This is a genomic window from Geobacillus sp. C56-T2, assembly GCF_007829715.1.
Lineage (GTDB): Bacteria > Bacillota > Bacilli > Bacillales > Anoxybacillaceae > Geobacillus > Geobacillus icigianus.
This window is the reverse complement of the sequence record NZ_VJWB01000001.1, coordinates 2,140,114-2,252,106: the sequence shown is the minus strand read 5'-3', so window position 1 is coordinate 2,252,106 and position 111,993 is coordinate 2,140,114. Positions and strand designations below refer to the sequence as shown.

General features: G+C 56.2%; 123 protein-coding genes, 1 pseudogene and 2 riboswitches (2 of these 126 cut by a window edge). Of the genes and pseudogenes, 113 read left to right on the top strand and 11 right to left on the bottom strand.

Translation table 11 applies throughout. The annotated features are described in order from the left end of the window. Positions 1–902: the 3' portion of a diaminopimelate decarboxylase gene (gene lysA, locus GC56T2_RS11210; RefSeq protein ID WP_144977286.1), read on the top strand. The gene continues 418 nt to the left of window position 1, outside the view; the window shows 902 of its 1,320 coding nt (coding positions 419–1,320); its start codon lies off the left edge, out of view; it ends in the stop codon at positions 900–902. A 67-nt stretch (positions 903–969) separates the two neighbouring features. Here lysA and GC56T2_RS11205 read toward each other — a convergent pair whose 3' ends face one another. After that, complete coding sequence (locus tag GC56T2_RS11205) at positions 970–1,860, bottom strand: DUF1002 domain-containing protein (protein WP_144975220.1); 891 nt, start codon at positions 1,858–1,860, stop codon at positions 970–972. Positions 1,861–1,997: 137 nt separating this feature from the next. Between GC56T2_RS11205 and GC56T2_RS11200 the strand changes: the two genes are divergently transcribed. The 7 genes from GC56T2_RS11200 (at position 1,998) to GC56T2_RS11175 (ending at position 6,862) form a co-directional block, all read left to right on the top strand. Next, entirely contained in the window at positions 1,998–2,438 is a 441-nt protein-coding gene (locus GC56T2_RS11200) for a peptidylprolyl isomerase (RefSeq protein ID WP_144975218.1), read from the top strand. Further along, the gene (locus GC56T2_RS18155) at positions 2,425–2,553 is read left to right on the top strand and encodes a hypothetical protein (protein WP_255516077.1); all 129 of its coding nucleotides are present in this window, start codon (positions 2,425–2,427) and stop codon (positions 2,551–2,553) included. The genes GC56T2_RS11200 and GC56T2_RS18155 overlap by 14 nt, the downstream gene beginning before the upstream one ends. 44 nt (positions 2,554–2,597) lie before the next feature. Beyond that, a riboswitch (FMN riboswitch) is annotated at positions 2,598–2,731 on the top strand. A gap of 211 nt (positions 2,732–2,942) precedes the next feature. Next, on the top strand, positions 2,943–4,043 hold the full coding sequence (ribD, locus tag GC56T2_RS11195; RefSeq protein ID WP_144977282.1) for a bifunctional diaminohydroxyphosphoribosylaminopyrimidine deaminase/5-amino-6-(5-phosphoribosylamino)uracil reductase RibD: 1,101 nt from the start codon (positions 2,943–2,945) through the stop codon (positions 4,041–4,043). Further along, positions 4,043–4,690: a riboflavin synthase gene (gene ribE, locus GC56T2_RS11190; RefSeq protein ID WP_144975216.1), complete on the top strand. Its 648-nt coding sequence runs from the start codon at positions 4,043–4,045 to the stop codon at positions 4,688–4,690. Before ribD ends, ribE begins: the two co-directional genes overlap by 1 nt. Before the next feature lie 27 nt (positions 4,691–4,717). After that, positions 4,718–5,911, top strand: coding sequence for a bifunctional 3,4-dihydroxy-2-butanone-4-phosphate synthase/GTP cyclohydrolase II (locus tag GC56T2_RS11185; RefSeq protein ID WP_144975214.1), 1,194 nt, complete (start codon positions 4,718–4,720; stop codon positions 5,909–5,911). 18 nt (positions 5,912–5,929) lie between these two features. Further along, entirely contained in the window at positions 5,930–6,394 is a 465-nt protein-coding gene (gene ribH, locus GC56T2_RS11180; protein ID WP_033023504.1) for a 6,7-dimethyl-8-ribityllumazine synthase, read from the top strand. A 111-nt stretch (positions 6,395–6,505) separates the two neighbouring features. Then, complete coding sequence (locus GC56T2_RS11175) at positions 6,506–6,862, top strand: GNAT family N-acetyltransferase (RefSeq protein WP_144975212.1); 357 nt, start codon at positions 6,506–6,508, stop codon at positions 6,860–6,862. Positions 6,863–6,902: 40 nt separating this feature from the next. Here the strand turns inward: GC56T2_RS11175 and GC56T2_RS11170 are convergent, their stop codons facing one another. Further along, entirely contained in the window at positions 6,903–7,415 is a 513-nt protein-coding gene (locus GC56T2_RS11170) for a DUF309 domain-containing protein (protein WP_144975210.1), read from the bottom strand. Between the two features lie 210 nt (positions 7,416–7,625). Between GC56T2_RS11170 and GC56T2_RS11165 the strand changes: the two genes are divergently transcribed. The 3 genes from GC56T2_RS11165 (at position 7,626) to GC56T2_RS11155 (ending at position 9,595) form a co-directional block, all read left to right on the top strand. Further along, complete coding sequence (locus GC56T2_RS11165) at positions 7,626–8,381, top strand: segregation/condensation protein A (protein ID WP_144975208.1); 756 nt, start codon at positions 7,626–7,628, stop codon at positions 8,379–8,381. A 145-nt stretch (positions 8,382–8,526) separates the two neighbouring features. Next, positions 8,527–9,153, top strand: coding sequence for an SMC-Scp complex subunit ScpB (scpB, locus tag GC56T2_RS11160; protein WP_144975205.1), 627 nt, complete (start codon positions 8,527–8,529; stop codon positions 9,151–9,153). A 49-nt stretch (positions 9,154–9,202) separates the two neighbouring features. Beyond that, positions 9,203–9,595, top strand: a complete 393-nt coding sequence (locus GC56T2_RS11155; RefSeq protein ID WP_033844102.1) for a hypothetical protein — start codon at positions 9,203–9,205, stop codon at positions 9,593–9,595. 130 nt (positions 9,596–9,725) lie between these two features. Here the strand turns inward: GC56T2_RS11155 and GC56T2_RS11150 are convergent, their stop codons facing one another. Continuing rightward, entirely contained in the window at positions 9,726–10,535 is an 810-nt protein-coding gene (locus GC56T2_RS11150; RefSeq protein ID WP_144975203.1) for a DUF2935 domain-containing protein, read from the bottom strand. 178 nt (positions 10,536–10,713) lie between these two features. Between GC56T2_RS11150 and GC56T2_RS11145 the strand changes: the two genes are divergently transcribed. The 34 genes and pseudogenes from GC56T2_RS11145 to GC56T2_RS10980 all read left to right on the top strand — a co-directional run bounded on the left by GC56T2_RS11145 (position 10,714) and on the right by GC56T2_RS10980 (position 43,810). Continuing rightward, on the top strand, positions 10,714–11,976 hold the full coding sequence (locus tag GC56T2_RS11145) for a superoxide dismutase (protein ID WP_144975201.1): 1,263 nt from the start codon (positions 10,714–10,716) through the stop codon (positions 11,974–11,976). A gap of 315 nt (positions 11,977–12,291) precedes the next feature. Continuing rightward, positions 12,292–13,407 carry a D-alanyl-D-alanine carboxypeptidase family protein gene (locus GC56T2_RS11140; protein ID WP_144977275.1) on the top strand — a complete coding sequence of 372 codons (1,116 nt, stop codon included), beginning with the start codon at positions 12,292–12,294 and terminating at the stop codon, positions 13,405–13,407. After that, a complete protein-coding gene (locus GC56T2_RS11135) occupies positions 13,400–13,996 on the top strand; it encodes a nucleoside recognition domain-containing protein (RefSeq protein WP_033021080.1) in 597 nt (198 codons plus the stop codon). The genes GC56T2_RS11140 and GC56T2_RS11135 overlap by 8 nt, the downstream gene beginning before the upstream one ends. Further along, positions 13,996–14,529, top strand: a complete 534-nt coding sequence (locus GC56T2_RS11130; RefSeq protein ID WP_144977279.1) for a spore maturation protein — start codon at positions 13,996–13,998, stop codon at positions 14,527–14,529. The genes GC56T2_RS11135 and GC56T2_RS11130 overlap by 1 nt, the downstream gene beginning before the upstream one ends. A 117-nt stretch (positions 14,530–14,646) precedes the next feature. Further along, positions 14,647–15,378, top strand: coding sequence for a pseudouridine synthase (locus GC56T2_RS11125; protein WP_144975199.1), 732 nt, complete (start codon positions 14,647–14,649; stop codon positions 15,376–15,378). Positions 15,379–15,587: 209 nt separating this feature from the next. Then, the gene (resA, locus tag GC56T2_RS11120; protein WP_144975197.1) at positions 15,588–16,112 is read left to right on the top strand and encodes a thiol-disulfide oxidoreductase ResA; all 525 of its coding nucleotides are present in this window, start codon (positions 15,588–15,590) and stop codon (positions 16,110–16,112) included. A gap of 13 nt (positions 16,113–16,125) precedes the next feature. Then, the gene (gene resB, locus GC56T2_RS11115; protein WP_144975195.1) at positions 16,126–17,784 is read left to right on the top strand and encodes a cytochrome c biogenesis protein ResB; all 1,659 of its coding nucleotides are present in this window, start codon (positions 16,126–16,128) and stop codon (positions 17,782–17,784) included. Continuing rightward, positions 17,771–18,958 carry a c-type cytochrome biogenesis protein CcsB gene (ccsB, locus tag GC56T2_RS11110; RefSeq protein WP_144975193.1) on the top strand — a complete coding sequence of 396 codons (1,188 nt, stop codon included), beginning with the start codon at positions 17,771–17,773 and terminating at the stop codon, positions 18,956–18,958. The genes resB and ccsB overlap by 14 nt, the downstream gene beginning before the upstream one ends. Positions 18,959–19,054: 96 nt before the next feature. Further along, on the top strand, positions 19,055–19,780 hold the full coding sequence (locus GC56T2_RS11105) for a response regulator transcription factor (RefSeq protein ID WP_144977272.1): 726 nt from the start codon (positions 19,055–19,057) through the stop codon (positions 19,778–19,780). Next, the gene (locus tag GC56T2_RS11100; RefSeq protein ID WP_144975191.1) at positions 19,780–21,573 is read left to right on the top strand and encodes an ATP-binding protein; all 1,794 of its coding nucleotides are present in this window, start codon (positions 19,780–19,782) and stop codon (positions 21,571–21,573) included. The genes GC56T2_RS11105 and GC56T2_RS11100 overlap by 1 nt, the downstream gene beginning before the upstream one ends. Before the next feature lie 138 nt (positions 21,574–21,711). Next, positions 21,712–22,932, top strand: a complete 1,221-nt coding sequence (nagA, locus tag GC56T2_RS11095) for an N-acetylglucosamine-6-phosphate deacetylase (RefSeq protein ID WP_144975189.1) — start codon at positions 21,712–21,714, stop codon at positions 22,930–22,932. Continuing rightward, complete coding sequence (gene nagB, locus GC56T2_RS11090) at positions 22,904–23,665, top strand: glucosamine-6-phosphate deaminase (RefSeq protein ID WP_144975187.1); 762 nt, start codon at positions 22,904–22,906, stop codon at positions 23,663–23,665. The genes nagA and nagB overlap by 29 nt, the downstream gene beginning before the upstream one ends. Further along, positions 23,662–24,393, top strand: coding sequence for a GntR family transcriptional regulator (locus GC56T2_RS11085; protein WP_144975185.1), 732 nt, complete (start codon positions 23,662–23,664; stop codon positions 24,391–24,393). The genes nagB and GC56T2_RS11085 overlap by 4 nt, the downstream gene beginning before the upstream one ends. Positions 24,394–24,680: 287 nt before the next feature. Then, a complete protein-coding gene (locus GC56T2_RS11080) occupies positions 24,681–25,427 on the top strand; it encodes a sensor histidine kinase (protein WP_255516076.1) in 747 nt (248 codons plus the stop codon). Positions 25,428–25,430: 3 nt separating this feature from the next. After that, entirely contained in the window at positions 25,431–26,132 is a 702-nt protein-coding gene (locus tag GC56T2_RS11075; RefSeq protein WP_144975183.1) for a helix-turn-helix domain-containing protein, read from the top strand. After that, positions 26,132–27,418 (top strand): hypothetical protein, encoded by a 1,287-nt coding sequence (locus tag GC56T2_RS11070; protein ID WP_144975181.1) that lies wholly within the window; start codon positions 26,132–26,134, stop codon positions 27,416–27,418. The genes GC56T2_RS11075 and GC56T2_RS11070 overlap by 1 nt, the downstream gene beginning before the upstream one ends. Before the next feature lie 79 nt (positions 27,419–27,497). After that, positions 27,498–28,403 carry an acetamidase/formamidase family protein gene (locus GC56T2_RS11065; protein WP_144975179.1) on the top strand — a complete coding sequence of 302 codons (906 nt, stop codon included), beginning with the start codon at positions 27,498–27,500 and terminating at the stop codon, positions 28,401–28,403. 12 nt (positions 28,404–28,415) lie between these two features. After that, on the top strand, positions 28,416–29,780 hold the full coding sequence (locus GC56T2_RS11060) for an APC family permease (protein ID WP_144975177.1): 1,365 nt from the start codon (positions 28,416–28,418) through the stop codon (positions 29,778–29,780). Between the two features lie 193 nt (positions 29,781–29,973). Further along, on the top strand, positions 29,974–30,588 hold the full coding sequence (locus tag GC56T2_RS11055) for a PH domain-containing protein (RefSeq protein ID WP_144977266.1): 615 nt from the start codon (positions 29,974–29,976) through the stop codon (positions 30,586–30,588). Between the two features lie 306 nt (positions 30,589–30,894). After that, positions 30,895–31,093: riboswitch (cobalamin riboswitch) on the top strand. A 142-nt stretch (positions 31,094–31,235) separates the two neighbouring features. After that, positions 31,236–32,195: an ABC transporter substrate-binding protein gene (locus tag GC56T2_RS11050; protein WP_144975175.1), complete on the top strand. Its 960-nt coding sequence runs from the start codon at positions 31,236–31,238 to the stop codon at positions 32,193–32,195. Continuing rightward, positions 32,161–33,216 (top strand): FecCD family ABC transporter permease, encoded by a 1,056-nt coding sequence (locus GC56T2_RS11045; RefSeq protein ID WP_370454545.1) that lies wholly within the window; start codon positions 32,161–32,163, stop codon positions 33,214–33,216. The genes GC56T2_RS11050 and GC56T2_RS11045 overlap by 35 nt, the downstream gene beginning before the upstream one ends. Then, a complete protein-coding gene (locus tag GC56T2_RS11040) occupies positions 33,213–34,688 on the top strand; it encodes an adenosylcobinamide amidohydrolase (RefSeq protein WP_144975171.1) in 1,476 nt (491 codons plus the stop codon). The genes GC56T2_RS11045 and GC56T2_RS11040 overlap by 4 nt, the downstream gene beginning before the upstream one ends. Then, positions 34,685–35,656: an adenosylcobinamide-phosphate synthase CbiB gene (gene cbiB / locus GC56T2_RS11035; protein ID WP_144975169.1), complete on the top strand. Its 972-nt coding sequence runs from the start codon at positions 34,685–34,687 to the stop codon at positions 35,654–35,656. The genes GC56T2_RS11040 and cbiB overlap by 4 nt, the downstream gene beginning before the upstream one ends. Further along, on the top strand, positions 35,613–36,683 hold the full coding sequence (gene cobD / locus GC56T2_RS11030) for a threonine-phosphate decarboxylase CobD (protein ID WP_144975167.1): 1,071 nt from the start codon (positions 35,613–35,615) through the stop codon (positions 36,681–36,683). Before cbiB ends, cobD begins: the two co-directional genes overlap by 44 nt. Then, positions 36,680–37,237 carry a bifunctional adenosylcobinamide kinase/adenosylcobinamide-phosphate guanylyltransferase gene (locus GC56T2_RS11025; RefSeq protein ID WP_144975165.1) on the top strand — a complete coding sequence of 186 codons (558 nt, stop codon included), beginning with the start codon at positions 36,680–36,682 and terminating at the stop codon, positions 37,235–37,237. The genes cobD and GC56T2_RS11025 overlap by 4 nt, the downstream gene beginning before the upstream one ends. Continuing rightward, entirely contained in the window at positions 37,234–38,022 is a 789-nt protein-coding gene (cobS, locus tag GC56T2_RS11020) for an adenosylcobinamide-GDP ribazoletransferase (protein ID WP_144975163.1), read from the top strand. The genes GC56T2_RS11025 and cobS overlap by 4 nt, the downstream gene beginning before the upstream one ends. Beyond that, positions 37,980–38,630 (top strand): histidine phosphatase family protein, encoded by a 651-nt coding sequence (locus GC56T2_RS11015; protein WP_144975161.1) that lies wholly within the window; start codon positions 37,980–37,982, stop codon positions 38,628–38,630. Before cobS ends, GC56T2_RS11015 begins: the two co-directional genes overlap by 43 nt. After that, positions 38,564–38,980: a bifunctional adenosylcobinamide kinase/adenosylcobinamide-phosphate guanylyltransferase gene (locus tag GC56T2_RS11010; RefSeq protein ID WP_144975159.1), complete on the top strand. Its 417-nt coding sequence runs from the start codon at positions 38,564–38,566 to the stop codon at positions 38,978–38,980. The genes GC56T2_RS11015 and GC56T2_RS11010 overlap by 67 nt, the downstream gene beginning before the upstream one ends. A gap of 18 nt (positions 38,981–38,998) precedes the next feature. Beyond that, positions 38,999–39,577 carry a cob(I)yrinic acid a,c-diamide adenosyltransferase gene (locus GC56T2_RS11005; RefSeq protein ID WP_144975157.1) on the top strand — a complete coding sequence of 193 codons (579 nt, stop codon included), beginning with the start codon at positions 38,999–39,001 and terminating at the stop codon, positions 39,575–39,577. Then, complete coding sequence (locus tag GC56T2_RS11000; RefSeq protein ID WP_144975155.1) at positions 39,574–40,062, top strand: ECF transporter S component; 489 nt, start codon at positions 39,574–39,576, stop codon at positions 40,060–40,062. Before GC56T2_RS11005 ends, GC56T2_RS11000 begins: the two co-directional genes overlap by 4 nt. Next, positions 40,055–40,770, top strand: a pseudogene (locus GC56T2_RS10995) (ATPase). The gene GC56T2_RS11000 and the pseudogene GC56T2_RS10995 overlap by 8 nt, the downstream one beginning before the upstream one ends. Positions 40,771–40,963: 193 nt before the next feature. Beyond that, entirely contained in the window at positions 40,964–41,509 is a 546-nt protein-coding gene (sigX, locus tag GC56T2_RS10990; RefSeq protein ID WP_144975153.1) for an RNA polymerase sigma factor SigX, read from the top strand. Beyond that, the gene (locus GC56T2_RS10985) at positions 41,478–42,599 is read left to right on the top strand and encodes a GerMN domain-containing protein (RefSeq protein ID WP_255516075.1); all 1,122 of its coding nucleotides are present in this window, start codon (positions 41,478–41,480) and stop codon (positions 42,597–42,599) included. Before sigX ends, GC56T2_RS10985 begins: the two co-directional genes overlap by 32 nt. A 398-nt stretch (positions 42,600–42,997) precedes the next feature. After that, positions 42,998–43,810 (top strand): histidinol-phosphatase, encoded by an 813-nt coding sequence (locus GC56T2_RS10980; protein ID WP_144975152.1) that lies wholly within the window; start codon positions 42,998–43,000, stop codon positions 43,808–43,810. 59 nt (positions 43,811–43,869) lie between these two features. On the opposite strand, the gene serA is transcribed toward GC56T2_RS10980, so the two are convergent. From serA to GC56T2_RS10965, 3 genes are all read right to left on the bottom strand, one after another. Further along, positions 43,870–45,444: a phosphoglycerate dehydrogenase gene (gene serA, locus GC56T2_RS10975; protein WP_144975150.1), complete on the bottom strand. Its 1,575-nt coding sequence runs from the start codon at positions 45,442–45,444 to the stop codon at positions 43,870–43,872. Between the two features lie 221 nt (positions 45,445–45,665). Further along, positions 45,666–46,169: an inorganic diphosphatase gene (locus tag GC56T2_RS10970; RefSeq protein WP_011231730.1), complete on the bottom strand. Its 504-nt coding sequence runs from the start codon at positions 46,167–46,169 to the stop codon at positions 45,666–45,668. Between the two features lie 217 nt (positions 46,170–46,386). Further along, positions 46,387–46,635, bottom strand: a complete 249-nt coding sequence (locus GC56T2_RS10965; RefSeq protein WP_011231729.1) for a ferredoxin — start codon at positions 46,633–46,635, stop codon at positions 46,387–46,389. Positions 46,636–46,884: 249 nt separating this feature from the next. On the opposite strand from GC56T2_RS10965, the gene GC56T2_RS10960 reads away from it, so the two are divergent. From GC56T2_RS10960 to GC56T2_RS10940, 5 genes are all read left to right on the top strand, one after another. After that, positions 46,885–47,934 (top strand): YpbB family protein, encoded by a 1,050-nt coding sequence (locus GC56T2_RS10960; protein ID WP_144975148.1) that lies wholly within the window; start codon positions 46,885–46,887, stop codon positions 47,932–47,934. Then, on the top strand, positions 47,919–49,427 hold the full coding sequence (locus GC56T2_RS10955) for a RecQ family ATP-dependent DNA helicase (RefSeq protein ID WP_144975146.1): 1,509 nt from the start codon (positions 47,919–47,921) through the stop codon (positions 49,425–49,427). Before GC56T2_RS10960 ends, GC56T2_RS10955 begins: the two co-directional genes overlap by 16 nt. Further along, positions 49,411–49,995: a CPBP family intramembrane glutamic endopeptidase gene (locus GC56T2_RS10950; protein ID WP_144975144.1), complete on the top strand. Its 585-nt coding sequence runs from the start codon at positions 49,411–49,413 to the stop codon at positions 49,993–49,995. Before GC56T2_RS10955 ends, GC56T2_RS10950 begins: the two co-directional genes overlap by 17 nt. Positions 49,996–49,999: 4 nt before the next feature. Then, positions 50,000–50,539, top strand: coding sequence for a LysM peptidoglycan-binding domain-containing protein (locus tag GC56T2_RS10945; protein WP_144975142.1), 540 nt, complete (start codon positions 50,000–50,002; stop codon positions 50,537–50,539). A gap of 83 nt (positions 50,540–50,622) precedes the next feature. Continuing rightward, positions 50,623–51,069 (top strand): YpbF family protein, encoded by a 447-nt coding sequence (locus GC56T2_RS10940; RefSeq protein WP_144975140.1) that lies wholly within the window; start codon positions 50,623–50,625, stop codon positions 51,067–51,069. Positions 51,070–51,240: 171 nt separating this feature from the next. On the opposite strand, the gene GC56T2_RS10935 is transcribed toward GC56T2_RS10940, so the two are convergent. Genes GC56T2_RS10935 through GC56T2_RS10925 form a run of 3 tightly spaced genes read right to left on the bottom strand, consistent with a single transcriptional unit; the run spans position 51,241 to position 52,331 of the window. Beyond that, complete coding sequence (locus GC56T2_RS10935; RefSeq protein WP_144975138.1) at positions 51,241–51,810, bottom strand: manganese catalase family protein; 570 nt, start codon at positions 51,808–51,810, stop codon at positions 51,241–51,243. Between the two features lie 33 nt (positions 51,811–51,843). Continuing rightward, positions 51,844–52,104: a spore coat protein CotJB gene (locus GC56T2_RS10930; protein WP_144975136.1), complete on the bottom strand. Its 261-nt coding sequence runs from the start codon at positions 52,102–52,104 to the stop codon at positions 51,844–51,846. Continuing rightward, on the bottom strand, positions 52,101–52,331 hold the full coding sequence (locus GC56T2_RS10925) for a spore coat associated protein CotJA (protein WP_144975134.1): 231 nt from the start codon (positions 52,329–52,331) through the stop codon (positions 52,101–52,103). The genes GC56T2_RS10930 and GC56T2_RS10925 overlap by 4 nt, the downstream gene beginning before the upstream one ends. Positions 52,332–52,428: 97 nt before the next feature. On the opposite strand from GC56T2_RS10925, the gene GC56T2_RS10920 reads away from it, so the two are divergent. From GC56T2_RS10920 to rpsA, 13 genes are all read left to right on the top strand, one after another. Further along, positions 52,429–52,821 carry a hypothetical protein gene (locus GC56T2_RS10920; protein WP_144975132.1) on the top strand — a complete coding sequence of 131 codons (393 nt, stop codon included), beginning with the start codon at positions 52,429–52,431 and terminating at the stop codon, positions 52,819–52,821. A 159-nt stretch (positions 52,822–52,980) separates the two neighbouring features. After that, positions 52,981–53,571, top strand: a complete 591-nt coding sequence (locus GC56T2_RS10915) for a genetic competence negative regulator (protein ID WP_144975130.1) — start codon at positions 52,981–52,983, stop codon at positions 53,569–53,571. 322 nt (positions 53,572–53,893) lie between these two features. Beyond that, positions 53,894–55,165 (top strand): Glu/Leu/Phe/Val family dehydrogenase, encoded by a 1,272-nt coding sequence (locus GC56T2_RS10910; protein WP_144975128.1) that lies wholly within the window; start codon positions 53,894–53,896, stop codon positions 55,163–55,165. Positions 55,166–55,252: 87 nt separating this feature from the next. Then, complete coding sequence (locus tag GC56T2_RS10905; RefSeq protein WP_144975126.1) at positions 55,253–56,233, top strand: YpdA family putative bacillithiol disulfide reductase; 981 nt, start codon at positions 55,253–55,255, stop codon at positions 56,231–56,233. 77 nt (positions 56,234–56,310) lie between these two features. Further along, positions 56,311–57,279, top strand: coding sequence for an asparaginase (locus GC56T2_RS10900; protein ID WP_033021170.1), 969 nt, complete (start codon positions 56,311–56,313; stop codon positions 57,277–57,279). 83 nt (positions 57,280–57,362) lie between these two features. Then, positions 57,363–58,040, top strand: a complete 678-nt coding sequence (gene prsW / locus GC56T2_RS10895) for a glutamic-type intramembrane protease PrsW (protein WP_144975124.1) — start codon at positions 57,363–57,365, stop codon at positions 58,038–58,040. Between the two features lie 83 nt (positions 58,041–58,123). Further along, positions 58,124–58,918: a spore cortex-lytic enzyme gene (sleB, locus tag GC56T2_RS10890; protein ID WP_144975122.1), complete on the top strand. Its 795-nt coding sequence runs from the start codon at positions 58,124–58,126 to the stop codon at positions 58,916–58,918. Between the two features lie 14 nt (positions 58,919–58,932). Further along, positions 58,933–60,276 (top strand): germination protein YpeB, encoded by a 1,344-nt coding sequence (gene ypeB / locus GC56T2_RS10885; protein ID WP_144975120.1) that lies wholly within the window; start codon positions 58,933–58,935, stop codon positions 60,274–60,276. A 301-nt stretch (positions 60,277–60,577) separates the two neighbouring features. Next, positions 60,578–61,234 (top strand): flagellar brake protein, encoded by a 657-nt coding sequence (locus GC56T2_RS10880; protein ID WP_144975118.1) that lies wholly within the window; start codon positions 60,578–60,580, stop codon positions 61,232–61,234. 51 nt (positions 61,235–61,285) lie between these two features. Next, the gene (locus tag GC56T2_RS10875; RefSeq protein WP_144975116.1) at positions 61,286–61,465 is read left to right on the top strand and encodes a YpfB family protein; all 180 of its coding nucleotides are present in this window, start codon (positions 61,286–61,288) and stop codon (positions 61,463–61,465) included. Positions 61,466–61,556: 91 nt separating this feature from the next. Next, the gene (gene cmk / locus GC56T2_RS10870) at positions 61,557–62,231 is read left to right on the top strand and encodes a (d)CMP kinase (protein ID WP_144975114.1); all 675 of its coding nucleotides are present in this window, start codon (positions 61,557–61,559) and stop codon (positions 62,229–62,231) included. Then, complete coding sequence (locus GC56T2_RS10865; RefSeq protein ID WP_144975112.1) at positions 62,228–62,815, top strand: lysophospholipid acyltransferase family protein; 588 nt, start codon at positions 62,228–62,230, stop codon at positions 62,813–62,815. Before cmk ends, GC56T2_RS10865 begins: the two co-directional genes overlap by 4 nt. Positions 62,816–62,950: 135 nt before the next feature. Next, a complete protein-coding gene (rpsA, locus tag GC56T2_RS10860; protein WP_144975110.1) occupies positions 62,951–64,114 on the top strand; it encodes a 30S ribosomal protein S1 in 1,164 nt (387 codons plus the stop codon). 721 nt (positions 64,115–64,835) lie between these two features. On the opposite strand, the gene GC56T2_RS10855 is transcribed toward rpsA, so the two are convergent. Then, positions 64,836–64,970: a YpzI family protein gene (locus GC56T2_RS10855; protein WP_144975108.1), complete on the bottom strand. Its 135-nt coding sequence runs from the start codon at positions 64,968–64,970 to the stop codon at positions 64,836–64,838. A 647-nt stretch (positions 64,971–65,617) separates the two neighbouring features. Between GC56T2_RS10855 and GC56T2_RS10850 the strand changes: the two genes are divergently transcribed. The 36 genes from GC56T2_RS10850 to ypjB all read left to right on the top strand — a co-directional run bounded on the left by GC56T2_RS10850 (position 65,618) and on the right by ypjB (position 97,722). Then, a complete protein-coding gene (locus tag GC56T2_RS10850; protein WP_144975106.1) occupies positions 65,618–66,214 on the top strand; it encodes a YphA family membrane protein in 597 nt (198 codons plus the stop codon). After that, a complete protein-coding gene (locus GC56T2_RS10845) occupies positions 66,211–67,113 on the top strand; it encodes a YIEGIA family protein (RefSeq protein ID WP_144975104.1) in 903 nt (300 codons plus the stop codon). The genes GC56T2_RS10850 and GC56T2_RS10845 overlap by 4 nt, the downstream gene beginning before the upstream one ends. Then, complete coding sequence (locus GC56T2_RS10840) at positions 67,103–67,288, top strand: capping complex subunit for YIEGIA (RefSeq protein ID WP_033021194.1); 186 nt, start codon at positions 67,103–67,105, stop codon at positions 67,286–67,288. The genes GC56T2_RS10845 and GC56T2_RS10840 overlap by 11 nt, the downstream gene beginning before the upstream one ends. A 109-nt stretch (positions 67,289–67,397) precedes the next feature. Continuing rightward, the gene (gene der, locus GC56T2_RS10835) at positions 67,398–68,708 is read left to right on the top strand and encodes a ribosome biogenesis GTPase Der (protein ID WP_144975101.1); all 1,311 of its coding nucleotides are present in this window, start codon (positions 67,398–67,400) and stop codon (positions 68,706–68,708) included. A 167-nt stretch (positions 68,709–68,875) separates the two neighbouring features. Beyond that, complete coding sequence (locus GC56T2_RS10830; protein ID WP_144975099.1) at positions 68,876–69,913, top strand: NAD(P)H-dependent glycerol-3-phosphate dehydrogenase; 1,038 nt, start codon at positions 68,876–68,878, stop codon at positions 69,911–69,913. A gap of 175 nt (positions 69,914–70,088) precedes the next feature. Beyond that, positions 70,089–70,292 (top strand): DUF2768 domain-containing protein, encoded by a 204-nt coding sequence (locus tag GC56T2_RS10825; protein ID WP_144975097.1) that lies wholly within the window; start codon positions 70,089–70,091, stop codon positions 70,290–70,292. A 19-nt stretch (positions 70,293–70,311) separates the two neighbouring features. Further along, positions 70,312–71,034, top strand: a complete 723-nt coding sequence (locus GC56T2_RS10820; RefSeq protein WP_144975095.1) for a hypothetical protein — start codon at positions 70,312–70,314, stop codon at positions 71,032–71,034. Positions 71,035–71,192: 158 nt separating this feature from the next. Beyond that, the gene (gene spoIVA, locus GC56T2_RS10815) at positions 71,193–72,671 is read left to right on the top strand and encodes a stage IV sporulation protein A (RefSeq protein WP_033021202.1); all 1,479 of its coding nucleotides are present in this window, start codon (positions 71,193–71,195) and stop codon (positions 72,669–72,671) included. 522 nt (positions 72,672–73,193) lie between these two features. Next, positions 73,194–73,466: an HU family DNA-binding protein gene (locus GC56T2_RS10810; protein ID WP_008879623.1), complete on the top strand. Its 273-nt coding sequence runs from the start codon at positions 73,194–73,196 to the stop codon at positions 73,464–73,466. Between the two features lie 126 nt (positions 73,467–73,592). Further along, complete coding sequence (gene folE / locus GC56T2_RS10805; RefSeq protein WP_144975093.1) at positions 73,593–74,159, top strand: GTP cyclohydrolase I FolE; 567 nt, start codon at positions 73,593–73,595, stop codon at positions 74,157–74,159. A 13-nt stretch (positions 74,160–74,172) separates the two neighbouring features. Beyond that, positions 74,173–74,397 (top strand): trp RNA-binding attenuation protein MtrB, encoded by a 225-nt coding sequence (gene mtrB / locus GC56T2_RS10800; RefSeq protein WP_008879621.1) that lies wholly within the window; start codon positions 74,173–74,175, stop codon positions 74,395–74,397. A gap of 114 nt (positions 74,398–74,511) precedes the next feature. Continuing rightward, a complete protein-coding gene (locus GC56T2_RS10795; RefSeq protein WP_144977260.1) occupies positions 74,512–75,288 on the top strand; it encodes a heptaprenyl diphosphate synthase component 1 in 777 nt (258 codons plus the stop codon). A gap of 4 nt (positions 75,289–75,292) precedes the next feature. Next, complete coding sequence (gene menG / locus GC56T2_RS10790; RefSeq protein ID WP_033021206.1) at positions 75,293–75,997, top strand: demethylmenaquinone methyltransferase; 705 nt, start codon at positions 75,293–75,295, stop codon at positions 75,995–75,997. A gap of 15 nt (positions 75,998–76,012) precedes the next feature. Further along, on the top strand, positions 76,013–76,975 hold the full coding sequence (gene hepT, locus GC56T2_RS10785; RefSeq protein ID WP_144975091.1) for a heptaprenyl diphosphate synthase component II: 963 nt from the start codon (positions 76,013–76,015) through the stop codon (positions 76,973–76,975). A 98-nt stretch (positions 76,976–77,073) separates the two neighbouring features. Beyond that, on the top strand, positions 77,074–77,523 hold the full coding sequence (ndk, locus tag GC56T2_RS10780) for a nucleoside-diphosphate kinase (RefSeq protein ID WP_144975089.1): 450 nt from the start codon (positions 77,074–77,076) through the stop codon (positions 77,521–77,523). A gap of 71 nt (positions 77,524–77,594) precedes the next feature. Beyond that, entirely contained in the window at positions 77,595–78,365 is a 771-nt protein-coding gene (locus GC56T2_RS10775) for a CheR family methyltransferase (RefSeq protein ID WP_144975087.1), read from the top strand. 89 nt (positions 78,366–78,454) lie between these two features. Next, positions 78,455–79,621, top strand: coding sequence for a chorismate synthase (gene aroC, locus GC56T2_RS10770; protein ID WP_033021220.1), 1,167 nt, complete (start codon positions 78,455–78,457; stop codon positions 79,619–79,621). 2 nt (positions 79,622–79,623) lie between these two features. Further along, positions 79,624–80,724, top strand: coding sequence for a 3-dehydroquinate synthase (gene aroB, locus GC56T2_RS10765; protein ID WP_144975085.1), 1,101 nt, complete (start codon positions 79,624–79,626; stop codon positions 80,722–80,724). Further along, a complete protein-coding gene (gene aroH / locus GC56T2_RS10760) occupies positions 80,721–81,113 on the top strand; it encodes a chorismate mutase (RefSeq protein WP_033021225.1) in 393 nt (130 codons plus the stop codon). The genes aroB and aroH overlap by 4 nt, the downstream gene beginning before the upstream one ends. Positions 81,114–81,494: 381 nt before the next feature. After that, positions 81,495–83,021, top strand: a complete 1,527-nt coding sequence (gene trpE / locus GC56T2_RS10755) for an anthranilate synthase component I (protein ID WP_144975083.1) — start codon at positions 81,495–81,497, stop codon at positions 83,019–83,021. Continuing rightward, positions 83,015–84,034, top strand: coding sequence for an anthranilate phosphoribosyltransferase (gene trpD / locus GC56T2_RS10750; protein ID WP_144975081.1), 1,020 nt, complete (start codon positions 83,015–83,017; stop codon positions 84,032–84,034). The genes trpE and trpD overlap by 7 nt, the downstream gene beginning before the upstream one ends. Then, a complete protein-coding gene (trpC, locus tag GC56T2_RS10745) occupies positions 84,027–84,827 on the top strand; it encodes an indole-3-glycerol phosphate synthase TrpC (RefSeq protein WP_144975079.1) in 801 nt (266 codons plus the stop codon). The genes trpD and trpC overlap by 8 nt, the downstream gene beginning before the upstream one ends. Then, positions 84,790–85,443 (top strand): phosphoribosylanthranilate isomerase, encoded by a 654-nt coding sequence (locus GC56T2_RS10740; RefSeq protein ID WP_144975077.1) that lies wholly within the window; start codon positions 84,790–84,792, stop codon positions 85,441–85,443. Before trpC ends, GC56T2_RS10740 begins: the two co-directional genes overlap by 38 nt. Positions 85,444–85,543: 100 nt before the next feature. After that, the gene (gene trpB / locus GC56T2_RS10735; RefSeq protein WP_144975075.1) at positions 85,544–86,758 is read left to right on the top strand and encodes a tryptophan synthase subunit beta; all 1,215 of its coding nucleotides are present in this window, start codon (positions 85,544–85,546) and stop codon (positions 86,756–86,758) included. Further along, positions 86,736–87,560, top strand: a complete 825-nt coding sequence (trpA, locus tag GC56T2_RS10730; protein ID WP_144975073.1) for a tryptophan synthase subunit alpha — start codon at positions 86,736–86,738, stop codon at positions 87,558–87,560. The genes trpB and trpA overlap by 23 nt, the downstream gene beginning before the upstream one ends. A gap of 15 nt (positions 87,561–87,575) precedes the next feature. Further along, the gene (gene hisC / locus GC56T2_RS10725) at positions 87,576–88,673 is read left to right on the top strand and encodes a histidinol-phosphate transaminase (RefSeq protein WP_144975071.1); all 1,098 of its coding nucleotides are present in this window, start codon (positions 87,576–87,578) and stop codon (positions 88,671–88,673) included. An 83-nt stretch (positions 88,674–88,756) separates the two neighbouring features. Continuing rightward, entirely contained in the window at positions 88,757–89,860 is a 1,104-nt protein-coding gene (locus GC56T2_RS10720; protein ID WP_144975069.1) for a prephenate dehydrogenase, read from the top strand. A gap of 49 nt (positions 89,861–89,909) precedes the next feature. Then, positions 89,910–91,193 carry a 3-phosphoshikimate 1-carboxyvinyltransferase gene (gene aroA, locus GC56T2_RS10715; RefSeq protein ID WP_033844948.1) on the top strand — a complete coding sequence of 428 codons (1,284 nt, stop codon included), beginning with the start codon at positions 89,910–89,912 and terminating at the stop codon, positions 91,191–91,193. Positions 91,194–91,449: 256 nt separating this feature from the next. After that, complete coding sequence (locus tag GC56T2_RS10710; RefSeq protein WP_144975067.1) at positions 91,450–92,706, top strand: tetratricopeptide repeat protein; 1,257 nt, start codon at positions 91,450–91,452, stop codon at positions 92,704–92,706. A gap of 56 nt (positions 92,707–92,762) precedes the next feature. After that, on the top strand, positions 92,763–93,296 hold the full coding sequence (locus GC56T2_RS10705) for a ReoY family proteolytic degradation factor (RefSeq protein WP_033021302.1): 534 nt from the start codon (positions 92,763–92,765) through the stop codon (positions 93,294–93,296). Between the two features lie 89 nt (positions 93,297–93,385). Further along, a complete protein-coding gene (locus GC56T2_RS10700) occupies positions 93,386–93,841 on the top strand; it encodes a YpiF family protein (RefSeq protein ID WP_144975065.1) in 456 nt (151 codons plus the stop codon). Between the two features lie 142 nt (positions 93,842–93,983). Further along, a complete protein-coding gene (gene qcrA, locus GC56T2_RS10695; RefSeq protein ID WP_144975063.1) occupies positions 93,984–94,493 on the top strand; it encodes a menaquinol-cytochrome c reductase iron-sulfur subunit in 510 nt (169 codons plus the stop codon). A 3-nt stretch (positions 94,494–94,496) separates the two neighbouring features. Next, complete coding sequence (gene qcrB / locus GC56T2_RS10690; protein WP_011231676.1) at positions 94,497–95,171, top strand: menaquinol-cytochrome c reductase cytochrome b subunit; 675 nt, start codon at positions 94,497–94,499, stop codon at positions 95,169–95,171. Between the two features lie 51 nt (positions 95,172–95,222). After that, positions 95,223–95,987, top strand: coding sequence for a menaquinol-cytochrome c reductase cytochrome b/c subunit (locus GC56T2_RS10685; RefSeq protein WP_144975061.1), 765 nt, complete (start codon positions 95,223–95,225; stop codon positions 95,985–95,987). Between the two features lie 78 nt (positions 95,988–96,065). Further along, on the top strand, positions 96,066–96,671 hold the full coding sequence (lhaT, locus tag GC56T2_RS10680; RefSeq protein WP_144977257.1) for a lipoprotein heptaprenylglyceryl N-acetyltransferase LhaT: 606 nt from the start codon (positions 96,066–96,068) through the stop codon (positions 96,669–96,671). Between the two features lie 262 nt (positions 96,672–96,933). Next, on the top strand, positions 96,934–97,722 hold the full coding sequence (gene ypjB, locus GC56T2_RS10675; protein WP_144975059.1) for a sporulation protein YpjB: 789 nt from the start codon (positions 96,934–96,936) through the stop codon (positions 97,720–97,722). A gap of 209 nt (positions 97,723–97,931) precedes the next feature. Here the strand turns inward: ypjB and GC56T2_RS10670 are convergent, their stop codons facing one another. Next, entirely contained in the window at positions 97,932–98,801 is an 870-nt protein-coding gene (locus GC56T2_RS10670; protein ID WP_144975057.1) for a YitT family protein, read from the bottom strand. Between the two features lie 159 nt (positions 98,802–98,960). Between GC56T2_RS10670 and GC56T2_RS10665 the strand changes: the two genes are divergently transcribed. The 14 genes from GC56T2_RS10665 to GC56T2_RS10600 form a co-directional block, all read left to right on the top strand. Then, a complete protein-coding gene (locus tag GC56T2_RS10665; RefSeq protein ID WP_144975055.1) occupies positions 98,961–99,296 on the top strand; it encodes a nucleotide pyrophosphohydrolase in 336 nt (111 codons plus the stop codon). Then, positions 99,293–100,087 carry a 4-hydroxy-tetrahydrodipicolinate reductase gene (gene dapB, locus GC56T2_RS10660; RefSeq protein ID WP_033844063.1) on the top strand — a complete coding sequence of 265 codons (795 nt, stop codon included), beginning with the start codon at positions 99,293–99,295 and terminating at the stop codon, positions 100,085–100,087. The genes GC56T2_RS10665 and dapB overlap by 4 nt, the downstream gene beginning before the upstream one ends. A gap of 31 nt (positions 100,088–100,118) precedes the next feature. After that, positions 100,119–100,553 (top strand): methylglyoxal synthase, encoded by a 435-nt coding sequence (mgsA, locus tag GC56T2_RS10655; protein ID WP_033019560.1) that lies wholly within the window; start codon positions 100,119–100,121, stop codon positions 100,551–100,553. Between the two features lie 5 nt (positions 100,554–100,558). After that, on the top strand, positions 100,559–101,272 hold the full coding sequence (gene bshB1, locus GC56T2_RS10650) for a bacillithiol biosynthesis deacetylase BshB1 (RefSeq protein ID WP_033019563.1): 714 nt from the start codon (positions 100,559–100,561) through the stop codon (positions 101,270–101,272). After that, the gene (gene bshA / locus GC56T2_RS10645; RefSeq protein ID WP_144975053.1) at positions 101,269–102,405 is read left to right on the top strand and encodes an N-acetyl-alpha-D-glucosaminyl L-malate synthase BshA; all 1,137 of its coding nucleotides are present in this window, start codon (positions 101,269–101,271) and stop codon (positions 102,403–102,405) included. The genes bshB1 and bshA overlap by 4 nt, the downstream gene beginning before the upstream one ends. Continuing rightward, entirely contained in the window at positions 102,402–103,616 is a 1,215-nt protein-coding gene (locus GC56T2_RS10640; RefSeq protein WP_144975051.1) for a CCA tRNA nucleotidyltransferase, read from the top strand. Before bshA ends, GC56T2_RS10640 begins: the two co-directional genes overlap by 4 nt. Beyond that, entirely contained in the window at positions 103,574–104,563 is a 990-nt protein-coding gene (locus tag GC56T2_RS10635; RefSeq protein WP_033019571.1) for a bifunctional biotin--[acetyl-CoA-carboxylase] synthetase/biotin operon repressor, read from the top strand. The genes GC56T2_RS10640 and GC56T2_RS10635 overlap by 43 nt, the downstream gene beginning before the upstream one ends. Positions 104,564–104,835: 272 nt before the next feature. Further along, entirely contained in the window at positions 104,836–105,675 is an 840-nt protein-coding gene (gene panB / locus GC56T2_RS10630; protein ID WP_144975049.1) for a 3-methyl-2-oxobutanoate hydroxymethyltransferase, read from the top strand. Beyond that, complete coding sequence (panC, locus tag GC56T2_RS10625; protein ID WP_144975047.1) at positions 105,672–106,541, top strand: pantoate--beta-alanine ligase; 870 nt, start codon at positions 105,672–105,674, stop codon at positions 106,539–106,541. The genes panB and panC overlap by 4 nt, the downstream gene beginning before the upstream one ends. Before the next feature lie 13 nt (positions 106,542–106,554). After that, entirely contained in the window at positions 106,555–106,938 is a 384-nt protein-coding gene (gene panD, locus GC56T2_RS10620; protein ID WP_033019574.1) for an aspartate 1-decarboxylase, read from the top strand. 38 nt (positions 106,939–106,976) lie between these two features. After that, a complete protein-coding gene (gene dinG / locus GC56T2_RS10615) occupies positions 106,977–109,706 on the top strand; it encodes an ATP-dependent DNA helicase DinG (RefSeq protein ID WP_144975045.1) in 2,730 nt (909 codons plus the stop codon). A gap of 431 nt (positions 109,707–110,137) precedes the next feature. Continuing rightward, entirely contained in the window at positions 110,138–110,308 is a 171-nt protein-coding gene (locus GC56T2_RS10610) for a YpmA family protein (protein ID WP_081897228.1), read from the top strand. A 6-nt stretch (positions 110,309–110,314) separates the two neighbouring features. Beyond that, positions 110,315–110,791 (top strand): cell wall elongation regulator TseB-like domain-containing protein, encoded by a 477-nt coding sequence (locus tag GC56T2_RS10605; protein WP_144975043.1) that lies wholly within the window; start codon positions 110,315–110,317, stop codon positions 110,789–110,791. 21 nt (positions 110,792–110,812) lie between these two features. After that, positions 110,813–111,993 carry the 5' portion of a pyridoxal phosphate-dependent aminotransferase gene (locus tag GC56T2_RS10600; RefSeq protein WP_033019577.1) on the top strand. It continues 1 nt past the right edge of the window, so 1,181 of the gene's 1,182 nt are visible here — the first part of the coding sequence; the start codon lies at positions 110,813–110,815; only part of the stop codon is in view: it crosses the right edge, with 2 bases visible at positions 111,992–111,993.

Genomic DNA, 111,993 nt, shown 5'->3' with positions numbered 1-111,993 from the left:
AAGAGCTGGCAGGGGCCTCCGGTCGAACGGTGCCGATTTTGCTGCGCGTCACGCCGGGAGTTGAAGCGCATACTCATGACTATATTTTAACAGGACAAGAGGACTCGAAGTTTGGTTTTGATTTGCACAATGGACAAGCTGATCAGGCGTTTCAGCGCGTGATGTCGGCGAAGGCGTTTCGGCTGTTGGGCGTCCATTGCCATATCGGCTCGCAAATTTTTGAAACGGCCGGATTTGTGCTCGCGACGCAAAAAGTGTTTGCCAAGCTGGCCGAGTGGAATCGCGAGCACCGTTTCATCCCGGAAGTGGTCAACCTTGGCGGGGGATTTGGCATTCGCTATACCGAAGAGGATGATCCGATTCCCGTGGCGATGTACGTCGATTGCATCGTTGAGGAAGCGAAAAAACAAGTCCGCGAATACGGGCTGCCGCTTCCGGAAATTTGGATTGAGCCGGGGCGCTCGCTTGTCGGCGATGCCGGCACGACGATTTATACGATCGGTTCGCGCAAAGACGTGCCGAACGTCCGAACGTACGTGGCCGTCGATGGTGGCATGAGCGACAACATTCGCCCGGCGCTGTATGGGGCGAAATACGAAGCGATGCTCGCCAACCGGATGTGGGGAGAGCGGACGGAAGTCGTATCCATTGCCGGAAAGTGCTGCGAGTCAGGCGATATGCTCATTTGGGATTTGGCGCTCCCGGAAGCGAAACCGGGCGATTATTTAGCCGTTTTTTGCACGGGAGCGTACGGCTATTCGATGGCGAACAACTACAATCGCCTGCCGCGCCCGGCTGTCGTCTTTGTTGAAAACGGCGATGCCCAGCTCGTTGTGAAGCGGGAGACGTATGACGATTTGATTCAGTATGATTTGCCTTGGAAAACGAAAGTGAAAAAGTGAAGGCCGCTGGTTTGGGAAGCGGCCTTGACAACCGATCGGCGCCCGTTGTCCTTGCGAGCGCCGATTTTCATTGCTGATCTTGGCTGGAGCTCGAGGAAAATGCCGATTTAATCGCGTTCCAAATCTCTTTCAAGATGTCGATCACGTTTTGAATGAACGTTTTTCCTTCTTCCGACTGCAAAAACGCCGACAGCTGTTCTTTCGCTTTGCTCAGCTGGTCATTGACTTGATCCCAGTTGATATTGGCGTTTTGCATTTTATGAAGGAGAGACATAAGGCTGTTGATTTCATTCTCGCTCAGCGTAATGCCGAGGTCAGCGGCGATTTTTTCGATCAGAGCCCGCAAATCGGCATCCGTTTGCGGCGGATTGGCGGCCATTTCTTCTTTGATTTTTGCCAGCAAAGCGACCGCCTTGTCCGGACCGATCGAATCAGCCAGCTTCGCCGTTTGCACCATTTCCTCGTTCGCCACTTTTTTGACATCATCAGGGATGGCTTGGTCCGAGGAAATTTCATACGCCTTCATCAATCCGGTCAGCGCCGCGGTGCCGGAAACGGGAAACGGAGCGGTGATGTAAATGTCGGCGTCTTTCACCCCGGCGGTAATCAAGGCGTTCGTATACATCTCTTTCGTCACCCATGTGATGTTGTGGGTTTCAACACGCAGCCCTGAGCCGGGTTCGCGAATCGTGATCATGGACGAAGAAATGGCGCGCGTTCCGATTTGGGCTTTCGGGATGAGCCCGCCCAAATATTTATGCTCTTCGGCGTTCGAGACGGTGATCGTTTGCGCCCCGTCCGGCGCTTTCATTTCTTTAAGCACTTTTTGCTTTTGGTCGCTTGTTAAATTTTCGCCGAGCGTCACAATGACGTCGCCCGGTGCCGCATCGGCCGCGGCGATCGCCGGCAACATCAGCATGATAACCGCCAGCAGCGATGAAGCGATCATTCGTTTCACCTAGCTCGCCTCCTGTTCATGGAACATGCACCATCATTATACCGCATCCCCGCCCTTTTTGTCTTTGACTTTCTTTCCCCCAATCATCCATGGTATGATAGAAGCGATTTAGGCACAAGCAAAGGAGCGAAAGCATCATGGCGAAAAAAGGGTATATTTTGATGGAAAACGGCGGGAAAATTGAATTCGAACTGTTTCCGAATGAGGCGCCGGTGACGGTGGCCAATTTTGAAAAATTAGCGAATGAAGGATTTTATGACGGATTAACCTTCCACCGCGTCATTCCCGGGTTCGTCAGCCAAGGGGGCTGCCCGCGCGGCAACGGGACGGGCGATGCCGGCTATACGATTCCGTGCGAGACGGAAAACAATCCGCACCGCCATGTCGCCGGGGCGATTTCGATGGCGCACCGCGGCCGCGACACCGGCAGCTGCCAGTTTTTCATCGTTCATGAGCCGCAGCCGCACCTCGATGGGATGCATACCGTCTTCGGCCAAGTAACGTCTGGGCTGGACGTTGTCAAGGCGATGAAAAACGGCGATGTGATGAAGGAAGTGAAAGTGTTTGACGAACAATAAGCGGCCGACGGGGGACGATGAGCGGACAAGGCGCAACAACTGGCGGCTGTTTTTCCTATTGGTAGCGGCCAGCCTGTTATGGGGGGCGGCGTATTGGATTTGGATTGTCAAATGATGACGCTTGGAAGCTGACATGGTATAATAAAAACAGCATGGTGATGCATCCTTCGGGGCAGGGTGAAATTCCCGACCGGCGGTGATGAGGCGACGCGCCTCTCAGCCCGCGAGCCTGATTGGCACGATCCGGTGCGATTCCGGAGCCGACAGTATAGTCTGGATGGGAGAAGGATGGCGATGTGCGCATGGTGGCTGATGGCGCTGTGCCGAAAACGGGCAGCCCTCGGCGGCCAACAGGGCAACGGTGTCTAGACGGCACGTGCAGCCAGAGGGAGCGAACAGATGTTTTGTTCGCTGTTATGCGCATCATAAATCATTCTCTCGCATCCCAAAGCCCCGGAGTCGTTCCGGGGATTTTTATTTTTGCGAAAGAAAAAGGTGAAAGCCGTGTATCGAGACGAAGATTACATGCGCTTGGCGTTGAATGTCGCGAAAGCCGGCAGCGGACAAACATCGCCGAACCCACTCGTCGGCGCGGTTGTCGTCAACGGCGGGGAAGTGGTCGGGCTTGGCGCCCATTTGAAAGCCGGACAGCCGCACGCCGAAGTGCATGCGATTCGCATGGCCGGCGACAAAGCGCGCGGCGCCACGGTGTATGTGACGCTGGAGCCGTGCAGCCATTACGGCAAAACGCCGCCGTGCGCCGATTTGCTTATCGAAGCCGGCGTCCGCCGCGTCGTCGTCGCCACGACCGATCCGAATCCGCTTGTGGCGGGAAAAGGAATTGACAAGCTGCGCCAAGCGGGCATTCACGTCGACGTTGGCATCTTAAAAGAGGAAGCGGATGAACTCAACCGGATGTTTTTCCATTACATTGCGACAAAGACGCCGTTTGTGACGCTGAAATACGCGTGCAGCCTCGATGGCAAAATCGCGACGGCGACAGGGGAAAGCCAATGGATCACATCGAGCGCGGCGCGTGAGGATGTCCATCGTCTCCGCGCCCAGCATGACGCCATTTTGGTCGGCGTCAACACCGTGATCGCGGACAACCCAAAGCTCACCGTTCGCATCGGGGAACAGCGGCAAAACCCGCTGCGCATTATTTTGGACACCCGCTTGCGCACGCCGCTTGACGCCCATGTCGTCACCGACCGTGAGGCGGAGACGTGGATCATCGCCGGCCGAGGCGCCAGTCGGGAAAAAGCGGCGGCATACGAGCGTCGGGGCGTGCGCGTCGTGTCGCTGCCGACCGATCGAGTGGAGGTCGGCGATGTGCTTCGCTTGCTCGGCGAACAGAAGGTGATGTCGCTGTTTGTGGAAGGCGGTTCGCGCGTCCATGACAGCTTTCTCCGTGCGGGAGCGGTCAATGAAGTGGTGGCCTACATAGCCCCGAAGCTGATCGGCGGGCAGGATGCCCCTACGCCGATCGGCGGCCTCGGCTTCCCGCGTCTCGCCGAAGCGCTCGAGCTTGACATCCGGAGGGTCGAAAGGATCGGTCCAGACGTGAAAATCGCCGCTGTTCCGAAGCGAAAGGAGGAAGCGTGATGTTTACCGGCATCATCGAAGAGATCGGCACGATCGAGCGGATGAACGCAACCGGGGACGCCATCGTCATGGCCATCAGCGCCAAGAGGGTGCTTGAAGATGTGCAACTTGGCGACAGCATCGCTGTCAATGGCGTCTGTCTCACCGTCACATCGTTTGACGACCGCCGGTTTACGGTTGACATCATGCCGGAGACGGTGAAAGCGACGGCGCTGAAGACGCTAAAGCCCGGATCGAAGGTGAACTTGGAGCGGGCAATGGCGGCCAACGGGCGGTTTGGCGGCCATTTCGTCAGCGGGCACGTGGACGGCGTCGGACGCATCATTCGCCAATGGCCGAAAGCGAACGCGGTTTATTATGAAATCGAAGTGCCGGCTCCACTGCGCGCGTATATGATGGAGAAAGGATCGGTGGCGGTCGATGGCACAAGTTTGACCATTTTCGGGTTGAGCGAGCGCACGTTCACCGTTTCGCTTATCCCTCATACACGGGCGGCCACCATTTTAGGTGAAAAGCGGCCCGGCGACCTCGTCAATATTGAGTGCGACATGATTGGCAAATATGTCGCCGCTTTTCTTGCCGCCAAAGCAGCGCCGCCAGCGCGCGGGTTGACGGTTGACTTTTTAGAGCAGCACGGGTACAAATAAGCCGGAAAAAAGGGGGGCACTGGGCTGATGTTTGATTCCATCGAAGCGGCGCTGGCCGCGCTTGCCAACGGAGAAGTGATCATCGTCTGCGACGATGAAGACCGGGAAAACGAAGGGGATTTTGTCGCGCTAGCCGAAAAGGTGACGCCGGATATCATTAATTTTATGATTACGCACGGTCGCGGGCTCGTCTGCGTGCCAATTACGGAAGAGTTGGCGGAACGCCTCGGCTTAGAGCCGATGGTTGCCCATAACACCGATGCGCACGGCACGGCATTTACGGTGAGCATCGACTACAAAACGACGATGACCGGCATTAGCGCTCATGAGCGGGCGGCGACGATTCAGGCGCTGCTTGACCCGAATGTTAAAGCGAGCGATTTCAAGCGGCCCGGCCATATTTTTCCGCTCATTGCGAAAAAAGGCGGCGTGCTGCGGCGCGCCGGCCATACGGAAGCGGCTGTTGACTTGGCCCGGCTGTGCGGGGCGGCGCCGGCCGGCGTCATCTGCGAAATCATTAAAGAAGACGGAACGATGGCGCGCGTTCCCGATTTGCGGCAGATGGCTGACCAGTTTGGCTTGAAGATGATCACGATCAAAGATTTGATCGCCTATCGGAGCGAGCGGGAAAAGCTTGTCAAGCGCGAAGTGGACATCTGGCTGCCGACCGAATTTGGCGAATTCCGCGCCATCGGTTATACGAATGTGCTCGACGGAAAAGAGCATGTGGCGCTTGTCAAAGGAGAGATCACCCCGGACGAGCCGATTCTCGTGCGCGTCCATTCCGAATGCTTAACGGGCGATGTCTTCGGCTCTTACCGGTGCGATTGCGGACCGCAGCTGCACGCGGCGCTTCGGCAAATCGAGGCGGAAGGGCGCGGAGTGTTGCTGTACATGCGCCAAGAGGGGCGCGGCATCGGCCTTATGAACAAGCTGCGCGCCTACAAGCTGCAGGAGCAAGGCTATGACACGGTCGAAGCGAACGAAAAGCTCGGCTTCCCGGCCGATTTGCGCGATTACGGCATCGGGGCGCAAATTTTGAAAGACCTCGGCGTGACGAAAATGCGTCTGCTCACGAATAACCCGCGCAAAATCGCGGGCTTAAAAGGGCACGGGCTCGAGGTCGTCGAACGTGTGCCGCTTGAGATGCCACCGAAAAAGGAAAACGAACAGTATTTGCGCACGAAATACGAAAAATTAGGGCATATGCTTCATTTTTAGATGAAAGGGGAACGAATGATGAACGTCATTGAAGGCCATCTCGTTGGTACAGGATTGAAAATCGCCATCGTCGTTGCACGCTTTAACGAATTCATCACCGGCAAGCTGTTGTCTGGGGCGATTGACGGTTTGACGCGACACGGTGTCAGCGATCATGACATCACCGTCGCTTGGGTGCCGGGCGCGTTTGAGATTCCGCTTGTGGCGAAAAAACTGGCCGAATCGAAGCAGTTCGACGCCGTCATTACGCTTGGCGCCGTCATCCGCGGCGCAACGAGCCATTTTGACTACGTCTGCAGTGAAGCGGCCAAAGGCGTTTCTCAGGCCGCGCTTGCGAGCGGCGTCCCGGTCATTTTCGGCGTTTTGACGACCGACACGATCGAGCAGGCGATCGAGCGGGCCGGCACCAAAGCAGGCAATAAAGGCTGGGAAGCGGCCGTGTCGGCCATCGAAATGGCAAACGTGTTGCGGGCATTTGCGTAAAAAAGCAGGAAACGGTTCACAATATCGGTGAGAATGTTTATAATACGTATAGAGAAAATGACAAAAACGTTTCCTGTTCGGAAGCACGTTTGTCGATAATGAGGGATTTTTATGCTCATCCGCTATCGAAAAAACTACGAGAAAATCGCCATGGGGTTGCTGTCGTTTATGCCGACGGAAAAGGACTTGAAACGGCTCCAGCAGACGATCAAACAATATGAGACGAACGATGACTGGCAGCTGTTTTTATGGAAAGAGGAGGAGGATATCGTCGGCCTGATTGGCGTCCTGTTGCGCGCTCCCGATGTGGTGGAAATTCAGCACATTAGCGTCAACCCATCGCACCGCCACCAAGGGATCGGAAAGCAGATGGTCAAAGCATTGAAAGAGACGTATCCTGACCGTCGACTGTGTGCGAACGAGTGGACGGCTTCGTTTTTGGATAAATGCAACGCCTGCCATGAATAAGGGAACGAGTGCGGCGCGGCTGCGGGCAGCGGAGGGTCATCTATTTCCCCTCCGCTTTCGCCCGTTTTTTTCGTTCGCGCTCAGCGAGAATGCCCGAACGGTCACGGCGTTGATGTTTGTTGACCACGTCGACGTTGCCAAGGTCACTTGGCTGCCCCCAAACGAGCTGCTGTTTGGCGCAGGCGGCGAGGCATTGCTCGTAAAGCGAGCGGTCGCGAATCGGAAGCTCGACGCTTCGGTACGGTTCGCCGCGGACGATTCGCGCGGCGGTGTCGCCAAGGAGCGTTTCGAGCGCCTGATCGTCGAGGCCGAGTTTGCGAATCATTCCGCGGGCCTCCTCAAGCAACGCCTGCGCTCGCCGAGTGAGGCGGAGCGCCCCCGACATGTTGCCGCGCCGATAATGGTAGAAGGCGACGGCGATTTGAATGAGCACGAGCCATCCGTTTGGCCGTCCGTCTCGCTTCCATTGTTCTTCTAGCAGTTCATGACATTCAAAATAATCGCGGTCGCCGTGAAAATGGACCAAATAGTCGATATACGCTTTCGGGTACACGCCTCACCGTTCCTTTCCCCATCGCCGGCTTCGCCTTCCCTCGTTCAGCCGGGAAGCGCGGGCGCCGTTTTTCTTTCATTATACGCCGCATCGCTGCCGAGGGCAAAAAAGCAACGGATTTCTGCTCGCCCCGCCGCCTGATTATGATACAATAAAATGGGCTGTACGTACGGAAGCCGCTGAGGGCGGCGCGCCGAAAAAAATGGTGGGATGGATGTGCAATTGTCATACAATGTGAAAATTGAAGCGTTTGAAGGGCCGCTCGATTTGCTTTTGCATTTGATTCATCGTTATGAAATTGATATTTATAACATCCCTGTGGCGCAAATCACCGAGCAGTATATGGCGTACATTCACGCCATGCAAGAGCTGGAGTTGGACATGGCTAGCGAATATCTGGTCATGGCGGCCACACTGCTCGCCCTAAAAAGCAAAATGTTGCTGCCGGCGCCGGAAGAGGAGGCTGGCGACGGCGAACTGGAGTTTACCGACGACGTGGATCCGCGCGAAGAACTGATGCAGCGGCTGCTCGAATATAAAAAGTTTAAAGAAGCGGCGCATGCGCTGAAACAGCGCGAAGAAGAGCGGGCGCTCTTGTTTACGAAACCGCCGAGCGATTTGAGCGCCTATGCCGATGAAAAAAAAGCGGCGCCGCTCGATGTGAACGTGTATGATATGCTTGGCGCCCTGTCAAAACTGCTGCGCCGCAAGAAGTTGCAAAAACCACTGCGGGCAAAAATCGCCCGCCAAGATCTTTCCGTTGAAAAGCGAATGGCAGAGATTTTGCAGGAGCTGCGAGAGACGAACGGGCGGAAAAACTTTTATGATTTATTTCCCGTCTATGACCGCGCTTATATCGTGGTGACGTTTCTAGCCGTTTTGGAGCTGATTAAGCAAAACGAAATCATTGTGGAACAAGAGCGAAATTTCAGCGATTTGTTTCTTGCGGCTAGGCCGAGCGGCTGAGACGCCCATCCGTCGCTTTCTGTTTACGGCTGCAGGCGAGACCGCACCGGATGGGGGGCAACGCTGCTATAGGTGATGACGGAGCGCAAACAACGGGAAAGGAGGAGGTTGCGCCGGCTCAACGGCCGGACGCGACGGACGAGTGATGGCAGAAAAAGAAGCAGGAAAAACGGGGACGGCTGGCTCACAGCCAGCGGCGAAAGCGATTGTGGAGGCGCTCTTGTTCGCCGCCGGTGATGAAGGGTTGTCGCTCGCCCAAATCGCCGCCGTGCTCGAAATCGACGAGGCGGAGGCGAAAGCGGTGCTCGCGAAGCTGCAAGAAGACTGCGAGCGCGAAGAGCGCGGCATCCAACTCATCGAACTGGGGGGCGTCTTCTTGCTGGCGACAAAAAAAGAGCACGCCCCTTATTTAAAGAGGCTTGTCGAAGCTCCGGGTGCATCGCCGCTGTCGCAGGCCGCGCTCGAAACGCTGGCCATTATCGCCTACCGCCAGCCGATTACGCGCGCTGAAATTGAGGAGATTCGCGGGGTGAAAAGCGACAAGCCGCTGCAGACGCTGATGGCGCGGGCGCTCATTAAAGAAGTCGGGCGCGCGGAAGGAACAGGGCGCCCGATTTTGTACGGAACAACGGCCGAATTTCTCGATTATTTTGGGTTGAAAACGCTCGAGGAGCTGCCGCCGCTGCCGGAATGGGCGGACGATCACGAGCCGGAGCGGGAGGCGGATTTGTTTTTTGAAAAATTGACAGAACAATGGAGCGATGAACCATAGCTGTATGCTAAAATAAAGAAAAACAGCTGATCGAGGAAGGGGAGCGCTCATGGACGTTTGCCGCCTGCACGGTGAAGAGCTGGAAAAATCACAGGCGAATACGTTTGAAGACTACTTCAATCGCTCGGAAGTCACTTATTCGGACGGTGGCGAAGAGCGAACGCTGTCGGTTTTGTATTTGCGCCATTTCGAGACGGCGCTGCTTGAGCTGTTGCCGTATGAAGGCGATCCGCTGTTTGTCGCGAATGGACGCGACATCTATTTGCGCGATCTTGTCGCCCTCGTCTGCCTGTGGCAAAACCCGGCGTATCGGCGGCGCAAACGGGTGTACATCCATGATGAAGCTGAACTGTGCCGCTATTTCGCCGCGGTTCCTAACGAAGCGCTGCAGGCGCTCGTGAGTGAATGGGCGGCCACCGGCCGCAGCCGCCTGCCGGAGTGAGCAGCGCGGCTTTTTGGTTTGACCGGAGAGAAACGTTCCGTTTTACGTGAGAGCGTGCGCTTTCGTTTTCGTTTGCGAACTGCTCTTTTTTTCTGTCTAACCGAGCCGCTGGAGAAACGGTTGCCGCCAGTTATTCGGTTCGCGGTTTGGTCGAATCGCACGTTGGCGGTTTCACTTCACCGGTCGTTTCCGCAAGTTTTTGTAAGTAGTAGCACTCTTCACGGGCCATATGGTCGGCCATGAGCGGCGACAGCACGCCAAGCACTTCCCCTTGCAATTCCATTTCTTCGAGCTCATGCAAAAAGCGTTGGAAGATGGCCATCTCGAGTTCGATTTGATGGTGGAAGCGGGAGAGCGCCGGGAATTGGTGAATGTTAGCTCGCAAGTAGCCGGCCATCTCAATGGCTTTTAGATAAAAGGCTTCCCATTCCTTCGTGAACGTATGGCTTTGCTGCTTCAGTTGCTTTTCCGTATGGTCGAGCCGGTCATGGATCGCTCCGGCATGGCCGGCGGCGTCAAGCAACCAAAGCAAATCGTGATGAAGCGGGTGGACGCGCGGCGGCCGCGTTTGTTGGACGTAACTGTTGGCTAGCCGCAGCCATTCATCAAGCTCGTTTACCATATGGTTGACAAAGGTCGGCGGCAAGGAAAAGCGGAATGAACCGGTCAAATGGCGCCGCAGCAAATGAAGCTTGAAAGCCCGCAGCCGCTCGCCCGCCTCTTTTCCGCGAGCGACGAGCGTCGGCCACGCGGCAACCGCTTCCGGCTGACGAGCGGCGTCGAGCAGTTCGTCGAATAAGCGCTGCAGCTGTTTCGCCTCATTGATTTCAGGTTGCTCGCTTTCCGCGAGCGCCTCAAGAATGAACCGGCAATGGTCGCCGAGAATTTGCATCCAAAAACGGAGTTCAAAAAGCGCCTCCTGTTCAAGTGGTTTGTTCATTCGTTCACAGAACCGCTGGGCGGCGGTTCTGTTTCTCCCTCCTTTGCTTGCGGTGTCTTTGTTTGTTGCCTCGCTCCTATATGTATGTGTGGCTGGGAATTTGGGTGAATGCGGACAAGAACGATTTCGATGAACCGGCATACGATATGGCGAAAAAAGAGGAGGAGGTTTTTTCCAAATGGACGATCAAACGTTGTTGGCCCAGTATGTGGCCGAGTTGAGCGAATGGGGAGAACAAGTCAGGCAGGCGCTGGCGTTGCGCGGGGCAAGCACGGAGGGAGTCGCGGCGCTGCTGTCCGTAATCGCCGAACACGACGGGGCGTGGACAAAAGAGGAGGTTCGCGAGCTCCAGCGCCGCGCCGATGCGGTGTATGCGGCGGCGCTCCGCCATTACGCCTTCGAGGCGGCCGAGTGGGGAAAACAGATGGAGCAGGCGCTGGCGTTGCGCGGGGCTGCCGAGGATATCGGGCTTTCCGCCTTGTCTGCTTACATTGACCAACATGACGATGCATGGACCGAAGAAACGATCGCTGCGCTGCAGCAGCTTGTCGATGAGGTGTACGAGCGGGCCGTCCATCTCGTTGGTGCGCCGTCCGACGAACAAGGGCAAGCGGCGGGGCCGGCCGCTGCCCAGACAGCGGGGCTGACCGTGGCCGAAGCGCGGACGGAGGTGGACGGCGAACGGGAGGATGAACAACGATCAACGCCTGTCGATGAGAGGGAAGAAGCGAACGCGCGGGAGGCCGCTGCCGGGGAACAACAGACCGGATGCCTCGATTCATCATTGGACTCTCTCGATCGCGAACGACAGCCGGCCGTTCCTCCCGGCAAACATGTTTTGCCGCCGCTGCCGTACAAGTATGATGCCCTTGAACCTCATATTTCCGAAGAAATCATGCGCCTGCACCACACGAAACACCATCAAAGCTACGTCGACGGCCTGAATCAAGCGGAGCGGATGATGGCCGAGGCGCGCCGCACGAACCGATTTGAGCTGCTCAAGCATTGGGAGCGGGAGGCGGCGTTCCACGGTTCCGGCCACTATTTGCATACTATTTTTTGGTATAATATGGATCCGAACGGCGGTGGCGAGCCGCGCGGGGAACTGCGGGCGCAAATCGAGCGCGATTTCGGTAGTTTCGCTGCCTTTCGCCGCCATTTCACCGAAGCGGCCAAGAGTGCGGAAGGGGTTGGCTGGGCGCTGCTCGTTTGGGCGCCGCGAGCGCATCGGCTTGAAATTTTGCAGGCGGAAAAACACCAGCTGATGGCGCAATGGGATGTGATTCCGCTTCTTGTGCTCGACGTTTGGGAACATGCGTATTATTTGCAATATAAAAACGACCGGGCGGCGTATATTGACAATTGGTGGAATGTAGTGAATTGGCGCAATGTCGAAGCGCGCTTTGCTGAGGCTAAGAAGCTGCGCTGGCCGCCGTTTTAACCGGATGTCCAAACAGGGAGGGTGTTCCAAAAGGATGGGACACCCTCTTTCATATCGTGCTGACCGCTTCTGTCACGCGATAGGTGGTATCGATCTGCACGGTAGACGCCCTTTTTGGTCAGCCGCTATTTTTTCATCATATTTGTCCGCGCCCCGCATACACTTGTACCAAGCACGGCTTGGACGTTTCAACGGTTTTCCTCGCTCGCGCTCATGTCAGCCCAACTTGGAAAGGGGGACAGGCGGTTTCCCTCGCTCGCCGAAGGGGGAGCCTCGCCGATACGCGTGGACAAATGGAAGCGGCTCATAGCTTTGATGGCCCTCGCTGCGGGGATCATCGCGTTGATCCCGGGACGGATGGATGCGATGAACGGGGTGAGCGCGAAAAGCGCGATTTTAATGGAGCAACATTCCGGACGGGTTTTGTTTGCTAAAGACGCCTATACAAAGCGGCGCATCGCCAGCATTACGAAAATTATGACCGCCGTTTTAGCGATTGAGTCAGGAAAAATGGATGACCTCGTCACGGTCAGCGCCCGCGCCGTTCGAACGGAAGGGTCGTCGATTTACTTGCGTCAAGGGGAAAAAATCAAGCTGCGCGATTTAGTGTACGGATTGATGCTTCGCTCCGGCAACGACGCGGCGGTGGCGATTGCCGAACATGTCGGCGGCAGCGTTGAAGGGTTTGTGTTTTTAATGAACAAAAAAGCGGCTGAAATCGGGATGCGCGATACAGAGTTTGCCAATCCGCACGGCTTGGATGACGCGGAAAACCATTATTCGACCGCTTACGACATGGCGCTCTTGATGCAATACGCGATGAAAAACAGCGAATTTCGCCGCATCTCCGGGACGAAAGTGTATCGCGCGCCCGCCCCTCCGGGAGAGGAAGGCGCAAGGGTGTGGCGGAATAAAAACAAGCTGCTCACCAGCCTTTACGAATATTGCACCGGCGGAAAAACCGGCTATACGAAGCGGGCGCATCGCACGCTGGTGACGACGGCGTCCAAAGATGGGGTCAATTTGATTGCTGTCACGTTGGACGCTCCAGACGATTGGAACGACCACATCGCGATGTACGAATACGGGTTTTCCCATTATCATATCGCGAAAGTGAGCGGAAAGCGAATCATCGGCAAAATCGCCGATCCGTTTTATGAAGGAAGGCTGCGCGCGGCCCGCGATTTGCAATATCCCGTGACCAGCGAGGAAGAGAGCGAATTGCGGGTGAACGTGTATTTGCTGAAGCCGCGCGCTGAGTGGAAAGAAGATCCGGATCGCGTTCCAGCGGCGGTCGGAAAGGCGGTGCTTTATTTGCACGATAAAGCGGTGGATGAGACGCCGCTGCTGTACGAACATAAGAAGGAGGAAAGCGGCGAAAACTCGTTTTGGGATTTATTTTCCTTTTTAGGTGTGAGAAGCGATGGTTAACCTCATTTGGGTCATGATGGCGGTCGTCGGCATCGTCTTTGCAGCGATCAACGGCACGATGGAAGAAGTGAACAAGGCGGTGTTTGAAAGCGCCAAGGAAGCGGTGACGATTAGCATCGGCATGATCAGTGTGTTAGTGTTTTGGCTTGGATTGATGGCCATCGCCGAGCGGGCCGGCCTGCTTCATAAAGTCGCGCGCCTGTTCATGCCCATTGTGCGCCGGCTATTTCCAGAGGTGCCGCCCGGCCATCCGGCGCTCGGCTACATCGTTTCGAACATGGTCGCGAACATGTTCGGCCTTGGCAATGCGGCGACGCCGATGGGCATCAAGGCGATGGAACAGCTGAAACAGCTCAACGGCGGCCGCGATGAGGCCAGCCGGTCGATGGTGACGTTTTTGGCCATTAACACGTCAAGCATTACGCTCATTCCGGCGACCGTCATTTCGATTCGCATGACGTACGGTTCGGCGGCGCCGGGCGAAATTATCGGCACGACCGTCGTCGCCTCGACGATTTCGACGATCGGGGCAGTATTGATCGACCGGTATTATTACTGGAAACGGACGCGGAAAGGCGGGAAGCGGTGATGGCCATCGTCCAGCTTCTTTCCACATGGTTGATCCCGGCGCTCATCGCTTTTATTTTGCTTTACGGCACAGCAAAGAAAGTGCCGACCTACGAAACGTTTGTTGAAGGCGGCAAAGAAGGAATCGAAATCGCGTTTTCGCTTATTCCGTATTTGGTCGGCATGCTGGTGTCGGTGGCGATCTTTCGGGCATCGGGGGCGCTTGATGCGTTGATGGAAGCCATCGAACCGTTCGCCGAGGCGGTCGGGATGCCGGCGGAAATCGTTCCGCTGGCGGCTCTGCGCACGATTTCCGGCACGGCGGCGCTCGGCATGACGACCGATTTGATCGCCACCTACGGCCCCGATTCGTTTATCGGTCGCCTCGCTGCTACGATTCAAGGAAGCACGGAGACGACGCTGTACGTGCTTACGGTGTATTTCGGCGCCGTCGGCGTCAAAAAAATGGGCGACGCGTTAAAAGTCGGCGTTTTAGCGGACATTCTTAGCTTGATCGTTTCCTTTTTCATCGTCTTGCTCGTTTTCGGGCGCTGACAGCGTCCGCTTTCCCGCCATCCGGCGGGTTTTTTCGTTTGTGATGAAGAAAAAGAGAAGCGCTGCGCTTGTATCTATGTCGCGGAAAGGGTAAGATGATGAAAGAGGTGAGGAACAATGGAACGGTTGCAAAAAGTGATCGCCCGCGCCGGCATCGCATCAAGGCGCAAAGCGGAAGAACTCATCTTGCAAGGGCGGGTGAAAGTCAACGGTCGCGTCGTCACCGAACTCGGCGCCAAAGTCGGGCCGCGCGATGATGTCGAAGTCGACGGCATTCCCGTCGAGCGTGAGGAGCCGGTTTACTACTTGCTGTACAAGCCGCGCGGGGTGATCTCGAGCGTCAAAGATGACAAGGGGCGCAAAGTGGTGACCGATTTTTTCAAAGATCTGGACAAACGGATTTATCCGATCGGACGGCTCGATTACGATACGTCCGGCTTGCTTTTGTTGACGAATGACGGCGATTTCGCCCATTTGCTCATGCATCCGCGCTATGAGATCGAGAAAGTATACGTTGCTAAGGTGAAAGGCATCCCGACAGGCGAACAGCTCAGGCAGCTTGAGCGCGGAGTGAAGCTCGAAGACGGCATGACGGCGCCGGCGAAAGTGAAGCTGCTTTCCACCGACCGGAGGAAAAACACCGCCATCGTGGAAATCCGAATTCACGAAGGCCGGAACCGGCAAGTGCGCCGCATGTTTGCGGCGATCGGCTGCGACGTGCTGAAGCTGAAGCGAGAGCGGTACGGGTTTCTCGATTTAAAAGGGCTGCGCCCCGGCGAATACCGCGAGCTGACGCCGCACGAGGTGAAGCTGTTGCGCGCGATAGCGCTTTCCGGGGGAAGAAAATGACAAACATTGTCGCATCACAGCTAGTTCCGATACCGCATGGACCTAACTGTCACGGAGAAAAATGACAAACATTGTCACATAACGTTCATATCTCCGCGCATAGAAACGAGACGAGTTTTGCTATAATGAAAAATGGGAGATTGTGAACTTCCATGTCGAATCCTTGCGGCCGATGCCGCGGGGGATGAGAAATTAAAGGGGTTTGAACGATGAAAAAGCAGCAGCGCTTAGTGGTGAGGACGGCGATTTTGCTCGTATTGCTTGCCGCGGTTGGCTACACGATTTACGTCAACTTTTTCACCGAAAAAACGGCGGTGGCTGTCGGTTCGACAGCGCCGGATTTTGTGTTGACCGATTTGAACGGACAGAAGCACCGTCTCTCCGATTACCGCGGCAAAGGCGTGTTTTTGAACTTTTGGGGGACGTGGTGCAAGCCGTGTGAGCGGGAAATGCCGTATATGAACGAATGGTATCCGGTGTACAAGCAGCAAGGAGTGGAAATGTTGGCGGTCAACGTCGGCGAACCGAAGCTGAGCGTCAAAAAGTTTGCCGAGCGCTTCGGGTTGACGTTTCCGATCGTCATCGACCAAGAAGACCAAGTGTTGAACGCGTACAATGTCGGGCCGTTGCCGACGACGTTTTTAATTGACAAAAACGGCAAAGTGAAACAAATCATTACCGGAACGATGACGAAAGAAGACATCAGACGGCATCTGGAAAGCATCAAACCGTAAGGAGTTTTGCGCCATGGAACAGGTGAAATGCGAATGCGGCCACGTGAATCCGCACGGCACGGCGTTTTGTGAGTCGTGCGGCAAGCCGCTACAAGATGTGGGCGAAAAGCCGCTTTTAGACATGCGCTACGAAGGGAGCGCGCGCCGGTCGCAAACGTACAAACGGACGATCATCGATCAAATTTGGGCGTTTTTTTCATCGGTCAAAGTCGGCGTCGCGCTCATTGTCATCACGCTCATCGCGTCGGCGATCGGGACGATTTTTCCGCAGCAAATGTACATTCCGCCAAACGCCGATCCGGCCGAATACTATGAAAAGCAGTACGGCTTGGCGGGGAAGCTGTATTACGAGCTTGGATTCAACAATTTATACGGTTCATGGTGGTACATTTTGCTCATCGCCTTGATCGGCGTCTCGCTCGTCATCTGCAGTCTCGACCGCGTCGTGCCGCTGTATCGCGCCTTGAAACGGCAAGGGGTGAAGCGCCATCCGCACTTTCTCGAGCGCCAGCGGCTGTTTGGCGTTTCGCGGGTGAACGATCCTGACGACGCGATCGCGGCGTTGAAAGAGCGGCTTGCGAAACAGCGCTATCACGTCCGCGAAGAAGACGGCCATTTGCTCGCCGAAAAAGGGCGGTTTTCGCGCTGGGGTCCGTACGTCAACCATATCGGCCTCATCATCTTCTTGATCGGGGCGATGCTCCGTTCCGTTCCGGGGATGTACATCGACCGCGTCATGTGGATTCCGGAAGGCGAAACGAAGGAAATTCCGGGGACAAACGGCCGCTATTTTTTAAAAAGCGAGCAATTTATTTTTGAAACATATCAAAAAGGGAAAGAGAACGAAGCGTTCAACGCCGCTATTGACCGCGTTGGCGACGGAATGATCGCGAAAAACTATCAAACGAACGTCGTGCTGTATAAGCGCGTCGGCCCAGTGATTGCCGGCGCCGAACCGAAGCTGAAAAAAGTCAAAGAATATGCGATTCGCGTCAACGAGCCGTTGAAATTCGACGGTTATGCGCTTTATCAGGTCGACTTCCGCCTTGGCGAACCGAAGGCGATGTCGTTTCAGCTCACCGATAAACGATCGGGCGCGTCGTTCGGCACGGTCCACATCGATTTGTACAACCCGAAAGAAGAATATGATCTAGGGCGAGGATATCGCGTGAAGCTATTAAGCTATTTCCCTGACTTCGAGTTTGACGAAGACGGCAACCCGTCGACAAAATCGCGCGTGCCGAACAACCCGGCGTTCGTGTTCAAAATGTATGCTCCGGATCGTCCAAAAGGGGAGACGAGCTTTGTCGCTATCCAGCAGACGATCGAGCCGTTTGGCGACAACAAGTACAAAATGGCGTTTGCGGGGCTGGAGACGCGCAACGTTTCCGGTTTGACCGTCCGCCGCGATTTCACGCTGTGGATTTTAGGGATAGGCGGGGTGATTTTCATGATCGGGCTGATCCAAGGCATGTACTGGAACCACCGCCGCATTTGGGTGCAGCGGGTCAACGGCGAACTATGGATCGCCGCGCATACGAACAAAAACTGGTTTGGCTTAAAAAACGAGCTGCGCCGCCTGCTTGACGGCACCGGCTTGACAATGCCGGCCGATCGGCTCGAGGAAGGAAAGAAAGCCGGACAAGGGGGACAAGCGCATGGTACAGCTTAGCAGCACATTGCTATATATTTCGTTCGTTTTCTATTTGATCGGCACGTTTCTTTTTGGTGGCGCCATTCGCGACAAACGGAAGGAGCGGGAGGGGAAAGACCGCTGGTCACAGCTTGGTATCACGGCGACGATCATCGGCTTTCTTACTCAAGTCGGTTATTTTGTGACACGTTGGATCGCGGCCGGTCATGCCCCAGTGAGCAACTTGTTTGAGTTTACGACGTTTTTCGGTATGATGCTTGTGGCTGCTTTCATTATTGTATATTTCATTTATCGATTAAGCGTGCTCGGCTTGTTTGCCCTTCCTGTCGCTTTGCTCATCATCGCCTATGCGAGCATGTTTCCGCGCGAAATTTCGCCGCTCATTCCCGCTTTGCAAAGCGACTGGCTGCACATTCACGTCACGACGGCGGCGGCCGGGGAGGCAATTTTGGCCATCAGCTTTGTCGCCGGGCTCATTTATTTGATCCGCGTCGTCGACCAGTCGAAACCGTCAAAGCGTACGTTTTGGCTCGAAGTGGTCATGTTTTGCTTAATTACCACGCTCGGCTTTGTCATCGTTTCGACCGCGTTTGGTCTTTCCGGCTATGAAGCGAAGTTTACATGGGTGGATAAAAACAAACAGCCGGATGAGATGATTTACGAGCTGCCGGCGCTTGTCGGTCCGCATGAAGGCAAGCTCGCCAAAGACAGCGCCGACCGCATGGAGCCGCTTTTGGAAATGCCGGCCATCATCAATGCCAAAAAGCTGAACACGGTTCTTTGGTCATTGATGGCGGGAACGGTGTTGTACATCGCGCTTCGGCTTCTTTTGCGCAAACGCATCGCCGCGGCTCTCAAACCGTTGGTGAAAAATGTGAATTTGGATTTGACCGATGAAATTTGTTACCGGGCTGTAGCGATCGGATTCCCGGTCTTTACGCTCGGAGCGCTCATTTTCGCCATGATTTGGGCGCAAATCGCTTGGACCCGCTTTTGGGGCTGGGATCCGAAAGAAGTGTGGGCGCTTATCACCTGGCTGTTTTACGCCGCCTTTTTGCATCTCCGGCTCTCGAAAGGCTGGCATGGCGAAAAGTCGGCATGGCTCGCCGTCATCGGGTTTGCCATTATTATGTTTAATTTGGTGGTGGTCAACCTCGTCATCGCGGGGCTGCATTCGTACGCCGGAACATAATGGAACAACAACCGGATGCTCTGTTGGCGAGCATCCGGTTTTTCGATAAACTAGAAGCGGGGGCTATGTCCATTTTGTCATGGAGGGCTGATCATGATGGAAAAAACGGAGAAAGCGATTCGCGTGTTGGTGGTGGATGATGAAGAACGCATCCGCCGGCTCTTGAAAATGTATTTGGAGCGGGAAAATTACGTGATTGACGAAGCGGGCGACGGCAACGAAGCGTTGGAAAAGGCGCTGGCGAACGACTATGACGTCATTTTGCTCGATCTGATGCTGCCGGGCAAAGACGGCATTGAAGTGTGCAAAGAAATTCGCGAGCAAAAAACGACGCCGATTATTATGCTGACGGCAAAAGGCGAAGAAGCGAACCGCGTTCAAGGGTTTGAAGTCGGCACCGATGATTACATCGTGAAACCGTTCAGCCCGCGCGAAGTCGTGTTGCGGGTGAAAGCGTTGTTGCGCCGCGCCTCGAATGCCGCCTACGCGCCGGTGGAAACGACGGCGAAAGACGTGCTCGTGTTTCCGCACTTGACGATTGATAACGATGCCCACCGGGTGACGGTCGATGGGAAAGAGGTGAGCTTGACGCCGAAAGAATACGAGCTGCTCCTTTTTTTGGCCCGTTCGCCCGATAAAGTGTTTGATCGCGAGCAGCTGCTGAAAGAAGTCTGGCATTACGAGTTTTTCGGTGACTTGCGCACGGTCGACACCCATATTAAACGGCTGCGTGAAAAGCTGAACAAAGCGTCGCCGCAAGCGGGAAAAATGATCGTCACCGTCTGGGGTGTCGGCTACAAGTTTGAGGCAGTGAGCGACTGATGTGGCTGTTCCGCAGTGTCGTCGGCAAACTGTGGTTCACGATTTTGCTGCTCGTCTCGTGCGTGCTGTTTATTTTAAGCATTTTGCTCATTAAATTTTTGGAAGACTATTATGTGCAGGAAGCGGAAAACGACCTCACCCGCCTGGCGACAAAAGTGGCCGAGGTGATGCACGATCACCGCGATGAAGAGCTCGCCCGCTCGATCGCTTGGACGCTGGTCGACAATCGCACGAAAGCGATCATCGTCGCTGATGAAGCGCATTATTGGTATTCGCCCGGCGGAGCAGACTCGGATGATGTGCCGCTGTCGTTCATCCGCCAAGATCGGGACTTGCGGCGGGTGCTGACAGACGGGAAAACGGTGAAAAAGCGTTTGTATATGCCAAAGTGGCAGCCAAAAGAAAAGCTGCCCCGTGATGTGATTATGGTTGGCGTGCCGATGACGATGCCGGACGGCAGCCGCGGGGCCGTGTTTATTTATCAATCGCTCGAAGCGATTGCCGATGCGACAAAGCAGACAAAGGAACTCATTTTCCTTGCCGCCTTTATCGCCATTATCATGACGACGTTTTTTGCCTTTTTCTTGTCGACGCGCATCACCGCTCCGCTCCGGAAAATGCGGCAAGCCGCGTTCGAAATGGCGCGCGGCCACTTCGATATGAAAGTGCCGATTTTAACGAATGACGAAATCGGCGGGCTGGCGATGGCGTTCAACCAAATGGGGCGGCGGCTGCAGTTTAACATTAACGCGCTCAATCAAGAAAAAGAACAGCTCGCCAGCATTTTAAGCAGCATGGCCGATGGCGTCATTACGTTTAACCGCGACGGGGAAATGTTGATTACGAATCCGCCGGCCGAGCGGTTTTTGCAGGCATGGTATTTCGAGCAAGGAAACGGTGCGGAAGCGATGGCGCCGCTGCCGCCGCAAGTGAAAGAGCTGTTTGCCCGCGTCGTCCGCGAGGAGAAGGAGCAATCGACAGAAGTGACGCTGCAAGGGCGGACGTGGGTGATTTTAATGACGCCGCTGTACGGCAAAACGATGGTGCGCGGCGCGGTCGCCGTTTTGCGTGACATGACCGAAGAGCGGCGGCTTGACAAGCTGCGCAAAGACTTTATCGCCAACGTTTCGCACGAATTGCGCACGCCGATCGCTATGCTCCAAGGCTACAGCGAGGCGATCATCGACGATATCGCGGCGAGCGAAGAAGAGAAGAAAGAGATGGCGAAAGTTATTTACGACGAGTCGCTGCGCATGGGCCGCCTTGTTAACGAGTTGCTTGACTTGGCGCGCATGGAAGCGGGCCATATCGAGCTAGAGTACGAACAAGTCCAGCTTGTTCCTTACATCGAGCGGGTGATCCGCAAGTTTTACGGGCTGGCGAAAGAAAAGCAGATTGAGCTGACAGCCGAGTTTCGTGATCGGGACATCGAAATCTCTCTCGATCCGGATCGGATCGAACAGGTGCTGACGAACTTGATCGACAACGCGATCCGCCACACGGAATCAGGCGGCACCGTTCGCCTCATTGTCGAACCGAGCGGCGATGGCGTGACGATTCACGTTCAAGACTCCGGTTCTGGCATTCCGGAGGAAGACTTGCCGTTTGTGTTTGAGCGCTTTTACAAAGCGGACAAAGCGCGGACGCGCGGACGCGCGGGCACCGGACTCGGTTTGGCCATCGCCAAAAATATCGTTGAAGCGCATAAGGGGCTCATTACCGTCCATAGCAAGCTGAACGAAGGAACGACGTTTTCTTTTTATTTGCCGAATCACGGGTCGAAACGGACGTAGGGCTGTTGGAACGAAAGGGAAGCCACGGCTTCCCTGCTTCTTTCATACTGAAGCGAACGGGTCGATGGGTTTGTTTTAGTGGTATAGACAACTAGAATACATAATGTTATAATGAGAGACAGAAAGTAGGGAAGTGCCATGAAGCGGTGGATATTGAAAAATGCCACGGTGTATGCAGAAACAGGAACCATTGAACAAGGGTATGTGCTGATCGAAGGGGAAAAAGTGGCCGCGATCGGGCCGATGTCGTCATGCCCAACTGATGCAGGGGCGGAAGCGATCGAGCTTTCCTCGCAGTTTTCCATCGTGCCGGGATTCATCGACGTCCATATTCATGGGGCGGCTGGGGCGGATGTCATGGATGCGACCCTAAAGGCGCTTCACGCGATGGCTAAGGCGCTGCCGGAGGAAGGGACGACGAGCTTTTTAGCGACGACGATGACGGCGCCAAGCGAACAAATCGAAGCCGCGCTTCGCAACGTCGCTCGCTATATGGCGGAGGCGAACCGGACGGGAGCCGCCGAAGTGCTCGGTGTTCATCTGGAAGGGCCGTTTTTGTCGCCGAAGCGCACCGGGGCGCAACACCCGCGCCACCTCGTCGACCCCAATGTCTCGCTGTTTCAGCGCTGGCAAGAGGCGGCCGGCGGCCACATTCGCCTTGTCACCCTTGCCCCGGAGCGGGAGGGGGGGCTTGAGTTGGCCGCTTATTTAAAACAAACGGGGGTCATCGCTTCGATCGGCCATTCCGATGCCGTTTACGACGAAGTGAAAGCGGCGATTCAAGCAGGAGTGACGCACGCCACCCATTTGTTTAACGGGATGCGCGGCATCCATCACCGCGAACCGGGGGTTGCCGGTGCTGTGCTGATGTTTGAAGAAGTGATGTGCGAACTGATCGCCGATGGGCTGCATGTCGCGCCGCCGATGGTCCGCTTTGCTTATCGTCATAAAGGGAGTGAAGGGCTCATCTTAATTACCGATGCCATGCGGGCCAAATGTCTAGGTGATGGGCAGTATGAACTTGGCGGCCAAGAGGTGACCGTCCGCGGTCAAGAGGCGCGGCTTGCCGACGGTACGCTGGCGGGAAGTGTACTCAAGCTTGCCGAGGCCATCCGCCGTGTGCTCGATTACACCGGCTGCACGATTGAAGAGGTGATCCGCATGGCGAGCTGGAATCCGGCAAAACAGCTTGGCCTCCTTGATCGGAAGGGCAGCTTGCGATCCGGCAAAGACGCCGATGTCGTCGTGTTGAATGAACGATATGAGGTCATGATGACGTTTTGCCGCGGCGCTCTTGCTTATCGCAAGCGGGATGAAAGGGGGGAGAGCGATGGCGTTGAAGCTTTTGGACACCGCTGACTATACCGAGATGAGCCGCCGGGCAGCGGACATCATCATCAAACAAGTCAAGGAAAAGCCGAATGCCGTTCTCGGCTTGGCGACCGGCTCGACCGTGCTCGGTGTGTACCGCGAATTGGCCGCCGATCATCGGCAACATGGGACATCGTATCGGCTCGTGCGCACGGTCAATTTGGATGAGTATGTCGGGCTCGGTCCGGATCATCCGAACAGCTATCGCTATTATATGAATCAACATTTGTTTGCCCACTTGGACATCCCGCTTCACGAGACGCATGTGCCGGATGGCTTGGCTGCTGATCTTGACGAAGAATGCCGCCGCTACGAGCGGCTCATCGATGAATTGGGCGGCATCGATTTGCAGCTCTTAGGCATCGGCCGCAACGGCCATATCGGCTTTAACGAGCCAGGAACGCCGTTTTCATCGCCGACTCATGTCGTCAAGCTCGCCCCGTTGACGCGCGAAGCGAACGCCCGCTTTTTCCCTTCGTTGGATGATGTGCCGCGCTATGCCATTACGATGGGAATTGCGACCATTTTGCGGAGCCGCCGCATCGTGCTGTTGGCGTCAGGGGAGGAAAAAGCGGAAGCCATTGCCCGGCTTCTCGAAGGCGTTGTCACACCGGATTTGCCGGCTTCGGCGCTTCACCTTCATCCGGACGTGATGATCATTGCCGACCGAGATGCCCTCTCGCTCATCCCAAAGGAAAAGCGGAAAGGGGATGCGCCATGATCGATAAACAGTCGCCGATTCCGATCTACTATCAGCTCGAGCAACATATAAAAGAAAAGATCGAAAAAGGGGAATGGCGGCCGGGCGAGATGATCCCGTCGGAGCGGGAGTGGGCAGAAACGTATGACATCAGCCGGATGACCGTTCGGCAGGCGGTCAACAATTTAGTGAACGATGGCTATCTCGTCCGGCGGCGTGGGAAAGGAACGTTTGTCGCCGCCAAAAAAATCGAGCAGCCGCTGAAAGGGCTGACGAGCTTTTCCGAAGATATGCGGGCGCGCGGCATGGAGCCCGGCACGATCGTCCTCCGCTTTGAGACCGTTCCGGCTTTCGAGAAGCTGGCTGAAGGACTTGGCGTCACAAAAGGCGATGACCTTTATGAAGTCCGCCGCCTCCGGTTGGCCGATGGCTTGCCGATGGCGCTGGAGACGCTCTACATTCCCGTCCATCTTGTTCCCGGGCTGACGCGTGATGTTGTAAGCGGTTCCGTCTATGAATTTATTGAAAAGGAAACAGGATTGATCATCGGTTCTGCTGTTCAAACACTGGAAGCGTCTGTCGCCCGCAAGCTGGAGGCCGAGCATTTGCAAGTGAAAGAAGGGGCGCCGGTGCTGTTGCTTGAGCGCCGCACCTGCCTTGATGACGGCCGGCCGATGGAAATCGTCAAATCGGTGTACCGCGGCGACCGATACAAATTTATGATTGAAATGGAAAGGGGAGGAGTATGATGATCGCCATCCGCGGCAAGCGTCATACGTATATCCGCATGGCAAGGTCGCCATTGAGATAACATGGAATATGATCAGTCGATCCCAAGAGCATTCGCTTTTGGGACGTTTTTTTTCGGGCAGAGAGTAAGGAGTGTATCAAGGGAGCGGAGTAGATTTACGGCGGCGGAACATAGCCGCTTTGCATCGCCGCCGCTGTTGATTTGGTGACCAAATGAAAAAACAAGGCTATGATAAAATGAAAGAAGGAATGAGAAACTAGGGTGAATAGCGGGGAGAATGTGATGATGGCCGAGCCTGTATTTCATATCATTCTTATTTTCAGTGTGTTGCTGCCGCTCGTAGCGCTGACGGTTTTAACGCTGTTGGGGGCGGTGGAGAAGGAAGTCGATTATTGGCAGTTGGAACATGCGCGCCTCCGCTTAGAAAAAGAACTGCAGGAAAGCAAGTACATGCAGCTTCATCAACAAATCCGCCCGCATTTCTTTTTTAATGCGCTCAATGCTTTTCTATCTTTGGCGCGTCTAGGAAAAAATGAAGAGATGATCCGGGGGATAGAGCATTTTGCGTTGTTTTTGCGCGACAGCTATGAGACGAAACAGCCGCTTATTCCGTTCAAACAAGAATGGGAACATACTCACAACTATCTAGCCGTGCAACAGCTTCGCTTCGGTTCACGGTTGTCGGTAGCGGTGCAAATCGATCGAGACGGCCTGCGCGCACTCATTCCTTCCTATACGTTACAAACATTGGTGGAAAACGCCTTTAAGCACGGTCTTGAGAAAAAAACGGGTGAAAAGCGGTTGACGATTGATTGCCGGCGCCAAGGCAATTGGGTATATTTGCGCGTTTGCGATAATGGCCATGAGGGCAAGGAGCTATCCGTCACCGAGGGAGGCGTCGGGTTGGACAATTTGCGGAAGCGGTTCGCTCTGTTGTTTGATTTGCCTACGCAGCTTGTGTTGCAAAAAAATGAACACGGGTGGACGGAAGCGGCCGTCGTCTGGCCGTATGTCCCCAGTGATGAGGTGTGAACGATGAAAGTGTTGATCGTCGATGACGAGTATTTGGAATTGGAGCAATTGAGCTATTTGGTGAAGCGGAAACATCCGCACTGGGAAGTGTGGACAGCGGAGGACGCTTCAGAAGCAAAACGGCTGGCGGCGGCCCATCGCTTTCGGTTGGCCTTGATCGACATTCATTTGCCCGGACAATCGGGGTTGGATTTAGCCGGTGAGCTGAGGCAGAAACAGCCTAATCTCTCAGTGATCATTATTACCGCCTACCAAGATTTTGCATACGCCAAACGAGCGATTCAGCTCGAAGTGCTCGATTATTTGGTCAAGCCGCTCATTGAGAGTGAGTTCGATCAGGCGCTGTCAAAGTTTGAACAAAAGCATCCCGAAGCATCGGCCTCATCGCCGCTCATCCGGTCGGCGCTCGACTATGTCCATCGGCATTACGCGCACAAAATCAGCCTTGCCGCGGTGGCGGCAGCCGTGCATACTCATCCCGCCTATTTGAGCAGGTTGTTCGTTGAGGAGATCGGCATTCATTTTAAAGATTATGTGAACCGATATCGGATTGAAAAAGCGAAAGAGCTGCTCATCAAGAAACCGGACTGGTCCATGGCTCGCATTGCCGAAGAGACTGGGTTTTCTAGCCAGCATCATTTCAGCCATTTGTTTCGAAAATATGTTGGCATCCCGCCGACAACGTATAAGGAGACGAACGGATAATGGATTGGTATACGCTGTTGGTTATGGCATGCGTGTTGCTGCTTGTCGTCGTGCCGGATGTCGGGCGCTCCCATTCTTTAGGAGCGGAAACGTTTGGATTAAGCAAAGGGGTCAATGCGTTGCTGCTGCGTTTGGCGTCCGGGGAGTTGCTGTTGTTTAGCTGTTATGCGTTGATGTATGGCGGGGTGGCTGCAGGGATCACGCTGGCCATGGCGATGGGAGTGGCTGTTTTTGTCCTTTGGCGTTCGATAACGGCGAGCCATCAACCGTTGGCAAGCGAAGGGGAGCGGTGGCCGGATCGTTGTTTTACGGCGCGGGCTTTGGTTTTGTTCCGCTTTTTAGTCTGCCTTCTTTCGATCGGGCGGCTGCTTGTCGTTCTTGGGTTATGTGCCTATTTGCTGCGGCATCTTTTTCATGTTTCCTTGCTGTTTTTATTGGTTTGGTTTAGCTATGTGTACGTTTTTACGGTGCTTGCTGGCTGGGCGGGAATGCGGAGAATCGGAACCGTTCTGCTGTACATCGTTTATCTCGTTGCCGGCATCATTCCGTTTGCCTATTATCTGACGGGGGGCGTCATGCGATATTACGAGACGGTGGCCCGTACCGCTCCGTCTCTCCTTGATCTCCGTGCAACTTCGCTGTTGGTGCTCTTTTTTTCCGTGTTGGCTGCGGCCGCCGGACAGTGGTTCGCCGATCCGTATGTATGGGAAGTCGCCCCCCGAATAAAAAAAGAGCGGGTTGCGATGGTGTTTTTGCTTGCCGGTTGTTGTCTCGTCCCTCTCCCCTTGGCCATGGCTGCTTTATGCATTCCGTACGCGGCGGCTGCTTCGCCCGAAGCGATATGGAAAGGATGGCTGCTTTCCTCCTCCGCTTGGATGTCTTGGCCGCTTGCCATGGCGCTGTTGGCGGCGCTCTCGTGCAGCTTGTCCCTTTCCCTTCGTTCGGTTGTGCAGCTCTTGGAAACCAAGTGGGGCGGCCAATTCCCGCGGACATACGCCCTTTCTTTTTTGTTTGGGCTCGCTCTTTTATCGATAGTTCTTTGTCTTCCGCTGCGTCTAGTTCTGTTTTCGACCGCTCTGCTTGCCTCTGTGTGCTTTGGTTTGGCTGCTTGGCGGCCGAAGGAAAAGCGCCTCGGGGTAATGATCATGATCGGCTGGTCATGTTTGCTCGTGTTCGCTTGGCGCTGGGGGAGTCGCCATGACGAGCTGGAGGCCATCGCCTGGAATGGGATAGGAAGCTTTTTGTTCGTCCGCACTTATCAATTTATTCAAAAAATAAAGAAGTGACAAAAAGTGATTAAAAAAATGCAAATCGGACGGGTTTCGGCTTGGTATAATGAGACAAACATGAAAGGAGGAAGGCAAGATGTCATTTGTTCCGTGTACAACAGCCATTTACGCGTTTAGCCAACACCATCAGCCGGTTCGGACAGTTCGTTCCGGGGAAACGTTTGTCATCGAAACGTACGATTGTTTCCAAAATCAAATTACATCTAGCGAAACGCCGTTTGATTCCATTGATTGGAACCATATCAATCCGGCAACGGGGCCCATCTATATTGAAGGGGCGGAACCCGGTGACATTTTAGCGGTCAAAATTGAACACATTCGCCTCAAAGGGCAAGGGGTGATGGCTGTCGGGCCAAGCCTCGGGGTGCTCGGCGACCGAATTTCGCGGTTTGAGGCGAAAATCGTTCCGGTGGAAGAAAACCGAGCCGTATTTGACGAACATCTTTCCATCCCGCTCAATCCGATGATTGGCGTTATTGGGGTGGCGCCAAACGGCGAGGATGTATCGTGCGGAACGCCGGGACCGCACGGCGGCAATATGGATACGAAGCTCATTACAACAGGAGCGACGGTGTACTTCCCTGTTTTTGTCAAAGGGGCGCTCTTTGCCTTAGGCGATTTGCACGCGGCGATGGGTGATGGCGAGATCGGCGTGTCCGGCATTGAAATTCCGGGGGAAGTGACCGTCACCGTCCGCGTGATCAAAGGACATTCCCTCAACCATCCGCTGCTGCAAAATGACGAAGGAATTGCGACCATCGTGTCGGCCAAAACGCTGGATGAGGCGGTCAAACGATCGGTTGAGGAAATGGTTGAGTTGTTACGGCCGCACACTCCGTTGACGTTGAACCATTTGACGATGGTGCTTAGCGCCGCCGGTCAGACGCAAATCAGCCAAGTGGTGGATCCGCTTGTCACCGCGCGCTTTTTTGTGCCGCGCTTCGTGCTTGAGGCGTATGGCGTTCGTTTGTTTGAGGAATAAGGGGGAATGGCGATGGCGCAATTGGAAACGAACAAATCGGTTGAGTCGCTCGGTTATAAGCAGGAACTAAAGCGGTCGCTCACATGGGTAGACTTGTTGATTTATGGGATGGTGTTCATGGTGCCGATTGCTCCTTTCGGTATTTACGGGTATGTAGCCGAAGGGGCAAAAGGGATGGTCGCTTTAGCATACTTGATCGGAATGGTGGGAATGATTTTCACCGCATTAAGCTACGCGAGAATGGCCGAGGCGTTTCCCATCGCTGGTTCCGTGTATTCCTACGCGCAGCGGGGGATGAATGAATACGCCGGCTTTATGGCGGGTTGGGTCATTTTGCTTGATTACATCTTTGTCCCAGCGCTTCTTTACTTGGTCAGCGCCGCCGCTCTAGCCGACATTGTGCCGGAAGTGCCGATGTATGTGTGGCTCGTGCTGTTTATCGGCATCAATACGGTCATTAACATTCTCGGCATTGAAATGACAGCGAGAGCCAATAAAGTGATCGTTATCCTAGAGCTCATCGTTTTGGCGATTTTCGTCATCACGGGCGTTGTGGCGATTTTCAAAGGGGTGAACGGAGCGGAATTTACGTTTAAGCCGTTGTATGACCCCGATCATTTCAGCATGGGAACGGTCATGGGAGCGGTGTCGATCGCCGTATTGAGCTTTCTCGGTTTTGACGCGGTGTCAACACTCGCTGAGGAAACGAAAGACGGAAGGTCGTCCATCGGCAAGGCGATCATCGGCGCTCTGCTGGTGGTCGGGGCGCTGTTTATCATTCAAACATGGGTGGCGGCTTTGATTTGGCCTGATTATACGACGTTTAAAAACGCAGACGCGGCGTTTTATCAGATTGCGGAGCTGGCAGGCGGACCGTGGCTCAAATGGACAACGATCATTGCCACGGCGTTTTCTTGGGGAATCGCCAACGCCCTTGTGGCGCAGGCGGCTATTTCCCGCATCTTGTATAGCATGGGTCGCGACCGTCAATTGCCCGGCGTGCTGGCCAAAGTGCACCCGAAGTTTCAAACACCGTACGTAAGCACCTTGCTTGTCGCTGTCATTTCGCTCATTGTCACGACGGTGTTCGCTTCGCAAATCGATAAGCTCGCTTCGCTTGTCAACTTCGGCGCCCTGACTGCATTTCTCTTTTTGCATGTATCGGTGATGAACTACTTTTTGCGCAAACAAAAGAGCCATGACTATATCAACCATCTTTTGTTTCCGCTCATCGGTTTTGTCGTCATCGGCTACGTATGGATCAATCTCGATCCGCTCAGCAAAAAGCTCGGACTGATTTGGATCGCCATTGGGCTTGTGTATTTGATCGTCCTGCGCCTTACGAACAAAGGCTCGCGACTGAGCGGGGAACTGTAGTGGCGTGTACGGCCTGACGCCGTCTGAACAAGGCGTTGGGCCGTTCAATGGTTGGCAAACATGAAACTTTTTTTTTGCCCTCCACGTATGACTATAGAGGATGCGGTGCTCTGCCAAAACAACGTGCGTTGCTGCCCGTTGCGGAGTGGCGCGAGCCAATGAAAAATGGAAGGGGTCGGGGCGAGAAATGAGCATGTTTGGAAAAGTCGCGGCCGATGTGCTTGGATTGAGCGACATCGGTTCGGTCATTCAACCGAAAGACTACGACAAAGTCGATGCCGATGATTATGTGATGCACGAGGATGGAGAAAAAATTTACTTCCTTATTAAATCGAAATCCGATGAGTATTGCTTCACCAACCGTGCGCTCATTCATCTGGACGGCACGAGCGCAGCAAGCAAAAAACGGACGCTGCGCCGCTACGATTACTACAAGCATCCGATTTCCGACGTGTCGCTCGAGACGGCCGGAACGGTCGATATGGACGCGGAAATCAAATTCAAAATCGGGTCGCACGCCTACTCGATTGATGTGCATAAAAAACATATCGAGGAACTGAAAGATTTGTATAAATCGCTGCTTGCGATCGCCGACATTTGCCGCGAAAATGAAATGAAGCTCGACTATGCCGAGCGGAGCCTCGAGCTGGCGGCCAAGGTGTTTGCCAACATGCGCGGCGACAGCGCCAATGTGTCGGCCGATTTTCAGGCCGTGAATGAATACGCGTTTCAATGGCTGACGGAAGCGAAAAAGAACTATACGGTGAAAGATTTCGGCTTTGTGTTTGAAAAATACATCGAGCAGTGAGGAGATGAAGCTTGCATTCGGGAAAGACGCCGGGCCAGAGGGGGGGCGTCTTTTCCTGTTTTTCAAAGGAACGCGTCGTTGGCAAACGGTGAAGGGGAGAGAGTGGAGGCAGGCAACGTGGCGGCATTTGACATCGCGGAGTTCGATGCAATGGTGCATGCGGCGTTCCGTACAAAACACGGACACTGGAGCCGAGCTGCCTGACCGCAAAAGTGGATCGATGACCTCTTCCGCCAGCCCGCTGTAAATTCATAGTTGTCAAATGCCAAGCCTTGCTTTAATATAAAAATGTCCATATCCGATAACTCAATCAACTCGCAGCAAGGTGCCGAAAAGGCTTAATAGGGAATCCGGTGGGAATCCGGAGCTGTCCCCGCAACTGTCAATGCGGACGAAATGAAATCGCCACTGTACGGACGGATGGCTTGCGCTGTTTTCCGTACGGGAAGGCTTCAGAGTAGGATGACGCATGAGCCAGTAGACCTGCCTTGCTTGCCGCAGTTTCCGAATCTTCGGGGGGTGAGACGCGGAAACAGTCGCATAGGGCATGGTTGTGCCCATTGGCGGTCTGTTTTCCGCTCATTCCCCAACCGGACGGAATGGGCGTTTTTTTATTGTACATACATCATTGAAGGGGGAACGTACGGATGAAGCGTTGGAAATGGTCTGCGGCGCTCGCTGCTCTCATCCTTTTGGCCGTTATGCTTGCCGGTTGCAGCAGCGGAGCGGGCAGCAGCGCCCAGCCGACAAAAAAAGAGGAGCCGAAAGCGGAACAATCGGCGTTTCCGGTGACGGTGAAAGACGGGCTTGGGGAAGAGGTCACCATCAAAGCGGAACCGAAAACGATCGTTTCGCTCATCCCGAGCAATACGGAAATCGCCTACGCGTTAGGGCTCGGTGAAAAAATTGTCGGCGTCAGCGATTTTGACAATTATCCTGAAGACGTCAAAACAAAAACGAAAATCGGCGGGATGGAGTTTAATGTCGAGAAAATCATTTCGCTCAAACCGGATCTCGTCTTGGCTCATGCGTCAAGCGCCCATAACTCGCGCGATGGCTTGCAGCAATTGAAAGACGCCGGCATCACCGTGCTTGTCGTCAATGATGCGAAATCGTTTGCGGACGTGTACGCCTCGATCGAGCTCATCGGCAAAGCGACGGGAACGGTGGACAAAGCGAAGCAAGTGATTGAAGGGATGAAAGAAAAGCTTTCGCAAATCGAAGAAAAAGCGAAACAAATTCCGGCGGACAAGCGGGCGAATGTGTGGGTGGAAGTGTCGCCGCCGCCGCAGCTGTATACGGCCGGCAAAGGAACGTTCATGGATGAGATGCTTCAAGTGATTTCAGCGAAAAACGTCGCCGGCGATTTGGAAGGCTGGCCGATGGTGACCGAGGAAAAAGCGGTGGCCTATAAGCCGGATGTGATCATCACGACATACGGCGGGGCGAAACAAGTGCTCGAGCGCGCGGCCTGGAAAGATGTGCCGGCGGTGAAAAACAAGCGGGTGTATGATGTCAACACCGATTTGGTCAGCCGGCCGGGTCCGCGCCTCGCCGAAGGGGTCGAGGAACTTGCCAAAGCCATTTACCCGGAAGTGTTTCAGTAAACTACCGATGTATATCCTAGCCGTTACGGCGGCTGTATTTTCGCTGCTCGCAGGGGTATCGACAGGGTCGCTGTCGATTCCCTTTTCTTCTATTATCGAGATTCTCGCGTCGCAATGGCTCGGAATGCCGCTCTCGTCGGACGTTCCTTCCGACTGGGTGCCGATTGTGATGGCGATCCGTCTGCCGCGCGTCGTGCTCGCCTTTTTGGTTGGCGCTTCGTTGGCGCTGGCTGGGGCGGCGTTTCAGGGGCTTTTGAAAAACGCGCTCGCCGACCCGTACACGCTCGGCGTTTCATCCGGCGCGTCGGTCGGCGCGGTGCTCGTGATCTTCCTTGGCTGGCAATGGCCGCTGTTCGGCACGTTTACACTGCCGATCGTCAGCATCGTATGCGGCATGGCGACGCTTGCGGCCGTCTTGGCGTTTACTCGCGCCGTCGATCGGCGGATGTCGGTGGAGACGATCATTTTAGCCGGCATTATTTTCGGGGCCTTTTTTAGCGCCTTCATTTCGCTCATGATCGCTTTGACCGGCGACGAATTGCGGCAAATCATCTCTTGGCTGATGGGGAGCGTGGCGATGCGCGGATGGACGTATAGCGGACTATTGTTGCCATTTTTTCTCGTCGGTGCGGCAACACTGATCGCCAACGGCCGCGAGTTGAACGCGTTCGCGTTCGGCGAGGCGGTGGCGCTTCATGTCGGCGTTGACGTTGCGCGCCGGAAAATCGTTATTTTGACGGCGGCCGCCTTGCTCACCGGAGCGGCGGTGTCGGTGTCGGGGACGATCGGCTTTGTCGGGCTTGTCGTTCCCCACATCGTGCGGCTTTTATGCGGGCCGGACTACCGGGTGCTTTTGCCGCTATCGCTCTTGTACGGCGGGGCGTTTCTTGTGTTCGCCGATCTGGCGGCACGGACGATCATCGAGCCGCGCGAGCTGCCGATTGGCGTTATCACTTCGCTCGTCGGCGCTCCGCTGTTTGCCGTTTTGTTTTTCCGAAAAACGAAGCGAAAGTTGGGATGACGATGCTGCAAGTGCGAGAGGTGTCGCACCGATACGGGACGACTCAAGTGCTTGACCGGGTGACGTTTTCCGTGGAGAAAGGGGAGCTGTTTGGCATCATTGGGCCGAACGGCAGCGGCAAGACGACATTGCTCAAGCTCATCAGCAAAGAGCTGCCGCTGGCAAGCGGCGAGATTGCCATCAGCGGTCGGCCGCTTTCCGAATTGTCGACAAAACAGTGGGCGCGCTTGGCCGCCGTCCTGCCGCAAACGTTGGAAACGGCGCACGGCTATACGGTGAAAGAAACGGTGGCGCTCGGCCGCTACGCCCATCAGCGCGGCTTGCTTCCAGCGTGGACGGCGGAAGATGAAGCCGCCGTTCAAGAGGCGCTCGCCGTTGTCGGTCTCGCCCACAAAATGGATGCGCCGCTGGAGCGGTTAAGCGGCGGCGAGCGGCAGCGGGCTTATTTGGCGCGGGCGCTCGCTCAAGAGCCGCAGCTGCTCTTGTTGGATGAGCCGACCAACCATATGGATTTAAGTGGGCAAGTCCGGCTTTTGGACCGGCTCACTGCAGCGGCTCGTGCCCGCGGTTTGACGGTGGTCGCGGTCTTTCATGAGATGAACGTCGCCAGTCTGTATTGCGATCGGGTGCTCGTTTTAAAGGACGGGAAAACAGCCGCGCTCGGCGCGCCGGCGGACGTCATGACGCCAGCGCTGCTGAATGACGTGTTTGCCGCTCCGGTCGTGCGCCAAGCGCATCCAGCGGCGGCCAAGCTGATGTTTTCGTTTGTGCCGCAACATCGCGAGGAGAAAACGCCGCTCCTCGGCGGGCTGCGCCCGGTTTTTTTGGCCGATGCGGTCGTTCTTGCTTCACCAAGGCCGCTGCGCGTCTTGTCGTCCGCTTTGGTTGGCGCCGGATTTCAATGGGCGACCCATTTCGTCAACCGCCATGTCGGGCTGGATTACGACTGCGGCGACGCGGAAGAGGAGATGCGCCGCTATTTGAAACGGCACGGCTTTTCCCCGGAGCGGACGATCGGCATGATGACTGCCGTCGATGTCCATGACGCCGTTTGGCTTCAGGAGGAAAGGAAAGGGTGTTCGGCCGCGGTGTTAGTCACCGCCGGCGTCGGCAATGCGGTCGACGCGGCCCGAGCGTGGCGGCATCAGCCGGCCGCCGCGAAGCCGGGAACGATCAATATGGTCATTGTCGTCGATGGGACGCTAACGGAAGCGGCGTTCGTGCAAGCGGTGATGACGGCGACGGAGGCGAAGGCGAAGGCGCTTGCCGAGCGGTCGGTTTGCGATCCGGAAACGCGAACGCTGGCTACCGGCACATCAACCGACTCGCTGGCGGTGGCGGCGACGCAAACAGGGCCGTCGTTTTCCTACGCTGGAACGGCGACCGAGCTTGGCCGCACGCTTGGCCGGCTTGTGTATGAAGCGACCATCGAGGCGCTCGATCGCTACGAGCGGCGGAGGGGAAAGCGATGACCCATTTGACGGCATTGGCGTTAGCCTTGTTTTTGGATGCGCTGGTGGGCGACCCGCGTTGGCTTCCGCATCCGGTGCGGGGCATGGGAAAACTGATCGCTTCGCTCGATCGCCGCTGGAATAACGGAACAAAGAGAAAAGCGAAAGGGGCCGCGGCTTTGGTTGTCGTGTCGGCTGTTGTTTACGGGCTGTCGGCGCTCGCGGTGGCGGCAGGGTATGCGGTGTCTCTGTACGTAGGGGTGGCGGTCGAGTCGGTGCTCATTTTCACCGCCATTGCCACGAAAAGCTTGGCCGTTGCGGCAGAAGAGGTGCGTCGGCCGCTTGAAGCGGGCGATCTTTCCAAGGCGCGGCAGGCGCTGTCGATGATCGTCGGCCGCGACACCGAGCGTCTCGATGAAGCCGGCATCACTCGCGCCTGCATCGAGACGGTGGCGGAAAATACGAGCGACGGCATCACGGCCCCGCTCTTTTACGCCGCCATTGGCGGCGCTCCGCTCGCTTTGTTGTATCGGGCGGTAAACACGTGCGATTCCATGATCGGTTACAAAAACGAGAAGTATCGCGAATTTGGCTGGGCGGCTGCCCGGTTCGATGATGTGTTGAACTATGTTCCGGCGCGGCTGACGGCGCTCGTGATGGTGCTTGTTTTCGGCGGGCGCCGCCTCCGTGCGGCGCTGGCGATTTTGTTTCGCGACGCCCGCCGCCATCCGAGCCCGAACAGCGGGTGGCTGGAAGCGGCGATGGCCGGTCTGCTTGGCGTGCAGCTTGGTGGAACGAATACATACGGCGGCCTTGTTTCCGTCCGGCCGACGCTCGGCGATGCGGTGGTGCCGCTTTGTCCCGCTCACATTCGCCGGGCGGTCGCGATCATGATCGGGACCGTGTTCGTGTTCGCGTTTTTATTATGGATAGGAGGGATGATCGTTGCCATGGCCAGCGCATGGGGCGAATCCGCGCGCGCTTTATGAGCAATGCGGACTGAAGCCCCCCGATCAGTATATCGATTTCAGCGTCAATACGAACCCGTACGCGTTGCCGCCGTCCGCCTGGCCGACCGGAGAAGATTGGGCGCGTTGGGCGAGCGAATATCCCGATCCGGAAGCCAAAGCGCTCAAAGAGAAAGTGGCTGAGCGAGAGCGCATTCGCCCTGAGCAAGTGCTTGTCACCAACGGGGCGGTGGAGGCGGTGTATTTGTTGGCGGCCATGTTTGCCGGCCGCCGCGTCGGCGTCTTGGAGCCGGCGTTTTCTGAATATCGGCGCGCCTCTCTTGCTTACGATTGCGAAGTGACGTCATTGATGGCGGAGGAAAGCCGCGGATTTTTGCCTGATCTCGACAAAGCGGCTGCGTGGGTGGCTGAGTGTGAAGCGGTGTTTCTTTGCCATCCGAACAATCCGACGGGAACGGTGCTCTCAAAGGGAGATCTTCACGCCCTCATTGCCGCCGCCCATCGGGCTGGAACGTACATCATCGTGGATGAGGCGTTTTACCCGTTTTGGTGTGGCGGATTTACAGCGGTGCGTTGGCTGGACCGCTACCCCCGCTTGATCGTGCTTCGCTCGCTGACGAAAATCTACCATTTGGCCGGGGCGCGCCTCGGCTATGTGGCGGCCGATGAAACGGTCATTGCCTCGCTGCGGAAACGGCAGCCGCCATGGAGCGTAAGCCGCGTCGCCCAGCAGCTTGGGCTTCGCTTTATGGAGATGGAGTCGTTTGCCGTTTGGACGAAAGAGCGGATCGCCGCCGAGCGGGAGCGGGTGTTTCGCTCGCTGCCGCTGAATCGGTATCGCGTGTTGCCGTCGGCTGTCAACTTTTATTTGCTGCGGCCGCTGTCCGGCCGGACAATGGAGCTGTTTTGGCATCTGTTGGAGCGCGGGATCGTTCCGCGCCATACGATGAATTTTCCCGGCTTGGATGGGCGCTACTTGCGCTTCGCGGTCAAAACGCAGGTGGAAAACGATCAGCTGCTTGAAGCGTTGGCGGGGTGGGACGGTTGATCGTTTTTGTGAGCGGCGCGGTGCGGAGCGGGAAGAGCGAGGTTGCGGAAGCATGCGCCATCCGGCTCGCTTCTGTCGGAAGGGTTCATTATATCGCCGCTGCGCCGGCGGACGATGGGGAAATGGCTGGGCGCATCCGCCGTCATCAAGAGCGGCGGGCGGCCACCGCGGCGCGGTGGGTCGTGTGGGAAGCCCCGTTTTCATCGCGGGGGCTGACCGCTTCTTTGCGGGCGGACGATGTTGTCCTGCTTGATTGTTTGACGACTTGGTGGGCAGCAGAACTGTTTGCAGGAGATGATTGGAAAACGATGAAAACGGCTGACGAAGCCGCCCGTCGCCTGCTTGATGAGGTGAGGGCGTGGGCCGGACGGTGCCGGGCGGTGGTGGTCGTATCCAATGAGCTGTTTTCCGGCGGGGTGCCGGATGATGAGGGCACGTTTCGCTACATGAAAACGCTTGGGTGGCTTCATCAGCAGTTGGTTGCCGCTGCCCGGGCGGCCGCCGTAGTCGAATGCGGCCTTCTGCGCGTGAAAAAAGGACGGTGGCCGCAATGAAGAGGGCGTGGAGCGGTTGGCGGCTGGCGCTCCAGCTGCTGACCGTCTTTCCGATCCGGCGCGCCGTCGAATGGAATGAGTGGCACGTCCGTTGGCTCGTGCGGTGCATGCCGTTGGTCGGGGGGCTGATCGGCGCATGTTCGGCTGCGCTGTATGCGCTTTATCTGTCGGTTTCCTTCGGTTCGCCGCTTTTTTGGTCGTTTCTCCTTCTTTGGCTCGGCGTTTGGCTGGCCGGAGGGCTGCACGCCGATGGGCTGATGGATGTCGGCGATGCGTTTTTTTCCTACCGCGATGTGAAGCGGCGGCAAGAAATTATGTCCGATTCGCGCGTCGGCGCATTCGCGGTGCTTGTGCTTTTCACCGTGCTGTCGTTCCGTTGGCTGTTTTTGTACGAATCGCTGCAAACCGGTGTCCCATGGGCGCTGTTGGTGGCGGTTCCTTGTTTATCGCGGGCTGGCGCCGCCTCGCTTCTTGTCACTGCAAAGCTGGCAAAGCCGACAGGAATGGCGGCTTCGCTCCGCGAATACAGTTCATGGCGCGATGCGGTGGGCGCGCTGATGGCTGCTTTGTTCGTGCTCGCGTTATTGACGGCGATCGGCGCTGTCCCGCTCCCAACCGGCTTGGCGTTATTGGCGGCGACCGGGTTGTTGGTGGCGGCGGTTCGGCGTTGGGCGGAAACCCAGTTTGGCGGCATTACCGGCGATGTGCTTGGCGCGTTCATTGAAGGGGGGGAAACGGTGCTGTGGGGCGTCATATGGCTCTTACACTCATCCGGCATGGCATGACGGAGGAAAACCGGCGTCGCGCTTACATCGGCTGGCTTGATGTTCCGCTGGCGGTCGAGGAGCGCGAGCGGCTTCGCCGGCTGCGCACAGAACGGTTCGCTCCGCTCGATCTGTTAGTGGGCAGCGATCTTCGCCGCTGCCGCGAGACGGCTGCTTGCTTGTTTCCGGGACGGGAGGCGGATTGGTGCGCCGCGGAATGGCGTGAGCTGTCCTTCGGGGCTTGGGAAGGGCGGACGTTTGCGGACTTGAAAGACGACCGTGCGTATCGGCGCTGGCTGGAGTCTCCCGCCGCAGCGGCCCCGCCCGGCGGTGAGTCGTATGCCGAGTTTCAGAGGCGCATCATGCGGGCGCTCGCAAAGACGCTTGCCTTGGCCGAACGATCAGGGGCTTGCCATGTCGTTGTTGTCACTCACGGCGGCCCGATCCGCCTTTTGCTGGAGCGATATGCGCCGGCTCTTCGCCCGTTTTGGGAATGGGAGGCGCCGTTTGCCGGGGGCTATACGTTGGAATCAACGCTTGAGCGTTGGAAGGAGGGGAAACGATGCATTTCGTTGTCGGCGGTGCGTTTCAAGGAAAGCGAAAATGGGTGCGGGAACGGTACGGAGTAGGCGATGGCAGCCACATCGTATGGCAGGACGGCTATCAAGCACCATACCAAGCGCCCGATGATGTCCACGGGGCGAAAACAGTCGTCCTTGACGGGCTCGAAGCCGCCATTCGTCGCGTTCCGGATGTGGACGAATGGGAGAAGCGCTTTGGCGACTGGCGGCGCTGGGAGGCGGCGGCACCCGGCCGCGCCGTCGTTTGGATCGGCACCGATGTGACGCAAGGCATCGTCCCTGTCGATAGGGAAGAGCGGCGTTGGCGTGATGCGGTCGGCCTCTGTTACCAACGGCTGGCCGCTATGTGCAGCCGCGTTGACCGACTTTGGTGCGGGCTGGCTGAACGATTGAAATAAGGAAAGGGGAGAGGGCGAATGAGGCTGTATACACGGACAGGAGATCAAGGAAAAACGAGTCTAGTCGGCGGGCGCGTCGACAAAGACCATTTGCGCGTCGAGGCGTACGGGACGATCGATGAGGCCAATTCGGTGATCGGTTGGGCGTTGGCTTTGCTTGTGGGTGATGAACGGTTTCGCGACCTTTGCGCCGAGCTGCAAACGATCCAGCATGAGCTGTTTGACTGCGGCGGCGACTTAGCCATTGTCAACGGCAAGCTGCCGTATAAAGTGAACGATGAGATGGTCGCTCGTTTGGAGGCGCGCATTGACGCGTATGTCCAAGAAGCGCCGCCGTTGCAAAAATTCATTTTGCCGGGCGGGTCGAAGGGGGCGGCGGCGCTTCATATGGCGCGCACCGTGACGAGACGAGCGGAGCGCTGCATCGTTTCTTTGCAAAAAGCCGAGCCGATCAACGATGTGGTTCTCAAATATATGAACCGCCTATCCGACTATTTGTTCGCCGCCGCGCGGGTTGTGAATGCGCGGTTAGGGGTGAACGATGTCGAGTACGAACGAAGCGCCATCGTGTTTCGTGACAAGGAGGAGACACCATGAGCCGTCGCTTGGCATGGCTGGCCGTTTGTTTGGCGTTGTCCGCCGTCGGGTCGTTCATCAAGCTGCCAACGTTTGTCGGCAGCATCGCCTTAGATAGCGCTCCGGCTCTTGTCGCCGCAGCCATCCTCGGTCCGCGTGCCGGGGCGGCGGTGGCGGGAATCGGGCATTTGATTTCCGCGTGGCTCGGCGGTTGGCCGCTCGGACCGTTTCATTGGCTGATTGCGTTGGAAATGGCCGCGCTTGGCGCCCTGTTTGCCTTGCTCTATCAGCGGGGCTGGAAAATGGGAAGCGCCGCGATCTTTATCATTGGCAACGCTTGTTTCGCCCCGCTGCCGCTGGCCGCTTCGTTCGGTTGGTCGTTCGTGTTGGCGGTCATTCCGCCGCTGTCGATAGCGGCGCTCATCAATGTCTTGGTCGCGACGGCGGTCATCCCGTCTGTCGAGCGTGTCGCGGGAAAAGCAAGGGGGAAAGTGCCGCATGCGTGATGTGCTGTTTTTACCGCTGGCGGACGGCGTGGAGTTGGCCGTTGCCGCCGATGGTTCAGCGGCGGTCGGAGACAAGCCGGGCGATGCCGTGTCTGCTCCGGCTGATGTCGTTGCCTATTTCGCCGCCCGCGTCGCTTTGCTGGAGCTGTTGAGCGTCGGGGCCGAAGCGAGGGCGGTCGTGCTGCAAAATTTCATCGCCGACGACCGTTGGGAGGCGCTTTGCCGCGGCGTTGAGCGGGCAGGCCGAGAGCTCGCTCTTTCCCTCCCGATCACCGGCAGTACGGAATCCAACTTTCCAACCGTGCAGTCGGCGCTTGGCGTGACGGCGCTCGGAACGGTGGCCAGCCAGCGAAAGCGGATCGGGATGACGCCGGAGACGGCGCGGTTTGCCGTGATCGGCCGCCCGCTCGTCGGGGCTGCGGTGTTGGCCCAACCCGAATGGGTGCTGCCGCTTTCCCTTTTCGCCGAGCTGCTTGTTTCGCCCCATGTGTATGAGCTCGTGCCGATCGGATCGAAAGGTATTTTTACGAATGGACAGGGCTGTTGGCTGCCAATCGCCTCCGCTTCCGCAGTTGTTCGTGTCCGCTGTCGCTTTTTTCATCCGGGGGACCGGCCACCGCCGTGCTGATCAGCTATGACCCAGTTGGCGAACCGAAGCTGAAGCAGCAAGCTGGGCGGCTCTTTTTCCCGTTGTTTGCCGAACGGTAGCCATGCCCCCATTTCTGTGCAAAAAGTGGTTTTCTTTTTCATCGTCACCCGTTATCATGAAGATAATGGGATTTTTTTTGGTTCGGCTGTCAAGCGAAACAAGGCGATGCCGCCGCTTTCGTACGGGGGCCGCCCGATGGTCAAAAGCAGACGAATGGCCGTGGTCCATGGGGAAGATAGGGGGAGAGAAACGATGGACCCCGTCTTTGAGCAGTTGTATGAAAAATATCACGATGACTTGTTTAATTTTTTGTTTTACATGGTGCGGAATCGAGAGCAGGCCGAAGATTTAGTCCAAGAAGTCTACGTCAAAGTGCTTCGCTCATATAAGCGGTTTCAAGGGCAATGCAGCGAAAAAACGTGGCTGCTGTCCATTGCGCGCCATGTGGCGATCGATTTTTTCCGCAAGCAAAAACGCCGCCGTCAGTGGGTGGGGGCAGCGGATTGGAGCGAGGAACAAATCAGCGCGGATGGTCCGCTGCCTGAGGAACTCGCCATTCAAAACGAGGAAATTCAGCAGCTGTACCGTTGTTTGGCCCGCTGTACGCTCGATCAGCAGCTCGTGCTGGTGCTTCGTTTCATCCAGTCGTTGTCGATCGCCGAAACGGCGGAAGCGCTCGGCTGGACGGAAAGCAAGGTGAAAACAACACAGCACCGCGCCTTGAAGGCGCTGAAGCACTATATGGAGGAAGAGGCGGAACGGGAAGGTGGGGCATGTGAAAAAGTTTCAGTGGAGTGAGCAGTGCATTGAACATGGGTTAAAGCAGATGCCGACCGTGAAAGACCGCCGTTCCAAAGAAGACATTTATCAGCAATGGCGGCGCGCTCAGCAGGCGCGTTGGAAACGTCGGTGGCGCGCGGCAGCGGCGGTAGCGACGGTGTTGATCGCCGTTGCGCTCGGTGGCCAGCGGTGGATCGCGCCGGAGCATGAGGAGAAACAGAAGGCCGCATCGCCGGCGGAAATGACGCCGACCAATAGCGCTTCGGCGCCGGCGGAAATGATGATGACGGCGGATGCGGCTTCAAAGGCGGCGGAACAAAACGAAACCGTGGCGGTGATCGCCTTGCCCGACCGGCGCGGCGGTTTTGTGGTGCCGGTCGCGGTGCCGCTCGATGACCGGCTTGCCCCGGCGGAGCGGGTGGCGGCTGCCATCGATGAATTGAGCCGCACTCGGCTTCGCGATGCGGCTCGCTGGTTCGATGGCGTTACCGTGGTGCCGGAAGCGGAGGACGGGCGCACATGGGCGGTGGACGTTCCGGCCGGGCATCGTGTGTTTGCGGCCAGCGGCAAAGAACAGCAACTTTTTTTGGCGGCGGTGACGGAGACGGTGCGGCAAATGGGCGGACGGCGCCTCCACTTTTTCACCGCCGGGAAAGAAGGATTGAATTTGCCGGCGGTGGGGCGGTTGCACCTGTCAAAAATCGGTGGGCAAAAACGAATGTATTATATTAGCCGTACGTCTTCGTTTCCAGCCGTCGTGCTCATTCCAGCCCCGAGCGACGCCTCGACGCTTCTTGAGGCGCTGCAGCGGATGACCAAGCCGGGGGGAAGCGGGCTGGAACCGGCTGTTCCGCAAGGGGTAGAGATCACCGGAGTGAAGGTGGATGAACGCCACGCGACGATCCGCCTCCGCGTGTCCGTTTCGCTTGACACCCAAGACGCAGCGCGCATGGTGGAAGCGATGTTGCTGACGGCCAAAGAGTTTGGAATACATGACGTGACGCTGGCCGCCGCTGGCCGTTCCTCCCTTGGTTCGTATCGGCTTGGAGAGCGAATCGCCGTGCCGCCGGGGCCGAACCCGGAAGTAGTGGCGGCAGCAGGGCGGTAGCGGGGTGGCGCTGTTTTGTTATCGTTTTGTAAATGGCGGCGCGGTTCTGTTCTAGCGCCGATCGTTTTGACATAAGACTTATATGGTGTGAGAGGAAGATGTCGTCACCGCGCGGCTCTCTTCTCGATTTGCCAAGCCTCTTTTTGAGCGCAGGAGGCGGCTTAGCCGTTGTGAGGAGCTTCGGTCCGCGCCAGCACGCGGAGCAGGGGATGAAAAAGGAGGGATGACCATGGGGGATGTGACAAGACGAATTTTAGCGGTCGCCGGCGTAGCGGCATGCGTCGGCCTGCTTTTTCTCATCGGCGCCAACGGCTGAAGCCTGAATATTCAACCAATGGTTGTCCTTTCTTGCGTTGCTGCGTTATAATGAGAAAAACAGCAAGAGAGGGGAAACGGAAATGTTGACGGATTATCACAACCATTTGGAGCGGGGGACGTTGACGCTCGATTATTTGCGCCAGTTCACCGATGAGGCAGCCAAGAAAGGGATTCAGCACTTCGGCATCTCTGAGCACGCGTATCACTTTTATCAGACAAAAAACATTTTGTCGAACCCGTGGGTCGAAGCGCGCCGCTGCTACGATATGGCCGATTATGTCCGCCTGTTTCACGAAGCATGGGATGCGGGCATCGATGTCAAGATGTCGATCGAGATGGACTATACGCCGGGCAAACATGAGGAAATGGCTGCCTTCATCCGCTCGTACGAGTTTGACTATGTCATCGGTTCGATCCATTGGGTCGACGATTTCGGCATCGATTTAGTCGAGTACCGCCACGAGTGGGAACGGCGTGATTTGTACGATACATATCGCAAATATTTCGATCAAGTTGTGACGCTCGCCGAGTCAAATTTGTTTGATATTATCGGCCACTTGGATTTGGTAAAAATTTTCAAGTACGTCCCAGAGGACGAAGAGTTTTTGCTTGAACAATATGACCGAGCGACCACCGCGCTCGCCAATTCGAAAACGTGTGTGGAAATCAGCACCGCGGGGTTGCGCAAACCGGTCGGCGAACTGTATCCGGATCCGCGCTTGTTGAAAATGTGCTATGACAAAGGCATTCCGATCGTATTATCGTCCGATGCGCACGTGCCGGAACATGTCGGCGCCGATTTTGACAAAGCGGTGGAACTCGCCCGCAACATCGGCTATACCGAGCTCATGACGTTCTCGAAAGGCGAGCGGAAGGCGGTGCCGCTCGGTTAAGTGAAACGATATGGTGAAAAACGCAGGCTTCAAAATTCGGAAGCCTGCGTTTTTTATGGCTACGCCTCAAGCCGTTTGACGGTCTCAATATCATCAATTTGCGCCAGTGCGTGTAACACCGCCTCATCCACCGGTTTGTCGAGCGAGAGGATCATCATCGCCTTTCCGCCGGCCTCTTGCCGCCCGACTTGCATGGTGGCGATGTTGACATCGTGCGCCCCAAGCACGTTCCCGACTTTGCCGATCATTCCCGGCCGGTCTTGGTGCTGAATGTACAACAGATGGCCTTCCGGGGCGAAGTCGATGGCGACGCCGTCAAAGTGGACGATGCGGTCCCCGTAGTTCGGCACGTGCGTCCCTTTGATGGTGAACGTTTTGTTTTCACCGTGGACGGTGAGGGAAATGCAGTTGGCATAGCCGTGCGTTTCATCGGAAAATTTTTCCCCGTATGTGATGCCGCGTTCTTTGGCGATCATGGCGGCGTTCACCTCGTTGACCGTAGAGGCGACGCGCGGCCGCAGGAAGCCGGCAAGCAGGCTGCGGGTGATGTACGTCGTCTCGAGATCGGCGACCGTGCCGGCGTAGGTGACCGACAACTCTTGCACCGGGATGTTCATAAACTGCGAGGCGATCAAGCCGAGCTTCCGGCCTAAATGATAGAATGCTTGAATTTTTTCATAGACATCTTTCGACAACGCCGGCAAGTTGATCGACGAGGTGACCGGCCGTCCTTCAAAAAAGTGGAGCAGCTCTTCGGCGACTTGGGTGGCGACGTTCAGCTGCGCTTCGACCGTTGACGCCCCTAAATGCGGCGTGACGATCACATTGTCAAACGAAAGCAGCGGATGATCGCCCGGCGGCTCTTGTTCAAAGACGTCGAGGGCGACGCCGGCGACATGGCCGTTTTCCAAAAACGGAATGAGCGCTTGTTCGTCGATGATGCCGCCGCGGGCGCAGTTGACTAGATAGACTCCTTTTTTCGTTTTCGCCAAGTTGTCCGCGCCAAGGAGCCCCCGCGTTTCTTTTGTCAGCGGTGTATGGACGGTGATGATGTCGGCGGAAGCCAGCACTTCATCAAGCGAATGAATGGAGACGCCGAGTTTTTCGGCCCGATCTTTTGTTAAAAACGGGTCGTACACGTGCACGCTCATGCCAAAGGCGCGCGCCCGTTTGGCGACTTCCGAACCGATGCGGCCGAAGCCGATGATGCCCAATTTCTTGCCAAACAGCTCATTGCCGACAAACGCGGAGCGGTTCCACTCTCGGGATTTGACGGAAATGTGCGCCTGCGGGATGCGGCGGACAAGCGCGGCCATCATGGCAAAGGTATGCTCGGCGGCCGAAATCGTATTGCCGTTTGGCGCGTTGATGACGACGATGCCGCGTTTCGTCGCTGCATCGACATCAATGTTGTCGACGCCCACTCCGGCGCGGCCGATAATTTGTAAGTTCGGCATCTTTTCCAATAGTTCTTCGGTCACTTTGGTGGCGCTGCGCACGAGCAAAGCGTCAAATGTGTGCAATTCCTCTTCCGCTTCGCTCACTTTCTTTTGCACGATGTTAATGTGCGCCGATGCGCGGAGCGGCGCCAGCCCCTCTTCGCTGATGGCGTCAGAAACGAGTACGCGAAACACAGTAGGTGCCCCTTTCTGTTTCAAGGATGTTAAATTTCTGATAATTTAACACGGGAAAGCGGTTTCTGTCAATGGGGGAAAAAGAAGTCATACAAATGAAAACGTTTTTTTGATCAGGAATGTTCGGGTTTGGAAAAAGAAAAGCGCCCATATCAAACGATATGGGCAAAATTGTTCGGAAATAGAAAAACGGCGTTTGGCGAAATGGGGTGTTGAACGGATTACTTGTTTTTCTGCTCGTTGTAGCGGGCGATGCATTCATCGATCAATTTGGCCGCCGCTTCCGGGCCTTCCCATGTGCCGATTTCCGTCCGCTTGCCTTGCAGGTCTTTGTAGCGTTCAAAGAAGTGGGCGATCTCTTTCAGTTTGTGCTGCGGAAGGTCTTCAATCGATCTCACTTCGTCAAAGCGCGGATCTTCGACCGGAACGCCGATCAATTTCGCGTCCTCTTCGCCGCTGTCGACCATGTTCAAATAACCGATGACGCGCGTGTCGATGACGCAGCCCGGGAACGTTGGGTTTGTCGTGATGACCAAAATGTCAAGCGGATCGCCGTCGAGCGCCAGCGTATTTTGCAAGTAGCCATATTCGGCCGGATAAAACATCGGTGAGTACAGAACGCGGTCGAGCTTGAAAATGCCGCGCTCTTTGTCGAATTCGTATTTGTTTTGGCTGCCGGTTGGAATTTCGATAAACGCTTCGACAATTTTATTTTCGAATGCCATGACCCGTTCCTCCCTTGTTCGTTATGTATACATGAAAGCTTGTCCGCCGGTCGGCGGCGGACAAGCCAATTTTATTGTAGCACGTTCGCCCAAGATGCGCCACTTGTGATGAACCATTTTTTCACGCTGGCATCAAAAAACCCCTCCTGCCGCCAAGGCAAGAGGGGGCGATCCACAGGCCTTTGCAAGAAAGATGCGATTCCGCTCACCGTGAATGTCAATCGAATTTGTTCGGATCACCATCAAACGGTTCATCCGCGACTTTAATCGATTCGGTCGGACAGCCTTCAAAGGCGTCCATCATATCGTCAATCAAAATCTCCGGCACTTCGACGATCCCTTGGTTGTCATCGAGGGTGACATAGGCAATGCCGTCCTCGTCGTAGTCGTAAATGTCCGGGGCGGCGGCGCCGCACGCTCCGCAGGCGATGCACGTCTCTTTATCCACAATCGTATACTTTGGCATAAACATCGAACCTCCCCAAGTTTATTGGAAACGGACGGGCCATCTCCGTGTTGCCTGCTCGGAAATGAACGTTTCACTTTTATAATAAGACCGTCCCGCCGGCTTTTCAATAAAAAAAATCGCTCGCTTGTATTTTTACACATATGCATCTTCTTTAATTTTGTTATCATGTGGTGGAAATGTCAACGACGCGATTTTTTGCCGATCGGCCCGCTTTTTTTGCTACAATAAAGACAGGGAGGAAGGGCCATGCAGCACAGTTATGCGTCGTTTTTGCTCGCCTGGTGTCTTCGCCAGTTTCGCGGCGAGCGGACGCTGGCGGCTTCGTATCATTTGTTTTCGGGAAAAAAATCGGCGCAGACGCTCCAAGACAGCAAATGGTTTCAGCTTGAACCGTTTTTTGGCGCGTGGAAAAACGTGACGATGTCTTCGCTTGAAGCGGCGGCGGGCTGGCTGGCTGAACGGCGGCTTGCCAGGGCGGTCGGGGATCGGGCGTACCGGCTGACCGAAGCGGGGGAGGGGTGGCTTTCCGAGCGGGAGGCGCTTTTTCCCCGTCATATGAACGGCTGGCGCTACCACGAGGTGGAACTGCCGTTTTGGCAGCGGCTTTCCCTCATTGGACAGACGTTGTCGAACTTGAACGCCGGCCGGCGGTTTGCACCGATTTGCCGCGATGAACGGACGCTTCGCTGGGTGAAGCGCTACTTGATGGATAAAGGCGGCCGCGCCGCGCTGGCGAGAGAGTTGTACGAAGAGCTTCTCCGGCTGCTTGCTGCCGTTTCAGAAGAAGCGGCGATCGTGTTTACGCTGCGGTTGACGAGCGCGGACCGCATCGGCTGGACGGCCGAGCAAATCGCCGCCTATCTGCAAAAAGAGGCGCTGTATGTCGAATTTCTATTTCGCGATGCGCTTCATTACATCATGGCAGAGGCGGAAGCGGGGCGCTCCCCAGCGCTGGCCGAACTGATGGACGGCTTGGCGCCGGTGGCGTTGACCCAATCGGCGCAAAAAACGTACGAATGGCTGCAAAAAGGAAAAACGATCGAGGAAATCGCCGCCATTCGCCGTTTGAAGCGGAGCACGATTGAAGACCATCTTGTCGAAATCGCCGCCAATGTGCCCGCTTTTTCGATCGCCCCGTTTGTTGCCTCCGAGAAAGCCGCGGCGGTTCAGGCGGCGGCCAAGACGCTCGGAACGCGCAAGCTAAAGCAAATTCGCGAGGCGCTTGGCGGAGCGGTCAGCTATTTTGAAATTCGTCTTGTATTGGCAAAGGAAGTGGGACGTTGGATGAAATCGTGAACACGCTGCGCAAGCAGTTTGGACATCATTCGTTTCGCCCGGGGCAGCGGGAAGTGATCGACGATGTGCTGGCCGGGCGCGATGTGTTGGCAATGCTGCCGACCGGGAGCGGCAAGTCGCTTTGTTATCAGCTGCCGGCTTACGTGCGGCCCGGCCGGGTGCTCATCGTTTCCCCGCTTGTGTCGCTCATGGAAGATCAGGTCGAACAGCTGCGCCGGCGCGGGGAAAAGCGAGTCATCGCCTTTCACAGCCTGCTCGACGAGGAGGAAAAGGGACAGGCGCTTGCCTCGCTGGCCGATTTTCGCTTTATTTACGCTTCCCCGGAGATGCTCCAGTCGGCTTCGTTTTTGGCCGCGCTGCGACGCGCCCCTGTCTCGCTCTTTGTCGTCGATGAAGCGCACTGCATTTCGCAATGGGGCTATGATTTCCGTCCCGACTTTTTAAAGCTCGGGGACGTTCGGCGCGCGCTTGGGAACCCTCCGTGTCTGGCGCTGACCGCGACAGCGCCGCCGCAAGTGCGCGACGACATCATCCGCACGCTCGGGATGAGGGAGGCTAGACGCCACATTTATTCTGTCGATCGGCCGAACATCGCCTTAAAGGTTGAGCATTGCCGTTCGCCGGAAGAAAAGGCGGAGCGGATCATCGAATACGCGCAGCGGCTCAAAGGCCCGGGCATCATCTACTTCTCGAGCCGGCAAGGGGCGGAAGAGATCGCGCGGCGGCTCGAACGGAGCGGGGCCGGGCGGGTCGCTTACTATCACGCCGGCATGGATGGGGAACAGCGGCTGCTCGTGCAGCAGCAATTTTTGCACGGCCAGTTGGATCTCGTCTGCTGCACGAGCGCATTTGGCATGGGCATCAATAAAGAGAATGTCCGCTTTGTCCTGCATTTTCATATGCCGGCGCAGCTGGAAGCGTACGTGCAGGAGATCGGGCGGGCCGGTCGTGACGGCGCGCCCAGTTTGGCCGTGCTGTTTTACGCCGATGGCGATGGAGCGTTGGCCCAAGCGGTGGCCGAAGCGGAGCTTCCCCATCCGCACGAGCTGCGTGAGTGGTTTCGTCGGCTGCCGGAAGGGGCGGGATTGGATCGTTTTCGTGTATGGGTAGAAACGAGTCGGTTTACTGACATACAAAAACGGCTTTTATCGTACGTTTTAGAACGGGAGCAGTCGCTCGTCTTTGGGGCGCCGGCACTGCTTGGCGAACGGGTGGCGGCCGCTGTGGAAGAGCGGCGCCGGTGGAAACGGAAAAAAGTCCGGGAGATGGAAGGATGGGTGCACGAGCTTTCGTGCCGCCGCTCCCGCCTTGTTCATGCGTTCGGCGAAGAGTTGGCCGTCCGCCCGGACCGCTGTTGCGACCGCTGCGGCTTGTCGCTCGACGACTATGTAGGCCGCGAGAGCCGTCAGACGGCCGTTTTTGTTCGCGATTGGCGCGAGGAGCTGTGGAATCTATTTTTGGGCGGGAGGCCTCCCCATGAAGCGGCAAAGTGAACAAATTCGTCATATGACCGACCGCGAAGTGCTGTTTCATCTTTACTTGACGCAAGCGCTGCTTCTGGCGGCTGCCGGCATCGCTTCGCTGTTGTTGTTTGACGGGGCGGAGTGGCGCCGGCTTTGGCGGTTTGCTGCCGACGATGTCTTGATCTACGGAGCGGGCGGAGCGGCGGCGGTGCTCGCTGTCGAGTTTTGGGCCATGCGCTGTTTGCCTAATGACTGGTATGACGATGGCGGGGTGAACGAAAAAATTTTCCGCCGGCGGTCGGTTCCGCACATCGTTTTTTTATGTGCGCTCATCGCGCTGGCGGAGGAGTGGCTGTTTCGCGGTGTTGTGCAGACGCATTGGGGGCTTTGGGCGGCGAGCGCCATTTTTGCGCTGCTGCATGTTCGCTACTTAGAAAAATGGTTTTTGTTTTTGCTGGTCGTTCTGCTCAGTTTGTTCCTTGGCGTGCTTTACGAGCAAACCGGCAGTCTGTGGGTTACCGTCACGGCCCATTTTTTGATTGACGTTGTGCTTGCCCTCGAAATTTGCTTACACCGGGGGATGGAGGAAAGGGAGTGAAGCGATGGAACGGACACCGGGGCGCTCCGCCCGAACACGGCGGTCGGAATCGGAGGAACGTGCGCCGTCTTCCCGCCTGAGACGGCGGCGGCAAAAAGAAGAACAAAAACGAAAATACATCCCTGCTCGCCTGCTGACGTTTCTGTTTTTGGCGCTGCCGGCGGCGGTGCTCGCGCTTCATCACGTCCAATCCGAGTCGGGGACGGTGGCGATCGTCCGCCATGACGAAAACAGCAGCCGGGAGACGGTGCGCATCATCCGCGAAACGGACAACGAAGACATCCTGTCTCCGTCAACGGCAAGGCAGGATGAACGGCCGGCGGGCGAGCAGCGGGGCGGCTCAACCGGCAGCCGCAAGACGATCACCCACGTCGTGGCGGCCAATGAAACTCTCTACAGCATCGCCATGAAATATTACGGGACGCCAAGCGGCATGGACATGATCAAAAAGGAAAACGGGTTGTCCTCAAACCGGCTGCAGCCGGGACAGACGTTGCGCATTCCGCTTGCCGAAAAACAGGAGGAGCAGCCGTCAGAAAACTAGGGCCGGCGTCCCCCTTTCGGTTCTACCCTCATTTGCTGCTGCATAGGATGGACAATAAAGAGGACAAGGAAGGGGGGAGCGCCATGGCCCATTTTCCTGCTGAATTTTCCCTTGACGAAGTGACGAAAGAAATGTTGCTCGCGGTCATCGAGCGGAAAAGGAAGTGGGAATATTTAGAAAAAAGAACATTGCTCTTGCAGGTGGCGGCTTTTGCCGGCTTGGCTGTCTTCTCTCTTTATATAGTGCTCAACGGGGCGGCGTTTGGCACATGGAGCGAACGGTTCACATGGTTTTTTGCCGCGCCCGTTCACGTATCGTTCCTTCTTTTTCTATGTACCGTGTATTGGGCGGCTGTTTATTATAAAGGAAAAAGTGAAAAGGCGGAAGAGGAGTTTCACGCGCTCCGCTGTGAAATTATCCAAAAAAGCATTGATTTATGGAAAGAGGAGGAACAATGGAACAAGCGCCATCAGGTGTTTGCATGGATGAAGCGCGAATATGACATCAATCTCTATTACGAACATCGCTGATCTTCTCCTGCTGTCCGCTTGGGCCCCGCTGTCGGCGCTTGGCGGCCGGAACTGCGGACGAGCGCGGGAAACGATGGAGGCTTTCTTGCGCCGCGGCGGAGGCCGCTCGCCGATGATAGGGATCCCCGCTTTCCTGCTTGCTGCGGAAAGCGGGGATATGGGGACGGACGGTCAAAAGAGCTTTTTATGGTTGCGCTCGTCTTTTAAGATCTCGACCGCTTCGCGGAACCGCTGCGCGTGAACGATTTCTCGCTCGCGCAAAAAGCGGAGCCCGTCGTTTAAGTCCGGATCGTCGCTCATGTTGATGATCCATTGATACGTGGCGCGCGCCTTCTCTTCAGCGGCGATGTCTTCATACAAGTCGGTGATCGGGTCGCCTTTCGCTTGAATATACGTCGCCGTAAACGGGGCGCCGGCGGCGTTGTGGTAAAAGAGGGCGCGCTCATGGTCGACGTAATGCGGCTCGAGCCCGGCTTCTTTCAGCTGTTCCGGCGTCGCGTCTTTCGTTAGTTTGTATACCATGGTGGCGATCATTTCGAGATGGGCGAGTTCTTCGGTGCCGATGTCGTTCAGCAACCCGATCACTTTCGGCGGCAGCGTATAGCGCTGATTTAAATAGCGGAGCGCCGCAGCGAGCTCTCCGTCCGCTCCGCCGTACTGTTCGATTAAGTACTTGGCGAGCCGTGGGTTGCACGTGCTGACGCGGACCGGATATTGCAGTTTTTTTTCATAAATCCACATCATTCGTTCCCCCTTGTGTTCATGGTGCGCCGATTATACTTGCCAAGGCCACGGCGTGTCGTCCCAGTTCCATGGGTAGCTGGAATAGCTATGGCCAAACTGCTCGAGCGGTCCGTAGGCGGCTTCAAACTGTTTTTTCAGCTGCTTCCGCTTTTGGGCGAGTTGGTTAAATTGTTGAATCGCTTGGTAGTCGGTCGGATGCGTGTCTAAATAGAGCGTCAGCTCAACGAGGGCGAAGTCGACGGCTTGCAGCTCCTCAAGCTGCTCGTAATACTCTTTTGGCATTTGCTTCATGAGCCATCACCTTTGGTTTTCATTTCGTAAGGGCTGTAATACGGATCGTAAAACACTTGCCAGAGCGTTCCTTTCTTCAATGCTTCACGAAGCGGGAATTGCGGCAAGTTTGGCGGTTGAAACCCGACGTACAAGTTTGGAGCGGTGACGTACGTTTTGACGCGGATCGGCGGGCAGGGGTCAAACGGGCTGATGTACGGCTCGTATTGTTTGCGCGTGGTAAACAAGGAAATTCCTCCTTTTAGGCAAAGTACAGTCTATATGTATGTGAGCGCGCCGCGGCTCATGCCTGTCTGCCGTGCAAGAAAATCGCGGAGGAAAGTTATGCGCCGGTTATGGATGACGTCGATGGTCGCGGTCTTGTGCAGTTACTTGTTTTTGCATTGGCTCCCGCCGCTAGAGCCGTTTTCTCCCACTTTGTTTTGGACGCAGCTGTTGTTTTCCCCGTTAAGATCATGGCTTGCTTTCGGCTGTTTTTTTCTCGGGGTCGCTGCGAACGGCGCGCTGCTTCGCCGGGCGATGACCGGGGCGGTGAGTTGGTTGGCCGGACGGCGGGTTCGCATTGGTGAGTGGTTGATAAGCATAGCGGCGCTTAGCCATTTTTACTGGGTGTTTCAGTTTCATTGGCGGTTGGCGGCGCTTTTTTTCGCTTTTTCCTTCTTTTATGGTATGATGACGTTACGAGGACGCTGGCTAACTGAAGACGGCCGGCTTTAGCAGGAGGAAGTATGGTTATCGGGGGAGCAACCGAGAAAAAATGCTTGTCTAAAACCCGGGAAACGATGTAAACTCATTAATAACAACAAACGAACCAATTGCCAGTTGTGACATACAATAACGGTAAGAGATGGCTCTGTAGGTAAGGAGGGGTTGCCGATGCGTCTGGAGCGCTTGACCCACAACAAGATAAAAATTTTCCTGACATTCGACGATTTGTTGGACCGCGGGCTGACCAAAGACGATTTATGGAAAGACACGTTGAAAGTCCATCAGCTGTTCCGCGATATGATCGAGGAAGCAAGCGAAGAGCTCGGCTTTGAAGTGAACGGATCGATCGCGGTCGAAGTGTACTCTTTACCGGCGCAGGGCATGGTCGTTATCGTTACGAACGAAGGCGACTACGATGACATGGAAGAAGAGTTCGCCGACGATTATATCGAAATGCAAGTAACGCTCGATGAGAGCGATGACATATTTTACGAATTTCAATCGTTCGAAGATGTCATCCAGCTCGCTCATCGCCTGCATGCGGTCGGCTGCCTTGACGGCACGCTTTATTCGTATCAAGACCGCTTTTACTTGCATGTTCCACAAGAGCCTCCCATTCCGCTCGATAACTTTGTCGCCTTGCTGGCCGAGTTCGGCAATCCGGCCACGATTACGATACACCGTGTGCAAGAGTATGGAAAACGGCTGATCGAACACCGCGCCATCGAGCAGCTCGTCCGTTATTTTCGCGCCCACTGAGGCGGGCAAGAGGGTGTCCCAAAAGGATCGGGACGCCCTTTTTTCGTGACGATTATACGTGCTCACGGTTTCTGTCGCGCGATATGTTGCGCCGGCCGAAAAACACCCGAATTCGAAAATGGGCCAAGGAAGCGCGTCATCGTTGGCCTGCCGCTTGATGAAAGCCGATGGGGGCGCCTTGGAAGGTTTCCAGCCGTAAATGATGTCGCACCGAACGCTTGCCGTCTTCTTATGATTTTTCCTTTGCATCCGCTCACAGAAGGTGTATACTATGACATGGAAGGCGACAAACTATTCTAGCGAGCTTATAGGAGGTTTACGTATGGCAGCCGATAAGCATACGGAAGAAAAGGAACAACAATACGACGTGCTGGCGTCGACACAAATTGTTATACATAGAGCGTTAGAGAAGCTCGGTTATCCAGAGGAAGTGTACGAGCTGTTAAAAGAGCCGATTCGCGTGTTGACGGTCCGCATTCCGGTGCGCATGGATGACGGAACAGTGAAAATTTTCACTGGCTACCGCGCCCAGCATAACGATGCGGTCGGCCCGACGAAAGGCGGCGTGCGTTTTCACCCGGATGTCACGGAGCGCGAAGTGAAAGCGCTATCGATCTGGATGAGCTTAAAATGCGGCATCGTCGATTTGCCGTATGGCGGCGGCAAAGGCGGCATTGTCTGCGATCCGCGCACGATGTCGTTCCGCGAGCTCGAGCGGCTAAGCCGCGGCTACGTGCGCGCCATCAGCCAAATCGTTGGCCCGACGAAAGACATCCCGGCGCCGGACGTGTTTACGAACTCGCAAATTATGGCGTGGATGATGGATGAGTACAGCCGCATCCGCGAGTTCGATTCGCCTGGTTTCATCACTGGGAAGCCGCTTGTCCTCGGCGGTTCGCACGGCCGGGAAACGGCGACGGCCAAAGGGGTGACGATTTGCATCCGCGAGGCGGCGAAAAAACGCGGCTTATTGCTTGAAGGGGCGCGCGTCGTCGTTCAAGGGTTCGGCAACGCCGGCAGCTATTTGGCGAAATTTATGCATGACGCCGGGGCGAAAGTGGTCGGCATTTCCGATGTGTACGGCGCGCTGTACGACCCGAACGGGCTCGACATCGACTATTTGCTCGAGAGGCGCGACAGCTTTGGCACGGTGACGAAGCTGTTTAAAAACACGATTTCGAATAAAGAGCTGCTTGAACTCGATTGCGACATTTTAGTGCCGGCGGCCATCGAAAACCAAATTACGGCGGAAAATGCTCCGCGCATCAAGGCAAGCATCGTTGTCGAAGCGGCGAACGGACCGACGACGCTCGAAGCGACGGAAATTTTAACGCAGCGCGGCATTTTGCTTGTCCCGGATGTGCTCGCTAGCGCTGGCGGCGTGACGGTGTCCTATTTCGAGTGGGTGCAAAACAACCAAGGCTATTATTGGACGGAAGAGGAAGTCGAGCAGCGGCTGGAAAAAGTGATGGTCAAAGCGTTCAACAACGTATACGAAATGGCGCAAACGCGCCGCGTCGATATGCGCCTTGCCGCTTACATGGTCGGCGTCCGCAAAATGGCGGAAGCGTGCCGATTCCGCGGTTGGGTATGACGCGGCGAGCGTTGACGTTTGCAAGCTTTCACGAAATCCCCTATCATAAGATAGGGGATTTTTTGCTTCGTGCGAGGTGACAAAAACATGAGAGAAGAAACGATCATCATCGTCGGCGGCGGCCCATGTGGGTTGGCGGCGGCGATCGCTTTGCAGGATGCCGGGTTTTCGCCGCTTGTGATCGAAAAAGGCAACATCGTCCATACGATTTATCGCTTCCCGACGCATCAGACGTTTTTCAGCACGAGCGACCGGCTCGAAATCGGCGGGGTGCCGTTTGTCACCGAAAACCGGAAGCCGACGCGGAATCAGGCGCTCGCTTATTATCGGGAAGTCGTTGTTCGCAAGCGCGTGCGCGTCAACACATTTGAGGAAGTGAAAGCAGTCCGTCGCCAACAAGATGGAACGTTTTGGCTGGAAACGTCGAAAGCCGAGTATCGCGCCTCGTACGTCGTGATCGCCACCGGGTATTACGACCATCCGAACTATATGAACGTGCCGGGGGAAGCGCTGCCGAAAGTGATGCATTACTTTAAAGAAGCGCATCCGTACTTCAACACCGACTGCGTCGTCATCGGCGGGAAAAACTCGAGCGTCGATGCGGCGATGGAGCTGGTGAAAGCGGGAGCGCGCGTGACCGTGCTGTATCGCGGCAGCGACTATTCGCCGAGCATTAAGCCGTGGATTTTGCCCGAATTTGATGCGCTCGTCAAAAAAGGCGTCATTCGCATGGAGTTTCGCGCCCATGTGAAAGAAATTACCGAAGACGCGGTCGTGTATGAAGTCGACGGAGAAACGAAAACGATCAAAAACGATTTTGTGTTCGCCATGACCGGCTATCATCCCGACCATCGCTTTTTAACGAGCATCGGCGTCCACGTCGATCCGGAAAGCGGCCGCCCGCATTACGATCCCGAGACGATGGAAACGAACGTTCCCGGGCTGTTTATCGCCGGCGTGATCGCGGCGGGCAATAATGCCAATGAGATTTTTATTGAAAACGGACGATTCCATGGAGAGGCGATCGCTGCCTGCCTCGCCCGTCGTGAGCGGCGCGCGTCTTCTTAACGCGACGACCTTGCCGCCTTGTCGCGGCGGGGAGGTGGGGGCTTTAGTGGAAATAGAAAGCGCAGGTGAACGATAGGATGAAACGAAAAGTCGTTTTGTTGACGACGGGGGGCACGATCGCCAGCAAGCGGAGCGAGCGCTCCGGCCGTCTCCGGGCAGGGGCGTTAAGCGGCGAGGAGTTGGCGGCGATGTGCCATTTGCCAAATGATATAGAAATCATCGTCGAAAGCGTATTTCAATTGCCGAGCATGCATTTGACGTTTTCCCATTGGCTCGAACTCAAACAGCGGATTGAAGCGCATTTCGCCGATCCGACGGTCGATGGCATCGTCGTCACCCATGGGACGGATGCGCTTGAGGAAACGGCGTACTTTCTTGACTTGACGATCGATGACCCGCGGACGATCGTCGTCACCGGTTCGCAGCGCGCTCCGTCCGATTTGGGCAGCGACGTGTACATCAACATCCGCCACGCCGTTTACGCCGCCTGCGCCGAGCCGCTGCGCGGGACGGGCACGGTCGTCGTGTTCAATGAACGCATTTTTGCCGCCAAATACGTAAAAAAAGAGCATGCCTCGAACATTCAAGGATTTAACGCGTTTGGTTTCGGTTATTTGGGGATTATTGATAACGATGAAGTGCATGTGTATCAAAAGCCGGTTCGCCGCGAACATTACCAACTCATCCGCCCGCTCCCGCCCGTCGATATTGTGAAATGTTATTTGGAAGCGGACGGGAAGTTCATCCGGGCTGCGCGCGAGAGCGGGGTCGCCGGTTTGGTGCTCGAAGGAGTCGGCCGCGGCCAAGTGGCGCCCAAAATGGTCGATGAAATCGTCAAAGCCATTGAAATGGGGATCAAAGTCGTGGTGACGACGAGCGCCGAAGAAGGAGCGGTGTACACGACGTACGACTATCTCGGCAGCGCCTATGATTTGCATAAAAAAGGGGTCATTCTCGGCAGCGATTACGATGCGAAAAAGGCGCGCATCAAGCTGGCCGTCGCCCTCGCCTCCGATGCCCCGCTCGATGGTTTGTTCGCCTTTTAGGCGGATGGCTGTCAATTTCTCTTTTTTTGCCCCAACTTTCATGATACGATAGAGATAAGAATGATAGAGAAACGGGGATCGGTATGTTTTCTTTGGTTTCCGCCGGCGTTGCTCCCGGAGTGGCGCTGCTCAGCTATTTTTATTTGCGCGATGAATATGAGTCAGAACCGCTCTCATTTGTGTTGCGCATGTTTTTGTTCGGCGCTTTGCTCGTCTTTCCGATCATGTTCATCCAGTACGTGCTTGCCGAAGAGCGAATCGTTTCGTCGCCGATGGCCGAAGCGTTTCTTTCCGCCGCGTTGCTGGAGGAATTTGTGAAATGGTTTGTCGTCTATTTTTTTGTGTATGATGATGACGAATTTGACGAGCCGTATGATGGCATTGTCTACAGCGCCAGCGTCTCACTCGGATTTGCGACGTTGGAGAATTTGCTGTATTTGTTGGCCAACGGCGTGGAGACAGCGTTCGTCCGGGCGCTGCTGCCGGTGTCGAGCCATGCGCTCTTTTCTGTCATCATGGGATTTTACTTTGGCAAGGCGAAATTCGCCCGCCAAAAGCGCAGCTATTATTTATGGCTGTCGTTTTTGCTGCCGTTTTTCCTCCACGGCGTCTATGATTGGCTGCTGCTCGCGAAAGAGCGATGGAGCTACTACATGGCGCCGTTTCTGCTCGCTTTATGGTGGGTGGCGCTGCGCAAAGTGAAACAGGCGAAAGGGGCGGTTCGAACTGCAGCGTTGCCGTCCGTCAACAGCCAAGCGTGATCGCTTGGCTTTTTTTTGTATAAAACGAGCAAAACGAAGGAAAATAGGGATAAAAACGGCAAGTGCTGACGGGAGGTTTGCAGATGGCAAGGAAAACGTTTCTGCTGTTTTTGCTCGGTGTATGGGCGGCGCTGTATCCGATGGGCCACGCCGCGGCCTTTTCGCCGCAAGTGATCCAGCGCGGGGCGGTTGGCGATGATGTCATCGAGCTGCAGGCGCGGCTCCAGTATCTCGGTTTTTACAACGGCAAAATTGATGGGGTGTTTGGCTGGCGCACGTATTGGGCGCTTCGCAATTTTCAGTATGAGTACGGCCTGCCGGTCGATGGATTGGCCGGTGCAGAGACAAAGCAAAAACTGGTGAGAGCTTCGAAATATTACGAGTCGTTTGTCAAAGAACAAATCCGTCAAGGAAACGACTTCACCCACTACGGAGGCATTCCGCTCAGCCAGCAAGTGAAAAAGCGGAGCGGCGGAGGGGGACGGACGGTGAAAGCGACGGCGTCCAACGTCCCTAAAGGATTTTCGCAAAACGATATTCAGTTGATGGCAAACGCCGTTTACGGAGAAGCGCGCGGCGAACCGTACATCGGACAAGTGGCCGTGGCCGCTGTCATTTTAAACCGGCTTGAACATCCTTCGTTCCCGGATACAGTGGCCGGGGTGATTTTCCAGCCGGGAGCGTTTACGGCGGTCGCTGATGGACAAATTTGGCTGACGCCGAACGAAACAGCGAAAAAGGCGGTGTTGGACGCTATTAACGGCTGGGATCCGACCGGCGGAGCGATTTATTATTTCAACCCGGCGACGGCGACGAGCGCTTGGATTTGGAGCCGGCCGCAAATTAAGCGGATCGGGAACCATATTTTCTGTAAATAAAAGGAGGGAGACGGATGATTCGAACCGTTTTGCTGGCGGTGCTTGCGCTTGCTGTCATCGGCACCGGCTATTGGGGGTATCGCGAGCACCAAGAAAAAAACGCGATTTTGATTCACGCGGAAAACAACTATCAACGCGCGTTTCACGATTTGGCTTACCAAATCGACTTGCTTCATGACAAACTAGGAGCGACGTTGGCGATGAATTCGCACGCATCGTTGTCGCCGGCGCTCGCCGAGGTGTGGAAAATCGCCTCGGAAGCCCATTCCGATGTCGGCCAGCTGCCGCTGTCGCTTCTGCCCTTCAATAAAACGCAGGAGTTTTTGTCGCGCATCGGCGAGTTCAGCTACCGGACAGCGGTGCGCGATTTGGAAAAAGAACCGTTGACAAAGGAAGAATACCATACGCTGCAAGCGTTGTATCAAAACGCTGGCAAGATTCGCCAAGAATTGCGCAACGTCCAACATTTGGTGCTTGAAAACAATTTGCGTTGGATGGATGTCGAGCTCGCGTTGGCGACGAGCGACCAAAAAGGGGACAACATCATCATCGATGGGTTTAGAGCGGTCGAGAAAAACGTGGATACGTTCTCCAGTTCTTCGGAGTTTGGCCCGTCGTTTATCGGTCTTGCCAATGAAGAAAAAGGGTTCGTGCGCGCGAAGGGCGGCCCGATTTCGAAGGCGGAAGCGCGGCGGATCGCTCGCGATTTCCTCGGGTTAAAGGGAACGGAAGACATCAAGGTGACGGAAAGCGGCAAAGGGGCGGACGACCGCTTTTACAGCTTAACGATTCATGATCCGAAAACAAAGGGCGATATTTACATGGATATCACCAAAAACGGCGGCTACCCGATTTGGGTGTTGAACAGCCGTCCGATCGGCAAACCAAACATCGGTTTGCATGAAGCGGCCAACCGCGGGCTGGCGTTTTTAAAACGGCATCGCTTTACCGGATTTGAGCTGTATGACAGCACGCAATACGACAATGTGGCGGTGCTTACGTTCGTCAAAAGCGAAAACGGCGTTCGCATCTACCCGGAAGCGGTGCAAATGAAAGTGGCGCTGGATAACGGCCGTGTGGTCGGTTTTACCGCGCGCGACTATTTATCATCGTCCATTCCGCGTCCGCTGCCGAAACCGAAACTCACCGTCGACGCGGCGAAGAAAAAGTTGAACCCGCATTTAAAGGTGATGGAGCAGCGTCAAGCGGTTATTATGAACGATTTGCAAAAGCCGGTGCTTTGCTATGAATTTTTAGGAACGATGGGCGACGATACGTACCAGCTGTTCATTAACGCCTCGACAGGACTAGAGGAAAAAGTGGAAAAATTAGAAAGCGTCGAACCCGCTTACGGATAAAGGAGGAAAGGCGCCTGAAAGCACGGGCGTCTTTTCTCGTTTTTTTGAATACGCACCGCCCTTCGGTTCATTCCCGGATGGCGGGCTAAAGATTGTCCATGAGGTTATTCTCACCCTTGGATGGCGGGCCAAACGTTGTCCATGGAACGTTTCCACCGCCATCCCGTGCGGCGCGCGATGATTTTCATGCCGGAATGGGTAACAAGTCTGAAGGGCGATATGGTATAATTGTCTTGAACAACCATTCAAAGACAGAGGCGAATGTCTCAGCGAAGCTGGCTGAAAAGGGGAAAAGTGAACGATGACGATCAAAATCGGGGATTCGATCCGCCTCGAACCGTTGGACGGCTCGGCGCGGCAATATCAGAGCAAGGTGCTCGACATCGGCGACGGGGCGGTTCACATCGGTTATCCGGTCGATCAAACAAACGGAAAAACGGTGTATTTGTTAAACGGCATGCAATTCAAGGCGAGCGTGGTCGGGCAGGATGGGGGCTTATACTTGTTTGACACAGAAGTGAAAGGGAAAGTGCGCGTTCCGCTGCCGATGATTGTTTTATCTTATCCGGGGGAGGAAGCGCTTCTGCGCATTCAACGCCGCCGTTACGTGCGGGTGAAAACGAACGTCGATGCCGCTGTCCATCCGCTCAACGGCGGGTTCGCCCCTTTTGCGACCATGACCGTGGATCTTAGCGCCGGCGGCGCGGCGCTCGTTGTTCCGCCGGCTGTTGCGCCGCTTTTGCATCCTGGAATGCCGGTTGAACTTTGGCTTGTGCTGCCCATGCGCTCGGGGGAGTATCATTATGTTCAGACGAAAGCCGCCGTCGTGCGCACAGTGACGAGCGGGCAACATACGGCGAAAACGTCGGTCGAATTCACTGAACTTGACCCGCAGGACCGCCTTCGCCTCATTCGTTACAGCTTTGAGCGGCAGCTCGAAGAACGGAAAAAGGAATAAAGCGGCAAGGGGGGTGGAATACTGCTAGAAAAAGGGAGGCGGGTGAACGCGATGAAACGGATGGAAACGCTGTTATGGAAGCTCGTTCTTATCCAGGCAATCTGTTTGCTTGTCGCCCAATGGCTTGTCCTCTACACCCCGATCGAGCTTTACATCAATAAGGTGTACGAATATGAAGGGGTCGCAAAACAGGAAAAAATGAAATCGGTCGAAACAGCCGTCGACCGTTGACGGCAAATATGATACAATGAGCGTAGACGCATGCAGGAGTTTCCTGCATTTTCTTTATGCACTCATTACTTTGGATCAAGCAGGAGGAATTATGAAACGACGAATTAGCATTGCGATCGACGGACCTGCGGCGGCGGGGAAAAGCACCGTTGCCAAACTCATTGCCCATCGCCTTTCCTACGTGTACATCGATACAGGCGCCATGTACCGCGCGCTGACGTACCGCGCATTGGCGTGCGGCATCGATATCCATGATGAACAGGCGCTCTTGTCGCTGCTTCGCGATACATATATTGAATTGAAGCCATCGCGCCATGGACAGCAGGTGTTGGTAAACGGTGAAGATGTCACGGATGTCATCCGCGGCGAGGCGGTGACGAAGGCGGTATCATGGGTGGCCAAGCACCCGCTTGTGCGCGAAGAGATGGTCGCCCGTCAGCGCGCGTTGGCGAAGGACGGAGGCGTCGTCATGGACGGGCGCGATATCGGAACACATGTGTTGCCGGATGCCGAAGTGAAAATTTTCTTGAAAGCTTCGGTGGAAGAGCGGGCGCGGCGTCGGCACGAGGAAAATATCGCCCGCGGCTTTCCGTCCGATCTGGAAACGCTCAAAGAAGAAATCACCCGCCGTGACCGTCTCGATTCGGAGCGGGAAACAGCGCCGCTTCGCAAGGCTCCCGATGCGGTCGAAATCGATACGACGTCGCTGTCGGTGGAAGAGGTGGCGGAGCGAATCATGGACATTGTCAATGAAAGGATTGGATGAGGGTGGATTTTTATTCGTTCGCCAAGGTGGTCGTTAACGGGGTGCTCACCCCTTTTTACCGCATTCAAACGATCGGGTTGGAACAATTTCCAAACGAGGGGCCTGTGCTTCTGTGCGCCAACCATATCAGCAACCTCGATCCACCAGTGGTCGGCATCACGGCGCCGCGGCCGGTTCGGTTTATGGCGAAGGAGGAACTGTTCCGCACGCCGCTTGTCAAAACGCTCGTTCATCATTTGCGCGCGTTTCCGGTCAAACGCGGCATGAATGACCGTCAGGCGCTGCGCATGGGGCTTGAGGTGCTGAAACAAGGGGAAGTGCTCGGCATTTTTCCAGAAGGGACGCGCAGCAAAGACGGTCGGTTGCAAAAGCCGTTGCCGGGAGTCGGCTTTTTTGCCCTGCGCACCGATGCCGCCGTCGTTCCGTGCGCCATCATCGGCCCGTACCGACCGCTTCGGCCGCTCAAAGTCGTATACGGGGCGCCGGTCGATATGACGCCGCTGCGAGAGCGGAAGGCGAGCCCGGAGGAAGCGGCCGATTACATTATGGATCATATCCGCCAGCTGCTTGAACAACATCGCTAAGCATTCTAGTACATGTTGATTGAGAAAATATGGTATACTAATTAGAAAAGCGTCCTTCGTTTGCCGACAGCCGGCCGCGGCCACGGTGCGAGGCGCGCTTTTGACAGTTGCTAGTCGATGAAGGAGGTTTTTGCGATGACGGAAGAGATGAATGTGCAAGTGAACGTGTATGAGGTGGGCGACATCGTCCGCGGCAAAGTGGTCAAGCTCGAGGATAAGCAAGTGCTTGTTGAGGTGGAAAACAGCAAACAAAGCGGGATCATCCCGATCAGCGAGCTGTCGAACTTGCATATTGAGAAACCGAGCGATGCCGTCGCTGTTGGCGATGAGGTGACGGCCAAAGTCAAGAAGGTCGAAGAAGGCCAAGAGGGGGAAGAAGGGCTGCTCATTTTGTCCAAAAAAGCGGTCGACGCCGAGCGGGCGTGGGAGGAGCTGGAACGCAAATTCGCAAGCGGCGAAACGTTTGAAACGGTCGTCAAGGACATCGTCAAAGGCGGGCTTGTCGCCGATGTGGGCGTGCGTGGCTTCATTCCGGCGTCGCTCGTTGAGCCCCACTATGTTGAAGACTTTTCGGACTACAAGGGAAAAACGTTGGCCGTCAAAGTCGTGGAGCTGGACCGCGAGAAAAATCGCGTCATTTTGTCGCACCGGGCGGTCGTAGAGGAAGAGCAAGAGCGGCAGCAAAAAGAGCTGCTTTCCCGTCTCGAGCCGGGGCAAGTGCTCGATGGCGTCGTCCGCCGCATCGCCGATTTCGGCGTCTTTGTCGATGTTGGTGGGTTTGATGGGCTCGTACATATTTCCCAGCTTTCCCACACGCGTGTCGCCCATCCGGCCGATGTGGTGAAAGAAGGCGATGCCGTCAAAGTCAAAGTGTTGGCTGTCGATCCGGAAAACGGACGGTTGTCATTGTCGATCAAAGAAGCGCTGCCTGGCCCGTGGGAAGGCGTGAGTGCCAAAGTGAAGCCGGGGGATGTCGTGACGGGAACGGTGAAGCGGCTCGCGTCGTTCGGGGCATTTGTGGAAATTTTCCCGGGCGTCGAAGGACTGGTCCACGTTTCGCAAATTGCCAATCGCCGCATCGGTTCGCCGCATGAAGTGCTGAAAGAAGGCGATGAAGTCAAGGCAAAAGTGCTCGATGTCAACGAAGCCGAGCACCGCATTTCCTTGAGCATTCGCGCGCTGCTTGAAGAAGAGGCGGCTGCGCCGGCCGAGGATTACAGCTCGTACACAAGGACTGCGGAAGCGCGCGGCTTTCAGCTTGGCGAAGTGATCGGCGAACAGCTGAAAAAATTAAAATAACAGGCGGTGATCGAGCGCCGGATCAAACGCGCGCAACGGCCGCTGACAGGCGCGGTGCACAGCGGTAAAAAAGAGGGCCGAAACGGTCGCCCGTCTCCCGAATCGGCCCACCCTCGCGCGGCAGAAACGGCAAGCGAAATACAGCAGTGAAAAAGGGGCCCCGTTCGTTCGGGCCCCCTCTCTTTGTTGTCGGGGCGCCGAAAGACGAAAGCCGGCGTGCGGGCTTTCACGCGAAACAACCTGGAAATGAAGCCGGCCATGCCCGCCGCGGCCAAAAAAGTGCAGGCGTCCGTTCCGTGGGGACGCCTGCGTTTTCCTCTAGAAGGCCGATGTTGAAGGGGAACTACTGCTCTCGAACCGTGTTTCTCAAACGGAAAACCCTCGCAACGTCATCATTTCATTTTTTTTCATTTCTCACCAATTGAACAATGTTGGTTTTCATCAGCTTTCTAGGGGGCTGGTGATTTAAGGGACAAGCCGTTTATCAAGCCCGTTTCTCAAATAGAAAAGCCCTGTCGCATCAGGATCGCCTTTCAAACGTTCCCCCATTGTTCAAGAGAAACAATCGTTTTTCACCAGCCATCTAGAAGGCCAGTGGTTTAGAGCAAAATACCGCTGAGTTCTACTCTTTTCTCAATGAGAGAAACCTCGCAGAATCAGCTTTCTTTTTGGAATGAAAATGTCGCCGATTGGTGTGTGACAACGGTTTTTCACCAGCCTACTAGTGCTTGTTTCGTTCGCGCGCTTCGGCTGGTGTATCGAGCCGGGCGGCTCCTTGATACGAAAGCGACTGGTCGCGGTCGGACTGAACTTGCCGCGACTGTTTCAGTTTTTTCTCCTGCCGGTCTTTTCCCATGATACGTTGCCCCTTTCTGTCCAAGGATCATTTTTACTATGGATTTCGACCAAGGGTTTTATACATGGGATCTTGCAGGAAAGGATAAGACGTTGAGGATGTGCAGGGATAACGTGAAAAATCGCTGATTCCTTTCAGCAATGGAGAACGCATGAAAAGTAGGAGCGCTGCAACAAGGTTTGTCTAGTTAAGCAATGACATTGCAAAGTTCAATCACCGGCTCTGGAGAGGTTCCTCTTTCAGAGCATGGATATTGCGCAAATTTTCAAGTTGATATGGAAAGAAGGCAGATTTATGGTATCTTTGTTTTTCAACTTCCTATTTTTCTTTCTTATTTTGATTTTGATTGTAGTGTTTCATGATTTTATCCCAAGAAAAATACTTGCCTATCTCTTTCCAAGTTTGATATTTCTCATTATGTTCATTCCGTTGCTAGGTCATTCTACTTTGTTGTTGAATTACCAGTTACGAACACAATTAGACAACTTATCAGTTGAGAAAGTGAATTTCCGCTCGGATCCGAAGGCGGTGGAGAAAATCCATTCGTTAAATTGGCGGTGGCGATAGGAAAGATGCCGCTGAGCCGAGGAACGAACGGTTAAGAAAGGAGAAAAGGTGGCATAATGAACATCATAAGGAGTGAAAAAATGGAAGGAGCTTATTTTTATGTCGGCTGTTGGTTGCTGTGGCTGGTGGCGACCTTTTTTATGAAAAAGACACCGGAGCGGACCGCTTTGGCGGCGTTTGCGCTTTTGATGATCAGTTCCGCCTCGCTTGAGTTAAAAATCGGTCCGATGCGGGCGGCGCTGTCCTTTTTTGTCCTTTTGTTCGCGTCTTGCTACGGGATGGTGAAGCAGCGGCCGTGCTCCTCCTTGCTGATGGTGTGGTCGACGTCGGGGGTGGCGTTTGCCTACGCCGCTTTTCGTCTGCTTGCTCTGTTTGATCCGGTGTGGATTTGGCTTGATGAGCGATGGCTGCTTGCTTGGTGGCTGGCGATTGTCAGCGCGTTGTTTCATCGCCGGCTTTTCGCCCGTCTTGTTTGTGTCGCCATGGGCGGCTGTCAAGGCGAGGTGGTGTATGCCTTGGCGATTGACCGCATGGCGCCCGACTATGTCATCGGTTCCTTTTCTTTTCTCGATGCGCTTTCCATTAGTGTGGCGTCGCTGCTTGTTTGGGAAATGATTCGCTTTTTTGCCTTCCAGCTCGAAGAAAAACGGCCGATAAGGGGGACGAGGCAGCCGTGAATGAATACACGTTTCCGATCTTATACGGAGTAATCGTCGGGGTGGTGACGCGCCTTTACTTGCTGCGCACCGATTACCGGCAATACCCGACGTATTTGCACGGTCGGACGATTCACCTTGCGCTTGGAGCGATTGCCGCTGGATTAGGAACGGTCGCCGTGCCGGCGATCATGGAAAAGGAGTTTGCTGCCATCACCTTTTTGGCGTTGGCCGCTTCGCAGTTTCGCGATGTGCGCAACATGGAGCGCAACACGTTGAACGAGCTTGATCAGTATGAGCTCGTGCCGCGCGGCAAGACGTACATTGAAGGGATCGCCATCGTGTTTGAAGGACGAAATTATTTGGTCATCTTTGTTTCTTTTTTATCGACGCTGGCCTATCTCGTATGGAACATTGGGGCGGCGCTGGCCGCCAGCCTCATCGGCTTGATGGTGGCGCGGCGGTTTATGAGCGGAAGCCGGCTGAAAGACATCGCCGACGTCCAGTATGTCAAGCCGCATTTTGAAGGGGCGGGGCTGTATGTGGACAACATTTACATCATGAACATTGGCTTGCCGGCGCGGCGCGAAGAAATTTTGCGCTATGGCATGGGGTTTGTTTTAACGCCGAAAAATTTCAACGCCCGCACGACGATCGCCAACCTCGGCCAGCGGCAAGCGATTTTGCACGATGTGTCAACAGCGCTCGGCATTTATCGGGACTCGGGGACGCCGGCGCTCGTGCCGCTCGCGAAGCGGGACTTAAACGATGGGCGCGTCGGTATTTTTATTTTGCCGCAAGTAGAAGATGTCGAGAAGGCGAAGGCGGTCATTGAAAACGTTCCGGTGCTTGAGAGCGCTATTCGCATGCCGGCGAAACGGCGCTGGAAGCGGAGAGGAGGTGGCGGTGATGACGCATGAAAAAATGATTTTGGCCATTGTGACGACCAAGGGCGAAACTGTGGCCGGCGGCGCGCCGATCTTTCTTTGTCAGACCAACGAGGAAATGGAGAGGATTGCCGCTAATTTAGAGGCGATTTTGGATGGCATCGCCCATGAATTGAGCGAGGGGCTTCTTATTATCGTCAAACATTAGTTGTTGAGCGTTTCGCTTTTTGATAAAATAAAGCAGCTGCGGTATGCCCTTTTCGAAAAGGGCGTTTTTCACGAGGAACGATATAAAAATGACGATAAAGGGTGGTAGCATGGCGAATCCAGTCGTGGCCATTGTCGGCCGTCCGAATGTGGGGAAATCGACGATTTTCAACCGCATCGTCGGGGAGCGCATTTCCATCGTCGAAGACGTACCCGGAGTGACGCGCGACCGCATTTACAGCCGGGCCGAATGGCTGAACCATTCGTTTTACTTGATCGATACCGGGGGCATTGACATCGGCGATGAGCCGCTGCTTGTGCAAATTCGTCAGCAGGCGGAAATCGCGATCGATGAGGCCGATGTCATCATTTTTATGACCAACGGCCGCGATGGCGTGACCGCGGCCGATGAAGAAGTGGCCAAGCTGCTTCATCGCTCGAACAAGCCGGTTGTGCTCGCGGTGAACAAAATCGACAATCCGGAGATGCGCGATTTGATTTATGACTTTTACGCCCTCGGCTTTGGAGAGCCGTATCCGATTTCCGGGGCGCACGGGACGGGGCTTGGTGATTTGCTTGACGCCGTCGTCCGTCATTTCCCGAAAGGCGGCGGGCAGGAATATGAGGAGGACGTGATTAAATTTTGCTTGATTGGCCGCCCCAATGTCGGCAAGTCGTCGCTAGTGAACGCCATTTTAGGCGAAGAGCGGGTCATCGTCAGCGACATCGCCGGCACGACGAGGGACGCTGTGGACACCTCGTTCGTGCGCGAAGGGCAGGAATATGTTATCATTGATACGGCAGGGATGCGCAAGCGAGGAAAAATTTATGAAAGCACGGAAAAATATAGCGTCTTGCGCGCATTAAGAGCCATTGAGCGCTCGGACGTCGTGCTTGTCGTGCTAAACGCTGAAGAAGGCATCATCGAGCAGGACAAAAAAATCGCCGGATATGCCCATGAGGCCGGACGCGGCGTCATTTTGGTCGTCAACAAATGGGATGCGATTGAAAAGGACGACAAAACGATGGTCGAGTTTGAGCGGAAGATTCGCGATCATTTTCCATTTTTGGATTATGCACCGATTTTATTCGTGTCGGCGAAGACAAAACAGCGGCTGCATAAGCTCTTGCCGCTCGTCCAGCTTGTGAGCGACAACCACGCGATGCGCGTTCAGACGAATGTGCTCAATGAAGTCATTATGGACGCGGTGGCGATGAATCCGACGCCGACGCACAACGGTAAGCGGCTAAAAATTTATTACATGACGCAAGTGGCCGTCAAACCGCCGACGTTTGTCGCGTTTGTCAACGATCCGGAATTGATGCATTTTTCATATGAACGGTTTTTGGAAAACCGCATTCGCGACGCGTTCGGTTTTGAAGGCACGCCGATCAAAATCATCGCCCGTCCGCGGAAATAAGGAGAGAGCCGATCTTTTTGATCGGGCGGGGGAAATCAGTGCGCGCGCTCCATAGGGCAGCTCAACTGCTGGGGGCCGCCTCTGTTTCTGGCGAAGGCGGGATGGAGACGGAGCGATGCGGCTGCTTTTTCACGCTTGCGACAATGGGACGAAGGAAGTGGGAAACGATGGAGAATATCGCCGTACTGGGAGCGGGAAGCTGGGGCACGGCGTTGGCGCTCGTTTTGGCCGACAACGGGCACCGCGTCCGTCTTTGGAGCCACCGCGCTGAACAAGTAAGAGAGATCAACGAGCGGCGGACGAACGAAAAATATTTACCCGCCGTCCGTCTGCCAGAATCCATCGTTGGGTACGACGATCTTTGCGCTGCGCTTGACGGCCTTTCCATCGCCGTGCTGGCCGTGCCGACGAAGGCGATCCGCACGGTGCTCAACCAAGCGCGTTCCTGCTTGACGGCACCGATCACGATTGTTGCCGTCAGCAAAGGAATCGAGCCAGGGACGCATAAGCGAGTGTCGGAAATGGTGATGGAAGAGCTCGGCGAATGGCTCGAGGATGTCGTCGTCCTTTCCGGGCCGAGCCATGCTGAGGAGGTCGTGCTCCGCCATCCGACGACCGTGGCGGTATCCTCGCCCAATATGGAAGCGGCGCGCCGCATCCAAGACATCTTTATGAACCATCACTATTTCCGCGTATATACGAACCCGGATTTAATCGGCGTTGAAGTTGGCGGAGCGCTGAAAAATATCATCGCCTTGGCCGCCGGCATCAGCGACGGGCTCGGCTACGGAGATAACGCCAAAGCGGCCCTGATTACAAGAGGTCTCGCCGAGATTGCTCGCCTCGGTTGCGCCCTCGGCGCTAACCCGCTGACGTTCGCCGGTTTGACGGGAGTCGGCGATTTGATCGTCACGTGCACGAGCGTTCATTCCCGCAATTGGCGGGCTGGACACATGCTCGGTCAAGGGAAAAAGCTCGACGAGGTGCTCGAGAGCATGGGGATGGTCGTCGAAGGGGTGCGGACGACCAAAGCTGCCTATGAGCTGGCGAAGGAGCTTGGTGTGAAGATGCCGATCACCGAAGCGCTCTATGACGTGCTGTTTGCTGGCAAAGACCCGAAAGAGGCGGTCGATTCGCTGATGGCGCGCGGAAAAAAAGAGGAAATGGATGACCTCAACACCATTTTTGCGGCGCAAGAATCGTGAAAATAGGCCAATGACGGTACAAGTTGTCTTCGGTGTGCATACAATATGGCGAACGATCATCGGCTTGAGCTTCCGGAAGGGTATAAGGCGATGCTGAAGTAAAGAAAGCCCCGCTTTACTTCAGCTTTTTTTATGTCGATGGTATAATGATAGTTGTCGAAAAGGAGGAGCGTGTATGTCACCGGCGCTAGCGAAAATGTGGATCGCCATCACGTCAATGGTGTTTATGTTTCTTTCGGTCGGCTTCATTTATTTGAGCCGCTATAAAATCAAGATGAAATGGCTGCGCTTTCTTTTGGCGTTCATCGCTTACATCCTGATGATTGTATCGGGCATCATCATTGTTTTTGTCGTGTTCAGCGGACCGACGCCGCAATAGGCAAAGGATGGAGGAACCTATGAAACAGATCGCTCGCTTGCTTTTAGCTTGCTTGTTTCTCGCGCTGCTTTCCGGGTGTTTGTATCCGCAAGAGCGGCTAAAACAAAACCAAATTCCTTACAAAGATCAAGTCGCGGCGGTGCAATCGGCGGTCGACGAATACCGGAAGGAGACCGGGGGGCTTTTGCCGATCAAAACACGGGATATGAAAACGCCGCTGTACCTAAAATACCCGGTCGATTTTCAAAAACTCGTCCCGCGCTACATGCAGGAGCCGCCGGGAAACGCTTATGAAAGCGGGGGCGTCTTTCAATATATCATTATTCATGCGGAAACGAAGCCGACGGTCAAGCTTCTTGATCTGCGCCTAGCCGAGCGCGTCCGCGACTTGAAGCTGCGGCTGAGAATGTATACGGACGAGCACCGTTATCCGCCGTTTCAAGACGTCGTTGCGCCCGGTGTGTTCACCCTTGATTACAAAAAACTTGGCTACAAAGATCCGCCGTATGCGGTCAGCCCGTTTTCCGGCAACAACTTGCCGTTTGTCATCGATGGGAACGGCGAAATTTACATCGATTACCGCCCTGATTTGTACGCGGCTTTAAAGAAATATCGGCACCATTATCGACCCGGCGATGATATTCGTCCGTTGTTGACCGACCATTCGCTGTTCGTGCCGGCGTATTCGTTGCCGTATACGATCGATGCGAAAACGAACGAACCGATTTTTTTCACGAAATAAGTCATCATCCCTTCTCTAGGAAAATACATTCTAGAGAAGGGATTTTTTCTTGCTTTTAGTCATAACTGAATCGGACAACATCATATGCATATAGTGTCCTGCTCTATTGATTCATCTCGCTGTTTCCAATAACGACCGAAGGACTGGAGGGAAGCCGTTTGGAAAAGGTCGATCTTTTTAAAGATATCGCCGAGCGGACTGGGGGCGACATTTATTTAGGGGTAGTCGGCGCGGTTCGCACCGGGAAATCGACGTTCATTAAGCGTTTTATGGAGCTGGTGGTCATTCCGAACATTAAAAACGAAGCCGACAAGGCGCGCGCTCAAGACGAGCTGCCGCAAAGCGCCGCCGGCAAGACGATCATGACGACGGAGCCGAAATTTGTGCCGAATCAGGCCGTGACGGTGAAAGTCGATGAAGGGCTCGAAGTCAACATTCGTCTCGTCGACTGCGTCGGCTACGCCGTGCCCGGCGCCAAAGGATATGAGGATGAAAACGGGCCGCGGATGATTCACACCCCTTGGTATGAAGAGCCGATTCCGTTCCAAGAGGCGGCGGAAATCGGGACAAGAAAAGTCATTCAAGAACATTCGACGATCGGGGTCGTCATTACGACCGACGGCACGATCGGGGAAATTCCGCGCCAAGACTACATCGAAGCGGAAGAGCGGGTGATTGGCGAGCTGAAAGAAGTCGGCAAGCCGTTCATCATGATCATTAACACCGTGCGCCCGCACCATCCGGAAACCGAGGCGCTCCGCCGCGAGCTTGCGGAAAAATACGACATTCCGGTGCTCGCCATGAGCGTGGAAAGCATGCGCGAAGCGGACGTGTATAACGTGCTCCGCGAAGCATTGTATGAATTTCCGGTCCTTGAAGTGAACGTCAACTTGCCGAGCTGGGTGATGGTGCTGCGCGAAGACCATTGGCTGCGCGAAAGCTACCAAGAAGCGGTGCGCGACACGGTCAAAGACATTAAACGGCTGCGCGATGTCGACCGGGTTGTGCAGCAGTTTGCCGAGTACGATTTCATCGAAAAAGCGCAGCTTGCCGGTATCGAAATGGGGCAAGGGATCGCCGAAATCGACTTGTACGCGCCGGATGAGCTGTACGATCAAATTTTAAAAGAAATCGTCGGTGTCGAAATTCGCGGCAAAGACCATTTGCTTCAGTTGATGCAAGATTTTGCCCATGCGAAAGCGGAATATGATCAAATCGCCGACGCCTTGAAAATGGTCAAACAAACCGGCTACGGAATCGCCGCTCCCGCTTTGTCCGACATGAGCCTTGACGAACCGGAAATCATCCGCCAAGGGTCGCGCTTTGGCGTCCGCCTGAAAGCCGTTGCGCCGTCGATTCATATGATCAAAGTCGACGTCGAATCGGAGTTTGCGCCGATCATCGGCACGGAAAAGCAAAGCGAAGAGCTCGTTCGTTATTTAATGCAAGATTTTGAAGACGATCCGCTGTCGATTTGGAATTCCGATATTTTTGGCCGCTCGCTCAGCTCCATCGTCCGTGAAGGCATCCAAGCGAAGCTGGCGCTCATGCCGGAAAACGCCCGCTACAAGCTGAAAGAAACGCTTGAGCGCATCATCAACGAAGGCTCCGGCGGCCTCATCGCCATTATTTTATAGAAAAAGTTTCATGGGCAGCGCGATCTGCCCTCTACCCAAGGATGAAAATCTCGCGTCAGTCCTGCATTTTCGCGGAAAAGCAGAGGCTGCGCGCCCAAGCTCCCGAGGAACAATGTTCCCCGCCCGCAGCAGTGCTTGCACTTCGAGGGCGGGGATTATTTTGCGGAAGGGAGTTAGATAGAAAAGAAAAACGGAGGCCGCGCGCCAAGCTCCCGAAAAAGGGGCTTTTTTTGATGCCGTTTTTTCAACTGCGAAGCGGCAAAGGGAAAAAATCGCCAAACCCCTTGAGAAATCAGGATTGGTACTTGATTATAGGCATGGCGTTATGGTAATCTTTTATCTGAAATCGTTGTTTTGGTGAAATATGCCTAAAATTGGCCGTTTTTGCGAAAAAAGAGGTTGAATTCTCGCGGTGAATTGGTTAAGATTAGGCATGTCACCGTTCCTTGCAATGTATAGAAACGCAGAAAAGTGTCTACAAATGGCAGTAAACAAGCAAAGCCTTGGGAGGAGGTGAATGGCATGAACAAAACGGAATTGATCAACGCGGTCGCTGAAACAAGCGGTCTTTCGAAAAAAGATGCAACAAAAGCCGTTGATGCGGTGTTTGATTCGATTACAGAAGCGCTGCGAAAAGGCGATAAAGTGCAATTAATCGGCTTTGGGAACTTTGAAGTGCGCGAGCGCGCCGCTCGCAAAGGACGCAACCCGCAAACGGGCGAAGAAATGGAAATTCCGGCGAGCAAAGTTCCTGCATTCAAACCGGGCAAAGCGTTGAAAGACGCTGTCAAATAAGCCTACATAGCCGGAGTGGAGAAAAGAAGGGCAGGTGTACACCGCCCTTCTTTTTTGTGTTTTTCTCATCCCTATGCTAGAATCGGATTACATGCAGCTTTTACGATGCAGGAGGATGTTATTTGTATGCCAGAGATCAATATTGCACAAATTGAATATGCCGTTCGTCTCATTCTCGAGGCGATCGGAGAAGATCCGAACCGCGAAGGGCTTGTCGATACGCCGAAACGGGTGGCGAAAATGTATGCCGAGGTGTTCGCCGGGCTCAACGAAGACCCGAAGCAGCACTTTCAGACCGTTTTCAGCGAAGAGCATGAAGAGCTCGTGCTTGTCAAAGACATTCCGTTCTATTCGATGTGCGAACACCATCTCGTTCCGTTTTTCGGCGTCGCCCATGTCGCCTATATTCCGCGCGAAGGAAAAGTGACCGGCTTGAGCAAGCTCGCGCGGGCGGTCGAGGCGGTGGCGCGCCGTCCGCAGCTGCAAGAGCGCATCACAGCGACGGTCGCCGACTCGATCGTCGAGACGCTCGAGCCGTATGGGGTGATGGTTGTCGTGGAGGCGGAACATATGTGCATGACGATGCGCGGCGTCAAAAAACCGGGGGCGAAAACGGTGACAACGGCGGTGCGCGGCGTGTTTGAAACGGATGCCAACGCCCGCGCAGAAGTGCTTTCGTTAATCAAAGCGTAAGGAGGAAAGGTCGATGTACACAAACAGCGACTTTGTCGTCATCAAGGCGCTCGAAGACGGGGTGAATGTGATTGGACTGACGCGCGGCGCCGACACGCGATTCCACCATTCGGAAAAACTGGACAAAGGGGAAGTGTTGATCGCCCAGTTCACCGAACATACGTCGGCGATCAAAGTGAGGGGAAAGGCGTACATCCAAACGCGCCATGGCGCAATTGAATCGGAAGGGAAAAAGTGATTCGGCAAATTTCTAGCAAACTAGAGCGCTTTCGGCAAAATTATGTTATAATGAGTCCGACATGACGGTGCGGATATTTTTTCGGGGACAAGGGTGGTTGATGTGAATGGCATCATGGTGAAACTGGCTTCATTGAAGGAACAAATTGAACGTCTGCTCGATCATCCATACTTGCGCGCGCATATACCGGTGCCGGCTGTGGACGAAGATCGGCTGCTGCTTTCGCTGTCGATGCTTGATGGCGCCAAAGAGGCGCTGGACGAGCCAGATCGGTGCATCACGGCCATGATGCTGATGCAAATCGCTCTTGACACCCATGAAGACGTGACGGATCGCGGCGGCGATTTGCGGACGCGGCAGCTCGCCGTTTTGGCCGGGGACTTGTACAGCGGGCTTTTTTACGAGCTGTTGGCCCGCTCCGGCGATGCGGCGCTGATCCGGCTGTTTGCCGAGGCGGTCCGCGAGGTGAACGAACAAAAAGTGCTGCTGTATGAGAAAAAAACGGAGCAGCTCGAACGGCTCGTTTCCGCCGTTGCTACGGTCGAATCAGCGCTGCTCGTCAAGCTCGCCGACCGCATCGGGGCGCCGCAGTGGGGGCAGTTTGCCCGCCATTATTTGCTGCTGCGGCGCTTGCGCTCGGAAAAAGAATCGTTTGTTCGCGGCGGGGCGTCGGCGCTGTTTGACCAGATGGCGCGCATCGCCTTCCCGCGGGTGAAGGCGGTGAAGGAACCGCGTCGGCAGCTGCTTCGCCTTTGCGATCGTTATATCGACCGTTGTCAAGAAGCGCTGTTTGCGGCGAATCTGCCGTTGAACAGTTTGTTGGCGCTTCGTCTCGCCGAGCTTTCCGGCGGGTTTCAAGCCATCGGCAAAAAGACGGTGGAAGAAGGGTAGAAGGATGCATCAATCGAAGGAAGAGCGAGTCCATCGTGTATTTGAAACCATTTCCGCTCATTACGACCGAATGAATTCGGTGATCAGCTTTCGCCGCCATCTCAAGTGGCGTGAAGATGTGATGCGGCGGATGAACGTGCAAAAAGGGAAAAGAGCGCTTGACGTTTGCTGCGGAACGGCTGACTGGGCGATCGCGCTAGCTGAAGCGGTCGGCCCGGAGGGGGAAGTGTACGGCCTTGATTTCAGCGAAAACATGCTGAAAGTCGGCGAGCAAAAGGTGAAGGCGCGCGGCCTCGCCAATGTGACGCTCATCCACGGCAACGCGATGCAGCTGCCGTTTCCCGACAACACATTTGATTATGTCACGATCGGCTTTGGCTTGCGCAATGTTCCCGATTACATGACAGTGCTTCGGGAAATGCACCGCGTCACGAAGCCGGGGGGCATGACCGTCTGTCTGGAGACGTCGCAGCCGACACTGTTTGGCTTTCGCCAGCTTTACTACTTGTATTTTCGGTTTATCATGCCGCTGTTTGGCAAGCTGTTGGCGAAAAGCTACGAGGAGTATTCATGGCTGCAAGAATCGGCACGCGAGTTTCCGGGGCGGGATGAGCTGGCCGAGATGTTTCGCCAAGCAGGCTTTGTCGATGTCGAGGTCAAACCGTACACGTTCGGCGTCGCGGCGATGCACATAGGCTATAAACGATGAGTTAAGGTGAACACCATGAAGTTGAAGGCCATTTATTCGTTTTTACATGATGATTTGGCGGCAGTGGAAACGGAGCTCGAGCGGACGGTCCGGTCCGAGTACGGGCCGCTTGGAGAAGCGGCGCTTCACTTGTTGCAGGCGGGCGGAAAGCGGATCCGTCCCGTTTTTGTCTTGCTTGCGGCCCGTTTTGGCCAAGCGGACGTCGAACAGGTGAAACATGTCGCCGTCGCGCTCGAGCTCATTCATATGGCGTCGCTCGTCCACGATGACGTCATCGATGACGCCGACACGCGCCGCGGCCGGCCGACGATTAAAGCGAAATGGAGCAACCGCTTTGCCATGTACACCGGCGATTATTTGTTTGCCCGTTCGCTGGAACGGATGGCGGCGCTCGATGACCCGCGCGCCCATCAAGTGCTGGCGGAGACGATTGTTGAAGTGTGCCGGGGGGAAATCGAGCAAATCAAGGACAAATACCGATTCGACCAGCCGCTGCGCACGTATTTGCGGCGCATCCGCCGCAAAACGGCGCTATTGATCGCCGCCAGCTGCCAGCTTGGCGCGTTAGCCGCCGGCGCCCCGGAAACGGTGACCAACCGGCTGTATTGGTTCGGCCATTACGTCGGCATGTCGTTTCAAATCACCGATGACATTCTCGACTTTACCGGGACGGAAGAACAGCTCGGCAAACCGGCCGGGAGCGATCTGCTCCAAGGAAACATCACGCTGCCGGTGCTGTATGCCCTTGGCGATGCGCGCGTGCGGTCTAAAATTACCGCCGTCGGCGCGGACACGAACGCGGAAGAGATGGCCGCTATATTGGCGGCGATCAAACAAACGGACGCCATCGAGCGGTCGTATGCGCTCAGCGACCGTTATTTGGAAAAGGCGCTCCACCTCCTCGATGAGCTGCCGGCCAACCAAGCGCGCTCCTTGTTGCGCGATCTCGCCCTGTATATTGGAAAAAGGGATTATTAGCGCTTTCAAGGAGTCGGTTGCCAACGGCGGGAAACCATGATACTATGATGGGTGGGAGCTTGTCTCCCAGTACATACGACAGTAGGGGTGGAGAGCGAATGGCAGAACGGACATTCATCATGGTGAAGCCGGACGGAGTTCAACGCAATTTGATCGGCGAGATTGTCGCCCGCTTTGAAAAAAAGGGCTTCCAGCTCGTTGGCGCCAAGCTGATGCAAGTGTCGCGCGAACTGGCTGAGCAACATTACGCCGAGCATAAAGAGCGCCCGTTCTTCGGCGAACTCGTTGATTTCATCACTTCCGGGCCGGTGTTTGCCATGGTGTGGGAAGGCGAAAACGTAATCGCCGCCGCCCGGCAAATGATGGGGAAAACGAATCCACAGGAGGCTGCCCCCGGCACGATCCGCGGCGACTTCGGTTTGACGGTCGGCAAAAACGTCATCCACGGCTCCGACTCGCCGCAAAGCGCCGAACGGGAAATCAATTTGTTCTTTAAAGAAGACGAGCTCGTCAGCTACTCGAAACAGATCAACGCATGGCTGTACTGATGCGAAGACCGGCCGCAATTCGGCCGGTTTTCCATTTTCATCATCGATCCATGAGGGAGAGGGAGACGACGATGGACGATTACGCGCAGTTTATCGCCAAAGTGAAACGAAAAACAGGCATCGATTTGTCCTTGTACAAAGAAGCGCAGATGAAGCGGCGGCTGGCGGCGCTTTACGCCAAAAAAGGATTGAACAGCTTCACCGAACTGTTTGCGGCGATGGAAAAAGATCCGGCTCTATGGCATGAGTGTTTGGATCGCATGACGATCAATGTGTCCGAATTTTACCGAAATGCCAAACGGTGGGAAGTGTTGGAACAGACCATTTTGCCGCGGCTCTTGGCGGAAAACCCTCGTCCGCGCGTATGGAGCGCCGCGTGCTCGACCGGCGAAGAGCCGTATACGTTGGCGATGGTGCTGGCTCAGCACGTGCCGCTTCCGCGCGTCTCGGTGCTGGCGACCGACATCGATGAAAACGCGCTCGCCCGGGCGCGGCTTGGCTTGTACAGCGAACGATCGCTCGCCGAGCTGCCGGAGGCGATGAGAAAAAAATTTTTTACGAAAGACGGCGATTGGTATAAAATAGACGACAAGATCAAGCGGACGGTGACGTTTGAGAAACATAACCTGCTCGCTGATCCGTTTCCGGGGCCGTTTGATTTAATTGTCTGCCGCAATGTGCTCATTTATTTTACCGAGGAGGCGAAGCGGACGCTGTATCGGAAGTTCCATGCGGCGCTGCGGCCCGGCGGCGTGCTGTTTGTCGGCAGCACCGAGCAAATTTTCAACCCCAGCTTGTATGGGTTCGAGGTGGAGGAAACGTTTTTTTACCGTCGAAAGTAGCAGTTTTTTTTCAAATCACTATTTTCATTTTTCGCATTTATGATATATTTTTACTTAAACGCGTTAAAGACCTGAAGGGAGAGACGAAGGTGCGGTATTTGACAGCAGGGGAATCGCACGGCCCGCAACTGACGGCCATTTTGGAAGGAGTGCCGGCCGGTCTAGAGCTGCGCGCCGAGCATATCAATCAAGAATTGGCGCGTCGGCAAAAAGGGTACGGGCGCGGCCGGCGCATGCAGATCGAAAAAGACGAAGTGAACATCACCGCCGGCGTCAGGCACGGCAAAACGCTCGGTTCGCCGATCGCGCTCGTCGTCGAGAATCGCGATTTTAAACATTGGCAAACGATTATGGCGGTTGAACCGGTGGATGACGAAGCGGAAGTGAAGCGGAAAGTGACGCGTCCGCGGCCGGGGCACGCCGATTTAAACGGCGCCCTGAAATACGGGCATCGCGATATGCGCAATGTGCTCGAGCGTTCGTCAGCGCGCGAAACGACCGTGCGTGTCGCCGCCGGGGCGGTGGCGAAGCGCATTTTGCAAGAGGTCGGCATCCGCGTCGCCGGCCATGTCATCGAAATCGGCGGCGTGCGCGCCAAGAAGCTTGATTATCGTTCGCTTGAGGAATTGCAGGCGGTGACGGAAGAGTCGCCGGTGCGCTGCTTTGACCCGGAGGCAGGGCAAAAAATGATGGAAGCGATCGATCAAGCGAAGAAAAACGGCGATTCGATCGGCGGCATCGTGGAAGTGATCGTTGAGGGCGTTCCGGCTGGAGTCGGCAGCTATGTCCATTACGACCGGAAGCTTGACGCCAAAATCGCCGCGGCGGTCGTCAGCATCAACGCGTTTAAAGGCGTTGAATTCGGAATCGGCTTTGAAGCGGCGCGCCGCCCGGGAAGCGAAGTGCACGATGAGATCGTTTGGAGCCCGGAAGAAGGCTTTTCGCGCCGCACCAACCGGGCGGGCGGCTTTGAAGGCGGGGTGACGACCGGGATGCCGATCGTCGTTCGCGGGGTGATGAAGCCGATCCCGACGCTGTATAAACCGCTGCAAAGCGTTGACATCGACACGAAAGAACCGTTTGCGGCCAGCATCGAACGGTCGGACAGCTGCGCCGTGCCGGCGGCGAGCGTCGTTGCCGAGGCGGTCGTTGCTTGGGAAGTGGCCGCAGCGATCGTGGCGCAATTCGGGCAGGATCGGATCGACTTGATCAAGGAAAACGTCGAGCGCGCCCGGCGTTACGCGAGGGAGTTTTGACGATGATCGAGCGAACGATCGAAACGGCGACGAAACAATATCCGCTTCTTTTAGGGGATGGCGCGGCCGGTGCGCTGCCAAGTTTGCTGCGGTCGCTCTCTTGCCCGCCTGGAACGAAGCTGCTGATGGTCACGGATGAGGTCGTTGCCTCGTTGTATTTGGATGAAGTGCGGTCGTTGCTCGTTGGCGCCGGTTATGATGCCTCGGCCTTTGTCATTCCGAGCGGCGAGGCGGCCAAGTCGTTTGAGAATTATTACGCCTGCCAAACGGCAGCGCTCGAGTTCGGCCTTGATCGCCGCTCGATCATTGTCGCGCTCGGCGGCGGCGTTGTCGGCGATTTGGCCGGATTTGTCGCCGCCACCTATATGCGGGGCATCCGCTACATCCAAATGCCGACGACATTGTTGGCCCATGACAGCGCCGTCGGCGGCAAGGTCGCCATCAACCACCCGCGCGGAAAAAATATGATCGGCGCTTTCCATCAGCCCGAGGCCGTAGTGTATGACACCGCGTTTTTGCGCACGCTGCCTGAGCGTGAACTCCGCTCCGGATTTGCCGAAGTCATCAAACATGCGCTCATCCGCGACCGCCGCTTTTACGAGTGGCTGCGCGCCGAAATCAAGACGTTGTCCGACTTGCGCGGCGAGAAGCTCGTTTATTGCATCGAAAAAGGCATTGACATTAAGGCGGCAATCGTGCGCGAAGATGAAAAAGAGACGGGGGTGCGCGCTCATTTGAACTTCGGCCATACGCTCGGCCATGCGCTAGAGAGCGAGTGCGGATACGGCGCGCTCACCCACGGGGAGGCCGTGGCGATCGGCATGTTGTTTGCCGTGCTAGTTAGCGAACGCTTCTACGGCTGCTCGTTTGCCGCTGAGCGCCTGGACGAGTGGCTGGCCGGATACGGCTTCCCGACCGCGCTGCCGCCAACGGTTCAGCCCGCCCGTCTGCTTGAACGAATGAAGGGCGACAAAAAGTCATACGCCGGGACGGTGAGAATGGTGCTGCTTCGCGCGATTGGCGACGTGGAAGTAGCCGAGCTGGAGGATGGCCGCCTGCTCGCATGGCTTGAGGAGTTTGTCCGACAGGGGGGAGGGCGATGATCCGCGGCATTCGCGGGGCGATCACGGTCGAACAAAACGAGGCGAACGAAATCGTAACGGCGACAGAAACGTTGTTGCGCGAGATGATCCGCGCCAATGATGTCGCCGCTGATCACGTGTCCTTCGTGCTCATTTCCGTCACCGATGATATCGATGCGGCGTTTCCGGCGCAGGCGCTGCGGCGAATTGACGGTTGGACGTATGTGCCGGTCATGTGTACAAGGGAAATTCCAGTGCCCGGCTCTTTGCCGCGCTGCATTCGCGTCATGATGACGGTGGCGACCGAGAAGCGGCAGCATGAGATCCACCATGTGTATTTGGGAGAGGCGGTCGGGCTGCGGCCCGACTTATCCGATCGTGAAAGCCGCTTCGGAGAATGTCAACGTTGACAGAAAAAACAGAAATGTAATATAGTGAAAATAACTTCTTTGCCCGCCTAGAAGGTCGGTGAAAAACCGCTGTCAACACCAAGCGGCGGCCTTTTCATTCAGAAAAGAAAGCTGATTCGGCCAGGTTTCTCTCATTGAGAAACGGATGGGATCAGTAGCACTTTACACGAAATCCCCGTCTTCTAGGCGCGGGCGGTGGAAGCAGAGCATGAGCAGAGAACGAGCGCAGGGTAGATGAGAATGAGCGAGTTTAGCCGAGGTGAGGTTGCTTTGATTGGCGATCATCTGCCCAAAGACGACCGTCTTTGGGCTTTTCTTTCCTCACATTTCGCCTCATAAACCCTCATTCTCCACCCGGCTGTCCGGAGGGGAGGAGAAGAGATGTCTACCGATGAGTTGGCCGCTTTTTTGGCGGACGCCGACAAGTTTCACACCATTCCGATTGTGCGCAAATTTTTGGCCGATGTCATCGAACCGCTTGGCGTGTTTCACAATTTGCGTGATGAAGCGGTGTTTTTGCTCGAAAGCAAAGATGATGAATCGCCGTGGGCGCGTTATTCCTTTATCGGTGTTTCTCCGTTTTTGACTCTTGAAAGCGAAACAGGGGAGACGTTTACAGTCAAGGACGAAACCGGCATGGAGCGCATGACGGCTCCGACGCTGAAAGAGGCGTTTCAGTGGGTCGAGCGGACGCTCGCTGTCAAGCCGCTTGTCGGGGTGGCACCGTTTGCTGGCGGCGCGGTCGGGTTTTTAGCCTATGATTTGATTTCTGCCATCGAAAAAGTGCCGCGCCATCGCCATCGCGATGTCGCCATGAAAGCCGCTTATTTCGTCTTTTGCGAGTCGCTGTTTGTCTTTGACCATCAAAAACGCGAACTTTCCCTCATTCACTACATTCGGTTGAACGGCGGGGAAACGAAACAAGAGCGAATCGAAGCGTACAGCGCCGCAAAGAAGCGGCTTGACGCCTTGGCGGCGAAAGCGGCAAGAGAGCAAAGCGAGCGGCTGCTGCTGCCGGCGGCGGAAGAAGTCAAAGACGCCGTTTCGTTTGCCGGGGTGGTGTCCAATTACGACAAAGATCAATTTTTGCGCGATGTTGAAAAAGTCAAGCAATATATCGCCGCCGGCGACGTGTTCCAAGCGGTGCTGTCGCAACGGTTTTCCGTGCCGGTGCAAGCGGGTGGATTTTCCATTTACCGCCTGCTCCGCCATATCAATCCGTCCCCGTACATGTTTTACTTTCGCATGGATGGAACGGAAATCGTCGGCAGCTCGCCGGAAAAGCTTATTCAAGTGCAAAAGCGGCGCGTCGAAATCGACCCGATCGCAGGGACAAGGCGGCGCGGCCGGACGCCGGAGGAAGATGCGGCGCTTGCCGATGAGCTGTATCGCGACCCGAAAGAGCGGGCCGAGCATTACATGCTCGTCGATTTAGCGCGCAACGATATCGGCCGCGTCGCGAAGTTCGGAACGGTCGAAACGCCGGTTTTGCTGGAGATTGGGAAGTTTTCGCATGTTATGCATTTGATTTCCAAAGTCGTCGGGGAGCTGAAGGACGACGTTCATCCGATCGATGCCCTGCTTGCCGCATTTCCGGCCGGGACGGTCAGCGGGGCGCCGAAAGTGCGGGCGATGCAAATTTTGCAGGAGCTCGAGCCGACTGCCCGCGGGCTGTACGCTGGGGCGATGGCTTACATCGGCTTTGACGGCAACATCGATTCTTGCATCGCTATTCGGACGGCGGTCGTCAAAGACGGCTGCGCTTACGTGCAGGCGGGCGCCGGGATCGTCGCTGACTCGATTCCGGAACTCGAATGGAAAGAAACGCGCAATAAAGCTAGCGCGTTACTAAAGGCGATCGAACAAGCGGAACGATTCGTTGTCAAGGGGGAGAGGACCGTATGCTAAAAGAGCTGCTTGGAAAGTGCGCAGAAGGACAAACGCTGACCGAAGCGGAAGCGTACGCGGCGATGAATGCGGTGATGGCGGGGGAGGCGACCGCCAGCCAAATCGCCAGTTTGTTGTCGATGTTGCGCGTGCGCGGGGAGACGGTGGATGAATTGGTCGGGTTTGTGCGGGCGATGCGCGATCGAATGACGGCCATTGACGCCGGTGATGAGGTCATTGACACGTGCGGCACAGGCGGAGACGGCGCGGCGACGTTCAACGTCTCTACCGCCGCCGCGATCGTCGTTTCTTCGCTCGGGGTCAAAGTGGCGAAGCACGGCAACCGCGCCGTCTCATCGAAAAGCGGCAGCGCCGATGTGTTGGAGCGGCTCGGCATCGATATCCAATCGTCGCCGGAGGCCGCCAAGCGGGCATTGGATCAAACAGGATTGGCGTTTTTGTTCGCTCCGCTGTATCATGCGGCGATGAAACACGCCGCTGGGCCGCGGAAGGAAATCGGCTTCCGCACGGTGTTCAACTTGATCGGCCCGCTGGCCAACCCGGCGCGCTGCAAGCGGCAAGTCATCGGCGTTTCCTCGACGCATTATGCGGAGAAGCTGGCCGAGACGATGCGCCGCCTTGGTTCCGAACACGTCTTGTTTGTCACCGGCCGCGATGGTCTCGATGAATGCAGCATTGCCGCGGAAACCGATGTCGTCGAACTGAAAAACGGCGAGATCCGCCGTTTCGTCATCGCCCCGGAAGATGCCGGTCTTCCGCGCGGCGCGCTCGCCGATGTGCAAGTCCGCAATCCGGAAGAAAGCGCCGCCCTGCTTCAGGCCGTTATGGAAGGGACGGCTCCAGCCAGCGCTGTAAACATGGTGGCATTGAATGCCGGCGCCGCTCTGTACGCCGCCGGCAAGGCCGAAACGATCGCCGCCGGGACGGCGATGGCAAGAGACGCCATTTTGTCCAAAACCGCCTACGCCCAGCTGGAGCGGCTGCGGACGAAGGAAGTGGTGCACGATGCTTGAACAAATCTTAGCGACGAAACGAAGCGAACTGGACACATTCGTATGGCCGGAACCGCTGCCACAACCGAAGCGCCGCTCGTTTGCGGCGGCGCTCCGACGGCCGCGGCGGGCGCTCGGGTTGATCGCCGAGGTGAAAAAAGCGTCGCCGTCAAAAGGGATCATCCGCGCCGATTTTGATCCGGTCGCCATCGCCAAAGCGTATGAGCGCGCCGGGGCCGACGCCATCAGCGTGCTGACGGATGAACGATATTTCCAAGGGCACCGCCGCTATTTGCAAGCGGTCAAAGAAGCGGTCGACATCCCGGTGCTGCGCAAAGATTTTATCATCGACCGACGGCAGGTGGAGGAAAGCGCCCGGCTTGGGGCCGATGCCATTTTGCTAATCGGCGAGGCTCTTTCTGTTGACGCGTTGGAGTCGCTTTATCGAGAAGCGTATGACCGTGGGCTGGAATGTTTGGTCGAAGTGCACGAGAAAGAAACGCTAGAGCGCGTGCTTGAACGGTTTACGCCCGAAGTGGTGGGCATTAACAACCGGAATTTGCGCACGTTTGTGACGACGCTTGAGGCGACCAAAACGCTTGCCCCGCTCATTCCGTCATCGTGCGTCATCGTCAGTGAAAGCGGGATCGGCTCTTACAGCGATGTAAAGACGGTGGAATCGTATGGGGCGCAGGCCATGCTCGTCGGTGAATCACTCATGCGCCAGCCGGATGTGGAGCGAGCGGTTTACCGGCTGTTTGGAGAGGGAGATGAGAATGATCCGCTTGAAATACTGCGGAAACCGATCCCGTGAGGACGTGCAGGCTTCCTTGGCAAGCGGGGCTGACTATCTCGGTTTTATTTTTGCTGAGAGCAGGCGGAAAGTGTTGCCCGCGGAAGTGAGATGTTGGCTCGACGGTCAGGCGCTCGGGGCGAAACAGCTTGTCGGCGTGTTTGTCAACGCCCCGGTCGAACGGATCGCGGCTGTCGTCCGCGAACTCCCGCTCCATATCATTCAATGCCACGGGCGGGAGGATCGAGCGGAGCTGGCCGCGGTGAAAGAGGCGGTGCGCCTCCCGGTCTGGAAGGCGATTCACCATGGTGACGGAGCGCTTGCAGCGATGAAACAGTATGCCGGCCTTGCCGATGGCTATGTCGTTGACAGCCGCGTCGCCGGCGCATGGGGGGGCACGGGCGTCACTTTCGATTGGGAGGCGGTGCCGCGTTATTTGGAAGAGGCGGCGCGCCAAGGCGTGCCGTGCTTTATCGCCGGCGGCATTACTCCGGACAATGTCGAACGGCTTGCGGCCTATCGTCCTGACGGCATCGACATCAGCAGCGGCATCGAAACAGACGGCCGCAAAGATCCGTCCAAGATGAAGCGAATCGAACACAAGGTCAGACGATGTTGCGGGGAAAAAGGGGAGTGACGGGGGCCCGTGCCGCGAGGCGAAACCGCGCCGTTGCGGCAACGGCCCGTTAGCAGGCAGCTTTTTTTCCGCCGACAAAAACGAAAAGAAGGTGGCTTCGATGAGGGAACACGTTCCAAATGAATACGGCCGATTCGGCGATTTCGGCGGTAAATTTGTTCCGGAGACGCTCATGCGTCCGCTTGAGGAACTGGAAGCAGAGCTTGACCGCGCGTTAGCCGACGAGTCGTTTCAGAGCGAATATGTGCGCATTTTGCACGAGTATTCCGGGCGGCCGACGCCGCTGACGTTCGCGCCGAATTTGACAGAATGGGCGGGCGGCGCGAAAATTTATTTAAAGCGCGAAGATTTAAACCACACGGGCGCCCATAAAATCAACAACGCCATCGGTCAAGCGCTTTTGGCGCGGCGGATGGGCAAAAAAAAGCTGATCGCCGAAACCGGCGCCGGGCAGCACGGGGTAGCGGCGGCGACCGTGGCCGCTCACTTCGGCTTGGATTGCATCGTCTTTATGGGGGAAGAGGACATAAAGCGGCAAGCGCTGAACGTGTTTCGCATGAAGCTGTTAGGCGCTGAAGTCGTGCCGGTGTCAAGCGGCAACCGGACGCTGAAAGACGCGACGAACGAGGCGATCCGCTACTGGGTCGCTCATTGCGATGACCACTTTTATATGATCGGTTCGGTCGTCGGTCCCCATCCATATCCGAAAATGGTGCGTGAATTTCAGCGCGTGATCGGCGATGAAGCGAAAGAACAGTTTCTCGCCCGCGAAGGAAAGCTTCCGGATGTGATCGTCGCCTGCGTCGGCGGCGGCAGCAACGCCATCGGCATGTTTTACCCGTTTTTGCAAGATGACGTCCGTCTCGTCGGTGTCGAGGCGGCCGGCAAAGGGATCGACACTCCGCACCATGCGGCGACCATTACCAAAGGGACGAAAGGAGTCATCCACGGGGCGATGACGTACTTGCTGCAGGATGAATACGGGCAAATTCTCGAACCGTATTCGATTTCCGCCGGCTTGGATTATCCCGGCGTCGGTCCGGAACACGCGTATTTGGCGAGCATTGGCCGCGTCGACTACGAAAGCGCGACCGATGCGGAAGCGATCGCCGCGTTCCAACTGCTGGCGCAAACAGAAGGGATCATTCCAGCGATCGAATCGGCCCACGCGGTGGCAAAAGCGGTTGAACTCGCCCGCCGGATGACCCCGGATGAGACGGTGCTCGTTTGCCTGTCGGGCCGCGGTGACAAAGATGTGCAGACGATGATGCATCATCTCGGTGGGAAGGAAGGTGAAGGCGTTGTTGTCCGTTAATCCGCCGCTCTTTATCCCGTTTCTTGTGGCCGGCGATCCGACCGCCGCTTTGACCGTCGACCTTGCGTTGGCGCTCCAAGACGCCGGGGCGGATGTCCTCGAGCTTGGCGTGCCGTACTCCGATCCGCTCGCCGATGGACCGACGATCCAGCGGGCTGCCGCTCGGGCGCTCGCCGGACAAATGACGCTGCCGAAAGCCATTCATCTCGTCGCCGAGATGCGAAAAAAAGGAGTCAAAATTCCGATTATCATCTTTACGTATTATAATCCTGTGTTACAATTAGGAGAAGAATCCTTTTTTGCTTTAGCGCGGGAAAATGGCGCCGACGGCGTGCTCATCCCTGATTTGCCGTTTGAGGAAAGCGCGCCGCTCCGTCGGCTTGGCGAGCGGTTTGGCCTGCCGCTCATTTCGCTCGTCGCTCCGACGTCGAAGCAGCGGATCGAGCGGATCGCTTCCGCGGCTGAAGGGTTTTTGTACTGCGTCTCTTCACTTGGCGTCACCGGTGTGCGCGAGACGCTGCCCGAGACGCTTGGCGATTTTCTCGGTGAAGTCAAGCGGCATAGCCGCGTGCCCGTTGTCGTTGGTTTTGGTGTTTCCACGCCCGAGCAAGTGGCGGTGCTCAAGCGCGAATGCGACGGCGTTGTCGTTGGCAGCGCGCTCGTCCAGAAAGTCGAACAGCTGCTTGAACGCCTGCAGGCTCCGGGGGAAAAGGAAGCGGCCATCGCTGAGTTTGCGGCCTATGCTCGCGCGCTCGCCGCGCCGCTGCGCGAACCGTGTTCTTCGCGCGAAAAGTTCCAATGAAGGAGTTGGCGATCGATGCAAGTCAAGGAATCGCTCCGGGGGCTTTCCCCGTACCAGCCGGGAAAATCCATCGAAGAAGTGAAGCGGGAGTACGGCCTTTCCGAAATTATTAAACTAGCTTCCAATGAGAATCCATACGGTTCGTCGCCGGTGGTGAAAGCGGCCATCGCCGCTGAGCTCGACCGCCTCGCCTTCTATCCGGACGGTTATGCCCGTGCGCTGCGTGAAAAAGTGGCGAAGCATCTCGGTGTCAAGGAAACACAGCTGCTGTTTGGCAACGGTTCGGATGAAGTCGTGCAAATCGTTTGCCGCGCCTTCCTGGAGCCGGGTGCGAACACGGTCATGGCGACGCCGACGTTCCCGCAGTACCGGCACAACGCCGTCATCGAACGGGCGGACGTGCGCGAAGTGCCGCTCGTTGACGGCCGGCACGATTTAGAGGCGATGCTGGCGGCCATCGATGACCATACGCGCATCGTGTGGATTTGCAATCCGAACAACCCGACCGGCACGTACGTGAACGAAACGGAGTTGCGCGCCTTTTTGGACCGTGTGCCGCCGCACGTGCTTGTCGTTTTGGACGAGGCGTACTATGAGTACGTCACAGCGGCCGATTATCCGCAGACCGTTCCGCTGTTGAACGAGTACGAACAGCTTGTCATTATGCGCACGTTCTCGAAAGCGTATGGGCTTGCCGCGCTCCGCGTCGGCTATGGCATCGCCAACGAGTCGCTCATTCGCGCCGTTGAACCGGCGCGCGAACCGTTTAACACCTCCACCATCGCCCAAGCTGCCGCCGTCGCCGCTCTTGACGATCAGGCGTTCATCCGCGCCTGCGTTGAGCGAAATCGGGCGGAGCTTGAGCGGTATTATCGCTTTTGCGAGGAGAACGGCCTGAAGTATTATCCGTCGCAAACGAACTTTTTGTTTATGGAGGTTGGAGTGGACGGCGATGAGGTGTTCCGCTACTTGCTTGAGCGGGGCGTGATCGTCCGCTCGGGGCGCGCGCTTGGCTTGCCGAACGGGGTGCGCATCACCGTCGGCACGAAAGAGCAAAACGATCGCGTGTTTACGCTTCTTTCGGAGATGCTGCGGGAAGCACAGCTCGCCTAGAGGCTTGATGGCGAACTTTCGGAAGAACATGCCTGCCGCTTTTTGAGGCGGCAGGCGCATGTTTACATAAGTAGGTGGGACGATTGGAAGGAAACGTGTTGATTGTCGGCCTTGGCTTGATTGGGGGATCGATGGCGCTCGCCATCAAAAAAGCGCATCCGGAGGCGGTGATCATTGGGTATGACATCGATGAGCGGCAGCTCGGCCTAGCCCGTTCGCTCAAAGTCATCGATGAGGCCGCCGGTTCATTGACCGAGGCATACGAACGGGCCGATTTGATCGTTTTGGCCGCCCCGGTCATGCAGACAGAGGCGCTGCTATCCTCGATGCCGCTTGAGCGGCTGAAGCCGGGCGTCATTGTGACGGATGTGGGCAGCACAAAGCGGCGCATCGTCGAACGGGCGCGCCGCCTGCTTGAACGCGGCGTAGCTTTCATCGGCGGCCACCCGATGGCCGGATCGCATAAAAGTGGGGTGGCGGCGGCTAGAGCTCATCTGTTCGAAAATGCGTTTTACATTTTGACGCCGACCGAAGAGGTGGCGGTGCAGCGGGTCGAAATCCTGAAACGATGGCTTTCCGGAACGAAGGCCCAGTTCGTCATCTTGACGCCCGAGGAACATGACCGCATCACCGGGGTCATCAGCCATTTTCCGCATTTGATCGCGGCGAGCCTTGTCCATCAGGCGCGCGAGTACGAGTGTGAAAATGCGCTTGTCAGCCGGCTGGCGGCCGGCGGCTTTCGCGATATCACTCGCATTGCGTCAAGCAATCCGGAAATGTGGCGCGATATCTTGATCCATAATAAGCAGGAGATGCTGACGTTGTTTGACCGATGGATGGCAGAGATGGAAAAGTTGCGTTCCTTTGTCGAAGAAGAAAACAGCCCGGCCATTTACCATTACTTTCTAGAAGCCAAGCAATTTCGCGACGGGCTGCCGGCGCGCACGAAAGGGGCGATCCCGTCCTTCTATGATCTGTACGTCGATGTGCCGGATTATCCGGGCGTCATTTCCGAGGTGACCGGCTACTTGGCGAAGGAAAACATCAGCATCACCAACATTCGCATTATTGAAACGCGCGAAGAAATTTACGGCGTGCTTCGCCTCAGCTTTCAAAGCGAGGAGGACCGGGCGCGGGCGAAAGCGTGCCTCGCCCAACATACGAGCTATGCCGCCTATGAGGGATAGCGCGATGCCGCCGATCAAGGCAACGATGAAAGATAGTGGAGGGGTTTTGATGCAGCTGCCAACGAACGTCTCAGCGCTCCGGGGCGCGATTGAAGTGCCCGGCGACAAGTCGGTTTCCCATCGCGCCGTCATGCTTGGCGCGCTTGCTTCCGGGCGGACGGTAATCGAACACTTTTTGCCCGGAGCGGATTGTTTGAGCACCATCGATTGTTTTCGCAAACTCGGCGTTGACATTCGCCAAGACGGGACGACCGTCGTTGTCGAAGGAGTCGGCCCCGGCGGGTTGCGCGAGCCGGCCGCGGTGCTCGATGTCGGCAACTCCGGGACGACGGCGCGCCTTTTGCTCGGCATTTTGGCCGGCCAGCCGTTTCACGCCTGCTTGGTCGGCGACGAATCGATCGCTAGGCGGCCGATGGGCCGGGTGACGAAGCCGCTGCGCGAGATGGGGGCGCACATTGACGGGCGCGAGGGAGGCAATTATACGCCGCTTTCCGTTCGCGGCGGCGCGCTCCGCCCCATTCATTACGCTTCGCCGGTGGCAAGCGCCCAAGTGAAATCGGCCGTCTTGCTTGCCGGCTTGTTCACAGACGGCGTGACATCGGTCACGGAACCGCACCGTTCGCGCGACCATACGGAGCGGATGATTCGGCTGTTTGGAGGCGGGGTGGACGTCGCCGGCTTCACCGTCTCCATAGCGGGTCCGCAGCGCTTAGAGGGGACGCGCGTTTACGTTCCCGGCGACATTTCATCGGCCGCCTTTTTCTTGGTCGCCGGCGCCATTGTGCCAAACAGTGAAATTACGCTGAAAAACGTCGGCTTCAATCCGACGCGGACCGGCATCCTCGACGTGCTTGCGCAAATGGGCGCGGATCTCGCCATTGACAACGTCCGCAACGAGGAGACCGAGCCGGTTGCCGACATAACGGTCCGCACGTCAACACTGCGGGCGGTCGATATTGGCGGCGATCTGATTCCAAGATTGATCGATGAAATCCCGATCATCGCTCTGCTCGCGACGCAAGCGGAAGGGACGACGGTCATTCGCGATGCTGCCGAGTTGAAGGTGAAAGAAACGAATCGGATCGATACGGTCGTGGCCGAGCTGAAAAAGCTTGGCGCCGACATTGAAGCGACCGATGACGGCATGATCATCCGCGGGAAAACGCCGCTGGTGGCCGATGACGCTGTAGTCGACAGCCACGGCGATCATCGGATCGGCATGATGCTCGCCATTGCTGCCTGCATCACGAAAGGCCGGGTCCGCCTTAACCGGAAAGAGGCGGTCGCCGTCTCTTACCCAACGTTTTTTGCCGATCTTCGTTCCTTGTTGTGACCGCCCCCCGCCTCGAGCGGGCGGGCGGTTCTATTTGGCGCTGTTCCCTCATATGTTGTCAATGAGAGGGCGGGCTTCTCCACTTCTTTTTTGAAAGCGGATACATGGCGATCGGTGAGCGGTTTGGTTGCCGAAACGGCCGTTGTCGATTATGATAATGGATGTTCCGGTTGGAACGGTACATAATTTGAACAAGCAAGGGGCCTCAGACCGAAGTGGATTCGCGCTCCTTGCTGCAGGAGAGGGCTGACGAAGCATGACACGCGTCGAACAGATCATTCGGCTTGTGGAAAACGGCCACATCGATCAAGCGCTGGCGCTCGTGCCGAAGGTGAAACAATACGGAAATGATGAGGAAAAGTATGCGCTTGCCGACTATTTGTACGGCTTAGGGATGCCGGAAGAAGCGAAAGAGCTGCTTGAAGAGCTCGCCGCCCGCTACCCGGATGATGGCGATATTCGCCTGTTTTTGGCTGAAGTGTATACGGAATTGGAAGCGGAAGACGATGCGCTTGCCATTTTGGCAGAGATTGGCGAGGACGATCCGCAGTTCGTGCGCGCCTGCTTGCTGGCTGCCGATTTGTACGAAATGCAGGGGCTGACGGAAGTGAGCGAGCGAAAGTTGCGCCAAGCCTATGAAAAAGCGCCTCATGAGCCAATCGTGCAATTTGCGCTCGCTGAGCTCTATTTTTCCCAAGGTGAGTACGCGAGAAGCGTGCCGCTTTATGAGCAAGTGCGGAAAACAGGAACGGAGCTGGCCGGCGTCTTGATCGCCGAGCGAATCGCTGAGGCGCTCAGCCGCTCAGGCGAATTCGAAGCCGCGCTTCCGTATTATCAAGAGGCGCTTCGGGAAAAAACGGACAGCCGGACGTTGTTCGCTTATGGGTTCACCGCCTTGCAGGCCGGCTATGCGCAAACGGCCATCGAGCAGTTTAGCGCCTTAAAGGCGCTCGACCCCGACTACAGCCCGCTTTACCTTCATCTAGCAAAAGCGTATGAGCAGGAAGGGCGGCTCGCCGAGAGCTATGAGACGGCGCTTGAGGGTATTGGTGTCGATGAATGGAATAAAGAGCTCCGCCTTTACGCCGGCAAACTGGCGCTCAAGCTCAACAAGCCGGAGGAAGCGGAGGAACACTTGAAAAAAGCGCTTGAGATCGATGGGGGCTACATCGAGGCGCTCATCGTTTTATCGGCGCTTTGGCGAAACGAACAGCGCTATGAGGAGGTCGTGTCGCTGTTGGAAGGGGCGATGGCCGACGGTGAGTACGACCCGCAGTTCGAATGGGATTTAGGGCGCGCCAAACACCGGCTTGAGCGGTATGAAGATGCATTAAACCATTACAATGAGGCATATAATTTCTTTAAACACGACATCGATTTTCTCGAAGAGTATGGATATTTTCTCATCGAAGAAGGAAATCGAGCGGCGGCGAGAGAAATATTTCAACAAATCGTTCGCCTCGACCCAACGCACACTGAGGCGGCTGACGTTCTGTTGGAACTGGAGGAGTAGGGGAGAAGCGGTGGCCCAACCTCTTTTTTGGAAACCGATCGAGGGGGAAGCGCACAATGACACACGTGTCCGTCAATGAAAAAAAGGAGTTTATCCGTTGGTTTTTAAGCCATTACCAGTTGAAGCGGCGCGAGTGTGTTTGGATTTTGAACTATTTGATGAGCCATGACCAGCTGATGCAAAAGGTGCATTTCGTTGAGAACGCCCAATATTGCCCGCGCGGCATCGTGATGTCGACCCACTGCGTTGACGATGTGCCGTTTCGGTTTTATAAAGGCAATGTGATGACGACCGATGCGGAAAAGTCGTTTCATGACATTCGGCTGAACCGCGACGAAGATATTTACATTCAGCTCAATTTTCGCGCTTCTTTTCACTCACCGCAATACGTTGCCGTCCTTGAGGAAAACCCGTACGCGCCGAGGCAGGCACAGGTGAGCGAAAACGACCAGCGCCTAGCCGAACAGTTTTTGGAGCGGTCCATTTACGAGTTTCGGCGCGATCGGCTTATGAAATGGATCGATGAAGCGCTCGACCGCCGCGATGAAGAGGCGTTCCGCCGCCTGACGGACGAGTTGAATCAACTGTAGTACCTTGCCATCGGCAAGGTTTTTCTTTTGCCGAAAAATGTGATATGTTGATAACAAGAAATCCACTTTTCGGACAGAGGGGAGCACATATGAAATGGATCAGTGAAGACGTCAACGTGTATGAAAAGGAGCGCGGGTACATCGATACGGCGCTCGTTCCGCTGCTGCCGCTGGCCTTTGACCAAGAGGCGAAACGGCTCGCCTCCGGCGGGGAGCTGGTCGGGCTTGTCGCCGCTGAAGCTGAGCGGCAGCTCCGCGGGCGGGTGTTTTTGTTGCCGCCGTTTGTGTATTTTGTCGATGAACCGCGCTCCGTGCTTCGCGAACGGCTTTCCGATTGGACAAGGCGGCTTGGACGGGAAGGAATGGCGCATTCCGTCTATGTGACATGCGATCGTTCGTGGCAAGAGGGGGACGAAGCCGACCGCGTTTGGTTCGTTCCGTCCGTTCCGCTCGAAAGCATGGAGGCATCGTACAAGCATGAGCTCATTAGGGAGCAGGCCGCCGGGTTGCTCCGCTTTCTTGTCGGCCGCTGGGCGCAAGAGTAAACACGGCAGTCGGACGTTTTGCCAGCTGCGATATTGACCTTGCCGGACGATTGCGCTATCATTAGAATGTCCTAGTTTTCCATATGTGTTATACATACAATCGTCCGGTGCGGACTTGATCTTGCATAGAGGGGGGAAAACGATGAGCGACAACAAACATCGCGTCACGAGACGTCAGTTTTTGAACTACACGTTGACCGGCGTCGGCGGCTTTATGGCCGCGGGGATGCTCATGCCGATGCTTCGCTTTGCTTTTGATCCGCTTTTGAAAGACGAAGCGGGAACGGATATGGTCGCGGTGGCTGACGTCAGCGAAATCACGACAGAGCCGAAGCGCTTCGACTTCAAAGTAAAGGTGAAAGACGCTTGGTATGAAGCGGAAGAGCCAAGATCTGCTTGGGTGTACAAGGACGAAAAAGGAGACATTATCGCCCTGTCGCCGGTTTGCAAACACCTTGGCTGTACGGTCGACTGGAATACGGACAAAAGCAATCCGAATCATTTCTTCTGTCCGTGCCACTACGGGCTTTATACGAAAGACGGCACGAACGTTCCGGGGACGCCGCCGTTAGCTCCGCTTGATCGCTATGAATTTAAAGTGAAAGATGGCAAGCTGTACTTAGGCAAGGCGAAACCGAGAGGGGAGGCGTAATGCGTGTTAAACAAGCTGTATGATTGGGTGGACGAGCGCTTGGATATTACGCCTTTGTGGCGGGATATTGCCGATCACGAAGTTCCGGAGCATGTCAACCCGGCCCACCATTTTTCCGCCTTCGTGTATTGTTTTGGCGGGCTGACATTTTTTGTTACGGTCATTCAAATTTTGTCGGGCATGTTTTTGACGATGTACTACGTTCCGGATATTAAAAATGCGTGGGAGTCGGTGTATTACTTGCAGAACGAAGTAGCGTTCGGCCAAATCGTACGCGGCATGCACCATTGGGGAGCGAGCTTGGTCATCGTCATGATGTTTTTACATACGCTGCGCGTCTTTTTCCAAGGAGCATATAAAAAGCCGCGCGAAATGAACTGGATCGTTGGCGTATTGATTTTCATGGTTATGATGGGGCTCGGCTTTACCGGCTACCTGCTGCCGTGGGATATGAAAGCGCTGTTCGCGACGAAGGTCGGTCTGCAAATTGCAGAGGCAACACCGCTCATCGGCCCGGCAATCAAAACGCTGTTGGCCGGAGATCCGGAAATTGTCGGCGCACAAACGTTGACCCGTTTCTTTGCTATTCATGTTTTCTTCTTGCCGGCGGCTTTGCTTGGCTTAATGGCAGCGCACTTCTTAATGATCCGCAGACAAGGCATTTCCGGTCCGCTATGATCCGGTCGGCCTAGCGTTTGCAGGTGACAGAAAAAAGGAGGGAACGACGCAATGCATCGCGGAAAAGGAATGAAATTCGTCGGCGATTCCCGCGTTCCCGCGGCGAGAAAACCGAATATTCCAAAGGACTATTCGGAATATCCCGGGAAAACGGAAGCGTTTTGGCCGAACTTCTTGCTTAAGGAATGGCTCGTTGGTTCGGTCTTCCTGATCGGTTTTTTATGCTTGACGGTCGCCCATCCGTCGCCGCTTGAACGGGTCGCCGACCCGACGGACACGACGTATATACCGCTGCCTGACTGGTATTTCTTATTCTTATACCAATTGCTCAAATATTCGTATGCGTCCGGTCCGTATACGGTCATCGGTGCGATCGTCATGCCGGGGCTCGCGTTTACTGCTTTGCTCTTAGCGCCGTTTTTGGATCGCGGTCCGGAGCGTCGTCCGTGGAAGCGCCCAGTGGCAACAGGAATGATGCTCTTGACGCTGGCGGCGATCGTTTATTTGACATGGGAATCGGTCGTCACGCACGACTGGGAAAAAGCGGCTGAACAAGGGAAAATTCGTGCGGAAGTGGAAATTGACACGAACGCCGAAGGGTACAAAATCGCCCAAGCGAATACGTGTACGTCATGCCACGGGCAAAACTTATCCGGTGGCGCTGGTCCATCGCTCATTGGCACCGGCTTGACGGCAGAAGAGATCGCGAAGATCGCTAAAGAAGGACAAGGAAGTATGCCGGCGGGCATTTTTAAAGGCACGGATGAAGAGCTGAAAAAAATGGCGGAATTCATCGCTGGTTTAAAAGCGGAATAATGGGTTCGGTCCGGAAAAGCTGACTCGCGTTAGTCAGCTTTTTTCGTGCCCGGATCAAACCGAGGAGAGGTGCGAATGATGGCATGGCTTTATGCGCTGCTCGCTTCCCGGTCGGTCGTTTGGCTGCTCTTTGCCGTCAACGCTGCCGGTACAGCATATGGATATTATTGGTATAGGTATCAGCTGGCCGATACGCCCCCTTTGTTTTTACCGTTTGTGCCTGACAGCCCAACGGCGAGCCTTTTTTTTCTTCTCGTTCTGGCCGCTTGGCTGCTCGGCCGGCGGGTGCCGCTGTTCGAAGCGCTGGCCGTGGTGACACTCGTCAAGTACGGCATTTGGGCGGTCGTCATGAATGTGCTCGTCTGGCGCGTCACCGGCACGCTTGACTGGGCGGGCTGGCTGCTCATTGTCTCGCACGGGGCGATGGCGGTCGAAGGGATCGTATACGCTCCTTTCTATCGGTTCCGTCGATCGCATTTGGCGTTGGCTGCCGTCTGGACGCTGCATAATGACGTCATTGACTACGTTTTCGGCATGATGCCGCGCTATCAGATGTTGGCGAATTACGCCGATGTCATCGGTTATTTCACGTTTTGGCTGAGCATCGCTTCCCTTGCCGGCGCGTATTGGCTCGGCATCCGTCAGCCGCGCCGTCGGCTCTGTCTGTCCGATCGCGGCGCCTAGCGGGGGTGACGCTCCGGTCGTTCTTTCGGCAGAACGATCAACCTTTCCGGCTAAGGTTCATGTCGCTCCACCCGCTTGTTTCGCAAATGGGGTGGATGATCGGTTTTTCCGCTTTCTTTGTTGAGCCGACGTTGGGCAGCTCTCCGTCCCGCCGGCCGCGGAGGGCTGCGGCGAAAAGACGGGCGGCGCTTTACGACACTTGGCTGGTCTACTCTTGTCCACTCCTTCATACATTGTAGTAGTGAATGGAGGAGGGACGATGATGAAACGAATCGGGCTGGCCTTGCTGTTGTCGCTCTCTTTTTTATGGTCGGTGTCCGTCGATGCGGCGGGGCAACGGAGCGATTGGGAAAAATTAGATGATATTTCCGACGAGGCGCTGCAATTGGCCAAAAATGAGCGGTTCGCTGAAGCGCAAGAAGTGCTCCGCTATTTCTCTGAACGGTTTTTCGCGTTAGGGGCGAAGGAACGATTGAGATCAGCAGATGAACTGCGAGCGGTGACCGTGACGCACGAACAGGCGGTCAGGGCGATGAGCGCGCCGATCTCGGCGGAAGACAAGGTGGCGGCGGTCACCCAATTTCGCCTTGTCGTTGATGCCATCCATTCAACCTACCAGCCGCTTTGGTCGGAGATGGAGCCGGCGGTGATGGAAGCGTTGGCGGCGATGGAAAAAGCGGCGGAGCGCGGCGAAAAAGAGGCATATGCCGCTGCGGTGCGCCAGCTGGTTGACCGCTACACGTTGATCGAACCGAGCGTGAAAATTGACGTTCCGCCCGAAGTGGCGACAAAAGTCGATGACGATCTCGAAGCGCTGCAAGCCGCCGCGTTTTGGCAAGCCGATGAAACGAAGCGGCGCGAGCGGCTTTCGGCCGCGCGCCATGATCTTGAGGCGCTGTTTGCCGGAGTGAAAAAGGACGAGGCCGACCCGTCGCTGATTTGGGTCATGATTTCAACCGGCGGAATGATCGTGTTGACGTTGACGTACGCCGGCTGGCGGAAATACAAAGGGGAAAAAGAGGAAAAACGGGCGCGGCAGCCCGAGGAATAAACGGGTGGTTCAGGGGGATGCTCCCCGTTTTTTTTGACGGGGGAAGCGGTTTTCAACAACGCGGCTGTCGGCAAGTCCTTCCATGGTGCCCCTCCTTTTTTATGAGGGGCGCAGCGGGTTCGCCGCTTTCGCTCGGCGCGGCGAACCCGGTTTGCCGGCCGGGGAAGGCCCCTTCCGCATGGCTGATCAAGGGAACAGGGCCGATTCGTTCATGGCTCGAGCGGCCGTTTTTGCTCGTCGAGCGTAAACCCTTCGCCGAGCACGTCATGCACGTCGGTGACGGCGACAAACGCGTGTGGGTCGACGGACATAATGACGTTTTTCAAGCGCGGCAGCTCGTTTTTGGCGACGACGCAATACAAAACGTCACGGTCGCGCTTCGTGTACGAGCCGCGCCCTTTGAGCACGGTGACGCCGCGCTCCATCTCCGTCAAAATCCGGTTGGCGATCTCTTCGCTTTTGTCGGAGATGATCGTCGCTCCTTTCGCGGCGTACCCGCCTTCTTGGATAAAATCGATGACCCGGGCGGCGATGAAGACGGCGACCAGCGTATACATCGCTTCCCGGTATGATAAGTAAAGAAGGGACAAAGCGATGACCGTGGCGTCAAAGGCGAACATCGTTTTGCCCATGCTGATGCCTTTGTACTTATAGACTAAGCGGGCGATGATATCCACTCCCCCAGTGGTGCCGCCGTAGCGAAAAATGATGCCGAGGCCGACGCCGATGAACACGCCGGCGAACAAGGCGGCGAGCGTCAAATCATGGCGAAGCGGCATATGAATCATGTAGCGTTGAAAGATGGACAAAAATACAGAAACGGCGACCGTGCCGATGATCGTATAGAGAAACGTCTGACGGCCGAGCAGTTTCCAGCCGATGAAAAAGACCGGGATGTTGAGCGCCAAGTTGGTGACGGCCGGATCCAAACCGGACGAAAAATAAAGAAGAAGCGTAATACCGGTAAATCCGCCTTCCGCCAAATTGTTTTGCATGTTGAAATGGACGAGCCCGAAGGCGAAAATGGCGGCGCCAAGCAAAATAAATACGCAGTTTTTGATCTTGAGTCCAAAAATCATAACGTCCCTCCGTCCGCAAAAATAGTCGGCGCCCTTAATTATAGAGGAACTCGTCCATCTAGGCAATGATGAGCGAAAACGGACGAAATGGACAGCGGGCGAAAACATTTGTCAAATGCGCCGCTTTTCGCTAACATGAAAGCAGACGAGGTGAGAGCGATGCAAGAGAAAACGATGAAACAGATGCAACAAGAAGTGGACGAGTACATTAGCCAATTTCAGGAAGGCTATTTTCGTCCGCTCGCCATGCTCGCGCGGCTGACCGAAGAGCTCGGCGAACTGGCGCGAGAGGTGAACCATTACTACGGGGAAAAACCGAAAAAGGCGACCGAACAAGAAAAAACAATCGAAGAAGAGCTGGGCGATTTGCTGTTTGTGCTCATTTGCTTTGCCAATTCGCTCGGCATTGATTTGCAAGCGGCGCACGACCGGGTGATGGACAAGTTCCGCACCCGCGACCGTGACCGTTGGACGCGGAAGGAGGAAGCGAAATGATTCGCATCGTCATCGCCGGGCCGCGCGGCCGCATGGGCCGTGAAGCGGTGGCGCTTGTGCAAAGAACGGACCATTTTGAACTGGCCGCGGTCATCGACCGTCGTTACGACGGACAAAATTTAGCGGAGATCGACGGATTTGCCGGTGTCGACGCCCCGATTTACACTGATGCGGCTCGCTGTTTTGCCGAAGTGAAGCCGGATGTCTTGATCGATTTGACCACGCCGGAAGCCGGAAAGCGGCATGCCGAGCTGGCGCTGCGCCACGGCGTTCGCCCGGTCGTCGGCACGACCGGATTTACGCCGGACGAGATCGAGCGGCTGACCGAATTGGCTGAGGAAAAAGAGCTCGGTGCCATCATCGCCCCGAACTTCGCTGTTGGCGCGGTGCTGATGATGAAGTTCGCCCGCATGGCGGCCAAATATTTCACCGATGTGGAAATTATCGAGCTGCATCACGACCAAAAGCTTGACGCCCCATCGGGAACAGCGCTGAAAACCGCGCAGCTCATCGCCGAAGTGCGCCCGGAGAAAAAACAAGGCCATCCGGATGAAAAGGAAACGCTCGCCGGTGCGCGCGGCGCCGCGTACGCCGGCATTCCGATTCACAGCGTCCGCCTGCCGGGGCTTGTGGCGCATCAGGAAGTGATGTTCGGCGGCGACGGACAGACGTTGACGATCCGCCATGATTCATTCGACCGCCGTTCGTTCATGTCGGGAGTGAAACTGGCGGTGGAAACGGTCATGCATTTACATACGCTCGTCTACGGGCTCGAACAGATTTTAGACTAGCGCGGACAGCGCCAACGGGGGAGAGGACAAGATGAAAATCGCGTTGATTGCTCACGACCAAAAAAAGGCGGAGATGGTCGCGTTTGTGACCGCCTATGCACCGATTTTGGCGAACCACGAACTGTACGCCACCGGCACGACCGGCTTGCGCATTCAAGAGGCGACCGGTCTTTCGGTTCACCGTTTCCAATCCGGGCCATACGGTGGCGATCAAGAAATCGGGGCGATGATCGCCCGCAATGAAATGGACATTGTTATTTTTTTCCGAGATCCGCTCACCGCCCAGCCGCACGAACCGGATATTAGCGCGCTGATGCGGCTTTGCGATGTCTACGCCGTGCCGCTGGCGACGAACATCGGGACGGCCGAGCTGCTCATTCGCGCGCTGGAGCGCGGCGATTTGGCATGGCGCAACATCGTCCGCGGCCGGGCGAAAAGTGGGGAGGAACCGGAAACAGAAAGGTGACCGCAATGGTGGAAACATGTGATCTATTGGCGTTTGGCGCCCATCCCGATGATGTTGAAATCGGCATGGGCGGGACGATCGCCAAATATGTGCGGCGCGGATACCGCGCGGTGATTTGCGATTTAACGAAGGCCGAGCTGTCATCAAACGGCACGGTTGACGAGCGGCAGAACGAGGCGGCTGAAGCGGCGCGCCGGCTTGGCGTAGCGGAACGGCTCAATCTCGGGCTGCCCGACCGCGGTCTTGATGTCGATGATGAGGAGGCGATTCGTCGCCTAGTCGCCGTCATTCGCCGTTATCGGCCGCAGCTCGTATTCGCTCCGTATTGGGAGGATCGCCATCCCGATCATGGGCGATGCGCCCGCCTCGTTGAGGAGGCGGTCTTTTCCGCCGGCATCCGCCGCTATGGCGCAGGCGAGCTGGGAGAGGCGCACCGCGTCCGCGCGGTGTACTACTATATGATCAATGCCTTTTGCCGCCCGCACTTTCTCATCGATATTAGCGAGGCGATCGACGACAAGCGGGCCTGTTTGCGCGCCTACGGAAGCCAGTTTGAAAAGCGGCCCGGATCGGTCGACACCCCGCTGACCAACCACTACATCGAGATGATCGAAAGCCGCGAGCGCTGGTTTGGTCAGCAAATCGGAGCGGCATATGCCGAAGGGTTTTTGTCCAAAGCACCGATTCATCTTTTCGACTTATTCGAGGGAGCGCGATGAAGCTGAAAATCGGAATTGTCTGTTATCCGACGGTCGGAGGCTCGGGGGTCGTCGCCACCGAGCTTGGCAAGCTGCTGGCAGAGCGTGGGCATGAGATCCATTTTATTTCATCGAGCATGCCGTTTCGGCTCAGCAAAGTATACGGGAATATTTATTACCATGAAGTGAGTGTCAACCAATATTCCGTTTTTCAATATCCGCCGTACGATTTGGCGTTGGCCAGCAAAATCGCCGAGGTGGCGAAGCGGGAACGGCTCGATGTGCTTCATGCCCATTACGCCGTGCCGCATGCGGTCTGTGCCGTGCTGGCGCGGCAAATGGTGGGCGAATTGCCGATTGTGACGACATTGCACGGCACGGATATCACGGTGCTCGGCTATGACCCGTCGCTTTCTGATATGATCAAGTTTGGCATTGAGCAGTCCGATGTGGTCACGGCTGTATCAAACGCTCTCGTTCGCCAAACGTACGAACTGCTCGATGTGCAAAAACCGATCCAAACGGTGTACAATTTTGTCGACGAGCGTGTCTACCAGCGCCGGGAAGCCGGCCATTTGCGGCGCGAATACGGCATCGGCGAGCAGGAGCGCGTCGTGATTCACGTCTCCAATTTCCGCAAAGTGAAGCGCGTCCCCGATGTGGTGCGCGCCTTTGCCATCATTCGCCGTCACGTGCCGGCCAAGCTTTTGCTTGTCGGCGATGGGCCGGAAATGACCGTCGTCTGCCGGCTTGTCAAAGAGCTGGGCTTACAGAATGAAGTCCGTTTTTTAGGCAAACAAGACAAGCTGGACGAGCTGTATTCAATCAGCGATGTGATGATGCTGCTGTCGGAAAAAGAAAGCTTTGGCCTCGTTCTGCTCGAGGCGATGGCGTGCGGCGTCCCGTGCATCGGCACGGCGATTGGCGGCATTCCGGAAGTGATCGATGACGGCCAAAGCGGATTTTTATGCCCGCTTGGCGATGTAAAAGAGGCGGCGAGGAAGGCGCTGGCGCTGCTGACCGACCGCCGCCTGCACGCCGAGATGGCGAAGCGGGCGGTGCAGGCCGTCGAGCGCAAATTCCGTTCGTCCGATATCGTCGGGCAGTATGAGCAGCTGTACGCTTCGCTGGCAGCAAGGAAGGTGAGACGATGAAACCGCCGTTCCGGCAGGCGCTTGGCATTATCCGACAGCTGAAGCAACATGGCTATGAAGCGTATTTCGTCGGCGGCGCCGTGCGCGACCTCTTGATCGGGCGCCCGATCGGCGATGTCGACATTGCGACGAGCGCCCGTCCTGAAGAAGTGATGGCCATATTTCCGAAAACGATCGATGTCGGCTCCAAGCATGGTACGGTCGTCGTCGTCCATGAAGGAACAGCGTATGAAGTGACGACATTTCGCACGGACGGGGATTACGAAGATTACCGCCGCCCCGAATCGGTGACGTTCGTCCGTTCGCTGGAAGAAGATTTAAAGCGGCGCGACTTTACGATGAACGCCATCGCCATGGACGAAAACGGGACCGTTATCGATCCGTTTGCTGGCCGGGAGGCGATTGCGCGGCGGCTCATTCGCACGGTGGGAAAGGCCGAAGAGCGGTTTCGCGAAGATGCGCTCCGCATGATGCGAGCGATTCGATTTGTCAGCCAGCTCGGTTTTTCCCTCGCGCCGGAAACGAAGCAGGCGGTCATAGACAATGCCCCGCTTCTTGCCCATATTTCCGTGGAGCGGATGACCATGGAGATGGAAAAACTGCTCGCCGGCCCGTTTGCCGGCGAAGCGTTGTCGCTGTTGGCGGAAACCGGATTGTGCGCGTATTTGCCAGGTCTCGTTGGAAAAGAGGAGGGAGTGCGCCGGGCGGCGGCGTGCCGCTGGGGATGGCTCACAGCGCGCGAAGAGCGGTGGGCGCTGTTGTGCCGAGCGCTTGGCATCACGGAAAGCCGGCCGTTTTTGCGGGCATGGAAGCTGCCGAACAAAGTGGTGGACGAAACCGGCGCGATCTTGTCGGCGCTCGAGGCCGTTCCCCATTCAGACGAATGGACGAATGAGCGGCTGTTTTTGGCTGGCCTCAAGCGCGCGCTTTCCGTTGAGACAGTGCGCGCCGCCTACACCGGCACACCGCCCGATTCATCGCATGATGAGCTGCGCCGCCGCTTTGCCGCTTTGCCCATCAAAACGAAAGCGGAACTCGCGGTGAGCGGCAAAGAGGTCATTCAGTGGATCGGAAAGCCGGCCGGCCCGTGGGTGAAAGAGACGCTTTACGCCATATGGCGGGCGGTCGTCAACGGCGAAGTTGAAAACGAGAAGGAGCGGATTCACGCATGGCTCACGGAGCGCAATCGGACACAAGGAAACGGCTGTTAGAACTGTTTGCCGAGGCAAACGGCGAGTTTTTATCCGGGCAAAAAATTAGCGAACGGCTCGGCTGCTCGCGCGCGGCGGTGTGGAAGCATATCGAGGAGCTGCGCAAGGAAGGATTTGAGCTCGAAGCGGTGCGCCGCCTCGGCTACCGGATCGTTAGCACTCCGGACAAAGTGACGGCGAACGAAATCCAACTCGGCTTAAAAACGGAGACGTTTGGCCAAGTGATTTATTCCTTCGAGGATGTGGATTCGACCCAGCGGGTGGCGGCCAAGCTGGCTCACGAAGGAGCGCCGGAAGGGACGCTCGTCGTTGCTGAGGAACAAAAAGCCGGACGCGGGCGCCTCGACCGGAAATGGTTTTCGCCAAAAGGAACGGGCATTTGGATGAGCCTGATTTTGCGCCCGCCCATCCCGCCGCAACAGGCGCCGCAGCTGACCTTGCTTGCGGCTGTCGCCATCAGTCAGGCCATTCAAGAAGTGACCGGCCTCGTCCCGGACATTAAATGGCCAAACGACATTTTGCTTGGCGGTAAAAAATGCGTCGGTATTTTAACCGAGCTGCAGGCCGATCCGGATCGCGTCCATTCGGTGATCATCGGCATCGGCATCAACGTCAATCAGACGAGCGAGCAATTTCCCGAGGACATCCGCGCCATCGCCACCTCGCTCGCCATCGAAAAGGGGAAGCCCATCAAACGGGCGCGGCTCATCCAAGACATTTTGTTCCGGCTGGAACGCTTGTACCGCCAATACTTGACGCACGGGTTCCGACCGATCAAGCTTCTTTGGGAAGGATATGCCGTTTCGATCGGCAAGCCGGTGACAGCCCGGACGTTGGGCGGGGTGATGCGCGGCATCGCCCGCGGCATTACCGATGATGGGCTGCTCATCTTGGAAGATGAGCAAAACACGATTCATTACATTCATTCAGCCGACATTCAACTGTAATTGCCACTAGAAAAATTGTGACAATTTTGTTAAAATGCAAAGTGAGGAAAAGGGCAGTATCTTTGTCGAAAAGAACTGCACCGGATATGGCGACGTGAATGAAAAAAGAAGCAACGAAAAGATCTGCCTTGATCCTTGCAGGAAGGACTGGGACAGAGGGATGAACGGGGCCGACGGCGGTTGAGCAGCGTCCTTCTTTCTCAAGGCGGAAAGAAGGGCGCTTTCTTTCGGGCGGTTCATCTCCTCTGCAGCGAAAAGAGGAGGGAACGAACGTGAAAACGAAAGCCGATTTCTTGCGCATGAAACAGGAGAGCGAGCCGATTGTCATGGTGACCGCCTATGACTTTCCATCGGCGAAGCTCGCTGAGCAAGCGGGAGTCGACATGATTTTGGTCGGCGACTCACTCGGCATGGTCGTGCTCGGCTATGACTCGACGATTCCAGTGACGGTCGATGACATGATTCATCACACGAAAGCGGTCCGCCGCGGCGCGCCGAATACGTTTATCGTCACCGACATGCCGTTTATGTCGTACCACACATCGAAAGCGGAGGCGCTGCACAATGCACGGCGCATCATGCAAGAGTCGGGGGCGAACGCCGTCAAAGTCGAGGGGGCGGATGAAGTCGTCGATGTCATCGCCGCCTTGACGAAAGCGGGAGTTCCAGTCGTCGCCCATCTTGGGCTGACGCCGCAGTCCGTCGGCGTGCTTGGCGGCTACAAAGTGCAAGGCAAAGACGCGGAAAGCGCCAAAAAACTGCTCGAGGATGCCAAGCGTTGCGAGCAGGCGGGAGCGATGGCCCTCGTCTTGGAGTGCGTGCCGAAGCAGCTCGGCGCGGCGGTTGCGCGCGAGCTGGCGATTCCTGTCATCGGCATCGGCGCTGGGGCGGATGTCGACGGGCAAGTGCTCGTCTACCACGACTTGCTTGGCTATGGGGTCAGCCGCGTGCCAAAGTTTGTCAAACCGTACGCCTCCATCCAAGAAACGATCGTCGCGGCGTTGGCCCACTACGCCGCGGAGGTTAAGCTGCGCCAATTCCCGGAGCCGGCGCATACGTTTACGATGAAGGAAGAAGAATGGGTAGCGTTATACGGAGGAACATCATCATGATCATCATCGACCGCATTGCTGACATGCAGGCGCTCATGCGCCGATGCCGCCGCGAAGGAAAAACGATCGGATTCGTCCCGACGATGGGCTATTTGCACGAAGGACATGCCGCCCTCATCGACCGGGCGCGGGAAGAGAATGACGTAGTCGTTGTCAGCATTTTCGTCAACCCGCTTCAGTTCGGCCCAAATGAAGATTTTGCCCGTTATCCGCGCGATCTCGCCCGCGACCGGCGCATCGCTGAACAGCATGGAGCCGACGTGCTCTTTCACCCAGAGGCCGGGGAAATGTATCCGGGGCCGCTCACGGTGCAGGCCGTCGTGAAAGCGCGCACCGATGTATTGTGCGGACGGTCGCGGCCCGGGCATTTCGACGGGGTGGCGACGGTGCTTATCAAGCTGTTTAACATCGTCATGCCTGACCGCGCCTACTTTGGCATGAAAGACGCCCAGCAAGTGGCGGTTGTTGACGGCCTCATTCGCGATTTCAATTTTCCGATTGAGCTCGTGCCGGTGCCGACGGTGCGCGAGGCCGACGGGCTGGCAAAAAGCTCGCGCAACGTCTATTTGTCCCCGCAGGAGCGGCGTGAGGCGCCGGCGCTCTATCAAGCGCTCCAGGCCGCAGCGGCGGCTGTTGAGGGCGGGGAACGGAGCGCGGCCGCCATTCGTCGCCTCGTCCGCGAACAGATTGAAGCCCATACGAACGCGGAGATCGACTATGTGGACGTATGCTCATATCCGGACTTGGCGCCGTTGGCGGTGTTAGAGGGCACCGTCATTATCGCCGTCGCCGTCCGGTTTGCGAGCGCCCGGCTGATCGACAATCTCATCCTTGAGCTGCCCAAGGCGCCAAGACAAGAGGAGTAAGGGGGGATCACCCATGTTTCGCACGCTCATGAACGCGAAAATTCACCGCGCCCGCGTGACGGAAGCGAATTTGGATTACGTCGGCAGCATTACGATCGACGAAGATATTTTGGATGCCGTCGGCATGGTAGCTAATGAAAAAGTGCAAGTGGTCAACAATAATAATGGAGCCCGTTTTGAAACATACATCATCCCCGGCGAGCGGGGCAGCGGCGTCTTCTGTCTAAACGGCGCCGCCGCCCGTCTCGTGCAAAAAGGGGATGTCATTATCGTCATTTCGTATGCGCTTGTTCCCGAGGACAAAGTGTCTAAACACCGGCCGAAAATTGCGATTATGGATGAAAACAACCGAATTGTCCAGCTAATTGCTGAAGAGCCGGCACATACGATTTTATAAAGGGGCTTTCCGCCCCTTTTCGTTTTGAGGTGATGAAAATGGCCACCCGCTTTGTCATTATTGATCTAGAAACGACTGGAAATGGGCCGAAAAAGGGAGATCGGATCATTCAGCTCGGCATGGCGGTTGTGGAAAACGGCTTGATCGTCGAGCGGTTTTCCAGTTTTTTTAACCCGGAACAGCCGATTCCTTTGTTCGTCCAGCAGCTGACAAACATTGACGAAGAGACGGTGGAAGGGGCGCCGCTGTTTGCCGACAAGGCGGGCGAGATCGCGGCCATGATGGATGATGCGTATTTTGTCGCCCACAACGTCGATTTCGATTTGCCGTTTTTGCAGGCTGAGCTGGAACGGGCTGGTCGCCCGCCGTTCACCGGCCCGACGATTGACACGGTGGAGCTCGCCCGCATCGTGCTGCCAACGGCGGAAAGTTACAAACTCAGCGACTTGGCGAGGCAGCTCGGCCTCCGCCATGATCGCCCCCATCAGGCGGACAGCGATGCCGAAGTGACCGCCAAGCTGCTGCTCGCTTTGCTTGAGCGGCTTGGCCGCCTGCCGCTCGTGACGCTCGAACAGCTGCGGCGCCTCGCCCGCCGCCTCAAGAGCGACATTTACTTGCTTCTTGATGCGCTGATCGCGGAAAAACAGCGAGAAGCGCCGAACGACCAACCATTTGTCATGCATGGCGGCATCGCTCTGAAACGGCCGGCCCTAGCGCGCCCGGAAAAAGAAAAGGGGGCTGTGGCCGCTTCGTTCGCCGCCTTCTCCGAACAGGAGCCGCCGTTGCCGCTTCCCGGTTACAAGCGGCGTCCGGCGCAGTGGGAGATGATGCGGCTCGTCTATGAGGCGCTGTCGACGTCTCAGCACGCCATGATGGAGGCAGGGACCGGGCTTGGCAAATCGCTCGCTTACTTGATTCCAGCTGCTTTTTTCGCCGGCGAGCGGCAAGAGCGGGTCGTCATCAGCACCAATACGATCCAGCTGCAAGAGCAGCTTATCCGCCGCGATGTGCCGGTGCTGCGAGAAGTGGTGCCGTTTCCGCTTCGTGTGGCCGTGCTGAAAGGGAAACAAAACTACCTCTCCATCGAGAAGTTTGCTTCGTTTTTAGCCGAGCCGTCCGATCCATACGATGCCGTCCTTTTGAAATGTCAGCTGCTCGTTTGGCTGCTGGAGACGGAGAGCGGCGATTTGGATGAGTTGAACGTTCCATCCGGCGCCCGGATGCTGTTAGCGGACCTTGCCATTGGAGAAGAGGAAGAGGGGGGGCGGCACCATTTTTTCGCCGCAGCGAAAAGACGGGCTGAAGAGGCTGATCTCATCATCACGAATCATGCTTTTTTGCTTCATGATTTGACGGCTCCTCGGCCGCTTTTCCCGCCGTTTCGCTATCTTGTCATCGACGAAGCGCATCGGCTGGAAGACGCGGCGGCCCGTCATTTTGGCGAGCGGGTCGACTACGTATCGTTTCGCTTCCTGACGGCGAAACTCGCGCAAACGATGGCGAAGCAAAGGGAAGAGGAGCAGCGTTGCGAGGCGCGAGCGACGCTTGCCCGTTGCCAACGGCTTCTTGAGGAACTGCAGTTTGAAGGGGACGAGCTGTTTCGGCTGTTGCGCCGCTACGCGCTGGCAAAACAGCCAGCCAGAGCCGGGCGCTGCCGTTATCGTTTTTCCCCGGCCGATGAGCGGGGGCAAACATGGGAGGCGGCCGTCGAGTTGTGTTGGCGTCTCCGCGATGCGATAGCGGCGCTGGCAGCGGCGGTCCAACCGCTGTTGGCGACCGAGAACGAGACGATGGCGCTGCCCGTCTCGTTCTCGGCTGATATGGCCGCGCTTCGCCGGCACATCGCCGCCCTCGTTCGGTTGCTGACAGAAACCGAGGAAGGAGTCGTGCGCTGGATGGAAGCGGACGAAAAGGGGGCGGCGAACGCCGTCCGTCTTTATGCGCAGCCGGTCGATCTCTCCGCTTTTTTCGCGGACCGGTTGTTTATGAACAAGCGGAGCGTCATATTGACTTCGGCGACGCTCACGGTGCGCGGTCAGTTCAGCTACATGGCGGCGCGGCTCGGCCTCGAAGAATTTTATCCGCTTTGCCGCTCGTTTCCAGCTCCGTTTCGCTATGAGGAACAGGCGGCGCTCTTTGTGCCGACCGATCTGCCGCTTGTGTCAGCCGTGCCGCTGGAACGGTACGCGGAAGCGGCAGCCGCGGCCATCGTTGCGATCGCGCGCCGCCTCGGCCGGCGGATGCTTGTGCTGTTTCCGTCCTATGAATTGCTGAAGCTGACCGCTGAAGCGCTCAAGGCCGAGGAGGGAAACGAGCCGTTCGTGCTGATCGCCCAAGGAGTGCAAAGCGGCAGCCCGACGAAACTTTTGCGGACATTTTTGCAATTTGATCAAGCGGTGTTGCTGGGAACGAGCAGTTTTTGGGAGGGGGTCGATTTGCCGGGGCCGGCGCTCGCCGCCCTCGTCATCGCTCGTCTGCCGTTTGCCTCTCCTGAGGATCCGGTGGCGGCGGCAAAAAGTGAACGGATTCGCGCCGCGGGGGGCGATCCGTTTGCTCGGCTCTCGCTTCCCGAGGCGGTGCTTCGCTTTCGCCAAGGATTCGGCCGCCTGATTCGCACGGAACGCGATAAAGGGGCGGTGTTTGTGCTTGACCGCCGGTTGCTGACCGCTTCCTACGGGGCCGATTTTTTGGCTTCCTTGCCGCCGCTTCCGGTGCACGAAGGGCCGCTTGCCGCGCTGCTCGAGGCGGCGGAAGACTGGCTGGCATGAGGCCGGCGCGGCTTTTTAGCGTTCTTGAAAAAATGATGAGCTTGGGAAAACGGCGGAGGGGGGATGGAGGAAGAGCGGTTTCGCCCGTCTTTTTCTCATAAAGAGGAGGGAAACGGCGCAATCTAAAGATGGCGTCCACTCGCCAAACAGAGCGCAAAGCAAGAAGCCCCGCGCGAAGGCGGGGCGGGAAAGAGGCAAATTTGCGTTGGCGGTGTAGGCGGGCAAATTTGTTATGAAATGGTCGGACAAACCTGCTATAATAGGGAAGAAGCACAAGGTGCCAAACAGGCGTCTCCGCCATGCCGGCTGGCTGCAAAAGGCGAAGACGCGCAACCGGTGTGACGTTTGCGGCTGCTGTATTTGTATTGTTGCCGGAGCCGCCCGTCTGTATAAGTAACAAAATTTGCGCCGCACAGGAGGAAGCGACGAAAATGGAAAGCAAAATCGAAGTGCTCGCCACCGTCAAAATTCAGCATTCCGAGGACTTGTACAAGATCGTCGATTGCCTGAACCGGACGCTCAAGCGCGACAATTTGATGTTCGGCCTCGCTTTGGATGAAAACGACAAGCGCCAAGCCGTTTTTACCATTTACCGGACGTGATCGGCCATGAAAAAGTGGGGATGGCTTCTATTGCTTTTTTTTGCCGTTCTCGCGTGGCAGGCGTGGTCCATTTATAGCGAAGCGTTGGCGCCCAAGCGCGCGATGGTCGCGCGCGCCTTGGAGCGGGCAAAGGAAGCGGCGGAGCTTGTCGAGATCAAGAAAGTCTATACATATTATGGCGATGAAGCATACACCGTATTCATTGGCCGCGCGAAGCGAGGGGAAGATCTCGTCGTGTGGGTGCCAAAGGGAGGCGGGGATGTCGTCGTTCGGCGAGCAGATAGCGGCATCAGCGAGGCGGAGGCGCGCGCCATTTTGCGGCGCGATCGCCACCCGCAGCAGGTGATTGACGCCACGCTCGGCATGGAAAAAGGCGTGCCGGTTTGGGAGTTGACCTATATGGACGACGAGGGAAGATACTCGTTTTACTATTTGCACTTCACCGACGGCTCTTTTTTGAAAAGGTACAGCTTTCAACGATGACGATGTGAGGGGGAAGAAGCGATGAAATTGGCAAAACGGGTAGCGGCGCTGACGCCGTCGGCAACACTGGCGATTACGGCGAAAGCAAAAGAACTGAAAGCGGCCGGGCACGATGTGATCGGCTTAGGAGCCGGCGAACCGGATTTCAACACGCCGCAGCACATCATCGAGGCCGCCATTCAGGCCATGAACGAAGGGCATACGAAATATACGCCCTCGGGCGGACTGCCAGCGTTGAAAGCGGAAATTATCAAAAAGTTCGCTCGCGACCAAGGGCTCGATTATGAACCGGCCGAAGTGATCGTATGCGTCGGGGCGAAACATGCGCTGTACACGCTGTTTCAAGTGCTGTTGGACGAAGGCGACGAAGTCATTATCCCCACCCCGTATTGGGTGAGCTATCCGGAACAGGTGAAGCTGGCGGGCGGCGTTCCCGTCTATGTGGAGGGGCGGGAGGAAAACGGCTTTAAGATGACGCCGGAGCAGCTGAAAGAGGCGATCACGCCGCGGACGAAAGCGGTCATCATCAACTCGCCGAGCAATCCGACCGGCATGATTTACACGGCCGAAGAATTAAAGGCGCTCGGCGACATTTGCTTGGAGCATGGGGTGCTGATCGTCTCCGATGAAATTTACGAAAAACTCATTTACGGTGGGGCAAAGCATGTGTCGATCGCCGAACTGTCGCCGGAGTTAAAGGCACAGACGGTCATTATCAACGGCTTGTCCAAGTCGCATTCGATGACGGGCTGGCGCATCGGCTATGCGGCGGGGCCGAAAGAGATCATTCGGGCGATGACTGATTTGGCGAGCCATAGCACGTCCAACCCGACCTCGATCGCCCAATACGCGGCGATCGCTGCTTACAGCGGCCCACAGGAGCCGGTGGAACAAATGCGCCAAGCGTTTGAACAGCGCCTTCATATCATCTACGACAAACTTGTGCAAATTCCGGGCTTTACGTGCCTGAAGCCGCAAGGAGCGTTTTACTTGTTCCCGAACGCTCGCCAAGCGGCCGCGATGGCGGGCTGCCGCACGGTTGATGACCTTGTCGCCGCTCTGCTCGAAGAAGCGAAAGTGGCCCTTGTGCCGGGTTCAGGATTTGGGGCGCCGGACAACGTTCGCCTCTCCTATGCGACTTCGTTAGAGGCGTTGGAAACCGCCATCGAACGCATTCGCCGCTTTATGGAAGCGCGCGCGTA

Bases quoted from the DNA above. Each gene is read 5' to 3' on its own strand.
- GC56T2_RS11200 (WP_144975218.1), top strand. From the start codon at position 1,998: ATGGCGAAAAAAGGGTATATTTTGATGGAAAACGGCGGGAAAATTGAA.
- ribE (WP_144975216.1), top strand. From the start codon at position 4,043: ATGTTTACCGGCATCATCGAAGAGATCGGCACGATCGAGCGGATGAAC.
- GC56T2_RS11185 (WP_144975214.1), top strand. From the start codon at position 4,718: ATGTTTGATTCCATCGAAGCGGCGCTGGCCGCGCTTGCCAACGGAGAA.
- ribH (WP_033023504.1), top strand. From the start codon at position 5,930: ATGAACGTCATTGAAGGCCATCTCGTTGGTACAGGATTGAAAATCGCC.
- GC56T2_RS11175 (WP_144975212.1), top strand. From the start codon at position 6,506: ATGCTCATCCGCTATCGAAAAAACTACGAGAAAATCGCCATGGGGTTG.
- GC56T2_RS11165 (WP_144975208.1), top strand. From the start codon at position 7,626: ATGGATGTGCAATTGTCATACAATGTGAAAATTGAAGCGTTTGAAGGG.
- scpB (WP_144975205.1), top strand. From the start codon at position 8,527: ATGGCAGAAAAAGAAGCAGGAAAAACGGGGACGGCTGGCTCACAGCCA.
- GC56T2_RS11155 (WP_033844102.1), top strand. From the start codon at position 9,203: ATGGACGTTTGCCGCCTGCACGGTGAAGAGCTGGAAAAATCACAGGCG.
- GC56T2_RS11150 (WP_144975203.1), bottom strand. From the start codon at position 10,535: ATGAACAAACCACTTGAACAGGAGGCGCTTTTTGAACTCCGTTTTTGG.
- GC56T2_RS11145 (WP_144975201.1), top strand. From the start codon at position 10,714: ATGGACGATCAAACGTTGTTGGCCCAGTATGTGGCCGAGTTGAGCGAA.
- GC56T2_RS11140 (WP_144977275.1), top strand. From the start codon at position 12,292: ATGGCCCTCGCTGCGGGGATCATCGCGTTGATCCCGGGACGGATGGAT.
- GC56T2_RS11135 (WP_033021080.1), top strand. From the start codon at position 13,400: ATGGTTAACCTCATTTGGGTCATGATGGCGGTCGTCGGCATCGTCTTT.
- GC56T2_RS11130 (WP_144977279.1), top strand. From the start codon at position 13,996: ATGGCCATCGTCCAGCTTCTTTCCACATGGTTGATCCCGGCGCTCATC.
- GC56T2_RS11125 (WP_144975199.1), top strand. From the start codon at position 14,647: ATGGAACGGTTGCAAAAAGTGATCGCCCGCGCCGGCATCGCATCAAGG.
- resA (WP_144975197.1), top strand. From the start codon at position 15,588: ATGAAAAAGCAGCAGCGCTTAGTGGTGAGGACGGCGATTTTGCTCGTA.
- resB (WP_144975195.1), top strand. From the start codon at position 16,126: ATGGAACAGGTGAAATGCGAATGCGGCCACGTGAATCCGCACGGCACG.
- ccsB (WP_144975193.1), top strand. From the start codon at position 17,771: ATGGTACAGCTTAGCAGCACATTGCTATATATTTCGTTCGTTTTCTAT.
- GC56T2_RS11105 (WP_144977272.1), top strand. From the start codon at position 19,055: ATGGAAAAAACGGAGAAAGCGATTCGCGTGTTGGTGGTGGATGATGAA.
- GC56T2_RS11100 (WP_144975191.1), top strand. From the start codon at position 19,780: ATGTGGCTGTTCCGCAGTGTCGTCGGCAAACTGTGGTTCACGATTTTG.
- nagA (WP_144975189.1), top strand. From the start codon at position 21,712: ATGAAGCGGTGGATATTGAAAAATGCCACGGTGTATGCAGAAACAGGA.
- nagB (WP_144975187.1), top strand. From the start codon at position 22,904: ATGGCGTTGAAGCTTTTGGACACCGCTGACTATACCGAGATGAGCCGC.
- GC56T2_RS11085 (WP_144975185.1), top strand. From the start codon at position 23,662: ATGATCGATAAACAGTCGCCGATTCCGATCTACTATCAGCTCGAGCAA.
- GC56T2_RS11080 (WP_255516076.1), top strand. From the start codon at position 24,681: ATGGCCGAGCCTGTATTTCATATCATTCTTATTTTCAGTGTGTTGCTG.
- GC56T2_RS11075 (WP_144975183.1), top strand. From the start codon at position 25,431: ATGAAAGTGTTGATCGTCGATGACGAGTATTTGGAATTGGAGCAATTG.
- GC56T2_RS11070 (WP_144975181.1), top strand. From the start codon at position 26,132: ATGGATTGGTATACGCTGTTGGTTATGGCATGCGTGTTGCTGCTTGTC.
- GC56T2_RS11065 (WP_144975179.1), top strand. From the start codon at position 27,498: ATGTCATTTGTTCCGTGTACAACAGCCATTTACGCGTTTAGCCAACAC.
- GC56T2_RS11060 (WP_144975177.1), top strand. From the start codon at position 28,416: ATGGCGCAATTGGAAACGAACAAATCGGTTGAGTCGCTCGGTTATAAG.
- GC56T2_RS11055 (WP_144977266.1), top strand. From the start codon at position 29,974: ATGTTTGGAAAAGTCGCGGCCGATGTGCTTGGATTGAGCGACATCGGT.
- GC56T2_RS11050 (WP_144975175.1), top strand. From the start codon at position 31,236: ATGAAGCGTTGGAAATGGTCTGCGGCGCTCGCTGCTCTCATCCTTTTG.
- GC56T2_RS11040 (WP_144975171.1), top strand. From the start codon at position 33,213: ATGACGATGCTGCAAGTGCGAGAGGTGTCGCACCGATACGGGACGACT.
- cbiB (WP_144975169.1), top strand. From the start codon at position 34,685: ATGACCCATTTGACGGCATTGGCGTTAGCCTTGTTTTTGGATGCGCTG.
- cobS (WP_144975163.1), top strand. From the start codon at position 37,234: ATGAAGAGGGCGTGGAGCGGTTGGCGGCTGGCGCTCCAGCTGCTGACC.
- GC56T2_RS11010 (WP_144975159.1), top strand. From the start codon at position 38,564: ATGCATTTCGTTGTCGGCGGTGCGTTTCAAGGAAAGCGAAAATGGGTG.
- GC56T2_RS11005 (WP_144975157.1), top strand. From the start codon at position 38,999: ATGAGGCTGTATACACGGACAGGAGATCAAGGAAAAACGAGTCTAGTC.
- GC56T2_RS11000 (WP_144975155.1), top strand. From the start codon at position 39,574: ATGAGCCGTCGCTTGGCATGGCTGGCCGTTTGTTTGGCGTTGTCCGCC.
- sigX (WP_144975153.1), top strand. From the start codon at position 40,964: ATGGACCCCGTCTTTGAGCAGTTGTATGAAAAATATCACGATGACTTG.
- GC56T2_RS10980 (WP_144975152.1), top strand. From the start codon at position 42,998: ATGTTGACGGATTATCACAACCATTTGGAGCGGGGGACGTTGACGCTC.
- GC56T2_RS10970 (WP_011231730.1), bottom strand. From the start codon at position 46,169: ATGGCATTCGAAAATAAAATTGTCGAAGCGTTTATCGAAATTCCAACC.
- GC56T2_RS10965 (WP_011231729.1), bottom strand. From the start codon at position 46,635: ATGCCAAAGTATACGATTGTGGATAAAGAGACGTGCATCGCCTGCGGA.
- GC56T2_RS10960 (WP_144975148.1), top strand. From the start codon at position 46,885: ATGCAGCACAGTTATGCGTCGTTTTTGCTCGCCTGGTGTCTTCGCCAG.
- GC56T2_RS10950 (WP_144975144.1), top strand. From the start codon at position 49,411: ATGAAGCGGCAAAGTGAACAAATTCGTCATATGACCGACCGCGAAGTG.
- GC56T2_RS10945 (WP_144975142.1), top strand. From the start codon at position 50,000: ATGGAACGGACACCGGGGCGCTCCGCCCGAACACGGCGGTCGGAATCG.
- GC56T2_RS10940 (WP_144975140.1), top strand. From the start codon at position 50,623: ATGGCCCATTTTCCTGCTGAATTTTCCCTTGACGAAGTGACGAAAGAA.
- GC56T2_RS10935 (WP_144975138.1), bottom strand. From the start codon at position 51,810: ATGTGGATTTATGAAAAAAAACTGCAATATCCGGTCCGCGTCAGCACG.
- GC56T2_RS10930 (WP_144975136.1), bottom strand. From the start codon at position 52,104: ATGAAGCAAATGCCAAAAGAGTATTACGAGCAGCTTGAGGAGCTGCAA.
- GC56T2_RS10920 (WP_144975132.1), top strand. From the start codon at position 52,429: ATGCGCCGGTTATGGATGACGTCGATGGTCGCGGTCTTGTGCAGTTAC.
- GC56T2_RS10915 (WP_144975130.1), top strand. From the start codon at position 52,981: ATGCGTCTGGAGCGCTTGACCCACAACAAGATAAAAATTTTCCTGACA.
- GC56T2_RS10910 (WP_144975128.1), top strand. From the start codon at position 53,894: ATGGCAGCCGATAAGCATACGGAAGAAAAGGAACAACAATACGACGTG.
- GC56T2_RS10905 (WP_144975126.1), top strand. From the start codon at position 55,253: ATGAGAGAAGAAACGATCATCATCGTCGGCGGCGGCCCATGTGGGTTG.
- GC56T2_RS10900 (WP_033021170.1), top strand. From the start codon at position 56,311: ATGAAACGAAAAGTCGTTTTGTTGACGACGGGGGGCACGATCGCCAGC.
- prsW (WP_144975124.1), top strand. From the start codon at position 57,363: ATGTTTTCTTTGGTTTCCGCCGGCGTTGCTCCCGGAGTGGCGCTGCTC.
- sleB (WP_144975122.1), top strand. From the start codon at position 58,124: ATGGCAAGGAAAACGTTTCTGCTGTTTTTGCTCGGTGTATGGGCGGCG.
- ypeB (WP_144975120.1), top strand. From the start codon at position 58,933: ATGATTCGAACCGTTTTGCTGGCGGTGCTTGCGCTTGCTGTCATCGGC.
- GC56T2_RS10880 (WP_144975118.1), top strand. From the start codon at position 60,578: ATGACGATCAAAATCGGGGATTCGATCCGCCTCGAACCGTTGGACGGC.
- GC56T2_RS10875 (WP_144975116.1), top strand. From the start codon at position 61,286: ATGAAACGGATGGAAACGCTGTTATGGAAGCTCGTTCTTATCCAGGCA.
- cmk (WP_144975114.1), top strand. From the start codon at position 61,557: ATGAAACGACGAATTAGCATTGCGATCGACGGACCTGCGGCGGCGGGG.
- GC56T2_RS10865 (WP_144975112.1), top strand. From the start codon at position 62,228: ATGAGGGTGGATTTTTATTCGTTCGCCAAGGTGGTCGTTAACGGGGTG.
- rpsA (WP_144975110.1), top strand. From the start codon at position 62,951: ATGACGGAAGAGATGAATGTGCAAGTGAACGTGTATGAGGTGGGCGAC.
- GC56T2_RS10855 (WP_144975108.1), bottom strand. From the start codon at position 64,970: ATGGGAAAAGACCGGCAGGAGAAAAAACTGAAACAGTCGCGGCAAGTT.
- GC56T2_RS10850 (WP_144975106.1), top strand. From the start codon at position 65,618: ATGGAAGGAGCTTATTTTTATGTCGGCTGTTGGTTGCTGTGGCTGGTG.
- GC56T2_RS10840 (WP_033021194.1), top strand. From the start codon at position 67,103: ATGACGCATGAAAAAATGATTTTGGCCATTGTGACGACCAAGGGCGAA.
- der (WP_144975101.1), top strand. From the start codon at position 67,398: ATGGCGAATCCAGTCGTGGCCATTGTCGGCCGTCCGAATGTGGGGAAA.
- GC56T2_RS10830 (WP_144975099.1), top strand. From the start codon at position 68,876: ATGGAGAATATCGCCGTACTGGGAGCGGGAAGCTGGGGCACGGCGTTG.
- GC56T2_RS10825 (WP_144975097.1), top strand. From the start codon at position 70,089: ATGTCACCGGCGCTAGCGAAAATGTGGATCGCCATCACGTCAATGGTG.
- GC56T2_RS10820 (WP_144975095.1), top strand. From the start codon at position 70,312: ATGAAACAGATCGCTCGCTTGCTTTTAGCTTGCTTGTTTCTCGCGCTG.
- GC56T2_RS10810 (WP_008879623.1), top strand. From the start codon at position 73,194: ATGAACAAAACGGAATTGATCAACGCGGTCGCTGAAACAAGCGGTCTT.
- folE (WP_144975093.1), top strand. From the start codon at position 73,593: ATGCCAGAGATCAATATTGCACAAATTGAATATGCCGTTCGTCTCATT.
- mtrB (WP_008879621.1), top strand. From the start codon at position 74,173: ATGTACACAAACAGCGACTTTGTCGTCATCAAGGCGCTCGAAGACGGG.
- GC56T2_RS10795 (WP_144977260.1), top strand. From the start codon at position 74,512: ATGGTGAAACTGGCTTCATTGAAGGAACAAATTGAACGTCTGCTCGAT.
- menG (WP_033021206.1), top strand. From the start codon at position 75,293: ATGCATCAATCGAAGGAAGAGCGAGTCCATCGTGTATTTGAAACCATT.
- hepT (WP_144975091.1), top strand. From the start codon at position 76,013: ATGAAGTTGAAGGCCATTTATTCGTTTTTACATGATGATTTGGCGGCA.
- ndk (WP_144975089.1), top strand. From the start codon at position 77,074: ATGGCAGAACGGACATTCATCATGGTGAAGCCGGACGGAGTTCAACGC.
- GC56T2_RS10775 (WP_144975087.1), top strand. From the start codon at position 77,595: ATGGACGATTACGCGCAGTTTATCGCCAAAGTGAAACGAAAAACAGGC.
- aroB (WP_144975085.1), top strand. From the start codon at position 79,624: ATGATCGAGCGAACGATCGAAACGGCGACGAAACAATATCCGCTTCTT.
- aroH (WP_033021225.1), top strand. From the start codon at position 80,721: ATGATCCGCGGCATTCGCGGGGCGATCACGGTCGAACAAAACGAGGCG.
- trpE (WP_144975083.1), top strand. From the start codon at position 81,495: ATGTCTACCGATGAGTTGGCCGCTTTTTTGGCGGACGCCGACAAGTTT.
- trpD (WP_144975081.1), top strand. From the start codon at position 83,015: ATGCTAAAAGAGCTGCTTGGAAAGTGCGCAGAAGGACAAACGCTGACC.
- trpC (WP_144975079.1), top strand. From the start codon at position 84,027: ATGCTTGAACAAATCTTAGCGACGAAACGAAGCGAACTGGACACATTC.
- GC56T2_RS10740 (WP_144975077.1), top strand. From the start codon at position 84,790: ATGATCCGCTTGAAATACTGCGGAAACCGATCCCGTGAGGACGTGCAG.
- trpB (WP_144975075.1), top strand. From the start codon at position 85,544: ATGAGGGAACACGTTCCAAATGAATACGGCCGATTCGGCGATTTCGGC.
- hisC (WP_144975071.1), top strand. From the start codon at position 87,576: ATGCAAGTCAAGGAATCGCTCCGGGGGCTTTCCCCGTACCAGCCGGGA.
- aroA (WP_033844948.1), top strand. From the start codon at position 89,910: ATGCAGCTGCCAACGAACGTCTCAGCGCTCCGGGGCGCGATTGAAGTG.
- GC56T2_RS10710 (WP_144975067.1), top strand. From the start codon at position 91,450: ATGACACGCGTCGAACAGATCATTCGGCTTGTGGAAAACGGCCACATC.
- GC56T2_RS10705 (WP_033021302.1), top strand. From the start codon at position 92,763: ATGACACACGTGTCCGTCAATGAAAAAAAGGAGTTTATCCGTTGGTTT.
- GC56T2_RS10700 (WP_144975065.1), top strand. From the start codon at position 93,386: ATGAAATGGATCAGTGAAGACGTCAACGTGTATGAAAAGGAGCGCGGG.
- qcrA (WP_144975063.1), top strand. From the start codon at position 93,984: ATGAGCGACAACAAACATCGCGTCACGAGACGTCAGTTTTTGAACTAC.
- GC56T2_RS10685 (WP_144975061.1), top strand. From the start codon at position 95,223: ATGCATCGCGGAAAAGGAATGAAATTCGTCGGCGATTCCCGCGTTCCC.
- lhaT (WP_144977257.1), top strand. From the start codon at position 96,066: ATGGCATGGCTTTATGCGCTGCTCGCTTCCCGGTCGGTCGTTTGGCTG.
- ypjB (WP_144975059.1), top strand. From the start codon at position 96,934: ATGAAACGAATCGGGCTGGCCTTGCTGTTGTCGCTCTCTTTTTTATGG.
- GC56T2_RS10670 (WP_144975057.1), bottom strand. From the start codon at position 98,801: ATGATTTTTGGACTCAAGATCAAAAACTGCGTATTTATTTTGCTTGGC.
- GC56T2_RS10665 (WP_144975055.1), top strand. From the start codon at position 98,961: ATGCAAGAGAAAACGATGAAACAGATGCAACAAGAAGTGGACGAGTAC.
- dapB (WP_033844063.1), top strand. From the start codon at position 99,293: ATGATTCGCATCGTCATCGCCGGGCCGCGCGGCCGCATGGGCCGTGAA.
- mgsA (WP_033019560.1), top strand. From the start codon at position 100,119: ATGAAAATCGCGTTGATTGCTCACGACCAAAAAAAGGCGGAGATGGTC.
- bshB1 (WP_033019563.1), top strand. From the start codon at position 100,559: ATGGTGGAAACATGTGATCTATTGGCGTTTGGCGCCCATCCCGATGAT.
- bshA (WP_144975053.1), top strand. From the start codon at position 101,269: ATGAAGCTGAAAATCGGAATTGTCTGTTATCCGACGGTCGGAGGCTCG.
- GC56T2_RS10640 (WP_144975051.1), top strand. From the start codon at position 102,402: ATGAAACCGCCGTTCCGGCAGGCGCTTGGCATTATCCGACAGCTGAAG.
- GC56T2_RS10635 (WP_033019571.1), top strand. From the start codon at position 103,574: ATGGCTCACGGAGCGCAATCGGACACAAGGAAACGGCTGTTAGAACTG.
- panC (WP_144975047.1), top strand. From the start codon at position 105,672: ATGATCATCATCGACCGCATTGCTGACATGCAGGCGCTCATGCGCCGA.
- panD (WP_033019574.1), top strand. From the start codon at position 106,555: ATGTTTCGCACGCTCATGAACGCGAAAATTCACCGCGCCCGCGTGACG.
- dinG (WP_144975045.1), top strand. From the start codon at position 106,977: ATGGCCACCCGCTTTGTCATTATTGATCTAGAAACGACTGGAAATGGG.
- GC56T2_RS10610 (WP_081897228.1), top strand. From the start codon at position 110,138: ATGGAAAGCAAAATCGAAGTGCTCGCCACCGTCAAAATTCAGCATTCC.
- GC56T2_RS10605 (WP_144975043.1), top strand. From the start codon at position 110,315: ATGAAAAAGTGGGGATGGCTTCTATTGCTTTTTTTTGCCGTTCTCGCG.